At 41.4% G+C, this 115,343-nt stretch carries 136 protein-coding genes, 1 other RNA gene and 2 riboswitches; of the genes, 114 read left to right on the top strand and 23 right to left on the bottom strand.

What is annotated here, in order from left to right; all coding sequences use genetic code 11:
* The first annotated feature begins 132 nt into the window (after positions 1-132).
* The 8 genes from secG (at position 133) to FQ085_RS12020 (ending at position 8,748) form a co-directional block, all read left to right on the top strand.
* On the top strand, positions 133-360 hold the full coding sequence (gene secG, locus FQ085_RS12060) for a preprotein translocase subunit SecG (RefSeq protein ID WP_008429540.1): 228 nt from the start codon (positions 133-135) through the stop codon (positions 358-360).
* Between the two features lie 71 nt (positions 361-431).
* On the top strand, positions 432-1,178 hold the full coding sequence (locus tag FQ085_RS12055) for an alpha/beta hydrolase (protein ID WP_058385893.1): 747 nt from the start codon (positions 432-434) through the stop codon (positions 1,176-1,178).
* A 24-nt stretch (positions 1,179-1,202) separates the two neighbouring features.
* Positions 1,203-3,527, top strand: coding sequence for a ribonuclease R (gene rnr / locus FQ085_RS12050; RefSeq protein ID WP_078080236.1), 2,325 nt, complete (start codon positions 1,203-1,205; stop codon positions 3,525-3,527).
* A gap of 48 nt (positions 3,528-3,575) precedes the next feature.
* Positions 3,576-4,040, top strand: coding sequence for an SsrA-binding protein SmpB (smpB, locus tag FQ085_RS12045; protein ID WP_049694328.1), 465 nt, complete (start codon positions 3,576-3,578; stop codon positions 4,038-4,040).
* Positions 4,041-4,124: 84 nt separating this feature from the next.
* Positions 4,125-4,478, top strand: a transfer-messenger RNA (tmRNA) gene (gene ssrA / locus FQ085_RS12040).
* A 589-nt stretch (positions 4,479-5,067) separates the two neighbouring features.
* Entirely contained in the window at positions 5,068-5,829 is a 762-nt protein-coding gene (locus FQ085_RS12030) for a SurA N-terminal domain-containing protein (protein ID WP_149456706.1), read from the top strand.
* A 444-nt stretch (positions 5,830-6,273) separates the two neighbouring features.
* Entirely contained in the window at positions 6,274-7,770 is a 1,497-nt protein-coding gene (locus tag FQ085_RS12025; RefSeq protein ID WP_058385891.1) for a glycine betaine uptake BCCT transporter, read from the top strand.
* A 78-nt stretch (positions 7,771-7,848) separates the two neighbouring features.
* The gene (locus FQ085_RS12020; protein ID WP_149456705.1) at positions 7,849-8,748 is read left to right on the top strand and encodes a 5'-3' exonuclease; all 900 of its coding nucleotides are present in this window, start codon (positions 7,849-7,851) and stop codon (positions 8,746-8,748) included.
* On the opposite strand, the gene FQ085_RS12015 is transcribed toward FQ085_RS12020, so the two are convergent.
* From FQ085_RS12015 to FQ085_RS12005, 3 genes are all read right to left on the bottom strand, one after another.
* Entirely contained in the window at positions 8,726-9,241 is a 516-nt protein-coding gene (locus FQ085_RS12015) for a hypothetical protein (RefSeq protein ID WP_058385889.1), read from the bottom strand. The genes FQ085_RS12020 and FQ085_RS12015 overlap by 23 nt on opposite strands.
* A gap of 40 nt (positions 9,242-9,281) precedes the next feature.
* A complete protein-coding gene (locus FQ085_RS12010) occupies positions 9,282-9,743 on the bottom strand; it encodes an STAS domain-containing protein (RefSeq protein WP_058385888.1) in 462 nt (153 codons plus the stop codon).
* A gap of 101 nt (positions 9,744-9,844) precedes the next feature.
* Positions 9,845-10,165 (bottom strand): thioredoxin family protein, encoded by a 321-nt coding sequence (locus tag FQ085_RS12005; protein WP_058385887.1) that lies wholly within the window; start codon positions 10,163-10,165, stop codon positions 9,845-9,847.
* A gap of 211 nt (positions 10,166-10,376) precedes the next feature.
* Between FQ085_RS12005 and FQ085_RS12000 the strand changes: the two genes are divergently transcribed.
* The 28 genes from FQ085_RS12000 to FQ085_RS11870 all read left to right on the top strand — a co-directional run bounded on the left by FQ085_RS12000 (position 10,377) and on the right by FQ085_RS11870 (position 38,886).
* Positions 10,377-12,761, top strand: coding sequence for a 3-hydroxyacyl-CoA dehydrogenase/enoyl-CoA hydratase family protein (locus FQ085_RS12000; RefSeq protein WP_058385886.1), 2,385 nt, complete (start codon positions 10,377-10,379; stop codon positions 12,759-12,761).
* 28 nt (positions 12,762-12,789) lie between these two features.
* The gene (locus FQ085_RS11995) at positions 12,790-13,965 is read left to right on the top strand and encodes an acetyl-CoA C-acetyltransferase (protein ID WP_078080243.1); all 1,176 of its coding nucleotides are present in this window, start codon (positions 12,790-12,792) and stop codon (positions 13,963-13,965) included.
* A 354-nt stretch (positions 13,966-14,319) separates the two neighbouring features.
* Entirely contained in the window at positions 14,320-16,101 is a 1,782-nt protein-coding gene (locus tag FQ085_RS11990; RefSeq protein WP_149456704.1) for an acyl-CoA dehydrogenase family protein, read from the top strand.
* A 106-nt stretch (positions 16,102-16,207) separates the two neighbouring features.
* Positions 16,208-16,561, top strand: coding sequence for an arsenate reductase family protein (locus tag FQ085_RS11985; protein ID WP_149456703.1), 354 nt, complete (start codon positions 16,208-16,210; stop codon positions 16,559-16,561).
* 80 nt (positions 16,562-16,641) lie between these two features.
* A complete protein-coding gene (gcvH, locus tag FQ085_RS11980; protein ID WP_058385883.1) occupies positions 16,642-17,022 on the top strand; it encodes a glycine cleavage system protein GcvH in 381 nt (126 codons plus the stop codon).
* A 345-nt stretch (positions 17,023-17,367) separates the two neighbouring features.
* Positions 17,368-17,706: a ribonuclease M5 gene (locus tag FQ085_RS11975; protein ID WP_058385882.1), complete on the top strand. Its 339-nt coding sequence runs from the start codon at positions 17,368-17,370 to the stop codon at positions 17,704-17,706.
* A 5-nt stretch (positions 17,707-17,711) separates the two neighbouring features.
* Positions 17,712-18,038 (top strand): thioredoxin family protein, encoded by a 327-nt coding sequence (locus tag FQ085_RS11970; protein WP_058385881.1) that lies wholly within the window; start codon positions 17,712-17,714, stop codon positions 18,036-18,038.
* Positions 18,039-18,143: 105 nt separating this feature from the next.
* Positions 18,144-18,248: riboswitch (SAM riboswitch) on the top strand.
* Positions 18,249-18,336: 88 nt separating this feature from the next.
* Positions 18,337-19,362: a methionine ABC transporter ATP-binding protein gene (locus FQ085_RS11965; RefSeq protein WP_058385880.1), complete on the top strand. Its 1,026-nt coding sequence runs from the start codon at positions 18,337-18,339 to the stop codon at positions 19,360-19,362.
* Positions 19,355-20,023 (top strand): methionine ABC transporter permease, encoded by a 669-nt coding sequence (locus FQ085_RS11960; protein WP_149456702.1) that lies wholly within the window; start codon positions 19,355-19,357, stop codon positions 20,021-20,023. Before FQ085_RS11965 ends, FQ085_RS11960 begins: the two co-directional genes overlap by 8 nt.
* Positions 20,024-20,070: 47 nt before the next feature.
* Complete coding sequence (locus FQ085_RS11955; protein ID WP_149456701.1) at positions 20,071-20,883, top strand: MetQ/NlpA family ABC transporter substrate-binding protein; 813 nt, start codon at positions 20,071-20,073, stop codon at positions 20,881-20,883.
* Between the two features lie 587 nt (positions 20,884-21,470).
* Complete coding sequence (locus FQ085_RS11950) at positions 21,471-22,643, top strand: dicarboxylate/amino acid:cation symporter (RefSeq protein WP_058385877.1); 1,173 nt, start codon at positions 21,471-21,473, stop codon at positions 22,641-22,643.
* A 99-nt stretch (positions 22,644-22,742) separates the two neighbouring features.
* Positions 22,743-23,258, top strand: coding sequence for a hypothetical protein (locus tag FQ085_RS11945; RefSeq protein WP_058385876.1), 516 nt, complete (start codon positions 22,743-22,745; stop codon positions 23,256-23,258).
* Between the two features lie 204 nt (positions 23,259-23,462).
* Entirely contained in the window at positions 23,463-23,618 is a 156-nt protein-coding gene (locus FQ085_RS18090) for a YuzK family famiily protein (protein WP_169793157.1), read from the top strand.
* A gap of 271 nt (positions 23,619-23,889) precedes the next feature.
* Entirely contained in the window at positions 23,890-24,672 is a 783-nt protein-coding gene (gene sufC, locus FQ085_RS11940; protein ID WP_281251063.1) for a Fe-S cluster assembly ATPase SufC, read from the top strand.
* Between the two features lie 18 nt (positions 24,673-24,690).
* Positions 24,691-25,995 carry a Fe-S cluster assembly protein SufD gene (gene sufD, locus FQ085_RS11935; protein ID WP_149456700.1) on the top strand — a complete coding sequence of 435 codons (1,305 nt, stop codon included), beginning with the start codon at positions 24,691-24,693 and terminating at the stop codon, positions 25,993-25,995.
* A complete protein-coding gene (locus FQ085_RS11930) occupies positions 25,995-27,224 on the top strand; it encodes a cysteine desulfurase (protein ID WP_078080245.1) in 1,230 nt (409 codons plus the stop codon). Before sufD ends, FQ085_RS11930 begins: the two co-directional genes overlap by 1 nt.
* Complete coding sequence (gene sufU / locus FQ085_RS11925; protein WP_058385872.1) at positions 27,214-27,654, top strand: Fe-S cluster assembly sulfur transfer protein SufU; 441 nt, start codon at positions 27,214-27,216, stop codon at positions 27,652-27,654. Before FQ085_RS11930 ends, sufU begins: the two co-directional genes overlap by 11 nt.
* A gap of 20 nt (positions 27,655-27,674) precedes the next feature.
* Entirely contained in the window at positions 27,675-29,072 is a 1,398-nt protein-coding gene (sufB, locus tag FQ085_RS11920; RefSeq protein ID WP_058385871.1) for a Fe-S cluster assembly protein SufB, read from the top strand.
* A gap of 261 nt (positions 29,073-29,333) precedes the next feature.
* Entirely contained in the window at positions 29,334-30,194 is an 861-nt protein-coding gene (locus FQ085_RS11915) for a DUF72 domain-containing protein (RefSeq protein ID WP_058385870.1), read from the top strand.
* Positions 30,194-31,021, top strand: coding sequence for a sulfite exporter TauE/SafE family protein (locus tag FQ085_RS11910; RefSeq protein WP_058385869.1), 828 nt, complete (start codon positions 30,194-30,196; stop codon positions 31,019-31,021). The genes FQ085_RS11915 and FQ085_RS11910 overlap by 1 nt, the downstream gene beginning before the upstream one ends.
* Positions 31,022-31,033: 12 nt before the next feature.
* Complete coding sequence (locus FQ085_RS11905) at positions 31,034-32,377, top strand: bifunctional metallophosphatase/5'-nucleotidase (protein WP_058385868.1); 1,344 nt, start codon at positions 31,034-31,036, stop codon at positions 32,375-32,377.
* Positions 32,378-32,448: 71 nt separating this feature from the next.
* Positions 32,449-32,629, top strand: a riboswitch (Lysine riboswitch).
* A 109-nt stretch (positions 32,630-32,738) separates the two neighbouring features.
* Positions 32,739-34,313, top strand: a complete 1,575-nt coding sequence (locus FQ085_RS11900; RefSeq protein WP_149456699.1) for a Na+/H+ antiporter NhaC family protein — start codon at positions 32,739-32,741, stop codon at positions 34,311-34,313.
* 194 nt (positions 34,314-34,507) lie between these two features.
* Positions 34,508-36,028, top strand: a complete 1,521-nt coding sequence (locus tag FQ085_RS11895; protein WP_058385866.1) for a sodium-dependent transporter — start codon at positions 34,508-34,510, stop codon at positions 36,026-36,028.
* A 15-nt stretch (positions 36,029-36,043) separates the two neighbouring features.
* Complete coding sequence (locus FQ085_RS11890) at positions 36,044-36,175, top strand: methionine/alanine import family NSS transporter small subunit (protein ID WP_143039520.1); 132 nt, start codon at positions 36,044-36,046, stop codon at positions 36,173-36,175.
* A 143-nt stretch (positions 36,176-36,318) separates the two neighbouring features.
* Positions 36,319-37,242, top strand: a complete 924-nt coding sequence (gene lipA / locus FQ085_RS11885) for a lipoyl synthase (protein WP_058385865.1) — start codon at positions 36,319-36,321, stop codon at positions 37,240-37,242.
* Between the two features lie 14 nt (positions 37,243-37,256).
* Complete coding sequence (locus tag FQ085_RS11880; RefSeq protein ID WP_058386934.1) at positions 37,257-37,583, top strand: YutD family protein; 327 nt, start codon at positions 37,257-37,259, stop codon at positions 37,581-37,583.
* 84 nt (positions 37,584-37,667) lie between these two features.
* The gene (locus FQ085_RS11875) at positions 37,668-38,123 is read left to right on the top strand and encodes a DUF86 domain-containing protein (protein WP_058385864.1); all 456 of its coding nucleotides are present in this window, start codon (positions 37,668-37,670) and stop codon (positions 38,121-38,123) included.
* Positions 38,113-38,886 (top strand): TIGR01457 family HAD-type hydrolase, encoded by a 774-nt coding sequence (locus FQ085_RS11870; RefSeq protein ID WP_058385863.1) that lies wholly within the window; start codon positions 38,113-38,115, stop codon positions 38,884-38,886. The genes FQ085_RS11875 and FQ085_RS11870 overlap by 11 nt, the downstream gene beginning before the upstream one ends.
* Before the next feature lie 128 nt (positions 38,887-39,014).
* On the opposite strand, the gene FQ085_RS11865 is transcribed toward FQ085_RS11870, so the two are convergent.
* Complete coding sequence (locus tag FQ085_RS11865; protein WP_058385862.1) at positions 39,015-39,251, bottom strand: YuzB family protein; 237 nt, start codon at positions 39,249-39,251, stop codon at positions 39,015-39,017.
* A 152-nt stretch (positions 39,252-39,403) separates the two neighbouring features.
* Here FQ085_RS11865 and FQ085_RS11860 point away from each other — a divergent pair, with 152 nt between their 5' ends.
* The gene (locus tag FQ085_RS11860) at positions 39,404-40,471 is read left to right on the top strand and encodes an NAD(P)/FAD-dependent oxidoreductase (RefSeq protein WP_058385861.1); all 1,068 of its coding nucleotides are present in this window, start codon (positions 39,404-39,406) and stop codon (positions 40,469-40,471) included.
* 89 nt (positions 40,472-40,560) lie between these two features.
* Here FQ085_RS11860 and FQ085_RS11855 read toward each other — a convergent pair whose 3' ends face one another.
* The 4 genes from FQ085_RS11855 to FQ085_RS11840 all read right to left on the bottom strand — a co-directional run bounded on the left by FQ085_RS11855 (position 40,561) and on the right by FQ085_RS11840 (position 43,495).
* Complete coding sequence (locus tag FQ085_RS11855; protein WP_149456698.1) at positions 40,561-41,748, bottom strand: tyrosine-type recombinase/integrase; 1,188 nt, start codon at positions 41,746-41,748, stop codon at positions 40,561-40,563.
* A gap of 115 nt (positions 41,749-41,863) precedes the next feature.
* Positions 41,864-42,325, bottom strand: a complete 462-nt coding sequence (locus FQ085_RS11850; RefSeq protein WP_149456697.1) for an ImmA/IrrE family metallo-endopeptidase — start codon at positions 42,323-42,325, stop codon at positions 41,864-41,866.
* Between the two features lie 84 nt (positions 42,326-42,409).
* Positions 42,410-42,979: a DUF4352 domain-containing protein gene (locus FQ085_RS11845; RefSeq protein ID WP_149456696.1), complete on the bottom strand. Its 570-nt coding sequence runs from the start codon at positions 42,977-42,979 to the stop codon at positions 42,410-42,412.
* 93 nt (positions 42,980-43,072) lie between these two features.
* Positions 43,073-43,495, bottom strand: a complete 423-nt coding sequence (locus tag FQ085_RS11840; protein ID WP_149456695.1) for a helix-turn-helix domain-containing protein — start codon at positions 43,493-43,495, stop codon at positions 43,073-43,075.
* Positions 43,496-43,643: 148 nt separating this feature from the next.
* Between FQ085_RS11840 and FQ085_RS11835 the strand changes: the two genes are divergently transcribed.
* The 39 genes from FQ085_RS11835 to FQ085_RS18070 all read left to right on the top strand — a co-directional run bounded on the left by FQ085_RS11835 (position 43,644) and on the right by FQ085_RS18070 (position 66,061).
* Complete coding sequence (locus FQ085_RS11835; protein WP_149456694.1) at positions 43,644-43,865, top strand: helix-turn-helix transcriptional regulator; 222 nt, start codon at positions 43,644-43,646, stop codon at positions 43,863-43,865.
* A 229-nt stretch (positions 43,866-44,094) separates the two neighbouring features.
* Positions 44,095-44,871, top strand: coding sequence for a phage antirepressor (locus tag FQ085_RS11830; RefSeq protein ID WP_149456693.1), 777 nt, complete (start codon positions 44,095-44,097; stop codon positions 44,869-44,871).
* Between the two features lie 27 nt (positions 44,872-44,898).
* The gene (locus FQ085_RS18085) at positions 44,899-45,042 is read left to right on the top strand and encodes a hypothetical protein (protein WP_188074746.1); all 144 of its coding nucleotides are present in this window, start codon (positions 44,899-44,901) and stop codon (positions 45,040-45,042) included.
* 64 nt (positions 45,043-45,106) lie between these two features.
* Complete coding sequence (locus FQ085_RS11825; protein ID WP_149456692.1) at positions 45,107-45,424, top strand: DNA-binding protein; 318 nt, start codon at positions 45,107-45,109, stop codon at positions 45,422-45,424.
* An 88-nt stretch (positions 45,425-45,512) separates the two neighbouring features.
* Entirely contained in the window at positions 45,513-46,025 is a 513-nt protein-coding gene (locus FQ085_RS11820; RefSeq protein WP_149456691.1) for a helix-turn-helix domain-containing protein, read from the top strand.
* Positions 46,022-46,297, top strand: a complete 276-nt coding sequence (locus FQ085_RS11815; RefSeq protein ID WP_149456690.1) for a hypothetical protein — start codon at positions 46,022-46,024, stop codon at positions 46,295-46,297. Before FQ085_RS11820 ends, FQ085_RS11815 begins: the two co-directional genes overlap by 4 nt.
* Before the next feature lie 272 nt (positions 46,298-46,569).
* Entirely contained in the window at positions 46,570-46,815 is a 246-nt protein-coding gene (locus tag FQ085_RS11810) for a hypothetical protein (RefSeq protein WP_149456689.1), read from the top strand.
* On the top strand, positions 46,808-47,026 hold the full coding sequence (locus FQ085_RS11805) for a hypothetical protein (RefSeq protein ID WP_149456688.1): 219 nt from the start codon (positions 46,808-46,810) through the stop codon (positions 47,024-47,026). Before FQ085_RS11810 ends, FQ085_RS11805 begins: the two co-directional genes overlap by 8 nt.
* A 111-nt stretch (positions 47,027-47,137) precedes the next feature.
* Positions 47,138-49,111 carry an AAA family ATPase gene (locus tag FQ085_RS11800; RefSeq protein WP_149456687.1) on the top strand — a complete coding sequence of 658 codons (1,974 nt, stop codon included), beginning with the start codon at positions 47,138-47,140 and terminating at the stop codon, positions 49,109-49,111.
* Position 49,112: 1 nt separating this feature from the next.
* On the top strand, positions 49,113-50,126 hold the full coding sequence (locus FQ085_RS11795; RefSeq protein WP_149456686.1) for a recombinase RecT: 1,014 nt from the start codon (positions 49,113-49,115) through the stop codon (positions 50,124-50,126).
* A complete protein-coding gene (locus FQ085_RS11790; protein WP_149456685.1) occupies positions 50,126-50,827 on the top strand; it encodes an MBL fold metallo-hydrolase in 702 nt (233 codons plus the stop codon). Before FQ085_RS11795 ends, FQ085_RS11790 begins: the two co-directional genes overlap by 1 nt.
* Before the next feature lie 19 nt (positions 50,828-50,846).
* The gene (locus FQ085_RS11785) at positions 50,847-51,704 is read left to right on the top strand and encodes a phage replisome organizer N-terminal domain-containing protein (RefSeq protein WP_149456684.1); all 858 of its coding nucleotides are present in this window, start codon (positions 50,847-50,849) and stop codon (positions 51,702-51,704) included.
* Positions 51,640-52,467 carry an ATP-binding protein gene (locus FQ085_RS11780; RefSeq protein WP_262499793.1) on the top strand — a complete coding sequence of 276 codons (828 nt, stop codon included), beginning with the start codon at positions 51,640-51,642 and terminating at the stop codon, positions 52,465-52,467. Before FQ085_RS11785 ends, FQ085_RS11780 begins: the two co-directional genes overlap by 65 nt.
* Positions 52,468-52,478: 11 nt before the next feature.
* Entirely contained in the window at positions 52,479-52,658 is a 180-nt protein-coding gene (locus tag FQ085_RS11775) for a hypothetical protein (protein WP_149456683.1), read from the top strand.
* Positions 52,655-53,059: a YopX family protein gene (locus FQ085_RS11770; RefSeq protein ID WP_149456682.1), complete on the top strand. Its 405-nt coding sequence runs from the start codon at positions 52,655-52,657 to the stop codon at positions 53,057-53,059. The genes FQ085_RS11775 and FQ085_RS11770 overlap by 4 nt, the downstream gene beginning before the upstream one ends.
* 82 nt (positions 53,060-53,141) lie before the next feature.
* Positions 53,142-53,546, top strand: coding sequence for a replication terminator protein (locus FQ085_RS11765; RefSeq protein WP_149456681.1), 405 nt, complete (start codon positions 53,142-53,144; stop codon positions 53,544-53,546).
* 49 nt (positions 53,547-53,595) lie between these two features.
* Positions 53,596-54,306, top strand: coding sequence for a hypothetical protein (locus FQ085_RS11760; protein WP_149456680.1), 711 nt, complete (start codon positions 53,596-53,598; stop codon positions 54,304-54,306).
* A 142-nt stretch (positions 54,307-54,448) separates the two neighbouring features.
* Positions 54,449-54,619 (top strand): hypothetical protein, encoded by a 171-nt coding sequence (locus tag FQ085_RS18080; RefSeq protein ID WP_188074745.1) that lies wholly within the window; start codon positions 54,449-54,451, stop codon positions 54,617-54,619.
* 145 nt (positions 54,620-54,764) lie between these two features.
* The gene (locus tag FQ085_RS11755) at positions 54,765-55,022 is read left to right on the top strand and encodes a hypothetical protein (protein WP_149456679.1); all 258 of its coding nucleotides are present in this window, start codon (positions 54,765-54,767) and stop codon (positions 55,020-55,022) included.
* 38 nt (positions 55,023-55,060) lie between these two features.
* Positions 55,061-55,318 carry a hypothetical protein gene (locus tag FQ085_RS11750; protein WP_149456678.1) on the top strand — a complete coding sequence of 86 codons (258 nt, stop codon included), beginning with the start codon at positions 55,061-55,063 and terminating at the stop codon, positions 55,316-55,318.
* Positions 55,319-55,739: 421 nt separating this feature from the next.
* On the top strand, positions 55,740-56,771 hold the full coding sequence (locus FQ085_RS11740) for a DNA cytosine methyltransferase (protein ID WP_149456677.1): 1,032 nt from the start codon (positions 55,740-55,742) through the stop codon (positions 56,769-56,771).
* Positions 56,772-56,793: 22 nt separating this feature from the next.
* Entirely contained in the window at positions 56,794-56,934 is a 141-nt protein-coding gene (locus FQ085_RS18075; protein WP_188074744.1) for a hypothetical protein, read from the top strand.
* A gap of 19 nt (positions 56,935-56,953) precedes the next feature.
* A complete protein-coding gene (locus tag FQ085_RS11735) occupies positions 56,954-57,442 on the top strand; it encodes a dUTP diphosphatase (RefSeq protein WP_149456676.1) in 489 nt (162 codons plus the stop codon).
* Between the two features lies 1 nt (position 57,443).
* Positions 57,444-57,647 (top strand): hypothetical protein, encoded by a 204-nt coding sequence (locus FQ085_RS11730; RefSeq protein WP_149456675.1) that lies wholly within the window; start codon positions 57,444-57,446, stop codon positions 57,645-57,647.
* Complete coding sequence (locus tag FQ085_RS11725; RefSeq protein ID WP_149456674.1) at positions 57,648-57,839, top strand: hypothetical protein; 192 nt, start codon at positions 57,648-57,650, stop codon at positions 57,837-57,839.
* Between the two features lie 139 nt (positions 57,840-57,978).
* Positions 57,979-58,431 (top strand): RusA family crossover junction endodeoxyribonuclease, encoded by a 453-nt coding sequence (locus tag FQ085_RS11720; protein WP_262499791.1) that lies wholly within the window; start codon positions 57,979-57,981, stop codon positions 58,429-58,431.
* Complete coding sequence (locus FQ085_RS11715) at positions 58,418-58,666, top strand: hypothetical protein (RefSeq protein WP_149456673.1); 249 nt, start codon at positions 58,418-58,420, stop codon at positions 58,664-58,666. The genes FQ085_RS11720 and FQ085_RS11715 overlap by 14 nt, the downstream gene beginning before the upstream one ends.
* 25 nt (positions 58,667-58,691) lie before the next feature.
* Positions 58,692-58,877: a hypothetical protein gene (locus FQ085_RS11710; protein ID WP_149456672.1), complete on the top strand. Its 186-nt coding sequence runs from the start codon at positions 58,692-58,694 to the stop codon at positions 58,875-58,877.
* 48 nt (positions 58,878-58,925) lie between these two features.
* Positions 58,926-59,105: a DUF3954 domain-containing protein gene (locus FQ085_RS11705; RefSeq protein ID WP_149456671.1), complete on the top strand. Its 180-nt coding sequence runs from the start codon at positions 58,926-58,928 to the stop codon at positions 59,103-59,105.
* Between the two features lie 110 nt (positions 59,106-59,215).
* Positions 59,216-59,410 (top strand): hypothetical protein, encoded by a 195-nt coding sequence (locus tag FQ085_RS11700; protein WP_149456670.1) that lies wholly within the window; start codon positions 59,216-59,218, stop codon positions 59,408-59,410.
* Between the two features lie 12 nt (positions 59,411-59,422).
* Positions 59,423-59,911 carry a sigma factor-like helix-turn-helix DNA-binding protein gene (locus FQ085_RS11695; protein ID WP_149456669.1) on the top strand — a complete coding sequence of 163 codons (489 nt, stop codon included), beginning with the start codon at positions 59,423-59,425 and terminating at the stop codon, positions 59,909-59,911.
* 297 nt (positions 59,912-60,208) lie between these two features.
* Positions 60,209-60,526 (top strand): hypothetical protein, encoded by a 318-nt coding sequence (locus FQ085_RS11690; RefSeq protein ID WP_149456668.1) that lies wholly within the window; start codon positions 60,209-60,211, stop codon positions 60,524-60,526.
* A gap of 36 nt (positions 60,527-60,562) precedes the next feature.
* A complete protein-coding gene (locus FQ085_RS11685; protein ID WP_149456667.1) occupies positions 60,563-61,381 on the top strand; it encodes a terminase small subunit in 819 nt (272 codons plus the stop codon).
* Positions 61,356-62,555 carry a PBSX family phage terminase large subunit gene (locus FQ085_RS11680; protein WP_149456666.1) on the top strand — a complete coding sequence of 400 codons (1,200 nt, stop codon included), beginning with the start codon at positions 61,356-61,358 and terminating at the stop codon, positions 62,553-62,555. Before FQ085_RS11685 ends, FQ085_RS11680 begins: the two co-directional genes overlap by 26 nt.
* A 9-nt stretch (positions 62,556-62,564) precedes the next feature.
* Entirely contained in the window at positions 62,565-64,079 is a 1,515-nt protein-coding gene (locus tag FQ085_RS11675; RefSeq protein WP_149456665.1) for a phage portal protein, read from the top strand.
* A complete protein-coding gene (locus FQ085_RS11670) occupies positions 64,076-65,356 on the top strand; it encodes a hypothetical protein (RefSeq protein WP_149456664.1) in 1,281 nt (426 codons plus the stop codon). The genes FQ085_RS11675 and FQ085_RS11670 overlap by 4 nt, the downstream gene beginning before the upstream one ends.
* 34 nt (positions 65,357-65,390) lie before the next feature.
* Entirely contained in the window at positions 65,391-65,606 is a 216-nt protein-coding gene (locus FQ085_RS11665; protein WP_149456663.1) for a hypothetical protein, read from the top strand.
* A gap of 34 nt (positions 65,607-65,640) precedes the next feature.
* Positions 65,641-65,892 (top strand): hypothetical protein, encoded by a 252-nt coding sequence (locus FQ085_RS11660; protein WP_149456662.1) that lies wholly within the window; start codon positions 65,641-65,643, stop codon positions 65,890-65,892.
* Between the two features lies 1 nt (position 65,893).
* Positions 65,894-66,061 carry a hypothetical protein gene (locus FQ085_RS18070; protein WP_188074743.1) on the top strand — a complete coding sequence of 56 codons (168 nt, stop codon included), beginning with the start codon at positions 65,894-65,896 and terminating at the stop codon, positions 66,059-66,061.
* Between the two features lie 261 nt (positions 66,062-66,322).
* Here the strand turns inward: FQ085_RS18070 and FQ085_RS18065 are convergent, their stop codons facing one another.
* Positions 66,323-66,667 carry a hypothetical protein gene (locus FQ085_RS18065; protein WP_188074749.1) on the bottom strand — a complete coding sequence of 115 codons (345 nt, stop codon included), beginning with the start codon at positions 66,665-66,667 and terminating at the stop codon, positions 66,323-66,325.
* On the opposite strand from FQ085_RS18065, the gene FQ085_RS11655 reads away from it, so the two are divergent.
* The 21 genes from FQ085_RS11655 (at position 66,646) to FQ085_RS11555 (ending at position 85,634) form a co-directional block, all read left to right on the top strand.
* On the top strand, positions 66,646-66,897 hold the full coding sequence (locus FQ085_RS11655; RefSeq protein ID WP_223145205.1) for a hypothetical protein: 252 nt from the start codon (positions 66,646-66,648) through the stop codon (positions 66,895-66,897). The two genes, FQ085_RS18065 and FQ085_RS11655, sit on opposite strands and share 22 nt — an antisense overlap.
* Before the next feature lie 91 nt (positions 66,898-66,988).
* The gene (locus tag FQ085_RS11650) at positions 66,989-67,585 is read left to right on the top strand and encodes a DUF4355 domain-containing protein (protein ID WP_149456660.1); all 597 of its coding nucleotides are present in this window, start codon (positions 66,989-66,991) and stop codon (positions 67,583-67,585) included.
* Between the two features lie 15 nt (positions 67,586-67,600).
* Positions 67,601-67,909 (top strand): hypothetical protein, encoded by a 309-nt coding sequence (locus tag FQ085_RS11645; RefSeq protein WP_149456659.1) that lies wholly within the window; start codon positions 67,601-67,603, stop codon positions 67,907-67,909.
* Positions 67,910-67,939: 30 nt separating this feature from the next.
* The gene (locus tag FQ085_RS11640; protein ID WP_149456658.1) at positions 67,940-68,962 is read left to right on the top strand and encodes a major capsid protein; all 1,023 of its coding nucleotides are present in this window, start codon (positions 67,940-67,942) and stop codon (positions 68,960-68,962) included.
* Positions 68,963-68,980: 18 nt separating this feature from the next.
* On the top strand, positions 68,981-69,313 hold the full coding sequence (locus FQ085_RS11635; RefSeq protein ID WP_149456657.1) for a hypothetical protein: 333 nt from the start codon (positions 68,981-68,983) through the stop codon (positions 69,311-69,313).
* Positions 69,314-69,322: 9 nt separating this feature from the next.
* Entirely contained in the window at positions 69,323-69,679 is a 357-nt protein-coding gene (locus FQ085_RS11630) for a phage head-tail connector protein (protein WP_149456656.1), read from the top strand.
* Complete coding sequence (locus tag FQ085_RS11625) at positions 69,666-69,998, top strand: phage head closure protein (RefSeq protein ID WP_149456655.1); 333 nt, start codon at positions 69,666-69,668, stop codon at positions 69,996-69,998. The genes FQ085_RS11630 and FQ085_RS11625 overlap by 14 nt, the downstream gene beginning before the upstream one ends.
* Positions 69,999-70,027: 29 nt before the next feature.
* Entirely contained in the window at positions 70,028-70,420 is a 393-nt protein-coding gene (locus FQ085_RS11620) for an HK97-gp10 family putative phage morphogenesis protein (RefSeq protein ID WP_149456744.1), read from the top strand.
* Positions 70,421-70,825, top strand: coding sequence for a DUF3168 domain-containing protein (locus FQ085_RS11615; RefSeq protein WP_149456654.1), 405 nt, complete (start codon positions 70,421-70,423; stop codon positions 70,823-70,825).
* Between the two features lie 16 nt (positions 70,826-70,841).
* On the top strand, positions 70,842-71,366 hold the full coding sequence (locus FQ085_RS11610; RefSeq protein WP_149456653.1) for a phage major tail protein, TP901-1 family: 525 nt from the start codon (positions 70,842-70,844) through the stop codon (positions 71,364-71,366).
* An 86-nt stretch (positions 71,367-71,452) separates the two neighbouring features.
* Positions 71,453-71,902: a tail assembly chaperone gene (locus FQ085_RS11605; RefSeq protein ID WP_149456652.1), complete on the top strand. Its 450-nt coding sequence runs from the start codon at positions 71,453-71,455 to the stop codon at positions 71,900-71,902.
* Between the two features lie 14 nt (positions 71,903-71,916).
* Entirely contained in the window at positions 71,917-72,243 is a 327-nt protein-coding gene (locus FQ085_RS11600; RefSeq protein WP_149456651.1) for a hypothetical protein, read from the top strand.
* Positions 72,244-72,247: 4 nt separating this feature from the next.
* Complete coding sequence (locus tag FQ085_RS11595) at positions 72,248-76,933, top strand: phage tail protein (protein ID WP_149456650.1); 4,686 nt, start codon at positions 72,248-72,250, stop codon at positions 76,931-76,933.
* Positions 76,934-76,948: 15 nt separating this feature from the next.
* The gene (locus FQ085_RS11590) at positions 76,949-79,753 is read left to right on the top strand and encodes a fibronectin type III domain-containing protein (protein ID WP_149456649.1); all 2,805 of its coding nucleotides are present in this window, start codon (positions 76,949-76,951) and stop codon (positions 79,751-79,753) included.
* Positions 79,753-80,865: a hypothetical protein gene (locus tag FQ085_RS11585; protein ID WP_149456648.1), complete on the top strand. Its 1,113-nt coding sequence runs from the start codon at positions 79,753-79,755 to the stop codon at positions 80,863-80,865. The genes FQ085_RS11590 and FQ085_RS11585 overlap by 1 nt, the downstream gene beginning before the upstream one ends.
* 13 nt (positions 80,866-80,878) lie before the next feature.
* A complete protein-coding gene (locus tag FQ085_RS11580; protein WP_262499790.1) occupies positions 80,879-81,106 on the top strand; it encodes a hypothetical protein in 228 nt (75 codons plus the stop codon).
* An 11-nt stretch (positions 81,107-81,117) separates the two neighbouring features.
* On the top strand, positions 81,118-83,436 hold the full coding sequence (locus FQ085_RS11575) for an SGNH/GDSL hydrolase family protein (RefSeq protein WP_149456647.1): 2,319 nt from the start codon (positions 81,118-81,120) through the stop codon (positions 83,434-83,436).
* Between the two features lie 104 nt (positions 83,437-83,540).
* Positions 83,541-83,945, top strand: coding sequence for a hypothetical protein (locus FQ085_RS11570; RefSeq protein WP_149456646.1), 405 nt, complete (start codon positions 83,541-83,543; stop codon positions 83,943-83,945).
* Positions 83,935-84,312: a hypothetical protein gene (locus FQ085_RS11565; RefSeq protein WP_149456645.1), complete on the top strand. Its 378-nt coding sequence runs from the start codon at positions 83,935-83,937 to the stop codon at positions 84,310-84,312. Before FQ085_RS11570 ends, FQ085_RS11565 begins: the two co-directional genes overlap by 11 nt.
* A gap of 13 nt (positions 84,313-84,325) precedes the next feature.
* Complete coding sequence (locus FQ085_RS11560; protein ID WP_149456644.1) at positions 84,326-84,571, top strand: phage holin; 246 nt, start codon at positions 84,326-84,328, stop codon at positions 84,569-84,571.
* Position 84,572: 1 nt separating this feature from the next.
* The gene (locus tag FQ085_RS11555) at positions 84,573-85,634 is read left to right on the top strand and encodes an N-acetylmuramoyl-L-alanine amidase (RefSeq protein WP_149456643.1); all 1,062 of its coding nucleotides are present in this window, start codon (positions 84,573-84,575) and stop codon (positions 85,632-85,634) included.
* A gap of 555 nt (positions 85,635-86,189) precedes the next feature.
* Here FQ085_RS11555 and FQ085_RS11550 read toward each other — a convergent pair.
* Positions 86,190-86,516 carry a YuzD family protein gene (locus tag FQ085_RS11550; RefSeq protein ID WP_058385860.1) on the bottom strand — a complete coding sequence of 109 codons (327 nt, stop codon included), beginning with the start codon at positions 86,514-86,516 and terminating at the stop codon, positions 86,190-86,192.
* An 82-nt stretch (positions 86,517-86,598) separates the two neighbouring features.
* Here FQ085_RS11550 and FQ085_RS11545 point away from each other — a divergent pair, with 82 nt between their 5' ends.
* The 7 genes from FQ085_RS11545 (at position 86,599) to FQ085_RS11520 (ending at position 91,853) form a co-directional block, all read left to right on the top strand.
* Positions 86,599-86,835: a NifU family protein gene (locus FQ085_RS11545; protein WP_008429467.1), complete on the top strand. Its 237-nt coding sequence runs from the start codon at positions 86,599-86,601 to the stop codon at positions 86,833-86,835.
* Between the two features lie 145 nt (positions 86,836-86,980).
* Positions 86,981-87,343 (top strand): HesB/IscA family protein, encoded by a 363-nt coding sequence (locus tag FQ085_RS11540; protein WP_058385859.1) that lies wholly within the window; start codon positions 86,981-86,983, stop codon positions 87,341-87,343.
* 175 nt (positions 87,344-87,518) lie between these two features.
* Entirely contained in the window at positions 87,519-88,733 is a 1,215-nt protein-coding gene (locus tag FQ085_RS11535) for an NAD(P)/FAD-dependent oxidoreductase (RefSeq protein ID WP_058386933.1), read from the top strand.
* 118 nt (positions 88,734-88,851) lie between these two features.
* On the top strand, positions 88,852-89,352 hold the full coding sequence (locus FQ085_RS11530) for an NUDIX domain-containing protein (protein WP_149456642.1): 501 nt from the start codon (positions 88,852-88,854) through the stop codon (positions 89,350-89,352).
* A gap of 134 nt (positions 89,353-89,486) precedes the next feature.
* The gene (locus FQ085_RS18060; protein WP_169793156.1) at positions 89,487-89,612 is read left to right on the top strand and encodes a YuiA family protein; all 126 of its coding nucleotides are present in this window, start codon (positions 89,487-89,489) and stop codon (positions 89,610-89,612) included.
* A 178-nt stretch (positions 89,613-89,790) separates the two neighbouring features.
* Positions 89,791-90,120, top strand: a complete 330-nt coding sequence (locus FQ085_RS11525) for a YuiB family protein (protein ID WP_058385856.1) — start codon at positions 89,791-89,793, stop codon at positions 90,118-90,120.
* Positions 90,121-90,359: 239 nt separating this feature from the next.
* Positions 90,360-91,853 carry a leucyl aminopeptidase gene (locus FQ085_RS11520; RefSeq protein ID WP_149456641.1) on the top strand — a complete coding sequence of 498 codons (1,494 nt, stop codon included), beginning with the start codon at positions 90,360-90,362 and terminating at the stop codon, positions 91,851-91,853.
* Between the two features lie 42 nt (positions 91,854-91,895).
* Here FQ085_RS11520 and mnhG read toward each other — a convergent pair whose 3' ends face one another.
* The 8 genes from mnhG to FQ085_RS11480 all read right to left on the bottom strand — a co-directional run bounded on the left by mnhG (position 91,896) and on the right by FQ085_RS11480 (position 99,112).
* Positions 91,896-92,303 carry a monovalent cation/H(+) antiporter subunit G gene (gene mnhG / locus FQ085_RS11515; protein WP_410477404.1) on the bottom strand — a complete coding sequence of 136 codons (408 nt, stop codon included), beginning with the start codon at positions 92,301-92,303 and terminating at the stop codon, positions 91,896-91,898.
* Positions 92,263-92,544 (bottom strand): Na(+)/H(+) antiporter subunit F1, encoded by a 282-nt coding sequence (locus FQ085_RS11510; RefSeq protein WP_058385853.1) that lies wholly within the window; start codon positions 92,542-92,544, stop codon positions 92,263-92,265. The genes mnhG and FQ085_RS11510 overlap by 41 nt, the downstream gene beginning before the upstream one ends.
* A complete protein-coding gene (locus FQ085_RS11505) occupies positions 92,541-93,020 on the bottom strand; it encodes a Na+/H+ antiporter subunit E (RefSeq protein ID WP_058385852.1) in 480 nt (159 codons plus the stop codon). Before FQ085_RS11505 ends, FQ085_RS11510 begins: the two co-directional genes overlap by 4 nt.
* Positions 93,021-93,027: 7 nt before the next feature.
* Complete coding sequence (locus FQ085_RS11500) at positions 93,028-94,509, bottom strand: Na+/H+ antiporter subunit D (RefSeq protein WP_149456640.1); 1,482 nt, start codon at positions 94,507-94,509, stop codon at positions 93,028-93,030.
* The gene (locus FQ085_RS11495; protein ID WP_058385851.1) at positions 94,502-94,849 is read right to left on the bottom strand and encodes a Na(+)/H(+) antiporter subunit C; all 348 of its coding nucleotides are present in this window, start codon (positions 94,847-94,849) and stop codon (positions 94,502-94,504) included. Before FQ085_RS11495 ends, FQ085_RS11500 begins: the two co-directional genes overlap by 8 nt.
* Positions 94,849-95,271, bottom strand: coding sequence for a Na(+)/H(+) antiporter subunit B (locus FQ085_RS11490; protein ID WP_058385850.1), 423 nt, complete (start codon positions 95,269-95,271; stop codon positions 94,849-94,851). Before FQ085_RS11490 ends, FQ085_RS11495 begins: the two co-directional genes overlap by 1 nt.
* The gene (locus tag FQ085_RS11485; protein ID WP_149456639.1) at positions 95,258-97,672 is read right to left on the bottom strand and encodes a Na+/H+ antiporter subunit A; all 2,415 of its coding nucleotides are present in this window, start codon (positions 97,670-97,672) and stop codon (positions 95,258-95,260) included. The genes FQ085_RS11490 and FQ085_RS11485 overlap by 14 nt, the downstream gene beginning before the upstream one ends.
* A 207-nt stretch (positions 97,673-97,879) precedes the next feature.
* On the bottom strand, positions 97,880-99,112 hold the full coding sequence (locus FQ085_RS11480; RefSeq protein ID WP_058385848.1) for an MFS transporter: 1,233 nt from the start codon (positions 99,110-99,112) through the stop codon (positions 97,880-97,882).
* A 184-nt stretch (positions 99,113-99,296) separates the two neighbouring features.
* On the opposite strand from FQ085_RS11480, the gene FQ085_RS11475 reads away from it, so the two are divergent.
* Positions 99,297-99,989, top strand: coding sequence for a peptidylprolyl isomerase (locus FQ085_RS11475; protein ID WP_149456638.1), 693 nt, complete (start codon positions 99,297-99,299; stop codon positions 99,987-99,989).
* A 101-nt stretch (positions 99,990-100,090) separates the two neighbouring features.
* Positions 100,091-100,351 carry a DUF1871 family protein gene (locus FQ085_RS11470; RefSeq protein ID WP_058385846.1) on the top strand — a complete coding sequence of 87 codons (261 nt, stop codon included), beginning with the start codon at positions 100,091-100,093 and terminating at the stop codon, positions 100,349-100,351.
* Positions 100,352-100,400: 49 nt separating this feature from the next.
* Here the strand turns inward: FQ085_RS11470 and FQ085_RS11465 are convergent, their stop codons facing one another.
* Both FQ085_RS11465 and FQ085_RS11460 read right to left on the bottom strand, forming a co-directional pair.
* Complete coding sequence (locus FQ085_RS11465; RefSeq protein ID WP_058385845.1) at positions 100,401-100,613, bottom strand: helix-turn-helix domain-containing protein; 213 nt, start codon at positions 100,611-100,613, stop codon at positions 100,401-100,403.
* Positions 100,614-100,718: 105 nt separating this feature from the next.
* Positions 100,719-102,053, bottom strand: coding sequence for a sodium-dependent transporter (locus FQ085_RS11460; protein WP_058385844.1), 1,335 nt, complete (start codon positions 102,051-102,053; stop codon positions 100,719-100,721).
* Positions 102,054-102,204: 151 nt separating this feature from the next.
* Here FQ085_RS11460 and FQ085_RS11455 point away from each other — a divergent pair, with 151 nt between their 5' ends.
* Complete coding sequence (locus FQ085_RS11455; RefSeq protein ID WP_149456637.1) at positions 102,205-104,814, top strand: RNA polymerase sigma factor; 2,610 nt, start codon at positions 102,205-102,207, stop codon at positions 104,812-104,814.
* 86 nt (positions 104,815-104,900) lie between these two features.
* Complete coding sequence (yugI, locus tag FQ085_RS11450; RefSeq protein WP_058385842.1) at positions 104,901-105,278, top strand: S1 domain-containing post-transcriptional regulator GSP13; 378 nt, start codon at positions 104,901-104,903, stop codon at positions 105,276-105,278.
* A 24-nt stretch (positions 105,279-105,302) separates the two neighbouring features.
* Here the strand turns inward: yugI and FQ085_RS11445 are convergent, their stop codons facing one another.
* Positions 105,303-106,616 carry a sigma 54-interacting transcriptional regulator gene (locus FQ085_RS11445; protein WP_058385841.1) on the bottom strand — a complete coding sequence of 438 codons (1,314 nt, stop codon included), beginning with the start codon at positions 106,614-106,616 and terminating at the stop codon, positions 105,303-105,305.
* A 139-nt stretch (positions 106,617-106,755) separates the two neighbouring features.
* On the opposite strand from FQ085_RS11445, the gene pruA reads away from it, so the two are divergent.
* The 4 genes from pruA (at position 106,756) to FQ085_RS11425 (ending at position 112,169) form a co-directional block, all read left to right on the top strand.
* On the top strand, positions 106,756-108,300 hold the full coding sequence (pruA, locus tag FQ085_RS11440; protein WP_149456636.1) for an L-glutamate gamma-semialdehyde dehydrogenase: 1,545 nt from the start codon (positions 106,756-106,758) through the stop codon (positions 108,298-108,300).
* Between the two features lie 75 nt (positions 108,301-108,375).
* On the top strand, positions 108,376-109,569 hold the full coding sequence (locus FQ085_RS11435) for an ornithine--oxo-acid transaminase (protein WP_058385839.1): 1,194 nt from the start codon (positions 108,376-108,378) through the stop codon (positions 109,567-109,569).
* Positions 109,570-109,650: 81 nt separating this feature from the next.
* Positions 109,651-110,895, top strand: a complete 1,245-nt coding sequence (locus FQ085_RS11430) for a Glu/Leu/Phe/Val family dehydrogenase (RefSeq protein WP_149456635.1) — start codon at positions 109,651-109,653, stop codon at positions 110,893-110,895.
* Between the two features lie 110 nt (positions 110,896-111,005).
* The gene (locus tag FQ085_RS11425) at positions 111,006-112,169 is read left to right on the top strand and encodes an iron-containing alcohol dehydrogenase (RefSeq protein ID WP_058385837.1); all 1,164 of its coding nucleotides are present in this window, start codon (positions 111,006-111,008) and stop codon (positions 112,167-112,169) included.
* Positions 112,170-112,202: 33 nt separating this feature from the next.
* Here FQ085_RS11425 and FQ085_RS11420 read toward each other — a convergent pair whose 3' ends face one another.
* Together FQ085_RS11420 and FQ085_RS11415 are read right to left on the bottom strand one after the other, a co-directional pair.
* On the bottom strand, positions 112,203-113,189 hold the full coding sequence (locus FQ085_RS11420) for a cation diffusion facilitator family transporter (protein WP_149456634.1): 987 nt from the start codon (positions 113,187-113,189) through the stop codon (positions 112,203-112,205).
* 15 nt (positions 113,190-113,204) lie between these two features.
* Entirely contained in the window at positions 113,205-113,933 is a 729-nt protein-coding gene (locus FQ085_RS11415) for an MgtC/SapB family protein (protein WP_058385835.1), read from the bottom strand.
* A gap of 105 nt (positions 113,934-114,038) precedes the next feature.
* Between FQ085_RS11415 and FQ085_RS11410 the strand changes: the two genes are divergently transcribed.
* Both FQ085_RS11410 and FQ085_RS18210 read left to right on the top strand, forming a co-directional pair.
* A complete protein-coding gene (locus FQ085_RS11410; protein ID WP_078080250.1) occupies positions 114,039-114,941 on the top strand; it encodes a DMT family transporter in 903 nt (300 codons plus the stop codon).
* 194 nt (positions 114,942-115,135) lie between these two features.
* On the top strand, positions 115,136-115,343 hold a 208-nt coding region (locus FQ085_RS18210; RefSeq protein WP_223145204.1), incomplete at its 3' end, for a hypothetical protein.

Below are 115,343 nucleotides of genomic sequence, written 5' to 3'. Positions count from 1 at the left end.
AATCAAATTTTCTGATTTAAATTTTAGAAAATAGAGGGCATTTGCCTTCTATTTTCTATTGCTATTGTCACCGGTCACAATTTTTGGTAAACTTAATTTTGTTGTGAACGTTCGTTTCAGGAGGTGGAATTTATGCATACGTTGTTAATGACATTACTCGTCATCGTATCGCTCGCATTAATCGTAGTCGTTTTATTGCAATCCGGAAAAAGTGCAGGTCTTTCAGGAGCCATCTCCGGTGGAGCAGAGCAACTTTTCGGCAAGCAAAAAGCTCGTGGCTTGGACTTAGTCTTACACCGAGTGACGATTGTACTTGCTGCCTTATTCTTTATTCTGGCTATTGCCGTAACGAAAGTTTAATGTAGATGATTAAATCGCCTGACCATACATGGTTGGGCGTTTTCTTTTAGTATTGAAATGGAGGAATTGTTATGCGGATTTCGCAACCAAAACCATTTTTCTTCAAATCTGGACCTCGAGCAGTACTTCTTTTGCATGGATTTACTGGGAATTCGGCGGATGTAAGGATGTTAGGTCGTTTTCTAGAAACAAAAGGATATACGAGCATTGCACCGCATTACGCAGGTCATGGTGTGGCACCTGAGGAACTGGTAGTCACCGGTCCAGTAGATTGGTGGAAAGATGTAGAGCAAGCATATGATGCGTTGATAGAAGAAGGCTATACGGAAATTGCCGTGGCTGGACTGTCACTTGGTGGCGTATTTAGCCTGAAATTAGGGTATACAAAACCTATTAAAGGAATTGTCACGATGTGTGCACCTATGTACATGAAAACTACAGATCTCATGTATGAAGGTGTTTTAAAATATGCACGCGATTACAAGGGATTTGAAGGGAAAAGTGCTGAGCTTATCGAAAAAGAGATGCAGGCATTGAAAGAGCAGCCGATGGAATCGTTAGCCGATTTACGCGCCTTGGTTGAAGAAGTCAAAGAACATGTAGACCATATTTATGCGCCTTTGTTCGTTGCCCAAGGTAGACTGGATACGGTGATTAATACAGATTCGGCTAATGTCATTTACGATAATGCGGAATCAACCGATAAAAACATCAAATGGTACGAAAACTCAGGGCATGTCATTACGCTTGATAAAGAGAAAAAGCAATTGCACGAAGACATTTTCACATTTTTCGAATCACTTGATTGGAGTGTGTGAACGGTCATAAAGGAGGAGTTAGATTTGGGGAATCCCGAAAGTTCATTAGAACAGCGCTTATTGGTTTTCATGCGTGAAGAAGCATATAAGCCGCTGACTGTACAGGAAATAGAAGAGCAATTCGGTTTTGAAAATGCCGATGAATTCGAGAAATTGGTCAAAACTTTGGTGCGTTTGGAAGAATCCGGAACACTTATCCGTTCAAGATCAAACCGCTACGGTGTGCCAGAACGAATGAATTTGATGCGCGGAAAATTCATTGGGCATCCAAAAGGTTTTGGTTTTGTGGCACCTGAAGAAGCGGGCTTGGACGATGTGTTTATTCCACCGACGGAAGTAAATGGTGCGGTAAACGGAGATACAGTTATGATTCGCGTCTCAGAAGGGTCATCTGGTGATCGACGCGAAGGCGCGATTATTCGAATCCTTGAACGCGGAACGACAAAAGCTGTTGGTACATTCCAAGAAAACAAAGGATTTGGCTTTGTCGTAACAGATGATAAAAAAATGAATATGGATATTTTTATAGCTAAAGGTGATACGTTAGGTGCTGTTGATGGCCATAAAGTAGTAGTTGAAATCACGGGATGGCCTGAAGGCAGAATGTCTGCGACGGGTATGGTGACGCAAATTTTGGGTCATAAAAACGATCCAGGCGTTGACATTCTTTCGATTATTCATAAATATGGCATTGAAACGGAGTTTCCGCCTGATGTTTTAGAACAAGCGAACAACGTGCCAGACGAAATCGACCCGGCAGATCTTAAGGATCGCCGTGATTTACGTAACGAGCAAATTGTAACGATTGATGGAGCGGATGCTAAAGATTTGGATGATGCTGTTCAAGTTGTAAAATACGAAGACGGTACGTACAAATTGGGTGTGCATATCGCAGATGTTAGCCATTATATGACGGAAGGGTCTCCAATGGACCGTGAAGCTTATGACCGTGCAACGAGTATTTACTTGACTGACCGTGTGATTCCAATGATTCCGCATCGCTTGTCGAATGGTATTTGTTCATTAAATCCACAAGTTGACCGTTTGACTTTGTCTTGTGAAATGATTTTCAATGACCAAGGTGAAGTGCAGTCTCACGATATTTTCCAAAGTGTTATTAACACATCCGCACGTATGACCTATACGGACGTTTATGAAATTCTTGAGCAAGACAATCAAGAACTAAAAGAGCAGTACAGCGAATTGGTGCCCATGTTCGAATTGATGAAAGAACTAGCAGCAGTCTTGAGTAAGAAACGGATGCGTCGAGGTGCCATTGATTTTGATTTCAAAGAATCAAAAGTATTAGTAGATGAAAACGGCTACCCAGTAGACGTAGTTGTTCGCGAACGAACGATTGCTGAACGTCTAATTGAAGAGTTTATGCTAGCTGCTAACGAAACAGTAGCAGAACATTTTCATCATCTAGAAGTACCAGCAATTTACCGCATACATGAAGATCCAAAACCGGAAAAACTGCAACGCTTTTTCGAATTCGTTACAAATTTTGGTATTGTGGTCAAAGGTTCGGGTACACAAATCCACCCACGTGCATTGCAAGAAATCGTCGAATCGATTGCAGGAACTCCAGAAGAGCCAGTCATTTCTACGATGATGTTGCGTTCAATGCAACAGGCGAAATACTCGTCTGAAAGCTTAGGACACTTTGGCTTATCGACTGAATTTTATACGCATTTTACTTCACCGATACGTCGTTATCCGGATTTGATCGTCCATCGCTTGATCCGCACGTATTTGATCGAAAAAGATTTGTCTCAGAAAACGATTGCACGTTGGGATGCGAACATGGATGACATTGCGACCCATACATCCGAGCGTGAACGCCGGGCAGTAGAAGCAGAACGCGATACCGATGCTTTGAAGAAATCACAGTTTATGGCTGATAAAATCGGGGAACAGTTTACTGGGATTATTTCTTCAGTAACGAACTTTGGCTTATTCATTGAATTACCGAATACCATTGAAGGGTTGGTTCACGTGTCTAACATGACTGATGATTATTACCGCTTTGATGATCGCAGCATGATGATGATTGGGGAACGTACCAATCGCCAATTCCGTATTGGTGACGAAATTGAAATCAAAGTGATTGGTGTTAAACCAGAAGAGTCATCCATTGATTTTGAAATTGTTGGCATGGTACAAACACCTCGTCGTACGAGAAAAGATCAGCCGAAAGTAATCCGTGCTGGTAAAAAAGACGGCGCTGGAAAACCAAGACGTGATGGCAAAAAGCCAGAAAGCGGCGGACCTACACGCAAGCCGAAAAATGCCAAGAAAAAGTTCTATGAAGGCGCAGCAAAGCAAGGGCGCAACAAGAAAAAATAAAATAGCGGCTCGAGGGCCGCTTTTTGAATCTAGCTGAGGTGAAACCACATGGCCAAAGGAGAAGGCAAAGTAATTGCCCAAAACAAGAAAGCCGGTTTTGATTTTTTCATTGAAGAAACAATCGAAGCAGGTATCGTCTTGCAGGGAACCGAAATTAAATCTGCACGAAATGGCAAAGTCCAATTAAAAGAATCGTTCGTCCGTATTCGTAACGGTGAAGCGTGGATTTCAAATATGCACATTAGCCCGTATGATCAGGGAAATCAGTTTAACCACGATCCGACACGGTCGCGTAAGCTGTTGCTTCATAAAAAGCAAATTGCTAATTTGCTGGCACACTCAAAAGTGCAAGGGTCCGCGATTATCCCGCTGAAAATGTATTTGAAAGACGGCTTTGCTAAAATTTTACTCGGTGTCGGTAAGGGTAAGAAAAACTACGACAAACGAGAAGATTTGAAGAAAAAAGATGCGAAACGCGACATTGCCCGAGCAATAAAAGAACACAACCGCTAGGGCTTGATGTCTGACCTTCGTTGCCTTATAATAAGGATATAGCACATGAAGCTGTTTATACATCTTCCGTGTCTCTTTTAATAAGGGGACGTTACGGATTCGACAGGGATGATCTGGGCTTGAGTTGCGCGTCGGAGGGTCGTCTCCGTCACAAACGTACTTATAACAACTGGCAAAACAAACCAAAACCTAGCATTCGCAGCGTAAGCTCGGATCTGCTTTATCTATCCATCGCCCATGTGGCTAGGTAAAGCTCAACTTTAGTGGGATACACCGTTTGCTGCCATCTGAGGCAACCGGGAGAGATTCTCAGATTAGTGCCCAAGACGCCTGCTTATCGGCAGAATGGCGCATGAAACCTTAATAGATGAGCTACACGCGTAGATGCTTAAGTAGCGGAGTTTCTGGACGCGGGTTCGACTCCCGCCGTCTCCATAGTGAGATAAAAAACGTCAAAACCTTTACTGGTTTTGGCGTTTTTTGGTTCCTGCCCAACATTGACTTTCTGTTTATTCAAGATAGATCGAACCTCTACCAATCACGATCGTCCTATTACCGTATAACGCTAAAAGAGGTGTCCGTATGGAGTTTCGGTATTTCTTGATGTTGCTTATAGGAAAAAGTTTACTCTTCTCTGGAGTCTTCATGAAAAGCGGTTTCAGTTACCGATGCGCATCGGATTTGGCGTTATAGGGATCGTTTTTATTGCATTTTCATTGTTCGTGTTTACACCAGGGAGTGCTGAAATAATGACTGACTTCTTAAAATTAAGTAAGAGCTAGTTAAAATTAAAGTAGAAGTGATTCAAATCAAAAAAATACGAAGATCTATGACTTTCGTCTTGCAACTGATTGTTTTGAGGGAGTCTAATGATGGTAAGCGTGTTTATATAAGAAAAGCTTGCTGAATAATGTAGAATTTTTTTATTTCTAAATAATGTTAATAGACAAGGTGCAATGGTTATTGTTTTTACAGCTCTACAGAGTGTGCTACAATAATCCACATTATGTTTGAAGGGAGAATACCCATGATTAAAAAATGGTTTTTAACAATTGTACTTGGAGGATCCATGGTAGCGTTAGCTGCTTGTGGTGATGATACTGCTAAAGAAACAGAAGGTGAAGAAACACCGCAAGAAGAGGTAGCAACCGATCAAGAAAGCGCGGAGCAACCAGAAATGCCTGAACCTGATTTGAAAGACATTCCTGATGTCGTAGCAGAAGTAAATGGAGAAAAAATCGATAAAAAAGAATTTGAATCGACCTATACTGGACAATTTCAACAGATGGCGATGCAAGCACAAATGTCTGGTCAAGAAGTCGATCAGACTCAGTTAAAAGAGCAAGTTGCTGAAAGCCTAGTGGCACAAGAATTGCTTGTTCAAGAAACGAAAACCCAAAAGTTATCGGCAACGGAAGAACAGATCAACACAGCGTTAGAAGAATTGGCTCAGCAAAATGGTCTTAAGTCGTCAGATGAGTTATTGACAGCACTTGAAGAGCAAGGCGTTTCTAAAGAAGAAGTAATGACTCAAGTAGAATCGCAAGTAAAAATTGATCAGCTGGTTGCATCAGAAACTGGCGAAATCAAACTAACGGATAAAGAACTACAAACTTACTATGATGAAGCAAAAGCACAGCAAGAAGAATCGGGTGGCGAAGAAATTCCAGCATTTGAAGAAGTCAAGCCACAGATTGAAGAGCAAATGAAGGCGCAAAAAGAAAGTGAAGCCACACAAGCGTTAATCGCAAAACTTCGCGAAAAAGCAGAAGTCACCATTAATTTATAAACCACCGAAAATCAGATTCCTTGTGAATCTGATTTTTTTAAAAAATAAATAGATGGATACAAAATGCGGAGAAATGGATTTTATGCGGTGAACAACGATTTTTAGCTTGAACAGGAAATTTTGCTAGTAGAGTGGAGTATGTGAGGACGTAAGCGACTACTACTATGAAAAAATGGTCAGTTGTTTATCATTTTTTGAATGTGTAAAAACCTGGTTTTAAAGTCTTTTAGGAATTTTTTTAGCCCGGCTAGTTTGACAGGAGCCGAAAATTTCCGTATCCTTTACACTTGTGATAAAGATAAACTTCAATCAGCGGGGGTCTTCATCCTCTGCTGTTTTTTAGTTCATCGATTCGGACTTTAGCGGTCAGCGGAATCTTGCTCAGGATGCGAGAATCTACTGACCGTTAAAGCGGCGATAAAAATGGAAGAGGAGAGGTACTATATGAAAAAAGTAACCAATGTATTTTGGATTGTACTTGCGCTCGTATTGTTAGCCATTGGCTTTGGCGCGCTTGCACCTGATAGTTTTTCAGAAGTTACAGGGAATATAGAATCATTCCTGACAACTTCGTTCGGATGGTATTATTTATTAATTGTTTCCATCATCGTTTTGTTCTGTTTGTTTTTCCTCATCAGTCCGATGGGGCAAATCAAATTAGGGAAAGACTCAGACAAGCCTGAGTTTTCATTTGGAACGTGGATTGCCATGCTGTTTTCAGCAGGAATGGGAATTGGTTTGGTATTCTGGGGAGCGGCAGAACCGCTGTCGCATTACGCGATTGATTCAGCAACCGCTGAACCTGGAACCGCTGAAGCGATGCGTGAGTCAATGCGATTCAGCTTTTTCCACTGGGGTATTCATGCATGGGCGATTTATGCCGTTGTGGCATTAGCACTTGCATATGCTCAGTTCCGAAAAGGGGAACCTGGCTTGATTTCGGCAACGTTAAAACCGATATTTGGAGACAAGATGAAAGGACCATGGGGTACTTTTGTTGACGTCATTGCGGTTTTCGCAACAGTTGTCGGTGTCGCAACGACTCTTGGCTTTGGCGCTATCCAAATAAACGGCGGCCTTGCGTATTTGTTTGACGGAATCTCGGAAGATAGTTTTTCTGTTCAATTGGTCATCATTGCCATTGTGACGGTATTGTTTATGATTTCAGCTTGGTCTGGGCTAAGCAAAGGGATTAAATACTTGTCAAATACCAATATGGTGTTAGCTGTTGTACTATTGCTAGCCGTCATCATTCTTGGGCCAACCTTGTTGATCATGAATATGTTTACTGACACAATCGGTACGTATTTCCAAAACATCGTTGAAATGAGTTTCCGTGCAGCCCCAATCGATGGCGAAAATCGTGCGTGGATTGATGGCTGGACCATCTTTTACTGGGCTTGGTGGATTTCTTGGTCTCCATTTGTTGGTGTTTTCATCGCACGTGTTTCCAAAGGTCGGACAATTCGTCAATTCTTACTAGGCGTATTGATGATTCCAACGTTTATCAGTTTCCTTTGGTTTGCAGCTTTTGGTACAACAGCAATCGATGTGCAACAAAGCGGAGTGGATTTGACTGGATTATTGACAGAGCAAACTTTGTTTGCCGTATTTAATGAATTGCCGTTTGGCGTGATTTTATCTGTTATTGCCGTATTCTTAATCACTACGTTTTTTGTTACTTCTGCCGATTCGGCAACATTTGTTCTCGGTATGCAAACAACAGGTGGATCGTTATATCCTCAAAACACAGTAAAATTAACTTGGGGGATTGCACAATCAGCCATTGCGGTCATTTTACTCTCGACAGGTGGACTGGATACATTGCAAACAGTGCTAATCATTGCGGCGTTCCCGTTCTCGATTATTATCCTGCTCATGATGACATCCTTCTATAAAGCAGTAACAATTGAATACAAAGCAATTAAACGCAAACGTTAAAACCGCCGCTTTGGCGGTTTTTTCAATACATAGACGTTATAATAGAAGGGAAGCAATAAAAAGATGGAGGATTTTTATATGGAAAAACCACATGTGTTATTAATAGATGGAATGGCTCTTTTGTTCCGGTCGTTTTTTGCAACCTCAGCAGTCAACCAATATTTCCGCACAACAGAAGGATTAGCGACAAATGGCGTTCAAGGATTTACGCGACACGTGCTAGCGGCTAAAACGATGATGAAACCGACACATATGGCCGTGTGCTGGGATATGGGATCTAAAACTTTCCGTACAGATCTTTTCGATGGCTATAAAGCCAATCGTCCGGCACCACCAGAAGACATGGTGCATCAGTTTGACTGGGCACAAGAAATTTCTGAGCAACTGGGTTGGAAAAATTATGGTGAAGCGGGGATTGAAGCAGATGACTTTATCGGGTCATTTACAAAGCAATGGCAGGGCCAAGTCGACTTTACCATCATTACCGGTGACAAAGATATGCTGCAACTATTATCGCCTTCTGTCAAAATTGCGTTTATGAAAAAAGGATTTCACGTTTACGATGTCTATACTGATGATCGATTTATTGAAGAGTATGGCATTCAGCCTTCGCAGTTTGCTGATGTTAAAGCGTTTATGGGTGACCCAAGCGATGGCTATCCTGGCGTTAAAGGGATTGGACCGAAGACGGCACTTCAGCTGATTCAAACGTACGGCTCGACTGATGGTGTACTAAGAGCCATCGACGAATTAAAACCGGCACAGAAAAAGAAAATTGAAGAACATAAAGAAATGCTGCTGCTATCAAAAAAACTGGCTGTCATCAAATGTGACATCCAGTTGGATATGCCGCTAGAGGAACTTGTTGTTCCTAGCTACACCAATGACCATATACAGTTATGTCGCGATCAACAATTATTGTTACTGGCTAAACAACTCGAAAAAAATGCCGAAGTTACGATCGATCCTTGGGCGTAATTTTCACAAAGGTCAGCACGTGTTGATTTGCTAAATAAGAAGCCGTCCGCATTTTGCTGGGACGGTTTTTTTGTCCGTTGTCGTGAAAATAGAGAACGAGGTCAGCTGACTTTTCCTCAAAACCAATTAACGGGACCCAGTGATAGCTATATAGCGGTTTAGAAAACCAACGAAAAGTAAAGTAGCGGTCAAACTTCATAGCAAGCGGTCGATTTGCCAACAATTCTTCTTTTACCTCGGACATATCGAGAACTTTTTTTGCCTCATACCGTTTGCCGCTGAGCTTCTGAAAATTTTTCAATAGTCTCCAAGTAAACAACCCGATGCGTGTAGAGCCGAGAAGTTGATACAGTTGATTGATACCAATATTGAGTTCTTCGTGGTATTGCATAATGGCAGCAATAGTCACAGGTCCACACGCAGAAGAACGATATTTTTTGTGAATACTTGTATCATGTTGGGAAAGACCTTGAAAAGCGATGAGTTTTTTCATGGCAATTTTACCTCCACGGAGTTTCTAACAATTAGTTTTATCACGTAGTCGTTAATTTTTTGTTTTCAGTGAGCAAACGTTCAAGAGCAGTTTTAAATGTTGTATAAACTTCCAGTTCGACTTGGATGCCAGCCCGGACGATTTCACGTACAAACAATGGATTAAATCCGACATAAATAGCACGCAGTCCCATTAAACTCAGAGCAGAATTCAACTGGCTCAGTTCACTTGCTAATCCGTCATAGTCGAATTCCATCAAGTTATCAGTTGTCACACCAGTAAAATCAAAGATGACACGTTCAGTATCGCGATGCTTTTCTGCGTAGGTTAATACAGTTGTACGAATCAAATCAAAGCGCTCTGAAAAAATAAAACCAGCGATTGGTACTAAAATGGTCTTTGGAACAACTGATGGAATTATCGGAGCAGACATATTTTTGATCAGCTTTTCATAATAAAGCAGTTGTTCTTTTAATTGGGTTATTTCCTGTTGTGGATCCATCTATATACCTCCAGGGTCTTGTAGTAAGTATGAAATTATTAAATGAAACATGTGATAGACGCTTGAAAATTTTAGTAGAGAAAAAAGGAGTAGGCATGAGCCTACTCTTTTTGGTCGTTCAAAAATTCTGTAACAGATTCAGGTGATTTTGCGTTAGCGCTGTGAAGATGAGCTGTTTTCTCGCCGTTTTTGAAAATCAATAGACTTGGAATACCCATTACGTCATATTTTTCAGCAAGTTCTGGAAGTTCATCGCGGTTAACGTCTACCCATTGGTATTGGTTGTATTCTTCGACGATTGGATCGATAAACATATCCATTCTTCTGCAGTCTGGGCACCAACCAGCTTGAAATTTTACGATTACCGGTTGTTCGCCGTTTATAGCTTCGTTAAATTGTTCGTTCGTAGAAAGTGATTTCATTTAGATGGCCTCCTTATAGGTTCCCTTTCAGTTTACCGTGTATTTATAAAATGGCAAAGAATTTGTTTCTGAAAAATTAAGGGATTTTTTAGCGATTAAATATTGCGAAAAAAGAGAAAATAACTTACACTAAGAGACATAGGAGAACGTTCTATTTTTTTAAACTAAAAATGAATGAGTATTCATTCAAAAAATCAAGGAGGGTTTGCTAGTGGCTTACCAAATTAGAAAAGCGGCTGTACTCGGTTCAGGTGTTATGGGTTCGGGAATTGCAGCGCACCTTGCAAATATAGGAATTCCTGTATTGTTGCTTGATATTGTTCCTCGTGAATTGTCAAAAGAAGAACAGGCAAAAGGGTTTACTATGGAAGACAGTGTGGTTCGTAATCGAATTGCAACCGGCTCTATTCAGAAGTTACTTAAACAGAAACCAGCTCCATTAACAGCTAAAAAAAATCTTCAACTAATCACACCAGGAAATCTGGAAGATGATTTAGATAAATTAAAAGACATCGACTGGATTATCGAAGTTATTGTCGAAAACCTGGATGTAAAAAAATCATTATATGAAAAAATTGATAGCGTTAGAAAAGATGGCACCATTATTTCTTCAAATACATCGGGTATTAGCATTAATGCGATGGTCGAAGGGCGTTCGGAAGATTTCGGTAAACATTTCCTAGGAACTCACTTTTTCAATCCACCACGTTATTTGAAGCTGTTAGAGATCATTCCTGCGACAACGACTGCTCCAGAAGTTGTCGAATTCATGACGGCATTTGGGGAAAATCGTTTAGGAAAAGGTGTAGTTATTGCAAAAGATACACCAAACTTTATCGCTAACCGAATCGGTACATATGGTCTATTGGTTACGTTACGTGAAATGATGGCACGTGGCTATTCAATAGGAGAAGTCGACTCGGTAACGGGTCCACTAATTGGTCGTCCAAAATCAGCAACATTCCGTACACTTGATGTTGTTGGACTGGATACGTTCATGCATGTTTCCAAAAATGTCCATGATCAAACTTCAGGAGAAGAACAAAAGGTTTTTGAAGCGCCTGAATTTATGACGAAAATGGTGCAAAATGGTTGGTTAGGAGCAAAGTCGGGACAGGGCTTCTTCTTGAAAAAAGACAAAGAGATTTTAGAACTTGATCCAGAGACGCTTGAATACCGCACAGCCGGTAAATTGAAAACGCCTTCACAAGAACTCGCGAAACAGCAAAAAGGTCTTGCAGCTAAAATGAAGACGCTTGTGTATGCAGAAGACCGTACCGGTGAATTGCTTTGGAGCATACTTGCTCCGACACTTTTGTATTCGGCTGAGTTAACTGGAGAAATCGCTGATGATATTGTTGCCATTGACAATGCTATGAAATGGGGCTTCGGTTGGCAACAAGGACCATTTGAAATTTGGGATGCCATTGGTGTTGAAAAATCAGTCCATAAAATGAAAGAACAAGGCCACACTATTCCAGCATTTGCGCAAGCTTTACTAGACAGTGGAAACGAAACTTTCTATAAAGAAGAAAATAACGATGTGTACTTCTTTGATGGCACAACTTACCAGCCTGTCCCAGTAAATGAGAAAGTAATCGATTTAAAGCGCTATAAGAAAAAACACGGCGTTATCAAATCGAATTCGGGTGCTAGTTTGATTGATCTAGGTGATGGGATTGCGTTATTAGAGTTCCATTCACGTTCAAATGCGATTGGCTTAGATATTATGCAAATGATCAATTTCGCGGTCGACGAGGTCGAGAAAAACTTCAAAGGACTGGTCATTGGGAACCAAGGCAAAAACTTCTGTGTCGGTGCCAACCTCGGCATGATCTTGATGGAAGCACAAGATGATAATATGTTCGAACTCGATTTCACGATTAAAACGTTCCAAAATGCCATGATGAAACTCAAATACAGTAACAAACCGGTAGTAGCAGCACCATTTGGTATGTCTCTAGGCGGTGGTGCAGAAGTAACCTTGCCAGCCGCACACATTCAAGCTTCAATGGAAACGTATCTGGGTCTTGTCGAAGTGGGCGTGGGATTAATTCCTGGCGGCGGCGGAAACAAAGAACTTTATATGAAACAATTAAAAGGCTTACCGAATGGTGTAACAGTCGATTATCAAAACATCGCAACGAAAGTATTCGAATCAATAGCTATGGCAAAAGTTTCGACTTCAGCAGAAGAAGCACGTGAAAATAACTTCTTAAACTTTGTAGATGGTATTAGCGCCAATAGCGACCATTTAATTTACGATGCTAAACAGGCTGCTCTGTCATTATATGAAAATGGCTATCAAGCACCTTTACGTGAAAAAGTGCCTGTTCCCGGTGAACCTGGCTATGCAACGCTACTTTTAGGTGCAGAAGGTATGTTTATATCCGGCTATATTAGCGAACACGATTTGAAAATCGCTAAAAAGCTAGCATTTGTTCTAGCGGGCGGCAAAGTTCCATACGGCACAAAAGTCGATGAACAATATTTGCTTGACCTTGAGCGCCAAGCGTTCTTAAGCCTAGTCGCAGAACCGAAAACCCAGCAACGTATGCAACATATGCTGGTCAAAGGAAAACCATTACGTAATTAATCGTTGAGGATAAAAGGAGGAAATACACATGCGTGAAGCAGTAATCGTGGCCAGTGCTCGAACACCGGTCGGAAAAGCGACAAAAGGTTCTTTAGCGACTGTGCGACCGGATGATTTCGGTGCTTTAGTTGTCAGAGAAACGCTACAGCGAGCTGGTGGCTATGACGGGCCGATCGATGATTTAATCATGGGTTGCGCCATGCCAGAAGCAGAACAAGGCATGAACATCGCGCGTAACATCGGAGCACTTGCAGGATTGCCCGATACGGTTTCAGCCGTAACCGTTAACCGCTTTTGTTCATCAGGTCTTCAGTCGGTTGCCTACGCAGCAGAACGGATTATGGTCGGTTCAGCCGAAGCCATTATTGCAGGCGGTGTCGAATCAATGAGTATGGTACCGATGATGGGTAACGTCATTCGTCCCAATTCAAAACTAGCTGAAACAGCACCTCAATATTACATGAGCATGGGTCATACAGCAGAACAAGTTGCGACCAAATACGGTGTGAGCCGTGAAGACCAAGATGCCTTTGCAGTTCGCTCTCATGAAAAGGCAGCAGCAGCTATTGCAGCTGGAAACTTTGATGATGAAATCGTCCCTGTTGAAGTAACAAAACCTTATGTTGACGAAAACAATAAATACCAAGAAAAAACGTCTATGTTCGAAATGGACGAAGGCGTTCGTCATGGAACCAATTCGGATGGACTCGGAAAATTGCGTCCTGCTTTCTCAGCACGCGGCTCCGTGACAGCTGGGAACTCCTCACAAACGTCTGATGGTGCAGGCGCATTGCTCGTGATGGACCGCGAAAAAGCAGAAGCACTTGGACTCAAACCAATTGCCAAATTCCGTTCATTCGCAACAGGCGGTGTCCCACCAGAAATCATGGGAATTGGCCCAATCGTGGCAATTCCAAAAGCTTTGAAATTGGCAGGCTTAACAATTGATGACATTGATGTATGGGAACTAAATGAAGCATTCGCTTCTCAATCACTTGGTGTTATTCGTCACTTAGGTCTTGATATCGACAAAGTCAACTTTAACGGAGGCGCCATCGCTCTCGGCCATCCGCTAGGTGCAACAGGTTCTATTTTAACCATTCGCATGATGAGTGAATTAAAACGACAAGGCAAACAATTTGGTGTTGTAACCATGTGTATCGGCGGAGGAATGGGCGCAGCAGGCGTCTTTGAAATGCTGTAGAGAATAGGCGTAGGGTAATAGTCGCTTCGGCCGCTTTGGGCATGGCTCCCGCCATGAGCCGAGAAAAGCACTCGTCTCATAGCTTCGCCTAGCCCGTGGACGCGCCTAAGCTATTAGCTGTCTGTCGAAAAGATATTAAAACTCGATACCTATCAAAAGAAGAGAAAGTTCGCCATTAAAATTTAAAAGAATGAGCGGAAGGCGGCGACTCCTTGGGGATCAGGCCGAGGTGAAGACCCTGGACTGAGCAAAGCGAGGGAAGCGGCTTCAGCCGGCCCCCAGGAAAGCGTCCGCCTGAAGCGAATTCTTCAACCTATAACACTATAAGCAAGTAAAAACTAGGAGGAATTCATCATGGAACAAGAAAAAACATTGATCAAAGGCGGAAGCTTTTTAATCGAAGATGCAGACCTGTCGCGTGTGTTCACGCCGGAAGATTTTACTGAAGAGCAAAAAATGATCGCTAAATCAACAGAAGATTACGTCAACACTGAAGTAATGCCAGTTGTTGAAAAGTTAGAAAACCATGAATTTGAGCATTCGGTTCGTCTTTTAAAAACAGCAGGTGAGCTTGGCCTTCTAGGTGCTGATGTTCCTGAACAATACGGCGGTCTGGGATTAGACAAAATTGCTTCGGCCCTAATTGCTGAAAAAATGTCCAAAGCAGGTGGTTTCTCAATTACTCACGGAGCCCACGTAGGAATTGGTTCATTGCCAATCGTTCTTTTTGGTAACGAAGAGCAAAAACAAAGCTATTTGTCGCGTTTAGCAACTGGCGAAATGATTGCAGCTTACGCATTAACAGAACCAAGTTCAGGGTCTGACGCATTAGGCGCGAAAACAGTAGCAAAATTAAATGAAGCGGGTACGCATTACGTCTTGAATGGTGAAAAACAATGGATCACCAATGCTGGATTTGCGGATGTCTTTGTTGTATATGCAAAAATTGACGGAGACAAATTCTCTGCGTTTATCGTTGAACGTGAATTCCCAGGTGTTTCTGTTGGGCCTGAAGAAAAGAAAATGGGTATCAAATCGTCTTCAACACGTACGTTAATTCTTGAAGACGCTGAAGTTCCTGTGGAAAATCTTTTGGGCGAAGCAGGACGTGGCCATATTATCGCGTTTAACATTTTGAACATTGGTCGTTATAAATTAGGGGTAGGTACAATTGGTGCCTCGAAACGTGCGATGGAATTGACAATTCCGTATACGAACCAACGTCAGCAGTTTAAAACACCAATCTCGTCTTTCAACTTGACGCGCGAAAAATTGGCGACAATGGCTTCTAAATTGTATGCAGTTGAAAGTTCTGTTTACCGTACTGTTGGCCTTTTTGAAGACCGAATGAGCGGGTTTACAGACGAGCAACAAGCAGACGGCAAGCTAGTGGCAGATTCAATTGCTGAATTTGCGGTAGAATGTTCGTTAAATAAATTTTTCGGTACAGAAACGTTAGATTATATCGTCGATGAAGGCGTTCAATTGCATGGTGGTTACGGCTTTATGCAAGAATATGAAATTGAGCGCATTTACCGCGATTCACGCATTAACCGTATTTTCGAAGGCACCAACGAAATCAACCGGTTACTCGTACCAGGTACGTTGTTGCGTAAAGCAATGAAAGGTGAATTGCCGTTATTGCAACACGCTCAAAAGTTACAAGAAGAGCTGTTAATGATGATGCCTGAAGAAGTAGGGACAGATGCATTAGACCAAGAAAAATACTTGGTAAAAAACGCGAAGAAAATTGCATTGCTCGCAGCGGGACTAGCGGCACAAACATACGGCACAAAACTAGAGGCCGAACAAGAAGTGCTAGTGAACATTGCCGATATCGTCAGCAACGTCTTTGCGATGGAATCTGTCGTGTTGCGTACTGAAAAAGCAATTGCCGCTTCAGGTGAAGAAAAAGCAAAACAAAAACTGTTGTATACACAAATTTATTGTCAAGAAGCGTTTGATCAAATCGAGCGAGATGCGAAAGAAACATTGATCGCGGCTATTGAAGGCGATAACCAACGCATGATGCTTTCAGCGTTGCGCAAATTAACGCGTTCAACTCCTTATAACGTTATTGCGAAAAAACGCGAAGCTGCTGTTAAGCTAATTGATGTAGAGAAATACGTCGTGTAAGAAGTTTTATGAAACAGGCAACTCCGTTAATTTGGGGGTTGCCTGTTTTTATTCATCGACCACAAGGCTTCTCTTTGGTAAGCTTAGAAAAAAGGGAGGTTTTAAGGTGATTACTTATTACGCATATCCAAAATGCATGACTTGCCGTAAAGGAAAAAGTTGGCTAGAACAAAACAAAGTGGAATTCAATGAAATACACATTGCGGAAAACCCACCAACTAAAGAACAATTAGCTCAAATGTATCAAGCGAGTGGTTTAGAATTGAAGAAGTTTTTTAATACGAGTGGTTTGGTTTATCGCTCACTTAGTTTAAAAGATAAGTTATCGACTATGAGCGAAGACCAGCAATTGGAACTACTTGCTTCTGATGGCATGCTGATCAAGCGTCCCTTGGCTTGGGATGGTGAAAAAGTGACACTTGGCTTTAAAGAAGCAGATTATCAAAATAGCTGGTTGTAAGCGAGTAGCACCATCTTGTATTTCGCGGCTGTTTATGTCAAACTGAATGTGAATGAACTACATAATTTGGAGGGGTCAAGATGAGCACACCAGCAGAACTTCGTTATTCAAAAGAACATGAATGGGTTAAAACCGAAGATGGCAATGCACGTATCGGTATCACTCATTTCGCACAAGCGGAACTAGGGGATATCGTTTTTGTTGAACTTCCACAAGTTGGAGACGAGCTAAAAAAAGATCAGCCTTTCGGCAGTGTTGAATCCGTTAAAACGGTTTCAGAATTGTATGCGCCAATTAGCGGAAAAGTAATCGAGGTTAACTCTGAACTTGAAGATAGCCCAGAATTTGTGAACGAGTCTCCTTACGAGCAGGCTTGGATGGTTGTAATCGAAGCCCCTTCTGAAGAAGAAGTTAATGCATTGATGACAGCAGACGAATACAAAGAAATGACCAACGAGTAATTACTGAAAAGCGCCTATCTTGGCGCTTTTTTTTATGACCGATAAGTGTTGTCAGCAGTTCGCATAAGTCATGGAAATGGACGTCAGCCTGTTCTATTGGTATTTTAAAACTAGATAAGTTGGTAAAAGAAACCGACTTTTCTATACTGCTTTGTGCTCAGCAAAGGAACGGGTTGCATGATCCACATCCTGTGAGCTCGAAAGCACTGCTGTTTTACGGAATATCAACAAGTGGAAATCATTAGTTCGACTTATATAAAGAGCTTTATCGCAATAAAACGAAAGTTTTCTTTTACCGCTAAGTCTTAGAACTTTTCTTATTTTATATTTGATGGGGTGAGTGTTATGGGAAAGGTGATTGTTGTCGAAGGGCTCAGTGATAAGTCAAGGATTGCACCACTCATTGCAGAACCCGTGACGATTCTTTGTACAAATGGTACAGTAAGTGCATCGAGACTGGAAGAGTTACTATTACCGTACGAAGGCCAGGATATGATCATACTAGTAGATGCAGACTCTTCAGGAGAAAAACTGAGGAAACTCGTCAAGCGTGAATTTCCTGAAGCTCGTCATTTTTACATTAACCGAAATTATAAAGAAGTTGCAGCAACACCGCTCCGGATCTTGATGGATGTGCTCATCACAGCGAATATCCAGGTAAATAAGCTATTAACAGAGGGATGAAGAAAATGAATGAATGGACGCACAAAGAATGGATCAAAGAAAAGAATACGAATAAATCAACGGCTTATTATTTGTACGCGCCAATGTGTGGAACTTGCCAGGTTGCGTCTAAGATGCTATCAGTTGTCACCGAATTGTTACCGGATCTTCCAATGGGCAAAGCAAATTTAAATTACGTTCAAGAAATAGCGGATCTCTACGAAGTGGAGAGTGTACCGTGCTTACTTATAACAGAAGGTGGCAAACTAAAAGAGAAAATCTATGCTTTTCAATCAGTGCCATACTTGTATAGTAAGTTAAAACCTGTTGACGAATACAGCCGGTCATGGTAAATTAGTCTTCTGATAAAAAACCAATTGCTTGTCTGAAATCTAGACAACAAGCGAAGAGTCAAATAGAATACAGTCCTTAAGTTTTTCAAAAATTTCATATCAAAACTCTTATTACGAGTGGTGGAGGGAAGTGCCCTATGAAGCCCGGCAACCGTCATGAAAATGAAATGGTGCCAAATCACACAAAGCGAAAGCTTTGGACGATGAGAGATTGGTTTCCGTATACTATACGTTTGCCCTTCTGCTCAGTTATGCGCGGAAGGGTTTTTTATTTTTAAGATTTAGGAGTGTTGGAAGAATGATTGAGTTAAAGCAAGTGACAAAAAAATTCGATACAGGCAAGGCGATTTTAACAGCTGTGGATCAAGTGGACTTATCCATTTCTGATGGAGAGATATTCGGTATTATTGGTTATAGTGGAGCAGGTAAAAGTACCTTAATCCGATTGTTGAATGGGTTAGAAAAACCAACGTCAGGAACTGTAGAGATTAATGGACAAATTATCACAGCGATTAAAGGCGGAGAATTACGCAAGGCACGTCAGAAAGTCAGTATGATTTTCCAACATTTTAATCTACTATGGTCTCGTACAGTGAGAGAAAATATTGAATTTCCGCTAGAAATTGCCGGAGTGGCAAAAGCACAACGCGGAAATCGTGTACAGGAGTTAATTGAATTAGTCGGATTAACGGGTCGTGAAAACGCCTATCCTTCTGAGCTATCAGGAGGACAAAAACAACGCGTCGGTATTGCCCGGGCATTAGCAAATGACCCAGAAGTCTTGTTGTGTGACGAAGCGACATCAGCACTCGATCCAGAAACAACAGATGCCATTCTTGACTTGTTAGTAGACATCAATAAGCGATTGGGATTGACAATTGTACTGATTACTCATGAAATGCACGTCATCCGGAAAATTTGCCACCGTGTGGCTGTAATGGAAGGCGGACGAGTTGTAGAACTTGGCGACGTTTTACATGTGTTCCAATCACCGAAAGAGGCAATCACGAAACGCTTTGTTGCGCAAGTAGCCGACAGTGGAGATTCACAGGAAACCATCAAAAACCTGCGGGAATTATACCCAACTGGCGAATTGGTGAAATTGGTTTTTGTTGGCGATCAAACCGAACAACCCATTTTAACTAAATTGATTCGCAGTCATGCCGTGGAAGTGAATATTGTTCAAGGCAATATCTCACATACGCAGCGTGGCGCATACGGCACCTTGATCTTACAGCTTAAAGGATCTCAAGCAGAAATTGAAGAAGCACTGGTATTTCTTCGCTCAGAAGATATTCAAGCGGAGGTGATGGACAATGATTGAATCGTTATTTCCAAATGTAAAGTGGGACAGCATGTGGGAAGCTACTCTTGAAACACTTTACATGACCGCATTATCAACTGTATTTACATTTGTTATTGGTTTAGCACTTGGTATTATCTTGTTCTTAACAGCACCGAAACAATTGTGGGCAAACAAACTCGTTAATTGGCTGACTGGCGCATTCGTCAATATTTTCCGTTCAATTCCTTTTATCATCTTGATCATTTTATTGATTCCTGTCACTTTGTTCTTGATGGGATCGATTCGCGGACCGAATGCGGCTTTACCGGCATTAATCATCGGTTCAGCTCCATTCTATGCACGAATGGTGCTAATTGCGCTAAAAGAAATTGATAAAGGTGTGATCGAGGCGGCTCGTTCAATGGGTGCAACAACCGGCACCGTCATTTGGAAAGTGTTATTGCCCGAATCAAAACCGGCATTAATATCCGGCATTACGGTCACGGCGATTGCATTGGTCGGCTATACAGCAATGGCCGGCATTATCGGCGCAGGTGGTCTTGGTACACTTGCTTTCCTCGACGGCTTTCAACGCAGTCGTGAAGACGTTACATTGATGGCAACAATCTTAATCTTAATCATTGTCTTTATCATTCAATACATTGGTGATTGGGTCACGATAAAAGCAGACAAACGGTAAAAACGGATTTTCCGTTCTATAAAACAACACATAAGGGAGAGATTGAGATGAAGAAATTTGTAGTAGGAACAGCGTTAACGGCATTGGTACTCGCAGGATGTGGAAATGGTGGAGCAAGTGAAGAAGAGTCTAAGACATTACGCATAGGCGCTTCTAACGTACCGCATGCTGAAATTTTAGAACAAGCGAAGCCCCTTTTAGAAGAGCAAGGAATTGAACTTGAAGTTGAAACGTATCAAGACTATATTTTGCCAAACAAAGATTTAGAGTCTGGTGAAATTGATGCCAACTATTTCCAAACTATTCCTTACTTAGAAACTCAAATAGCTGATAATGGTTATGAGTTTGAAAATGCTGGAGGGATTCACATTGAACCAATCGGTGTTTATTCACAAAAATATGCTTCTCTTGATGAACTACCACAGGATGCAACCATTTTGATGAGCAACTCGGTATCGGAGCAGGGTCGTATTTTATCGCTGCTTGAGGTAGAAGGCTTAATCACATTGGCAGAAGGTGTAGATAAAACATCGGCTGAAGTGAGTGATATTGTTGAAAATCCGAAAAATTTACAGCTTGAGCCAGACTATGAAGCAGCTTTACTTGTTCAATTATATGAATCAGGTGAGGGAGATGCAGTCTTGATCAACTCCAACTATGCGATTGATGCTGGCATCAGCCCTCTAGAAGATTCAATTGCAATAGAATTATCTGATTCGCCATACGTAAATATTATTACCGTGCGTGCAGGTGATGAAGATAACGAAAATGTGAAAGCTTTAGTTGAAGTATTACAATCCCAGGAAATCCAAGACTTTATTTTAGAAGAATGGGGCGGCTCAGTAGTACCGGTAGATTGAATAAAAAAGGAGCTGTCTCATAAGCCCCTAAAATAAAACAGACGGAGAAAAAGATTTTCTTTTTCTCCGTCTGTTTTTGATTGGTTGGAGAGGGTCCTGAAAGTGGCTGGCGAATGCTGGTTACTTTATGGAATGAGAAAGTCGAATCGTGGCTCTTTTTCATCCCCGAGCGCATACAGGTAATTCTCTTCGCTGCCACCTGCGCCCGCGATGACCGTCTTTGGCATGGGCAGGCTGGAATCCGCTAGTTTTCAGGTGCTGAATAAAACAGTGTGTATCTGTTGGACGCTGGTACATCGAATAATAATGAACGGTTTTTTGTATCCTTTTTTGTTCCAGAACGGCTGATGGGAATGGAGACGGCGACTCCTGCGAGAACAGCATGTGGTGAAGACGGCGTAGCCGGCTGAGGCCGTGCCCGCGGAAAGCGTCCGTCGGAATGGACATCAGCCATTTCTCATCTTTTTATTATTTTCTAAATAATAAAAAGATTTCGCGTTTTCTTGTATACCTTACATTCGCGAGAGGTTTGTGCTATTTTTGAATAATAAAAAAGAAGCATTTGTTCATATGAGGGGGACAGGTTCATGAAGTTCAATTTTGGTTTATTGCCTCGAATAGTGGTGGCAATCGTTCTAGGGGTACTTATTGGGTTAGTAGCACCAAAAGAAATAGTGAGAGTATTTGCGACGTTTACAACGATTTTCGGTAACTTTTTAAACTTTGTTGTGCCGCTAATCATTCTTGGGTTCATTGCACCGGGAATTGCCAAACTAGGGAAAGGTTCTGGTAAGCTATTGGGGATGGCTACAGTTGTTGCATACGCTTCCACCATTGCGGCAGGAATCTTAGCATTCTTCGTGGCAACGACAGTTCTGCCTAACTTTATGAAAGCGGGTTCTTTAAGCAGTATGGAAGATCCAGAGCATGCTTTAGCGACTTCGTTTATCGCACTCGATATGGCACCTGTTTTTGGTGTTATGTCCGCATTGATCTTGGCTTTTTTACTAGGTATTGGCATGGCTTCTACAGGAAGCAAAACAATGGTATCGTTTTTTGATGAATTTCAGGCAATTATTGAGAAAACAATTTCTTACATTATTATTCCTCTGTTACCGTTTCATATTTTTGGTATATTTGCCAATATGGCGTACGGCGGAGCGGTATTTGAAATTTTGTCGTTGTTTGCCGTCGTCTTTGTGATGATTATCATACTTCACTGGACAATGCTGTTGCTGCAATATTCGGCAGCTGGTGCATTAAAAGGGAAGAATCCATTATCGATTTTAAAAACGATGATGCCTGCTTATTTTACAGCACTTGGAACGCAGTCTTCTGCAGCAACCATCCCCGTCACATTGCGTCAAGCACGCAAGTCGGGAGCTAACGAACGCGTAACAGACTTTACCGTTCCATTGTTTGCAACTATCCATTTATCAGGCAGTACTATTACATTAGTGTCCTGTGCAATCGGCGTATTATTACTAACAGGTGGAGCGCCGACATTTAGCAGCTTCTTTCCATTCATTTTAATGTTGGGTGTTACGATGATTGCAGCACCAGGCGTACCAGGTGGAGCTGTTATGGCAGCGATTGGTTTACTGCAAAGTATGCTAGGATTTGATGCAACAATGGTAGCATTAATGATCGCACTTTATATGGCGCAAGATAGCTTTGGTACTGCAGCAAATGTTACCGGAGATGGTGCTTTAGCACACATCGTCGACCGTTTCACAAATGGTCAAAAAAGTTTACAATAGTCGATCGATTCAAACAATTATGGCTATTTTGAAAGGTCTATTCTGTTGATAATTTCTGTGCTATTATAGCGAAGATATTACACAATAGGGGGAAACACCATGAAGAAATTATGGGCAATTGGTTTATCAGCGGCGGTATTATTGGCTGGCTGTGGAGAAGAACAATCAGCGGAGTCAACTGAAGCTACTACCAGTTCAGAAGATAGCAAAGATGTTAAGAAAGACATGATGAGATTTTATCTGACCATTTCAAATACGATCAATGCAGTTGATGTAGATCTGAACACATTTGAAAAAATGAAAGCAGAAGACCTATTACCAGAAGGTGAAGAGCTGAAAGCGATGACAGACGCAGCGATTGTTTCTGCTAAAGATTCAGCTGCTGCTATTGAGACCTTGGAAATTCCAGCGGTATTAGAAAATCAAAAAGAACAAATTGAAACGGCATTCACAGCTATTCGTGAGTCCTATGAAATAAAAGCGGAAGAATTAACGAAAGATGCATCTTTTGAAGCAGCTGACGAAAAGTTCACCGAAGCAGATACGTTGTTAAATGAATTGCTAACAGAGCAAGGGTTAGCCGGTTCTAGTATTCAAAACGAAGTTTCACAATAAGCAGAAAGCCCTTTGACAACTAAATGTCAGAGGGCTTTTTGATGAAGTTATGTATAAGGCAAAAGATCTGTTTTCAGATTAGTTTGATTATTTTGGTGTTTATTTGCTCTTTTATCGGGTATACTGTAAAAGGTAAGCGTTAAATCAACAGATTGAAAGGAATGGTTCATTATTGAATCGAACGGCATTGAGAAGACCGATAAAATGGAGCATGCATTTAGAAATGCGCATGGCTTCGGAATTGACGAATATCAAAATGACCCGGACAAAATTCTCGAAGTAGAACAACGTCGTGAACAAGATTATCAGCTAGGCCAAAAAGTAGCCAGTCAGATCGAGCGGCAGGTTCATCGAGACTAAGCAGAGCATATAACAACATGAAGCCAGTATCTTCGGATGCTGGCTTTTTTATTGATATAATTTCTCAATTAGGATTCTTTTATTGAAAATATGAAGGTGTGACAGTTGTCACACTAGGCTTTTACAAATAAGTGATAAATGCAGCAATCTAAATTGTTTTATCGTCATTTTTTTAGTAGTTTAATGATTTGCTAGTAAGGTGAATATGAGTTAAGATTAGAATGATACTAATTAAGAATGGTTTTCCATTCAACATTAACTTTATGGAGGTATTTACATGTCAACTTTGGTCATTAAAGATTTACACGTTAAAATCGAAGACAAAGAGATTTTAAAGGGTGTAGACTTAACAATTAATACAGGTGAAATTCACGCAATTATGGGGCCTAACGGTACGGGTAAATCAACACTAGCGTCAGCTATTATGGGTCATCCTAAATATGAAGTAACTCAAGGAACAATTACACTTGACGGCGAAGACGTTCTAGAGATGGAAGTTGACGAACGCGCTCGTGCAGGTCTTTTCCTAGGAATGCAATACCCAAGCGAAATTTCTGGCGTAACAAACGCAGACTTTATGCGTTCTGCAATGAACGCTCGTCGCGAAGAAGGATCTGAAATTTCATTGATGAAATTTATTCGTGAACTAGACAGCAAAATGGAAGTTCTGGATATGGAACAAGAAATGGCGCAACGTTACTTGAACGAAGGTTTTTCAGGCGGAGAAAAGAAACGTAATGAAATTTTACAACTTATGATGATCAAACCTAAAATCGCTGTTCTAGACGAAATTGACTCTGGACTTGATATTGATGCATTAAAAGTTGTTTCAGATGGCATTAACCAAATGAGAAGCGAAAATTTTGGTTGCCTGATTATCACTCACTATCAGCGTCTACTAAACTACATTACGCCTGATCATGTTCACGTTATGATGCAAGGCCGCGTCGTTAAATCAGGCGGAGAAGAACTTTCTCTTAAACTCGAGTCTGAAGGATATGACTGGATCAAAGCTGAACTTGGCATTGAAGACGAGACTGTAGGACAAGCATAATTGAAGGGAGAGACTAGCATGACGGTTGAAACAAATTTAAAAATGACCGAGCAGGATGTGCGCTCTTTTTCAGAAATGAATGGTGAACCTTCATGGTTTACTGAGCTTCGTCTTCGTTCGTTTGGGGAAGCGCAAAGCTTGCCATTGCCAAAACCAGATAAAACAAAAATTCTTAGCTGGAACTTTACAGATTTCCCAGTACACACGGTTGAAAGTGCAAAGTTCGATTCACTTGAAGATTTAACAGAAGATGTTAAAGCAATCGTAGATTTAGAGCAAAAAAACCTTTATATCCAACACAACAACACACCTGCATTTTCACGTGTTTCTGATGAACTTGCGGCACAAGGTGTTATTTTGACGGATATTTTTACAGCTCTACGTGAACATGGCGATTTGGTTAAGAAATACTTTATGACTAAAGGCGTGAAAACGGACGAGCATAAATTGACAGCGTTAAATGCTGCATTGATGAACGGCGGAGCATTCCTTTATGTTCCGAAAAACGTTGTTGTAGAAGAACCTGTACAGGTAGTTTTCTATCATGATGATGCAGAAGCGTCATTGTTTAACCACGTTATCGTTGTTGCAGATACAAGCAGTAAAGTAACTTATGTGGAAAACTATTACTCAACAGTTCCACATGCGAACGGCTTGGCAAACATCGTGTCAGAAGTTTTTGCTGAAGATAACGCACAAATTACGTACGGCGCTGTAGACACATTAGCAGAAGGCTTTATTACGTATGTAAACCGTCGCGGTGTTGTAGCACGTGATGCACGTATTGAATGGGCTTTAGGCATGATGAATGATAGCGATACAATTTCTGAAAACACAACGCACTTGATCGGCGATAATTCTTTTGGTGATACGAAAAGTGTAGTCGTTGGACGAGGATCGCAAAAACAAAACTTTACAACGCAAGTTGTTCATTGGGGCAAAGATTCAGAAGGCTTTATTCTGAAGCATGGCGTTATGAAAGACTCATCTTCTGCTATCTTTAACGGCATTGGTAAAATCGAACACGGTGCGACAAGATCTAACGCAGTACAGGAATCACGTGTATTGATGTTAAGTGAAAAAGCACGTGGCGACGCTAACCCGATTCTGTTAATCGACGAAGACGATGTAACAGCAGGACATGCGGCATCAGTTGGACGCGTAGATCCGCTTCAATTGTATTACTTGATGAGCCGCGGTATTACAAAACAGGAAGCTGAACGTCTTGTTATTCACGGTTTCTTGGCACCGGTTGTCCGTGTATTGCCAATCGAAGGCGTTAAAAAGCAATTGACGGAGGTTATCGAAAGGAAAGTCCGCTAATGATCAACCAAGAGATAAAAAGCTATTTTCCAATACTCAACCAAGAAATAAATGGTCACCCACTGATTTATCTGGATAGTGCTGCTACTTCACAAAAGCCGGTTCAAGTAATTGAAGCATTAAAAAATTATTATGAATTGGATAATGCCAACGTGCACCGAGGCGTTCACACACTCGGGAATCGCGCAACCGAACACTATGAAGGCGCACGCGAAAAAGTCCGGAAATTCATCAACGCTAATTCGATGGAAGAAATTATTTTCCTGCGAGGAACGACAACTGCCATGAACCTCATTGCGCAAAGCTACGGAAGAGCCAATGTCCAAGAAGGCGATGAAATTGTCATTACTTATATGGAACACCATTCTAATATTATTCCATGGCAGCAATTGGCTAAAGAACGCGGCGCCATTTTAAAATACGTTGAACTTGAAAAAGATGGCACGATTTCCTTGGAGCAGGTCCGTGCAGTTGTAACAGAGCGAACTAAAATCGTTTCGATGGTTTATGTTTCGAATGTTCTTGGCACGATGAATCCAGTGAAAGAAGTTGCACAGATTGCTCATGAAAATGGTGCAGTGATGGTTGTTGATGGTGCTCAAGCAGCGCCGCATTTGAAAATAGATGTTCAGCAACTTGACTGTGATTTCTTTGCATTTTCGGGTCATAAAATGTGTGGCCCTACTGGAATTGGCGTTCTTTACGGCAAGAAAGAGTTATTAAATAATATGGAACCGGTCGAATTTGGTGGAGAAATGATCGATTTCGTTGGGTTATACGATTCGACATGGAAAGAGTTGCCTTGGAAATTTGAAGGCGGTACACCCATTATTGCAGGTGCTGTTGGACTAGGTGCGGCAATCGATTTTCTCAATGAAATCGGCTTAGATGAAATTGAAAAGCATGAACATCAAATGGCTGCTTACGCAATGGAAAAAATGAGCTTGATTGAAGGATTGGCTATTTACGGTCCAACTGATCCACAAAAACGGGCAGGGATTGTCACATTCAATCTGAATGATGTTCACCCACATGATGTTGCAACTGTTCTTGACATGAGCGGCATTGCGGTGCGCGCTGGTCATCACTGTGCGCAACCTTTAATGAAATGGCTGGAAGTTTCAGCTACAGCACGCGCGAGCTTCTACTTATACAATAGCGAGTCAGATGTTGACCGTTTGGTAGAAGGTCTGCGTTCGGCAAAGGAGTATTTCAACGATGTCTTCTAATAATTTAGATCAATTATACCGACGTGTTATTATGGACCATTATAAAACGCCCCGCAACAAAGGAACGCTTGAAAATGATAGCGTTAGTATTGAAATGAACAATCCGACCTGTGGAGATCGCATCCAATTGACTTTGCAGGTCGAAGACGGCATTGTCAAAGATGCGAAGTTTGACGGTGAAGGATGTTCGATTTCAATGGCTTCTGCTTCAATGATGACGCAAGCTGTCAAAGGGCAAGAAATTGATACGGCATTAAAACTTTCCAGCATTTTTTCAGATATGATGCTTGGCAAAGAGTACGATGATTCGATTGATCTTGGTGACATTGAAGCATTGCAAGGCGTCTCTCAGTTTCCAGCCCGTATCAAATGTGCGACTTTGGCATGGAAAGCCATGGAAAAAGGCGTGCAAAACGAAGAAAAATCGTAATATAGAACGGAGGAACGACGATGGCGAAAAAAATGCCGGAAATCGGTGATTATAAATATGGGTTCCACGACAAAGATGTATCAGTTTTTAGATCTAAACGTGGCCTGACTGAAGATATTGTAAGAGAAATTTCAAAAATTAAAGATGAGCCAGAATGGATGTTAAAATCCCGTCTGAAAGCATTAAAATTGTTTTATTCAATGCCAATGCCACAATGGGGCGGCGATTTAGGTTCACTAAACTTTGATGAAATTACGTATTACGTAAAACCATCAGAAGCGAGCCAAACTTCATGGGATGAAGTTCCTGAAGAAATCAAACGCACATTCGATAAATTAGGTATTCCAGAAGCAGAGCAAAAGTATTTGGCTGGTGTTTCGGCTCAGTACGAATCTGAAGTTGTTTACCACAACATGAAAGTTGAATTGGAAGACATGGGGATTATCTTTAAAGATACCGGTTCTGCTCTTCGTGAAAACGAAGACCTTTTCAAAGAATATTGGCAGTCAGTAATTCCAGCAGCAGATAATAAGTTTGCAGCGTTGAATACGGCAGTTTGGTCTGGTGGATCATTTATTTACGTGCCAAAAGGCATTAAAGTAGAATCTCCACTTCAAGCTTATTTCCGTATCAACTCGGAAAACATGGGCCAATTTGAGCGTACATTAATTATCGTTGATGAAGGCGCAAGCGTTCATTATGTAGAGGGCTGTACAGCTCCTGTTTACACAACGAATTCACTTCACTCTGCTGTTGTTGAAATTATTGTGAAAAAAGATGCTTATTGCCGTTATACGACAATTCAAAACTGGGCAAACAATGTCTTTAACCTTGTAACAAAGCGTGCATTTGTTGACGCGAACGGAACAATGGAATGGATTGATGGCAACATCGGTTCGAAATTGACAATGAAATACCCAGCTATTTACTTGAAAGGTGAAGGCGCACGCGGCATGACTTTGTCGATTGCAATCGCTGGTAAAGGACAGCATCAAGACGCTGGAGCGAAAATGATTCACTTGGCTCCAAATACATCTTCATCAATTGTTTCGAAATCAATTTCAAAACAAGGCGGGAAAGTTTCGTATCGCGGAATCGTTCATTTTGGACGTAAAGCGGACGGCGCACGTTCAAACATTGAATGTGATACGTTAATTATGGACAACCAGTCAACTTCTGATACAATTCCATACAACGAAATTTTAAACGATAACGTTTCTTTGGAGCACGAAGCGAAAGTTTCAAAAGTATCTGAAGAGCAATTGTTCTACTTGATGAGCCGTGGTGTTTCTGAGCAAGAAGCAACAGAAATGATCGTAATGGGCTTTATCGAACCATTCACGAAAGAACTTCCAATGGAATATGCGGTAGAAATGAACCGTTTAATCAAGTTCGAAATGGAAGGCTCGATCGGTTAATAGACGAATAACTAACGGGCTGTCCCAAAAGGTCATGAAATATGACTTTTGGTGACAGTCTTTTTGTGTCTTGTAAGATTTAATTGCTTCCCATGCTATTCGGTGGAATTAAAATACTTCTAACTAGACGGCTATCTTAGTAACCTAAAATAATATTTTCTCCCTGAACTCTCAATTGATCAAAAGAAACTCCCTTTAAAAAAAGACGTTCTATTTTTTCTATGCTATCATAAAATAATAACCAGAAATGGAGGCGGGACGATGATTTATGTAGGTTTGACGGGGTGGGGAGACCATCCAGATGTCTATAGCCCTGGCTCAAAGAAAACAGATAAATTGATCGATTACAGTGCTCATTTTCCAATTGTAGAATTGGATTCCTCCTTTTATGCAGTTCAGCCGGAAAAAAATATTCGGAAGTGGATGGAAGAAACGCCAGAGCCGTTTCAGTTTGTAGTAAAAGCTTATCAAGGAATGACAGGACATCTGCGTGGAGAAAATCCATTTGACTCACGCGATGACATGTTTGAAGCGTTTAAAAAATCCATTCGCCCATTAAAAGAAGCTGGGAAACTGGCAATGGTACTGCTTCAGTTTCCGCCGTGGTTTGATTGCCAAAAAGACAATGTCGATCAACTTCGAGAGATTACCGGGCGTTTAAAAGAATTTGATCTGGCAATCGAATTTCGTCATCAATCCTGGTATGCCAATGGGATGAGTGAAAAAACCGTGGACTTCTTACGGGATAATCAGTTGATTCACACAGTGTGTGACGAACCGCAGGCAGGAGATGGCTCAATTCCACTGGTTCCAATTTCTTCAAGAACAGACAAAGTGCTACTTCGTATTCACGGTCGCAATGTTCATGGCTGGCTAAATCCAGGGCATGGACAAAACTGGCGGGAAGTTCGTTATCTCTATGATTATAATAAAGAAGAACTGGGCGAAATCAGTCGTGCTGTAAACCTATTGGCGCAAACAGCAGAAACGGTCTACGTGATTTTTAATAATAACTCAGGAGGCCATGCAGCAGGTGACGCTAAAGAGTTCCAGAATATGAATGATTTATCATTTGACGGGCTTTCACCAAAGCAAATGGATTTATTTGAAGGAGGATTTTAATGGTTTTTATCGTTATGGCACTTGTCGGAGTGGCTTCTGGCATAGTGGGTGCATTGATAGGGCTTGGTGGTGGCGTTATACTGGTTCCAGCTTTACTTTTTCTAGGCACCAGTTTTGCGTTTTTTCCGGACCTTTCGCCTCAGAAAATTGTTGGCTTATCAGTCATCATGATGATTTTCACAGGCTTGTCTTCAACTTTAGCTTATATGAAAGTTCGAACAGTCGATTATAAAAGCGGACTTATTTTCTTTGCAGGAAGTGCACCCGGTACAATCATTGGTGCTTTTGTTAATAAAAACTTGGATTTGCCGTCATTCAATCTGTATTTCGGAATTCTTCTCGTTTTTCTATCGCTGCTTTTACTGTTGCGCGACCGGCTCAAAGCGGTTCGCTGGTTCGTGGACAACGGTCGTAAAACAACGTTTATAGACAATCAAAATAAAGAATATATTTATGGTTATCCAATTTGGTTTGCCTTGTTATTAACTTTTTTTGTTGGAGTGGCTTCAGGGTTGTTCGGTATCGGTGGTGGCTCAATTATCGTGCCTGCGATGATTTTATTGTTCTTATTCCCACCACATGTAGCCATTGGGACGTCTATGTTTATGGTGTTTTTATCAGCACTTGTCAACTCCGTTACCCATATCTCATTAGGAAACGTGCCATGGATTTATACGCTAGCCGTTGTTCCAGGTGCATACATGGGTGCGAAAATAGGTGCGAAGTTAAACAAGCGCCTGAATTCGGAAATGCTGGTGACCATTTTGCGTATTGTCCTTTTGATTCTCGGGTTGCGATCGATTTATGAAGGAATATTTAGTTCTTAAAGAGGTGTTTTCATGAGTGAAACTATTCATATTTATCATACAAATGATTTGCATAGCCATTTTACAAATTGGCCACAGATTAAATCGTTTTTAGCTGAACGAAAAAGATGGCACGAAGAAGAAGGCGACGTCTGTCTTATTTTAGATATTGGTGACCATGTTGATCGTTCGCATCCTTATACAGAAGGCACAGCAGGCAAAGGCAATGTGCAATTACTAAACGAAGCGCAATACGATGCTGTGACGATTGGCAATAACGAAGGCATTACACTGTCAAAAGAAGAGCTTGCTGATTTGTATGTTCAAGCCGATTTTAAAGTGGTGGTGTCAAATTTATTTGATTTGCGTGGCAATCGACCTCAATGGGCTAAGCCCTATCATATTATCCGTACAACAAACGGAAAACGGATTGGATTAGTGGGTGCAACCGCAGAGTTTACGCCTTTTTATCATAAACTGGGTTGGCGACTTACAGATGCCAAAGAATCTATTATTCAAGCAGTAAAAGAAATTGAAGAACACACGGATTTAATTATTTGCTTATCACATCTTGGCATTAAAGAAGACGAGTTATTGGCGGATCTTTGTCCACAAATCAATATTATTTTGGGGGCACATACGCATCATGTTTTTCATGAAGGCAAATGGCAAGGGGACACTTTGCTAGGTGCTGCAGGAAAATTCGGTGTTTACGTTGGTCATATTGCTGTAGCAGAAGCATTTGAAAAAACCACTGCGCAACTCGTTGAAGTGTCTCGGTTACGCGAAGAACAAGAAGGATTTGATGAACGGCTAATCGAGCAGGGAAAAATACAAATGAACGAGTTAGTTTTTCATAGCGACAAGACGCTAAAAGCAGAGTGGTTTAAAGATTCAGAGCTGGCAACTTTGTTTGGACAAGCGCTGATTGAATTTACAGAAGCCGATTGTGCGTTATTTAATGCCGGAATATTTATGGAAGATATGGCAAAAGGTGCGATGACTCGCTACAACTTTCATCAAATGCTGCCTCATCCAATCAACCCTTGTCTTGTCGAGCTAAGCGGAGCCGAGTTAAAGGAGATTTATTTGCAGTCTTTGAACTCAGAATGGCCACAGCTCGAGTTAAAAGGAATGGGATTCCGTGGCGCGGTGTTTGGCAAGATGATTCATTTGAATATGGAAATTATAAATCACCGGTTTTATATCAATGGGCAACTAGCAGTGCACGATCAAACTTACCGATTGGTTACGTTAGACATGTTAACGTTTGGCTACTTTTTTCCAAGCTTGAAAAGAGCGGCTAAGACATATTTTATGCCAGAGTTTCTGCGTGATGTGTTTAGCGAGTATTTTCATAGCAAAGCCTTGAAGTAGAAGGCCTATTCGGAATATAAACGCAGTTGATTTTATGGTGATTTTGGGCTATGCTAATAAAGAAATATATATTGGTGGGTAGAGGCTGCAGGACTGATCAGTAAGATGCGCGAGTTTGACCGCGTTGAACGCATCTGAAAGGAAGTTTTGCCGAAATCGATTTTCTAGGTCTAAGAAGATGGATTGGGGTCATTCTAAATAAGAATGTCACTGTCATTTGAGCAACAGCTTAAATGGGGAGCTACAGGGTTGTTTGATGTTCTAATGCACAGACGAATTGTAGAAGGCTGACTTTATCCAATTGGAGAGGTCGGCTTTTTTTATCTCATTTTTAACCCATCAAAAATTAGGAGGAGTTTTTATGGAGAATACGATTTTTTCGATTTTGCCGCCGATTATTGCAATCGTTATGGTACTTTTAACGCGTCGTGTGCTATTGTCGCTAGGTACCGGTATTGTAGCAGCAGCTGTAATATTGACATGGTTTGCACCACTTGATGCCTTACAAGAGCTTGTAACATCATTTACGATTATTTTTTGGGATGAAGGTTTCAACGCTTACAACGTCTTTATCATTCTTTTCTTGTTGTTGCTTGGCATTATTACAGCATTCGTTAGTTTATCAGGAGGCAGCCATGCTTTCGCTGAATGGGCTTCCACACGTATCAAGTCGCGAAGAGGGGCGAAGGTTCTAACAGTAGTTCTTGGAATTGTGATCTTCATCGATGACTATTTCAATGCTTTAGCTGTAGGACAAGTTGCACGTCCAATTACTGATCGTTATAAAGTGTCACGCGCTAAGCTCGCGTACTTTATCGATTCGACTGCTGCACCTGTTTGTGTCGTTTCTCCCGTATCAAGTTGGGGAGCTGCAATTATTGGGATTATTGCGACGATTTTAGCAGGACAAACTTTTGTTGAATATTCCGCATTAGAAGCTTTCCTGTGGATGGCACCGATGAACTTTTATGTAGTCGCTTCTCTAGCTATTGTCTTTTTTGTTGCTATTCGTGATGTTGATTTTGGTGAAATGAAGAAACATGAAGTGCTTGCGATTACGGAAGGACAACTTTTTGATCCTAACAAAACAATTCCAGGTGAAATGAAAGAAGATTTTCCAACTCATTCACATGGACATGTTAGAGATTTATTACTACCAATTTTATTGTTGATTGTTGGTACAGTAGGGGCAATGATTTGGACGGGCTATCAGAACGCAGATCAAGTATTTGATATTTGGTTGATTTTTGAAAATACAGATGTGCCAGCTTCCTTATTAACAGGTGGTGTGCTAGGCGCATTAACGTCCATTATCTTATACGTTATGCAAATGAAAAAGAACGAAACAGCTAATGTGGGCTGGATTGGCAAAGGCATTTGGGCAGGTATCAAATCAATGATGGGTGCAGTGCTAATCTTGATTTTTGCTTGGTCGCTGACTTCTTTGATCGGGTTACTTGAAACGGGTGCATATTTAGCAGGCGTTGTGTCTGAAGGCAATGTTCCGACAGCTATTCTTCCCGTTTTACTGTTTGTGTTAGCGGGTGTTATGGCTTTTTCTACAGGAACATCGTGGGGGTCTTTCGGTATCTTATTACCGATTGCCGGTACAATTATGATTGAGGCTGACCCATCCTTATTATTGCCAGCGTTATCAGCAGTGTTAGCAGGAGCGGTTTTTGGTGATCATTGTTCACCGATTTCCGATACGACGATCTTGTCTTCGACAGGAGCGGGAAGCAATCATATGGACCATGTCTTAACTCAGATACCGTATGCGTTAACCGCTGCAGGTATCGCTGCAATTGGGTACATTGTCATAGGTTTCACTGGTTCGCTATTGATTTCGTTAGGCGTAGTCTTAGCCGTGTTAGCCGTTCTCTTTGTTGTCTGGTCACAACGAACAACTATTATTGAAAAACAACAAAATATATAATGAAATCAAGGCAGAGAAGCTATTTCTCTGCCTTTTTACTTTTGCCGCAATAGTTTTTTTAAATTATATTGTGAAATCGTCTTTACATTAAAGCGCTCTCTCGGTATACTATTTTTAGATTAGTTAATAATCTGAAAACAAACAAAATTCCTATTTTTATGTAAATAGAATGGGAATACAGAGGGGGAAGAGTGATGGAACGTTCGCAATGGGGTACACGTGCCGGCTTTATCATGGCAGCTGTCGGCTCTGCAGTAGGTTTAGGTAACATTTGGCGTTTTCCGTATGTTGCCTTTGAAAATGGTGGGGGTGCCTTTTTCATACCATATCTATTTGCATTATTAACTGCCGGTATACCAATTTTAATCCTTGAATTTACGATTGGTCATAAGTACCGAGGTTCTGCACCATTATCATTCTTTAGAATGGGTGGTAAAAAACTAGAATGGCTTGGTTGGTGGGCAGTATTTGTGTCCTTCATTATATCTGTGTACTATGCCGTTATTATCGCTTGGGCAATGCGCTATACTATATTTTCAATCAATCAGGCATGGGGCACAGATACACAAGATTTCTTATTCAATGAATTTTTGCAACTGACAGTTAGCCCAGGGCAAACAGGTGGAATTGTTTGGGGCGTATTTATTCCTCTAGTGCTGGTCTGGGTCATTACACTCGGAATTTTGCTTGCAGGAGTGAAAAAAGGAATTGAAGTGGCTAACCGGATTTTCATTCCAACTTTAGTCGTCATTTTCTTGGCAGTAGTTATTCGTGCAGTTACACTGGACGGGGCATTGGTAGGACTAGAAGCATTCTTCCAACCAGATTTTAGCGCTATTATGGATCCGTCGGTTTGGGTCGCAGCTTATGGACATATATTCTTTAGTTTATCTGTCGCATTTGCCATTATGATTACGTACTCAAGCTATCTTCCTAAAAAGTCGGACATTACAAATAACGCTTTTATCACAGGTTTTGCCAACTCAAGCTTTGAATTATTAGCTGGTATCGGTGTTTTCGCAGCTCTTGGGTTTATGGCATCGCAACAAGGTGTTGAAGTAAGTGAAGTAGCAACAGCCGGTGTTGGATTGGCATTTGTGGTATTCCCACAAATTATCAATGAATTTCCAGGATTCAACGGATTGTTCGGCGTATTGTTCTTCTTGTCGTTAACACTCGCTGGATTGACGTCTTTGATGTCAATTACTGAAACTTATGTCGCTGGGTTTTCTGAGAAGTTCGGTATTTCTCGTAGAAAATCTGTTCTTTTCGGAGGCGGACTTGCAGCATTGATTTCAATTCTCTTTGCAACACAAGGCGGATTGTTCTTCTTGGATCTTGCAGATTACTTTATCAACCAATTTGGTGTTGCAGCAATCGGACTAGTAGAAGTGGTGCTAGTCGTTTGGGTGTTCCGCAAAGCAGATACACTTAAAGCACATGCTAACGAAATCTCGGATATTCATTTGGGTGGCTGGTGGAAATTCAGTCTCGGCATCATTACACCAATCGTTTTAGGTTATATGATGTTCGGTTTACTCAAGCTAAACATTCTGAAAGAGTTTGATACTGAAACTGGAAACTACGAAGGGTACTCAGATATGTTTACCTTATCAGGAGGCGTAGCAGTTGCTTCCGCTGCAATCATTTTCGGAGTTCTATTCTCTCTTGCAAAATGGCATAAAGAACAGGGAGAATATGACGAGCGCAATTAAAAGGAGGAGTATCATATGACTGTAAGTTCAATTGTGGTAATGATTATCGGCATGGTCATTATTTGGGGTGGCTTGGCTGCTAGCATCATTCATGCAGTCAGTAGCAGCAAAAAGAACAAGTCGAAAAATGCTGCAAACAACGTATAATTTACAAGCCCAGAAACTTTTGGTTTCTGGGCTTTTTCATGTCTTTAGAGAGAGACGTGAACTTGTGAGGAACAAACCTTTATGATACATTTGGAGTACAATAGGATTCCATTCACAAATCAGATAGACAGGGGACGATGTGCATGTCAACAAAACAAGAGCATCTTAGAAAGCCCGATTGGTTAAAGATCAAACTCAACACCAATGAAAACTATACAGATTTAAAAAAGATGATGAGAGAAAATAACCTCAATACCGTCTGTGAAGAAGCGAAATGTCCAAATATCCACGAATGTTGGGGAACCCGCAGAACCGCTACCTTTATGATTTTAGGTGCTGTTTGTACAAGAGCCTGCCGTTTTTGTGCAGTCAAAACAGGACTACCGAATGAATTGGATCTTCAAGAACCTGAACGTGTGGCAGCCTCTGTAAAAATGATGAATCTCAAACATGCAGTCATTACAGCGGTTGCACGAGACGATTTAAAAGATGGAGGTTCAGCTGTTTTTGCTGAAACAATCCGCGCGATTAAACGTGCTAATCCATTTACTACTGTTGAAGTCTTGCCGTCTGATATGGGTGGAGTCTATGAAAATCTGGAACGTCTAATGGAAGCAAAACCGGATATTTTAAATCATAATATAGAAACAGTACGCCGTTTAACGCCAAGAGTTAGAGCGCGTGCTAAGTACGACCGATCACTGGAACTGTTAAAACGTTCAAAAGAAATGCATCCGGAAATCCCAACAAAATCCTCATTAATGATCGGCTTGGGGGAAACAAAAGAAGAAATTATTGAAGTAATGGATGACTTACGTGCGAACGATGTCGATATCATGACAATCGGTCAATATCTTCAGCCTTCGAAAAAACACTTAATGGTACAAAAATATTATTCGCCAAAGGAATTTAAAGAATTTTGGGAGATTGCGATGACTAAAGGGTTTTCGCATTGCCAGGCAGGCCCTTTGGTTCGAAGCAGCTACCATGCGGATGAGCAAGTCAATGCAGCTGCTAAAGAGCGTCAGCGCCTCGGAGAAGTGCAAGCAGCTGCTACAAACAGCTAATGGATGGTGGAAAAATGATTACATTGGATCAATGGGAATACGACATATTAATAGATCACCGAGAAGGATTCAAAGAGGAGGCCATAACAGGACGCTATAGCGAAATTTTGTCGAAATATGATTATATTTTGGGAGACTGGGGCTATGGACAGTTACGGTTGAAAGGCTTTTTTGAAGACACGAACCACAAAGCAACCTATGATACAAAAATTAGTACTTTACAGGATTATCTTTACGAGTACTGTAATTTTGGTTGCGCTTATTTCGTTATAAAAAAAGGTGGAAAAGCAGCTCCTTTAATTGAAGAACCCGAACAGCAAACCCCCGAAGCGGATGTGTAATCCGTAAGGGGGTTTTTTTTTGGCAATATGATATGATAAAGAAAGAAATTGACGATTTTCAAACGCCTATTGGAGGGTATTTTTATGTATTTTATTGACCGCAGAAAAATTACTGAAACGATTCAGTACATGAATGCTTTATTGGAATTTTACGAAAAAAAGCAGCAATGGACGTCATTTAATGACTTACTTGCGCTAGAACGTGTCGGGGCAAACATTATTGAGTCGATCATTGATGTCGGTAACTCGATGATTGATGGCTTTATTATGCGTGACCCTGGAAGTTATGATGACATAATCGATATTTTAGTTGATGAAAAAGTAATTACAGCAGACATGGATCAGCCGTTTAAGGATGTCATTGCGTTGCGAAAAATGTTAGTTCGAGAGTTTATGAAAGTAGATCAGCAAGCAATTATCGCAGCACTTGATGCGAATCTTGAATCATTGAAAGCGTTTGGACCGAGAGTCGAGCATTACCTTGTTCATGAATTAGGTCCAGTTTCAGCGTTTATACCGGAGACAAATGATGACAAGTAGAAAACACTATCAAGCCTATTGCCTAGATTTAGACGGAACCATTTATCGCGGAACTGAAGCCGTTGAAGGAGCGGTAGACTTTGTTAAGCGCCTGCAGCAACGGGGGATTGAACCTTTTTTTATTACGAATAACGCATCTATGACGCAACAGCAACTCCAAGACAAAATGGCGGGATTTGGGATTGCTGCTAAAAAAGAACGCATTATGTCTTCCGCAATTGCAGCAGCCAAATACATTAAACGGTGGTATCCAAAAAAGACTGTATACACAGTTGGTTCTCACGGCTTAGATCAAGCATTGCTTCAAGAAGGGCTCGAACGAGTAGAAGAACAAGCCGGCATCGTATTAATGGGACTTGATCGAAATGTTACGTATGATAAATTAGCAACCGCTTGTTTAGAAATTCGCAAAGGAGCTATTTTTTTATCAACAAATCAAGATCTGGCTTTTCCTTCTGAACAAGGCTTTTTGCCAGGAAATGGCGCATTCACAACAATGGTAGCTGCTTCGACAGATAGAGTGCCTGTGTTTATTGGCAAGCCAGAAATTCATATGTTAGAAGCCATTCAACATGAATCGGGTTTTGAAAAAAGCGAAATGGTGATGATTGGAGACAACTATGATACGGATATTCAAGCGGGCATACGCTTTGGCATTGATACCATTCACGTTAATACAGGTGTTAGTAGCACAGATTATGTATTGAAAAAAGAACATCCACCAAGCTTTACAATTGAAAATCTAGGGTTTTGGGAGCTATAAAAACAACTGCCAAAAGAAAAAGCCCGGCGATGCAGCACAAAGCTGCATCGCCGGGTTAAATCGTTTAGCCCCACGAACTTAAGTGTTCCAATTTCTCCATATACTGAAAAAAGCCGTTTTTGAACGGCTTAAAATAATGGGTTTTCCTCTATGAATTCGTAAACTTTTTTCGTCAACTCATCGGGAGAGTCTGCTTCGACGATTTCTCCGTTAACAAGTGCGTACAAAGACTCGGAACATTTTGTGCAATAGCTTAAACAGCCGTATTCCAAAACATCGAGATTGGGATCTCGTTCGAGTTTTTCAAAAGAATCTTGTGCACCATTGGCAATATTACTAATGCAAAATTCAACAATTGGTTTCATTCTAAGTCACCTCACTACAACGAAATCCTACCTTTTTTTGTGGCAGGAGTCAATTAATTGATTTCTGGTGAAAGCATTGTGAAAGTTATCACAATCAGCTATACTCATATGTGAGAAATTGATCTGACAGATGAAAGTTAAAGGAGATTTTTATGAGAAAATTAGTCTTACTTGGAGGCGGTTATGGCAATATGCGGATTTTGCTCCGCTTGTTGCCGTCAAGCCTTCCACAGGATACCGAAATAATTTTGATAGACCGGACACCATTCCACAGCATGAAGACGGAATTTTATGCGTTAGCCGCTGGTACAGAGTCAGACCATGAAGTCCGCGTCCCGTTTCCAGAACACGAACGCCTAACAGTAGTTAACGGAGAAATACTGGAAATCGGCCTTCAAGAAAAATGTATTTTTATGGAGAACGGAGAACGCATAGCCTACGATGACTTAGTAATTGGTTTAGGGTGCGAAGACAAATACCACAACGTACCAGGAGCTGAAGAATTTACTTACAGCATTCAGACGATTGGTAAGTCACGTGCTACGTATCAACAGTTATTAGGACTGCCTGCTGGTGCTGTAGTTGGTGTAGTGGGCGCAGGTCTTAGTGGGATTGAACTAGCCAGTGAACTGCGTGAAAGTCGAAAAGACTTGAATATTAAATTGTTTGACCGGAGTCCACGAATCTTACGTGATTTCCCAGAACGTTTGAGTGATTTCGTTAGAAAATGGTTTGAAAAACATAACGTAGATGTGGTATCGAATTCGAATATCACACAAGTAGAACCAAAGTTGCTGCATAATCATGAAGAAACGATTCCTGTTGATGCAGTTGTTTGGACTGCAGGCATTCAGCCTGTCAAGCCAGTCCGTGATTTAGGGTTAGAAAGTGATGCTAGTGGACGCGTAGTCATCAATCAATATCATCAACTGCCAAACGACAGCAATGTCTATGTGGTAGGAGACTGTGCTGCCTTGCCAATGGCACCTTCTGCACAGCTAGCAGAAGAACAAGCAGAGCAAATCGTTAAAATATTGAAAGCAACATGGAAAGGCGAGGCGTTGCCTGAAACGATGCCTGAAATTAAACTAAAAGGCTTCCTAGGTTCTTTAGGGAAAAAACAAGGATTCGCTTACTTAGCAGATCGCACAGTTACTGGTCGTATTGCTCGTTTAATGAAATCCGGCGTATTGTGGATGTACAAATGGCATAACGGCTAATAAACAGCAAGAACGTTGATATAACTGGGTTTGAACGATTTTTTATGATAGATTTTTTGTCTGCTCGCACAAAACTCGCACATTAAGTTCTAGTTTTGCAACCGAAAGAGGTCACCGTAGTGAGTATGAACTTGCTCGGTGGCGTCTTTTTTCATTTTCTTCGTGACATGCGTATAAATATTTTTGGTTGTCTTGGAATCTTCGTGGCCTACTTTGTTCATGATGGTATCTAAGTCCACACCAGCAGCCGTCATCATCGTAATATGTGTATGCCGTAAAATATGCGGTCCTTCAATTTTCGACAGGGCAGCCTTCTGACAAAGGCGAACCGTCCGATTATAAACAAACCGACTGGCGAATGGATAGCCGTTGTCTCGGCAAAACACGAAATTGCTGTTATCGTAGTCGTCGATTTCCTTGCGGAATTTCAGTTTGATTTTGGCTTGTTTGGTTTTGTGCTTTCTCAGCAGCAACAGAAGATCCTCGTCCACATCAAAAGTTCGGATGGACTTTTTTGTTTTGGGTGGCGTTAATTGATACTTCCTCATATTGTGAGTCGGGTTGTCCATCGTCTTGGTAACACGAATCTGTTTGTCCTCAAAGTTAATGTCGGTCCATTTCAGCGCACAGACTTCACCTACGCGCATTCCGGTGAAAGCCATCAGGTAAAACCATTCCATGTCATTAGGGAGCCCTTGATTGACAGCAGCACGTAAAAACGCCTCGAGTTCTTCTTCTTCAAAATACTTCTCATTAATATCCGTTCGCTCGATTTCCTCTACCGTCAATCTTTTTTTCGGGATGACAATATCTCTTGCAGGGTTATCGGTACGCAATTGGTGCTTGATGGCGTGCTGAAAGACAAAATTTGCTGTTACCTTCGCGCCGTCTAGCATCGACCGAGAAAACCCTTGCTTATCCAAGTCCACTAAGACGTTTTGCATCACACCGTGCGTAATGCGCCCAACAGCGACCGGCCCGATGTATTTGCACAACGTCCGAATGGATGACCGCCGGCTTCGAATTGTGCTGTTCTTAACGCCTGATAGACTGTAGACAGCGTGCCAATCATTCGCAAGTTGTTCGAACGTGATGCGATTTGCTTGTTTCTGGTCAATACCGGATTGCAAATTATCAAGCGCGGTCTGTACTTTTTGTTGAGCGACACTTTTCTTAATCGCTTGTTTCCGTATCGCATTTCGTTTATTCGTTACAGGATCTCTTGGACCTTCCTCATAACATTCCCATTTACCGTTTGGCAATTTCCTGCATTTCATCGCACACACTCCTCTGCTTCACCGTATCATCTTATACACCGTTCGAATGGACCAATTCACGAAGATATATGTGATGCATGGTCTAATTTCAATGAAAAGTAGACAGCACTGGGCATTAGCCATAAATCATGTTCTGTATGTATTGACGCAGCCGTTTCTCTGCGAATGGACGCGTTACTCCAAACGTCTCCATAATCAGCCAGACAGCTTCGTTTTCGTTGTCAGGCAGTGTTATCTGTTTCAACATGAACGAAGGGATACAGGCATACTGCGCGAAGTTATTTGATTTATTTTCTTGATAGACTTGATAGGGCATCGGCATGGTAATTTGATTACCAAAGTGCCAAAGCGCGTGACAAAGTTCATGTCCGAAATCTTGCCATTGTTCAGCATCAGTGGAACGCTCGTCTAGGATGATCGTATTTTTGATGTTCATAGCTTCTGTTGGCATGTATAAAACCGAAAGTCCAGTTCTATAAGCAATTTCTTCTAAGTCCAGGTGCTGGGGCGAATAAATATCAATTGATTGAAAAAAATTGTTTAGGTAATCTTCTGTTGCATTATATGTATAGCTCACGAAACCACTCCCTTTTTTGGAACGTATGTTCTTTTTTGGTTTAAAAGAAAAGCTCAGCCTCAAGCCAAGCTTTTAATAAACTACTTATTTTAAATTAATTGTAGCTGTCTCGGTACCGAAAAGACCGCTTTGTACTTGCACCTGTAAGTCAGCAGAATCGGCAACATCAGGATTTACATCAAAGACAACTTTACCAGTAACTTCTGAATCAGGATTAATCTCTTCGGCCATAAAAGCAGTCTGGATAGATCCGTCTTCATTCTGGTTACCTGTTAAGCTAGCCATTGAATCAGCTTCGTACGTTTTTTCACCAAGTTTTAATTTGAAGAAAGAAGAATCAATCATAACAGCTTCATTTCCACCGTTTAAGAAAGTTACATTAAGAACAACATATTTTCCAGAAGCAGTCTCAGGCATAATAGATGGTCCTACTTGATCAGCAGTTTCCTTGCTGTTAATTGTGAATGATACATCTCCAACTTTTACAACTTCGCCCATGCCTGCTACTTCAGCTTTCTTTTCTTCTACTGGAGCTTTACTTCCGGTAGAGGTATCTGCTGTTTCATCTCCACCGCTTGTTGCTACAGCGATGATAATACCTAGTACCACTAACGCTATGACTCCTAAACAACCAATCTTGAAAAACTTCTTCATGTAAATAGACCCCCACAGTTTTATTATCTTACTCCTACATATTAACAAAAAATAGGGAAAATACTATAGCTTTTGTGAAATACTTACTTTCTTTTAGCGTTTTTCTCTTTTTTTCATTACCTTATCTACTTCGTAAGCAATTTCTAGACGTTCTAACATATCTAAAACATTGTCGCTTTTGTTTTTAAAGAAGAGGGCGTCTTCATTTATTGCCCAGTCTAATACTTCTTGCTGGTAAGAGGAGAGATTGTTGTATTCGTCTTGATCAACGCCGATTTTATCGAACGGGAAAAGGCTGACTTGTTCCGTTTGTTGATTTTTAGTATCTCTTCCAAGAAGATAATCAGTGCTCACGTCGAAGTAATCGGCGATTTTGATTAATGTATCAAAATCAGGTTGTCTATGACCTCTTTCGTAGTTAGCGTATGTACCTCTATTGATATTCAATCTATTCGCTAACTCATCTTGGGTTAGTTTTTTTGATTTTCTTAGCTGTTGCAGTGTCTTACTAAACATCCAAAACACCTCCGTTACTATGATTATAACGTTTCAAATTGAAACAAAATATAAATGTTTCGAAAAGACGATTTTATTGTTGACAATGTTTCATAAAGACGATATTATATATTTAATATCACAAAACGAAACAAAAGGAGGCGAGGAAATGGAACGTAAATGGTTGATTGAAAAGCGCGGTCATCTTACTCAATTGGAGGCTGCGGATCTAGTAGGAATATCTAGAGGCGCTTATGCAAACATTGAAATCGGAAATAGAAATCCTTCAGTTAAATTAGCAAAAAAAATAGCTGATGTTTTCGATTTTCATTGGACTCTTTTTTTTGCAGAAGAAGTCGTCGATTCGAAACAAAAGCGAGTCGCCGTCTAAGAAAGGAGGCAACTAACTGACACATCCGTCCATGCTCTCCAATGAGTATTTAAACAGAGCAGAGTGCGCCAAGACCTTCCAAGGAAGCGAGCGACGCCGAAAGGTCATGCCACGACGTTTGAATGCTGATTGGAGAGTGTGCGGCAACAACAGGAAACAATAAACACGTAAAAGTCTCGTAAGGGATTAATAATTAGAAGATTTTGAATAAAAACTAGGAGGAATTGGAATGAATGATTTAAAAGTTTTTAATCACAATAACTTCGGCACTCTTAATATTTTAGTTATTGATGAAAAAGTTCATTTTCCAGCAAATGAAATAGCCAAAAAATTAGGATATTCAAATTCTAGCGATGCGATTAATAGACATTGTAAAAATGAGGGGGTCGTGTTTCACGAGGTCCTTACTACAGGCGGAAAACAAAAAAAGAAATTTATTAACGAAGGCAATTTATATCGTTTGATTACTAATTCCAAATTACCTGAAGCGGAGCGTTTTGAGTCTTGGGTTTTTGACGAAGTAGTTCCATCTATTAGAAAACATGGAGCTTACATGACGCCTGAAACAATCGAAAAAGCTTTGCTGGATCCAGACACTATCATCCAGATTGCAACTCAACTAAAAGAGGAACGCCTGAAACGGCAGCAGGCTGAACTGACTGTCCAGGAGCAGAAACCAAAAGTCCTCTTCGCAGATTCAGTCGAAGCCAGTAAATCTTCCATTTTGATTCGAGAATTGGCGGTGCTGCTGAAACAGAACGGGATTAACACGGGTGAAAGAAGATTGTATGAGTGGATGCGAGAAAACGGATATCTGGTCAGACGTCATGGAAGCGACCGAAACACACCGACACAACGCAGCATGAATTTGGGGTTATTCGAAATTAAGGAAACGCCGATTAACCACAACAGCGGCTTAATCACAGTTAACAAAACGACTAAGGTGACCGGCAAGGGTCAAGTGTACTTCATCAACAAGTTTTTGACTGAGCGGCTAGTTGTTTAACAGTTGAACGAAGAGGAGGAATTGAAAATGTATGAGTTTCGCATTAAATATGAATCTTACTTAGGTAGAGATGAAACCATGACAATTACAGCTGACACGGAATCAGATGCTAGAAGAATATTCTATGCCGAAAGACCATTGAGCGAAATTAATAGCATTGAAAAGTTATAGTCCGACCATATTGCTGACTAAAAAAGAAAAAGGGCGCGAGGAACGCCCAGGAGGAGTGAGTCACATGGAATCAACCATGTTGGTAACGATGACCGTTGAGGATTTACGGAAAGTCGTTAGCGAGGAAGTCAATAAAGCGATGGAAAAGCGCGGGAAAGTCGAAGGACGGATTAAGCAATTGCCACCTTACTTGACGAGGAAAGAGTTTATGGAAGTGATGAGTATTTCACCGCCAACAGCTATCAAAATTATGGAACGCCCAGATTTTAAAGTCTTTCGAAAAGGAAAAATTCTTATCGAAACAGAGTTTTTGATTGAATGGATTCACCGAAACTCGGACTGGGTGGAGGAGTATACAGGCTACTTTCGCTCTGTAAGTTAATTATAAATCAGCCTGTAGTCAACGTCGGTACACAACAAGATAACTTATTTGTGAAATGTGAAGAAAAACACAAGGAGGAGATTGAATTATGAAGAAGTCACGCCTCACTGAGGCAATGCGAAACGTTCGAAATGGAGATACGCAGGAACAACTAGCAATGGAGTTAAATGTCTCACGCGAATTAATATCAAAAATTGAAAATGGGCGCGTTGAAATGGCGCCCGATATTTCTCGGAAGCTAATGAAACGAAAAGGTAGTCCGCGCTTGGCGATGGCACTGCGTTACGAATACACCGGAACTGGAACAACTCTATTGAATGGCCCAAACGTGGATCTGCATCGTTCAAGTGTTCGTGAAAAGACGATTGAAGAAGCAGAAGAATTTCTAACAGCCATTAAAGCGTGTAGCTTTGCCAAACCATTAACTAGCCTCTCGAACTGGGAACGGCCGAACTTGGAGAAGACATTAGAAGAAGGTGTTGAACTGATAACAGCCATTGAACATTATCTTTTAATCGCTTGCGAAGAGTCAGGGCTTGACCTTGTAAACGTTTGGCAAAACCATCACACACAGCTGAGAGCGAAAGGATATGTCCAATGAAACAGTCAAACTTCCGTCCACAAGATCAACGAGCTGCTGAAAGAGAACACTGGTGCATTGAAAGCTCACTGAATGCAATTGAAGAGTTAGTAGAAGTTGGAGAATATGACGTAGCTGTGAGAAGAACTGAAGAAATCTTACGCTCCATAAACGAAATCAAACGGTTAGCGAAAGCTAAAAAAGAATGGGACGGCTTAGGCAGGTTGTTAGCAGACCTAAACAAAATGGGCGTTCGAATTGAAAGGATTGATTGGCATGATGGAATTCGGTGATCCGTTACACATCTTAGGCAGTATGGTTTTGGTTTCTTTTCTGAGCATGCTGGTCGGTACGCAATTAGGTACTTCTGAAAAAGAGTATGAAAAAAACCGCTGACTGGGTAGGTCAAGCGGCGATTGAATCACTGTGGTAACTCGATTATAGCATATCGAAAAGTATTTTTCTACGAGAGCATTGGCTCTCGTCAATAAGCTCAGGAGCGTTAACCCCTTTTCGTTCCTGGTCTTATTGATGGGATTCAGACCATCAGAAAGCAGGTGAATACATGATAACGCACGGTCAAGCAGCAATCAGTTTAGACGAGTTCGACCAATCACCCAAGATGCAACAGATTCTGTACATTTTGAAACGATCAATCGAACTTGGCAACAAATTTACTCTTTTTTCTTTTAATGAACTTGGCACGTCGAGAGAGGCGATTTTTATTATCACTCTATTGAACGCCAAAGGTTATGCGGTGGATATAGGTAATGATGAAATCATTGTGAAGGAGGAGAAAATGAATGGGTGAATTCGCTGACATGATACTAGATGGTATCTTTTGCGAGAGTTGCGGTTGCTTCATTAGCGCAAACCCAAAAGGCCAACCACTCAAATGCGAAGATTGTTTTGAAGAAGAATTAATTGAAGCGGTAGAAAATGATGTGTGGCCAGACAGCATGACCTTCTCGGTTTGGCAGAATATCAAACTGAAGCACTCAGAACCAGATGTTCGAGAATAGGAAAAGCCAGCTGCAGAAGCAACCGGCTAACCGTCCCATGTGGAGTGGGATATCAAAAATTCAAATCAAAACTATGTGCTCATTATAGCACGATTCTTAGGAGGAGACTACATGAAACAAGTACGCGTTAATCGACTTACCTTAACCAACTTTAAAGGCGTCAAAAGCTTCTCAATTGATATGAACGGCTCTGACGCTTTTATCTACGGCGACAATGCAACTGGGAAGACTACCTTGTTCGACGCCTTCCTTTGGCTGCTGTTTGACAAGGACAGCCAGAACAAAAAGGACTTTGAAATCAAGACTCTGCAAGATGGCGTTGCGATTCCGATGCTTGACCACGAAGTCGAGTGCGAACTACTGGTTGATAACCAACTCATCAAATTAGGAAAAGTTTATCGCGAAAAGTACACCAAAACTCGCGGATCTGCAAAAGAAGAATTTTCTGGTCACGAAACCAATTACTTTATTGACGGTACGCCGTTGAAGAAAACGGAATACAGCAAGAGGATACAACTGCTGATGGAAGAAGAGCATTTCAAATTGCTGACATCGCCGACTTACTTCAATGAACAAGTGAAATGGCAGGATCGCCGCAAGATTTTACTCGAGGTATGTGGGGACGTATCAGAAGATGACATCTTTGCTTCGAACAAAGAGCTGCAGGGGCTGAAATTGATTCTGAGAGGTAAAACCCTCGATGACTTTAAAGCCACCGTAAATAGCCGTCGCAAGGCGATTAATGAAGAGTTGAAACGAATTCCAATTCGCATCAATGAAATCCAGAAATCAATTCCAGAGGATGAAGGAAATCTTCCAGAACTGCGTACAGAAGTAGATAACCTGGACTCAGAAATTGAAGATCTGCAGGCTCAAGTCGGTTCCATCAAAAACGGTAATGCTGTACTCGCCAAGAAAGGCGAAGTGCAGAAAGTCAAAATGGAAATACAGAATTTAAAACGAGATTTGGAAAGTGGTTCGAAGGATGAAGTGTATCGTTTGCGAGCGAAGCTCCAGGAAGAACAATCTCATCTTCAAACATTCAAATCTCGGAAACTTTCAGCTGAAAATCAACAGCAATATAAACAAGATCAACTACAGCGAGTAGAAAAAACTTTAATTGATCTACGGAATCGCTGGCAGGAAAGAAATAAAGAAGTATTTACTCATGAAGTTGCTTGTGAATGTCCATCATGTGGGCAGGAGCTTCCTGAAGAGAAGGTTCAATCAGCGAAGGAAAAAGCATTGGCTCAATTCAACGCTCGTAAATCAACAGACTTAGGAAATATTCAGGAAGATGGCAAACGCGGCTCCACTGAAAAGAAAAAGTATGAAGATGAGGTCGCTCGTCTGCAAAAGGAAATCGACGATCTTAGCGGACTGATTGCCGACAAGGAAAAAGTTATCGATGAGATTAAAACTGAACTACTCGAAACAGAAAATGCGGTTAAGGACATCTACAAGGATTCTAAATATCTTGAGCTTACAGATTTCCGAGAGAATCTTCTTGGTGACATTGCGGATTTGAATGAACGCGCAGAAGATGCTGCTGGCGATATCGGCGATGAAATCGCTGAAAAGAAAGCGAAGCGCTCAGAATTGAATGAAGAAATTGCTCGTTACGCAAATGTAGGAGCTTTGAAAAAGAGGATTCAAGATCTAATGGAACAAGAAGAACAGCTGGCTGCAGAGTACGAGAAGCTGGAGCATCACTTATTCCTTTCAGAAGAGTTTACCCGGGCAAAAGTCAGCATTATCGAAGACAAAATCGCTGCCAAATTCAAATATGCACGCTTCAAGCTGTTTGAAACACAAATCAATGGTGGGCTGCAGGAAGTCTGCGAAACGACGTTTGAGGGCGTACCTTATGGGTCTGGATTGAACAATGCAGCCAAAATCAATATCGGATTAGACATCATTAACACGCTATCCGAATTCCACGGCATTCAAGCACCAATCTTCGTGGATAACGCAGAAGCGGTTACACAGCTGGCAGATACTGATTCACAGCTAATTAGCTTAATTGTTTCGGAGAAAGACAAGTCACTACGTATTGAAACACCAAATTTAGAGGAGGCAATTTAATATGACAACTCAAAATGAATTAAAAACACAAGATACAAGCATACAGGCTACACAATCTGAAAGGTTCTTGAAGAACGTAGAAACGCAATTTGCTGCAGAAGCCGGTGCGCCAATGGCGTTCTCAGATTACGAAAAGACATTAGCACAACATTTATTCTTGAAAGTCGACAACGTTTTAAAGGACATGGAAACGAAGCGGCTAAACGCCACCAAACCTTATGGACAACCATTCACTTGGCAAAACGTGAACATGCGTAAATTGTCTTTAGATGCTGTCCACCGCGTTCAATTGGGGCTTGATGCATTAGTACCTAACCATATTCATCCGGTTCCTTACTTCAATAAGCGAGAAGGAAAATATGACTTAGATCTTCGTGTGGGGTATGTCGGAAAAGCGTATTACCGTCAACAAGTAGCAGTCGATGTACCAGTCGATGTAATTTATGAACTGGTTTACAGCACAGACAAGTTTATCCCTTTGAAAAAGTCATTTTCAAATGCTACTGAATCCTATGAATTCGAAATCACAAATCCATTTGACCGCGGTGAAATTATTGGCGGTTTTGGTTATCTCGTTTATGAAGATGAACGAAAAAACACATTAATTATGGTTTCTGAAAAAGATTTTGAGAAGTCGAGAAAGGCGGCACAAAGCGATACGTTTTGGTCAAAACATCCAGTCGAAATGCGGTTCAAAACATTGGTTCATCGTGTCACTGATAAATTGACCGTTGATCCTAAGAAAGTAAACGCTACGGCTTATGCATATGTTGAAAATCAGGAAGAAGAAACTAGCGTTCGTCGTGAAATAAACGAAAACGCAAACAAAGACTTGCTTGATGTTGAACCAAACCAATCGAAACCCGAACAAACAGAAACCTATACAGATGCTGAGTATGTTGAGGCAGAACCAGTCACACCGAATGTAGATGTAAAAACTGGTGAAATACTGCCAGAGAAAGAACCAGAGCCAGTTGGTACTGCTAGTGCAGAAGACGACGCTCCACCGTTCTGATGATTGAAATTACAACACTTGCAACCGGTTCGAAGGGGAACTGCTACTACATCACAGATGGTCATACACCCCTTCTCCTGGAAGCAGGAATCAAATTTCGCGACATTCAACGGAAGTTAAACTTCCAGACACGGGATATTAAAGGCTGCTTGATTACGCACGAGCATAAAGATCATTGTATGGGCGTTCCTGAGGTTTTGAAAGCTGGCATTACCTGTTACCTATCTAAAGGCACAAAAGACGAATTAGGCATCGAACATCACCGATTGAAGACTGTTGAGAACAAGAAACAGTTTCAAATCGGAACATGGACCATTTTGCCATTTGATGTACAGCACGATGTGTCAGAACCATTTGGTTTTTTGTTAGTCAACGCGGCAGGCGATAAATTACTTTTCGCTACAGATACCTATTACATCAAATATCGCTTTAGTGGATTATCACATCTGATGGTGGAGTGTAATTACTCACAAAAGATATTGGACGAAAACATTCTATCGGGAAGAACGCCAAAAGTTTTGAGGAAACGATTGATGCGATCTCACTTCTCCTTAGAAAACGTAAAAGAGTTTTTGAAAGCAAACGACTTATCGAAGCTGCAGGAAATATGGCTACTTCACTTATCGGATTCCAACAGTAACGAGGAACAGTTTCGCCAAGAGGTAGCCGAACTGACTGGGAAGATGATTTATATACCGTAAATAAAGAAGGGTGAGAGGCATGAGCGATGTTAAATGGATAAAGCTTAGTACACAGATGTTTGAGGATGAAAAGATAAGGTTGATTGAGAGCATGCCAGAGGCAGATACCATCCTGATTGTTTGGGTGAAATTACTCTCACAAGCCGGACGTGCAAACAATAACGGCTACATCTACCTATCAGAAAATATTCCATATACGGACGAAATGCTGTCGACGATATTCAACAGACCGCTTTCAACTGTACGGATGGCATTAGAGGTTTTCCGTACCTTTGGAATGATTGATATCGATGAAAATCAATTTATCAGCATATCAAATTGGGAGAAGCATCAGAACGTTGTTGGACTCGATAAGATACGAGAGCAAACTAAAAAACGCGTTGAAAAGCATCGTCAATCAAAGAAAAAATTAGCTTCTCCACCTAAAAATAAGCCGGATGAAGGTAGTAACGTTACAGGTAACGCTACAGTAACGCTGGATAACGCAACAGAACTAGAACTAGATTTAGAACTAGAACTAGAAAAAGAAGTTGTTGTTGTAGATAAGAGCGCTGGAAAAGCATTTCGCTTCTATGAACAAAACATCAGTCACTTGGTACCGCATATTGCCGAACGAATTTCTATCATGATTGATGAATCATCTGAGGAGTTGGTTCATGAGGCATTGAAACGTTCAGTCGAAGGCAATGCACGAAACAAAATGAATTTTGCTGACACCATCTTGAAATCGTGGAGCGATCAGCTAATTACCACCTTGGCTGGTGTAGAAGCTGCTGATAAGGAATTCGAAAGACGGAAGCGAGGGAACTCGAATGGAACCACTTCAAAACATCATGCAGGATCTACTGACGAAGACTGGGACGGACTCTCACTCTAAAGGCATTGAATGTCCTCACTGTAACGAAATCGTACCACCGTTAGAAATAGACGTCTTAGGAAAAACGCGATGGGTTCAACCTATCTGTAAATGTGAGGCTGAAATTCAAAAAGCCGAGCTTGAAACCTATAAAAATGCACAGCGAGAACGCGAAGTCCGCGAGTTGTTCTCTATTAGCGAATTAGGCAAACGGTTTGAGGAATCCGATTTTGCTAACTTCGACTCACGTCCAGGTGCAGAAAACGCTGAAAAGATTGCTCGATACTACGCTGACAACTTTGAAGAGTTCGGTCTTGAATCCATCTTGCTATGGGGCGTGCCTGGAAACGGGAAATCACACTTGGCGGCTGCTGTTCATAATCAATTGCGAAAAAAAGGAAAAGTCGTCGTGTTCGTTTCGATGCCGGATCTCTTGAAGAAAATTAAGAATACCTTCGACAAAGGCAATACCGACAGCGAAGAACAAATATTAAAGGCGCTGAACATCTGCGATTTGCTAATCATTGATGATATTGGCGCAGAAAAAACAAGCGAATGGGTACAGGAAATTCTTTTCTTGATCATCGACAACCGATACCGCCGCAACAAACCGATTATGGCCACTTCCAATTTGGAACCCAAGTTTTTGGCAGAACAGATCGGCAAGCGTTCTTATGACCGCATTGTTGAAATTTCGCAATCGATTGAAAATAAAGCGACCAGTTACCGCCGGCAAATTGCCAAAGGACGTTTATCTAAGTTTGATCATCTACTACAAAACTAGGAGGAATCAAAATGAAACGATTACTCGACCAACTCATCTTAATTGCCGGTGCGTGGCAGGAGAATGAAGACCCAGTGATTGCAAGAAATTTCAGTGTGCTGTTTGAAGAGTTGAAGCAGCTGACTAATCTGGATCATGAGGCAGCGGTAGAACTTATCAATAATCATCGAGTTAGGAGAGTGGCGGCGTGAGAGAGATTAAGTTTCGCGCTTGGAATAAGGCAAAAGAAATCCTGTGCTTTGATGACGAAGATAATTCTGCAGAGTACATGGATGGAATTAATATGTCCGACCTTGGATTTATCAACAATCGTTTAGCGGCACATGATGATAATGGGTATTTTTCTTCAATAGCTTTCCTAAATAACTATGAAGTTATGCAATACACCGGCCTAAAAGATAAAAACGGCGTGGAGATTTATGAAGGAGATATTGTCCAAATCGAAACTTACGGAGGTCGTTATCACCGTTCTGCAATCGTATTTGAAAAAGGCTCTTTTCACATGGGTTACTTACCCGATGGGATGTGTGAACACTTCGAAATGGTAGTTATCGGAAATATCTATCAGCATTTACATCTACTCAGCGGCTGAACGACTTCTTTGCACGTATATTAGCGGGTAAATAGCAGCATAAATTACTAGTCACGAAAAACTAATGAAAAGAGGAACTATCATGACAAAAACTATCGTAAACATGGACACATTCGCAAATGGCGCAGTACAGGAACGCTTGAATTTGGAGTTAGCAAAAGCATTGGAGAATATCGCAGATTTAAATACAGATCCAAAGAAAGCACGTACGGTTCAATTGAGCATCAAAATTACACCGGCTGAAAACCGTCAGACAGCTGCTGTAGATGTAACTGCAAAAACGACACTCGCTCCAGCAAAAGCAATTCCAGCAACGATCATCTTGGATAAGGATGTAAACGGTAAACCGACAGCCAAAGAGTTGAAAAGCAGCATCCCTGGTCAGACTTACATCAATGAAAATGGACAGGCTGCCACGGACACCGGTGAAGTCATCGAAGAAGCGGAAAAGAAAAGCAAGCCAAGCAATGTTGTTGGATTCAAATAAACACCAAATACATTAAATCAAAAACCAAAAACAGAAAAGAGGAAATCACATGTTAAAAGAATTATTGCAGTATTTCAAGGAACACAATCGTCCGGAAACAGTAGAAGCGAACGGCCATATCTATTCAACTCGCAATCTAGAACGTTTGGACAAAGAAAGTTCAGTCGACTCGATTAAAGTTCGCAGCTTAACGGGTCTTCTTGATTACATCAAATCGGATTTTGATACAGATAGAAAATTCATGATTCACGTCGAAGGTCCTCAGCAGGTTTATCTGTATGATGCGCTGAACGATGACGGTGATCGTCGCTGTTATGTAAAAGCACACGCTTTACTGCCAGACATCAATTTTAATTCGTACATGGACATTGAACGTTTCATTATCCAAACACAAGCAAACTTTATTCAAAATGATCACACAGCCAGCTTATTGCGATTTGTAGGTTCGATTTCCGAACAGGACAGCAAAGAAACGAAAGATAACGGAATCACACAGTCGGTAGTAGCGAAAACAGGAGTTGCAACGGTTGAAGAGGTCAATGTGCCAAATCCAGTGCTATTACGCCCGTTCCGTACATTTGTTGAAGTGCCACAACCAGAATCATCCTTTATCCTGCGTTTACGGAACGGCCCAGCTGCTGCCTTGTACCAAGCTGACGGTGGGGCATGGGAACTGAATGCGATGCACAACATTGAGAAGTACTTATCTGAATCACTCTCCGATGAAATCACTGAAGGAAAAGTGTTTATTGTTTCATAACTAAATGAAGGCCGTTTAAGAGTGGGCAGATCCTTTCTTTACGGCTTTCTTATATATTTTTTTGGTTAGTTACTACCAATTTTTTCTTTAAAGCAAGGCGATAACGCTAAGAGTTTGGAAAACACTTGAAGGAGGACGGGGCATGAAACATCGACATATTCATACTACCTTTTGGATTGAGGAACTCAAAAGCTACGGCATTCATGAAAGCCCTAATGGAGAACCACTAGAAAGCATGGAGTATTACGATTTACGTGCTTTGTTACTGAAAACACATTTGCGTTTAGACATCGAATTGAAAGTGAATTCGTAACGCTGATGAATCGGGGGAAAGAGTTACTTTTTTATCGCATGGAAGAAGGGATTCCTGTATGGCAGTTCGGACGATACCGAGCTGCCGGTATTAAGTGGATGCTCGCGAATGGGTGGAAACGAATTAAATGGATGGAGGCGGGCGATTGATGGAAGTCTATGAAGTTCCAGAGAATCAAACGGACATTTTCGAAATGTTCGAGTACATCGAAAAAGAAAAAGGTCAGACTGTGAAATGTCGAATGGAACCTTCTGACAAAAAAATTGTGCGTTTGAACGAACATCATTTTGACAAGAAGCTTTCTGGCAAAGAGTTTTTGGATTGGCTAGAGTGGTCAGGCAAAAAGGAAGGCGACCTATTCAGCATTGAAGAATTTAGACGTCGGGAAAATGTTTATAGCTAGTCAACAGTTAGAAGAAAAAGAAATGGAGGATTGCTGACATGTTAATGACACCTGAAACAAAAGCATTGATTGATAGCCGCAAAGAAATCTACAAAGGCGGAAAGATTAAGGATGCAAACTATGACAAATTAGTTGCTGCTATTCCTTACTGGAAGCCGACAAGAGAAATTAGAGTATTTGGCATCTCGGCCATCCAGCAAATCTGTAAATGTGGATTCAAAGACGCAATCGAACTAAAAGACACCTTGGAATACCAGGGTGGATTACCCACTAAAAAATGGAGTGACGGTTTTTAATTGCCGTGCAGTTGAACGAAAAAGGGAGGAATAAATTTGTTGACAGGACATATTAAATTAGGCAAGAAAATAACAGTTTATGGTAGAAACGCAATGCACTGGGGAGTAAATATTCGTACGCAAAAGTTTGGGTATATCTGTTTTAGATTACCATTCAGGTGTTTTGGAAGATGGTATCCACTTTACTTATATTTCAGTCCCAACGCTACACCATGGGCATCGACTTTCATGTTAGGTAAAAAACACAGTCGAGAAGATTGGGCATTATCAAGGTTACGAAGAATGAGGCTAGGACACAACTTTGAGTACGATTCAGAATTTGATGAGAACGGCAACTATAAAGAATTGTACAGAATTAATAATTCGCTATAGGTAACTGTTCGCACAAACTACGTAGTTAATAAAAAGGAGGCAACGACCTTTGATTAAGATACTTGAGCTGTTTGGGGGCATCGGTGCTCCTAGAAAAGCACTGATAAACTTAGGGATTGATCATAAGTCAGTGGATTATGTTGAAATACAAGAGAATAGAGTGCGTGCTTACAACGCTTTGTATGATCACAGACATAAACCGCAGTCGGTTGTCGATTGGAATTTGTGTCCTGATATTTTAGTTCACGGCAGCCCGTGCCAGGATAATTCCAGAGCGCAATACAGCAGCAACATTGATAAGGACTTAAAAAAGCGCGGTGCAGAAGAGGGTAGTGGAACTCGGAGTTCACTGATGCACGAAACGATAAAAATTATCCGGAATATGGGTGAGTGGAAACCTAAAACAGTTCTTTGGGAAAACGTCACCGGCGTTCTTGATAAAAAATCAATCGGAGCTTTTAACCACTATCTCGAAAAAATGACGGAACTAGGTTATAGAAACAGCTTCGATGTACTAGATGCACGTGATTTCGGAGTGCCGCAGGCTAGAGAAAGAGTTTTCTGTGTATCAACACTCGGCAAGCCTTTCTATTTCGGCCACCTTAAACGAAAAACAATGCGGTCCATATCTGACTTCTTGGAAACAAACGTCACCGATCCTCAGTACCAAATTAACATCCCTTCGATGTTAAACAAAATTGAAGAATTTAATCCAGTTCAGTCGCAGGATTCTTACAAACGCAGACTTGGTGTTATCGATACGCATTGTTGGACCATTACCGAACGGCAAGATCGATGCCCGAATGCCGGCATTATCCGAATAGACGGAAAGCCAGCCTACAGGTATTTGACTGAAAGAGAAGTATGGCGACTGATGGGGTTTGAAGATGTGGACTTTAATCTGATGCTCAAACAGTTTCCCACCAAGCAAGGGAAAAGAAATGCAACGCTTTACGCATTGGCGGGAAACAGCATTGTTGTTCCGATATTAGAAGCGATATTTGAAGTTTTACTGAATGAAAACTATGAATATGATGAAATTTCATTGAATAAGAACAATCAAATGGAATTAATTTGTTAGATAACTAAAAAGGAGGCACATGATGATTCTAATATTAAACGCAGCTGTATTATCGTTCTGGATCACTTCACTTGTAGCTTTTGCTCAATGCTATAGACGATATTCAAAAGAGGAACGTGCACAGGATATCGAAGCTGCACGTGAGGACAAACGTAGCTTATAAAACAAAGGGGGACCACATAATGAATTTAGACAAATTGTTTGAGGTGCAACGTGGGTTGGATGCGGAGATTACAAAGAACCATCCAGTGGTGTTTGGAGAGAATAGATTGCGCAAAAATATTCTAGCAACTTTAACAGAAGTAGCTGAATGCGCGAATGAATTTCCAGAAGTCTTTAAATTTTGGTCAAACAAGAAAAATGATAAAAAGAAAGGACTAGTAGAATTGGTTGATATTCTTCATTTCCTTTTATCTATCGGCAATGAACATGAGCACGGTCACGGTTTAATACAGGTAGAAGAATTGAAAAAAAGCTCAGATATTGCTGATTGTATGATTGATATGTGTTTTCAAATTTCTTGTATTGAATTTGTCAAAGAAGCACATACAAATTCTTTTATAAGATTTTCGGAACTGACGCATTTGCTTGGATTTACTTGGCACGAAGTCGAGGAAGCGTATCTAGCGAAAAACAAGCTAAATTACCAACGTCAAGATACAGGTTACTAATATGAATAAAAAACAAGCACAAATCCAACTCACAGCCATTCTAAGTAATCAAAAGACTGTGAGTGTAGCCAAACTCTCTAAGCTACTAGAAGCGCTGAAAACGGAAGAGGAGATTGATTACTTACAGGGGCGATTGAAGAAGAATGAACGCACGATGAGTAAAATGAGTGCGGAAATACAGAAGTGGAAAGGAAGAGTGGGATAAGTGAAATTGAAGTATCTGTTCACCATTCCATTGAAAACACTTTGGTATGGAGCTTTATGTCATTATCACGCTAATAAAGCTATTAAATTCGTAGACCATCATCATGTCCTTGGATACCACCGAGACATGGTGACATACTATCATCGCTTGGCATTTAACGAAGATCCAAAATTTAAAGGAGATAATTTATGAGTAAAGAGGACCGCAATGAATTTATAAATAATTTAGTCAAAGCAACCAAAATTCGGCGCAGCTACTATGAGGCACTCAGCGATGAAAGATTGCTTCAGGAAATCGATAAGCTGAGATTGATTTATTAGGGGGGAAGCCATTGGAGACAATCAGTTTTGAAATCATGGGAGAAGCACAAGCACAAGGGAGACCAAGAGCCGGAAAGAGTTTTTCCGGCAAGACGGTTCTCTATGATCCGATTAATTCACGGGACTTTAAGCAGTATGTGAGGCTTGTCTCGTCACAATATAAGCCAGAGAAGCTATTGGAATGCCCTCTTTCGTTGGAATTGCATTTTTATAAGCAAATCCCTGCGAGTTGGAGCAACAAAAAGAAAGAGAAGGCAATACGTGGTGAGCTATTGCCAGCTGTTAAAAGTGACATCGACAACTATGCGAAGTCGGTCATGGATGGATTGAGTGGAATTATTTATACCGATGATAAATTGGTGTGTGAGTTGATCATGACGAAACGGTATTCAGAAAGTCCGCGGACGGAAGTCACGATAAAGCAAGCGATTTTTGAGGAGGGGTTGAGCGATGAAATTACTTAACATTCCTGAAATTAAGTACGATTGCTATGAAGATATCGAAAGACCTTGTAAGAAAATGTGCAAAACATGCGCTTATAAATATCCAGCTAGATCCGAAGAGAGTGAGGCTGAAAGAGATTTCTTTGTAGAAAGAGGGAATCGACCACATGCATGTCACGAAGATGGGGAATTTTATTGTCGTGGAAACTTTGAGTTTACTAAAAGACTTGGATTGCACGATGAAATGGCTAAGTAATAAACACTTAGAGGAGGAATGAACAATGATTTACAAAGAAATTTCACTAGCTGCGGCAATGCAAATGATTATTAACGATGTAGACAATTTGTATTTTGAAAATAGCACTGGATTGGTATCTGCAAAGGAAATTCGGTTTTATTTTACGCAACTGAAGACATACAAGTGGTTCAAACGGATTCCGAAAGAAGAAGAGTTGCCGACTGAATGATTGGCGAATGAGGACCGCCTTGCATTACAAGATTTGAGGAGGATGGGAATGGCAACTAGAGACGAGGACATGATTGCAGAGGTTGATTTGATGAAAGATGCAGTGTATAGGGTGATGAACGGCAGGCTTCAAAAACTGGATTCACCACCCACAGGATTCGGAAAACAAGTAATAACTTGGCAAGATAATAAGCCATCCGTATGGGAATTGAGTTATACTGGTAAGTAGATAAATATTGCAAAAGTACTACTGGAACAACCGGGGTGCTGAGTAAGGACACGAGAGGACGTGTCTTTGCTTGGCGCCCTTTTTTGTTTACCTAAAAGGAGCTGGGGGCAATGAGAACAATTCAGGAACAACTTATAGAAAAAGGGCTTACAGATAGCCTAAGAGCGACGAAAGAGATTTTGAATACGAAGACATTACCCAAACTAAAAGAAACGCTCAGTAAAAGAGAATGGGCTGAAATTATGGGGAGTAATCGAGATACGTTCAGACGAGCAAAAGGTGGAGCTGTTCGACGAAATAGATAGGAGGGATTTCTTGTGGATAGATGGGCTGACGATTTGATTGAAGAATATAAACGCGGTAAATCAGATTTAAAAAAGAAGTTGAGCTTATTGGATGTTAATGATCCCTCCAACGAAACGGATATTAATCTGCTGGAAGACATGATAGCTGATATGAATTATGCCATTGAATGGCTGCGTAATGGACGTCAACCAAACACGTATAAGGGCATTGACAAAAAAGCGGTTTATCAGAAAATGATGTTTGATTCCATGGATTTCATTCCCGATATCGTTGAACAGCTAGACATTAATGATCGGCAGTTACATCTAACTTCTACTCAACGAATAAAGATGACGAATATATTAGCGATTTTATCCACTAGAGAGCGCCAATGCTACCTTCTTCACACTACGCAGCAACTCAGCATGGAACGTATTGCAGAGGAAACCGGCATCAAAAAGCGCACAGTTCAACAGTACATCGAGAGGGCTCGCGTGAAGGTGAAAAAAATAATTTCATAAATATTTCATTTCTTGACGTACGAAGTCTATATGAATGAAGGGGAGAAAGAGAGGGGATGCAGGGCGACCGGTAAATCCCTCATTGAGACCCCGTTTATACGCGCGATACCTAAGGCCTTCCGAGGTCTTTTTATTATGTCTAAAAATGCAAATAGCATAGAGGAGTGAATGCCTTTGAAAGACTTAGTGAAACGTAGGAAATCAGAAGTTCGTTATTGTATTGGTCTTAACAACAACCAACTCTTGAACGTTTATTTCTATCGGAATAGGCAATCCGTTTTCGACGAAGAGGTAAACGTGTGGCATGTAGCAATTATTATTTCTGCATCTCGCAAACAGGCAAATGACTGGTTTAATCATACGAGCAAACAAGATGATGAATTGATTACTGGGTTTTGTGGTTTGGAAGGATTAAAGAAATCCTTGGATATCATCATACAGTTCAGAAATCAGCTTAAAAAGAACGAATATCTTTTTGTTCGTCCCAGTGATGACAGACGAAAGAGTGCTTATCGACGATTAGTGAATTATGAATTTGAAGAATTGTATTTAGATGGTGAATTTCATACGTATGCTTCTTTGAATCCAGCGTATTGGTCGTGGGTTGAAAATTAATTACTGAGTTTTATTGAGGGGGCGGAGTTGATGTAGATGGTCAACTGGGAAAAGATACAGAGTGAATGGGAATCATCAAAGATTACTATCGCTGCATTAGCTGAAAAACATAACTTGAAGCTCGGCACGATAAAGAGCAGAAAGAGTCGTGAAGGATGGTCGAGAGGTTCACCTAAAAAGGTTGCAACCCTAAAGAAAAAGAAAAAGGATGCATCCTTTAAACCTGTGATTGAATCCACGGATCTTACTGAAAAGCAACAGCAATTTTGTCTGCATTATATCAGGCATTTCAATGCTACGAAGGCTTATCAGTTAGCTTATGAATGTGATTACAAAACAGCAAATAAGAATGCATATGTTCTCATGGTGAATCAGGGTGTTAAAGATGAAATCCGCAGGATGAAAGCAGAGATGCAAAATGAAATGTTTGTTTCTGCAGGAGATATCGCTAGAGAGTATCTGAAGATGGCCTTTGCTGACATTACGGACTTCTTAGCTTTTGGCACCAGAGAGGTTCAGGAATATGACAGAGAAGGCGCTCCTTTGATGGATGTTGACGGAAATCCTGAAATGCGTACAGTTTCTTTCGTAGAGTTTAAAGATTACAAAGAGGTAGATGGAACGATGATTCAAGAGATTAAACAGGGACGCGACGGAGTATCCATCAAGCTCTATGACAAACAGAAAGCCATGCAGGAGCTCGATAAACGTCTACTGTCGTTGGATGAGTTGAAGGTCCAGAAGCTGAAAGCGGAGATTGAAAAGCTGAACAGCACCGATGACAACGAAGCTGAAAAAGATGTTGCTGCTGCGTTAAGGGGGTTAGTCAATGGAATTAACGCCAAAGCAGATTGAAGTAGTCGACAGCGTGCGAACAGAAGACCCAAAGATATTGATCATGAGTGGAGCCAAGCGTGCGGGGAAGACCTATGTGGCGCTGCTGCTGTTTCTGGCTCATGTAGCTAAATACGAGGGGCAAGGGCTGTCGTTCATCTTAGGCGGCGCTACGTACTCAGCCATCTGGCGAAACATCCTAGATGATATGGAAAAGGTCATTGGCCGCGACATCAAACTGGATAAAAAGAATTCATTTCAGTTATTCGGCAACAAAGTATATGTGTTCGATGGGTCAAAGTCGGATTCTTGGAAAAAAGCGCGGGGCTTTACAGCTGCCGGTGCTTTTTTAAATGAAGGAACTGCACTTCACAACATGTTCGTGAAAGAAGTCATTTCTCGTTGCTCATATAAGGGCGCTCGCATCATTATCGATACAAACCCAGAAAACCCGGCGCATCCGGTTAAGGAAGATTATATCGATAAGGATGGTCAGATGCTTGCAAGTGGACGATTGAACATCCGGTCGTTTCACTTCACGTTGCAGGACAACATCTTCCTGGATCCCGAGTACGTGGAAAGCATTATCGCTTCTACACCTTCTGGCATGTTTACGGATCGAGACATATTCGGTCGTTGGACAGCGGCAGAAGGGGCAGTTTACAAGGACTTCAATCAAGAAATCCATTACGTTGATTCAGTTGACTTGGAGAAGCTCAATTTCGTCAGTTATTGGGCTGGCGTCGACTGGGGCTACGAACACTACGGTTCTATTGTGGTCATGGGGCAAGACAATCAGGGCGACATTTACTTATTAGAAGAACATGCCAAGCAACACGAGGAAATTGATTACTGGGTTGAAGTGGCCAAAGATATAAAAGCGCGTTATGGCAAAATGAACTTTTATTGCGATAGCGCACGTCCGGAGCACGTGATCCGTTTCAGGCGTGAAGGTTTTCGGGCCATCAATGCCGACAAAGCGATCGTATCTGGCATTGAGGAAGTCGGCAGGCTTTTGAAATTAGGCAATTTAAAGATTGTGAAAGATAACGTCGAGCGCTTCCAAAAGGAAATTAACATGTACGTTTGGAATCCGTTGACTGGGCTTCCGGTAAAGCAATTTGATGACGTTTTGGATGCACTTCGCTATGCGATATATACGCACTTGAAACCACAAAGACGAAAAACAGGGTAGGTGACAGTATTGCTGCATTTTAAAAATAAGATTGATAAATCCGGAATCACAGAGAAACTCGTCCAGGATATTATCACTGCACATCAAACAGATCATGAACGAATGAAGAAGCTGTATGAACGTTATAAAGCCGAGGCAGAAGGCCCGAAAATATTTAAGCGTTCTGCTGCGCCATTTGATGGCTTTGGCAAAAGTAACAGTGTTAAGCGCCTGGATGACAAGGTGAATAACCGTCTGAACAACGCGTATGATGTGGACATTGTCGATACCAAAATAGGATACATGTTTGGTCATCCGATTAGTTACAACGTTGATCAGAAGGATGCCGGTCTGAAAAAGGAAATCGAAGACTTCTTATTGCGCAATAATGCAGAAGATGCGGATGCGGAGTGCGGCAAAATGGCTGCTATTTGCGGTTATTCATCGCGCTTGGCCTATATCGACATGCAGGCAAGAGAACGCATCAAGAACCTGGACCCTTGGGAAACCGTCCTATTGGGCGAAGAAATCCAGGAACCGGACTATTCCTTGCGCTATTTCAAGGTAGGGAAAGTTAATCATGCAGAATTCTATGATGACTTATACATTTATTACTTCTCACAGGAAAGCGGCGGTCAATATGTATTGGATGATATTCAGCCTCATATGTTTGATTTTAATCCTTTGTTTGGCATTGCGAATAACAAAGAATTGAAAGCAGATGCGGAAAAGGTGTTGGCTCTTATCGATGCATACGACAGAACGCTCTCAGATGCTTCCAATGAGATTGAACAGTATCGCCTTGCCTACTTGATTCTGAAGGGCATGGGTGCTGATGATGATACGCTCGATAAGCTGAAACAGACCGGAATGTTCGAATTATTCGGCGAGAATGACGATGTGAAATACCTGACCAAAGACATCAACGATCAAATGATTGAAAATCACCTGGATCGGCTGGAAGAAAACATCTTGAAGTTCTCTAAATCCGTTAACTTCTCAGATGAATCGTTTGGTGGGAACATCACAGGCATTGCGATGCGCTTTAAATTACTGGCATTGGAGAACAAGTGCATCACAATGGAGCGGAAATTCGTATCGGCTTTGCGGTACCAATTTAAAGTAATATTCAGCGCTTGGAAGAAGCGCAAAGGATTCAACGAAGAAGATTACTTGAAAGTATTCTTTGGGTTTAAGCGCAACTTGCCAGCGAACATCTTGGATGAAGCGCAATCCACTCAAGCGCTTAAAGGTCATGTAAGTGAAAGAACTCGTCTCTCTCTCTTGTCATTTGTTGATGATGTAGAATATGAAATCAAAGAAATGGAAGAAGATGCTTTGCGGTTAGGTGAGGTGTTGCCTGATTTGAACGAGGATGAAGAAGGTTTCGATTCCAAAGAAGAGAGTGGAGAAATTCCTCAAGGTAAAGGCGACAGCGAGTATCTGTGCCCTGAATGCGGTGGTGGCGGCAAAATAACAAGTCTGGCAACAAGTGATCAAATCCAATGTCCTTCATGTAAAGGAACGGGTGTGAGGAAAAAGTGAACCAAACGGATATCGAACGTCGACTGGATCAAGAGTTAGCCAAAACAGAAAACCTACTGCAGAAACAAATGCTCACCATGCAAAAGGCAATCCTTTCACAGCTTTCAGCCATGTATCAAAAATACGAGCGTGACGGTGTTCTAAGTTATCAAGAAATGCAGAAGTACAATCGTTTAGAGAACGAATTACGAGCCATTGCTGGTATCGCCACTGAGCAATATCAGCAAATGGTAGCCGAAGTGCAAGCAGTTGAGGAGAATCACTTTTTACTTAAATTCTTATTGACGGCTTATCTATTCGATCAATTCATTGCGCGACCATCTTTGCCGACGACTGAAGTGATTGGCGCCGTACTCCTATTCATCTTAGGCACGTTTAAGTTGCCGAAACTGCCAGGAGGTAAGCAATCAGAAGTTGTAGCGAACATCGAAAAAGCATTGCAAAAAGGTGTGGACAGTGGCGATTCACAAGATAGCTTGGTTAAACGCATCGAGAGCGTCTTGCCTTCTTCTTTGAAGAGTGAAAAAGGATTAGTTGAGCAATTGACTGATGCTTTAACAGAACGCTTAGAAGCGCGTGTAAACGTTGGGAAAATCGATATACCTAAGCTAAGTGAGATTCGTAAAGAAGTGAAAATTGACGGATTAACGTTAACTCATTTCTTAACAGTCAAGCGGAATCGGTTAGTCTCTCGGATTCGAGAACAAATGGGCATAGCATTGCGAAAGAATGAAACGGTGTCGCAGTTAAACAAGCGCATTAGCGAGTTGATCGAGAGTGAGAGCAATTCGCTACGTTTGTTCTTGCGTAACGTAAGTGATCGCGTGCGCGCTTTGGCGCTAGGGAATGTCGAGAATCAAATAGCTGCCATTAGTGATGTTCGTGGCGTCTGGTTGAGTAAACGAGACGGCATTGTAAGAAAGGCGCATCAGAAACTTGATGGTCAGCGCACAGATCGCAAAGGATATTTCCATTACCAAGGATTAAAAGCAATGGGACCTCGAATGTGGGGCGTTCCTGCCATGGATAACTATTGCCGTTGTAAGAAGCTAACGCTGCTTGATTTTAAAGTGCCGATGGTTGCAGAAGGTGTGGTTTACAACAACGACGAATACAAGCGGCAATTGGAAGCGTTAACCAAAGAAAAAGTGGAAGCAGGGGCTATTTACGAAAAAGCGTTTGCTCAAGCGATTAAAGAGATTCCTGAACCTCAAGGAAATATGCCGTTTGTCTCGTATGAAGAATGGTTGAAGATTATGGGAGTTAAGGATGTTTAACTAACCGAAAAGAGCTGAAAGGTGATGAAATTGCATGGGAAGAAGTAACGAAAACGAATTCAAACAACAGTATGAAAAATATAAGAATGAAGTCGAGCGTCTTTCGAGTGGTTTAGTCGAAACGAGTCTGGCTGACTTTGTGAAGATGTCGGCTTTTTACAGCACTACGGTTTTCCCAATTCTTGAAGAGAATACAAAACAAACGGATGAGCATATCAAAAGGATGTTTAAAATAATAAGTCGGCGTTGAGTGAATGGAACTAATCTATGGAAGGTGTGAGGAAATGGCTAAAGTTGAAATCAAGAAAAGAGATAATGTCTCTAACTCCAAAGGGACATCTGATGGCTTGACGTTTTTCGATTATCGAATATCGGTCGATGGAATTGAAATTGACAAGCTGACAGGCATTAACTTAAACATGGATGTTTCAGAAATAAACTCCTGTACTTTGAGTTTCATAGTCGATGATTTACAGGTTGATGCGGAATTTATTGCTACGTTGCAAGCCTGTATTGAAGAAAAGGAGTTGAAATAGCATGGCAACTCCAAAGGAAGAAAAGCTTTTGGCATCTATTGACGGCACATTGAAGGATATTTTGAAGGAATTGAAAAAGCAGAACAGAACACATGTCATCATTGATGGCGGTACATTCACTGAAAAGGATTTGGAAGAGCTGAAGAAAACTAAAGTAATGCCGCTATAGTCTGAGAGAGGCGTGAGGTTATGAACACTTGTTTTAATTGCCGTGATGGGTGTAAGAATGCAGCGACTACAGAATTTTGTCCGGAGTGTTTAGCGAACGGCGGTATTCATAAAAGTAAATTAAATAGAGAAAAATCGATAAGAAGATTGTTTTTACCCTCATGGTTATTCGCGATTGTCCTTGTATTCTCATATCAAATCGTCAAAGGTATTTTAACTGAAGCCTATATCCCTTGGACAGGGATGTTTTTCGCTTGGCTTGTCATATTAAGCTATCGAGTATGGAAATTGGAGAATAGAAATCGAAAGGGGTGATGGATTGTGTTTTCTGAATGTCAAATTCGAGAATGAGAGGTGGTCCATCATCTGCCTGCTCAGGCTTACGAGCAAATAGATTGGAGGGATTAGATGAAAACGTATGAAGAGTTGAAACAAGAAGCTCAATCAGTTCTTGAATCAGTCGGGATCTTGTTAAGCGTTCAAGTGTAGAGCCAGTCGGTTCGGAAGAATTACAAGCTGTTTCTTCACTTGCGGACTCATACGCTCGCTTGTATGAAGAAATCCAGAAGTAAGGGAGTGATTGAAGTGGGATTAACAAAAGAGGCATTGTTCCAAACCTTTGATAAAGCAAGAGAAACGGAATCGTCTTTCGTTTTTGTAACAGTCAACGCAGAGGGAACCGACGAAGTTATCGTTATTCCTCCAAAATCATTCGATGCGAAAGAACAATTCTATGACAAAGCTTATAACGATGAACTGGTCCACGTGATGAACAGCAAGGTTTTCATCCGTGGCGTGGCTTACGGCAAAGCAGAGGAACTTAATAACATCATTTAATCGCAGACTTTGAGCAGCAGTCTTTAAACAGGCTTATTTATTATGCGTTCTGTGGGCTTATGGCGTACGGAGGGCTAAGGAGGAAAAGGAAATGAAAATCAATTTAGAACAGTTTAAAACACTTGTAGAAGCTGGTGACAATTCGGCTCTTGAAAAGCATATTCACGACTCGCTTGAAAGAGGTGATCTAGTAGCGGCAGCGACAACGAATAAAGATGTGCTGAGTGAACTGGATTCGCTAAAGGATACACATCATAAAACGGCACTGGAAACGTGGAAAACAAATCAATTGCCAGGCTTAATCGAAGCCAAAGTTCGTGAGGCGAATCCAGCGAAATCCCCTGCAGAAATTGCTTTGGAAGACTTGCAGAAGAAATTCGATGACTCAGAAAAAGCACGTACTCGGGAAACGTTAAAGAACAAAGCTTTGTCAATAGCGGCAGAGAAGAAATTGCCCACGGATCTCCTGGACTTCTTTATTGCGGATGATGAAGATAGCACGAACGAAAATTTAGGCAAGCTCGAAGCTGCATATAACAAAGCAGTACAAGCTGCAGTCGAAGATACATTCAAAGCCAACGGGCGCGATCCAAAAGGTGGAACGCCGTCAGATACAAGTGTCGGTGCAACATTTGCCAAGAGCGCCAATAATCAAGGTAAACCAGCAGAAACAACATTATGGGATTAAGAGAGGAGCATTTTAATGTATTTTAAAAAAGAATCAGCATCACAAATTAACTTTTTAGCAAGTGCGAAGTTTATCGCATTCACAACTCAGGTGGGAGATGCAGGAGTCGCGGCGGATGCTAACGGACGTAAAATTGTACCAGCAGGCACTATCCTTCCGGCTAACGATGCAACAGCCAAAGGTATTCTCATGCACGATACAGATGTGACAGAAGGACCGCAACCTGGTTCATTGATCGTTGAAGGGTACGTGATTCCTGAACGGTTACCAGTCGCTCCTGCTGCATTAGCGATTCCTGAACTTAAAGAGATCAAATTCCGATAAAAATTACTCACAGAAAAGAGGAAAACATTCATGCCGAACGTATTAGATTTATTCAAACAGAAGGAAGTACTTAACTATCAACAAAACCGTGTATATGCACCATTCTTGGGCGATACTTTATTTCCATCACGGAAGTCGCAATCTCTAGAATTTGATCAAATTAAAGGTGCTGGCCGTACGCCGGTTGTCGCTTCTGTCCATGGCTTTGATACAGAATCAGAAATTGGTTCTCGTGAAGCGAGCAAAGTGGCACTTGAAGCAGCATTAATCAAACGCAAATTGCAATTGACAGAGAAGGATATTATCGCACTTGAAAGTCCACGTAATGCAGCGGAACAACAGTATTTGATGGGGAACGTATACAACGACATCGATGTATTGGTTCAAGGAGTTCTAGCTCGTGTCGAAGTAATGCGCATGGAAGTGTTGGCTAAAGGCACGGTCACTTTGAATGAAAACGGTCTGGATGCAACGATCGATTATCTGGTACCTGAAGAAAACAAAGAAGTACTAGCCGGTACCGACATGTGGACAGCGGCAGAATCTAATCCAATTGAGGACATCATTCGTTGGTCTAATTCAATGGAGGTTGCACCTACACGCATTTTGACTTCAAACACAATCGTTGGAACACTATTAACGCATCCGAAAGTAAAATCAGCTATTTTCGGTAACGATACAGGCCGCGTATTGACACTGGGAGATTTGAACAACTTTATGACTGGTGCTCAGCTTCCGCGAGTAGCAACTTATGATGCCAAATACCGTAAGCAAGCGAAGAACGGAACATACACGCAACATCGTTATTTCCCGAACAACTCTTTTGTTTTGTTCAATGACGGCGCTCTTGGTGAAACAATTTATGGCCCAACAGCAGAGGAAATCCGTTTGATGCGTGATCCATCCATCGAAACATCGAAAATCGGTAATGTCCTGGCGATGGTATACGAAGAGAATGTAGATCCAGTAAGCACGTGGACAAAGGCAGTAGCAACGGCTATTCCTTCATTCCCTGCAGCTGACGAAGTGTTCCAAGCGCAACCAATCGCTTAATCGAAGGAGGTAACTGAAATGATCGTCAAAGCCTTAAAGATTCCGGTCCGGTACCAGGGTGTAACTCATCCTGCCGGACAGGTTTTTGAAATGGAAGAAGCGCATTTTAATGGAAAAATAGTTATAGAAGTAACTGCGGAGGAGGAAGAAGGTATGGCAAAGTATGTTAAACAGCGTGAAACAATCGCACAGACTCCCACAGAAGAGGAAACAGATTACACGACATACAGTGAAACAGAATTGAAGAAGGTTAAAAATGACGACTTAAAAGGCTTTTTAGACAGCAGAGGCGTTGAGTATAAAACCGATGCCATCAAAGAGGATTACATTAACGCAATTCTCGGAAAGTAGGTGGAATGAATGCATATTGAGTTCATCCCTACGCAAAACGATGTAAATGAGATTAAAGGGATTATGGGCGTAGCGTTTGCGGATGATTCCAAAGACGAATACATCAAAACGATGCTGCCATTGTTGCTTGAAAGCGTGATGGCGTACACGAATAACACGTTTGGTATCACCACAGAAGGCACGTTGCGCATACCAGGTGGCGTTAAAATCTACTTAGCGAAGGCGATTGAGCGCAACACGCTTGCTACTGGCTTAAAGTCGCGCTCAATGGGTTCTGTATCCTATTCATACGACACAGAGGTGACAAGTGAGTTAAAAGGCTTGCTAACGCCTTATAAGAAGGTGAAGTTTCATGCTTCTCGCTGAATATCCGCACAACCTCACATTTCAACAACTTACTAAAGTATCGGACGGTGGCGGTGGCTTCACTCAACTGTGGACGGCAAAAGTAACGGTGCAAGGCTTCTTAGATACACCGTCAAGTCGTGAAGTATTCGAAGCGCAGCAGTTAAACAATCCACTGGATCGCAACTTATATTTTCCGTATCGAAACGATATTACCGCAGACATGCGTTGTGTGTACCAACATCATGGCATCACTGAAACGTATGAGTTAATCGGCAATCCACAGGATCAAGGCGGTCAACATGAAGTGATGCTTGTACCACTAAAGTTGGTGAAGTAATGGGGATAACTAAACGCGGTTGGCCCAAGATGGAACAATATTTAGAAGAGTATACGGATGATGTGAAAAAGCGCGCGAAGCAAATTGTTTTGGAGACTGCGCAAATCATTCAATCACAAGCAAAGGCGTTAGCACCTGTGGATGATGGGTCATTACGTGATTCGATTACGTTGCGGATTGAAAATGGTGGCTTGGGTGCGGTAATTCATGTGGGTGCTTTTTACGCCATCTACGTAAACTACGGAACAGGCATCTACGCAGAGGGTCCCGGTGGCAGTCGCGCCAAAAAGATTCCCTGGACGTATTGGAGTCCGAAATTGAATCGTTGGGTGACAACTTCTGGGATGCGCGCGCAAGAATTTTGGGAGCCAGCCGTAGAAATTGGACAGCGCCACTTCATCAGAGAAATGGGGCGTTTTTAAATGACACAAACGGCATTATGGGAATTGCAAAAAGCGGTGTACGCGGCTCTCTCTGTGGATAGCGAACTAACACAACTTGTAAGCGGTGTGTACGACGTTGTAGAGGAAGATTTAGTATTCCCTTATCTAACGATTGGCGCACCGTCAACGCTCAATATCGAGACGCGCAACACGTTTAGCGAGGAAGTTAGTTTAACCATCCACAGTTGGAGTGTCGCAGGCGGCAAAAAAGAAAGTTATGCACTACTGGACGCTATTCATCAAGCAATTGGTAAGGGAATCGCTATTGGCGGTTCTTTTTCTTTGCTCAAAATTAGCCGTCCACAGTTGCAGGTAATTGACGACGCAGATCCACGCATCAAGCATGGGTTAGCACGCTTCACATTCACAATCAAAAACAATTAAAGGGAGATGGACATTCATGAAACAAGGTAAAGACATCATATTTTTGGTTCAACTTGAAGATGCAGTATTAGGAAAAGACGGTTACCTAATTGGTAACCAAACGGATGGTTCTCATGCGCGAGAAAATGATGTAATCAGCGAAACAACAAAATTCGGACGCATTGTCGGCTACGGACAGAACAATGAATCTATTGAAATGACTGCTTATGGCGAAACGGATGATCCCGGTCAAGAAGCAATCATTACTGCAATCTGCGACAAGAAACAATTGAAGGTTTGGAAAGTTAATTTGAAACTGAATGCTTCTGGTTCTCACGATGCGTACTTTGCTTACACAATTGTAGAAAGCGTGGAGGAAAGTTATCCGCAAGACGGATTTGTTGAATTATCATCAACAATGCAGGTTATTGACCAATCACAAAAAGGGACAATCCCAGCATTGCCGCCAGAAGTTTTAGCTTTCGCGAAATACGGATTTGAAGCACCTGGCGAAACTACGGGCGCGTTCCCTGATCAAACAACAGCACCAGTAATTCCATAAGCATATCTAACTAATGAGAAGTGGGGTCATACCTACTTCTTTTTTTATTTGCATAAACTAATGAATTTCATAGGAGGAATAGGAAAATGACAATTTTAAACGTAAACGGTAAAGGATTTAAGGGCAAAGGTTCATTTGCATTTGACAGATTGGCGAATAAAAAATACGACGAAGTGAACGCAAACGGGCAAAAACTAGGCGGCTTTATGAATATTTATATGGGATTGCTAGGGAAAAGCACACAAAGCTTATCCATGTTTTGGGATTGCGCAGTTGAGCATCACGAAAAAGACAGACCGTCGCTTGCTGCTATTGAAAACGCATTAGAAGAGCGCATTGATAACGGAGAAACGGAGCAACTATTCAAAGACGCTTTCCACATCTTGGACGAGTCGGGGTTTTACGCACAACCACGCAGAGACTTGTGGAAGGGGCTAGAAACAATGAAGGCTCACGGAAAAACAGCGGAAGAGAAGAAGGGCAACAAAGAAATGTTCGAACTGCTGACGAAGAACCGCGAGGAATTGAAAGCCTAAACTATGACAATTTGATGATTGACGCAGCGTATCACTTACAGGTATATGACGCGGACGTTATCTTTTCCTGGTCTCCTAGGGAATTCAAGAATTTTGTAAAAGGTGCGCAACTGCGAAGAATAGATGAATTTGAAATGTCGGCGGTGCAAGCGATGTTTGGCGCGAAAGCGAATAACGCGAAACGTTTGAAACTCAAAGACTTATACGATTCCGATAAAGCGCGCAAGGATTTGGAGGGGGGTAACAACGCGAAAGGTGAAACGCTGAATTTAGAACGATACAGAAAAGCGCAAGCCGCCATGAAGAGTTATCGCCCTCAACAATTAGAGAAAGGGGGATGAGTAAATGACAATAACGCCTAGATTTAACGCAACGATTGACGCGGATATCAGCAAGTTTATGCAGAAAGCCGCAACGGTCAACAAAACGATGCAGAAGATGGCTTCTGAGGTTATTGTGGATATCGGCGCGAACATTAGCGAATTCATGACGCAAGCACAACGTGTGCAATCCACAATGGCAGATATCAACAACGATAGTTCGACGGTTAATATCAACGCGAACACAACGGATTTACAAGCAGCCATTGCAGAAGCACGCGCACGACTGGCTGAATTGAACAGCGACACGACGATAAACATTAACGGTGATTCATCAAACTTCAACAACGCCGCGAATAGCGTAAACAGGCAAACCAATTCATTAAGCAGACGTGTTACAGAAGCGCGTATTAAGGCAGATATTGGTGGCTTTGAAAGTCGCATGGTTAAAGTGGCGCGAGCGTTAGCAGAAGCAGGTGAGACGGTTACGCCAGCCATTGAATTGGAAATAGGCGAGTTCTCACGTGACATCTTGCAGGTTCAAGATCGGATGCGCGAAATCGCACGAACGACAGCCGATCCACAAGTTGAAGCAGATATTGGCGGTTTCATGGCACAAATGGCGTTGGTGCAAGCGCAACTAGCAAACGTGACAGAAACACACGACATTGACATTCGAGCCGATACAGGTAATGTGACGGCTCGTTTAGCCCTATTAAGACTTCAACTACAATCATTTGCAGCACAAAACTTTGTGGTGCGTATGAAAGCTGTGTGGAACGACTACCAAGCGGTCATGGGGAAAATGGCGGCGTTCTCTCGCAACTTTGGTGAAATGGTCGGCATGACAGCTCGTGGCATTGGGATCTTCATCGCACCAGCCATTGTGCCTGTACTTGCTTCTGTGGTCGGCTTACTCGGTCAACTCGGTCCAATGCTTGGCGTTATCGCAGGTTCATCGTTTGCGCTACTTAGTTCATTTGGCGCGGCAGGGATAGGCGTTGCAGGATTTGCAGCGGTTGCGGTTCCATCCATCGGTAAAGTGGTGGAAACATCAAAAGAGTTGGAAAAGTTAGAGGAAAAACTAGCGAAAGCCGATACGTGGAAAGAACGCAATAAAATCATGCAGGAACAACAAGCGATTATGGACGGCATGTCAGACGCGCAGGTAAAAGCTGGTGAGTCGCTGAATACGTTCAAAGACAACTATTCGAAATTGGTTAAGAGCATGGAAACGCCTGTATTGGAAGTATTCTCGACAGGGTTAACGGCGATTACGGGCGTTTTAGATTTAGCGAAACCGATGATTGAAAACGTAACCGGATCAATTAAGAAAATGATAGATTCATTTAACGCCAATCTTGAAGCGGCAGACGTGAAAGACTTCTTCAATTTCCTGTCAACGTCAGCAGGTCCAGCACTCGAAGCAATAGGCGGTGCAGTCGGTAACTTCACGCAAGGCTTATTTAACATGATGGCTGCGTTTGGTCCGTTGTCCACAGAGACACAAAACAGCTTCTTGAAAATGTCCGAGTCGTTTAGAAGTTGGACAGACGGACTAAGTGAAAGTGAGAAGTTTAATCAATTTGTGGATTACGTCAGTACGAACATGCCGAAAATACGCTCAATTTTTAGTGATGCGATACAAGGCATGATTAATACGTTTGCTGCGTTTGGGCCATCGTCCGCGACAATGATGAGTGGCTTACAAGACATGATGGAACGTTTCAAAGCATGGTCAGCGGCGTTGGGCGAGAGTCAAGGGTTTAGAAGCTTCATTGATTACATTCAAACGAATGGACCTGTAGTAGTTTCCACAATTGGCGAGATTGTGACATTCATAACTAATTTAGGAATCGCAGCCGCGCCAATAGGGCAAGCATTACTTGGAATGGTCAATGGGATCCTTGCTTTTACAAATGGATTGATGGAGGCTCATCCGTGGCTTGGTAAAGTTGCTGTGGTAATGACTTCTTTGACAGGAATTTTCTTAGCTTCAATGCCTGTATTAGTTGGATTGAACGCATTGACCGACGGGTTCATAGCAACATTAATAAAAATGGGTGGACAAGCATTAATACAGGGCGCAAGAGTAGCAGCAGGTTGGTTAATTGCTATTGGTCCTATCGGTTGGGTAACAATCGCGGTTGCAGGACTCGCGGTATTGATTTATAAATACTGGGATGAAATTTCTGCCTTTACATCAAAAGCGTGGACAGCCGTATCAACAGCGATTTCCAACGCGGTAAACAACATCATGACATATATTCAAACAAATTTCCCTGCGATTTATCGTGTGATTCAGACGACGATGGATTCAGCTAAAACCATAATATCCACAGTGTGGAACGCAATCAAAGGTACATTCTCAAACGTTCTCGCTTACCTAAAAGCGCTCGTCAACGGTGACTTTAGCGGAATGAAAGACGCGGTATCAAGACAAATGGAATTAATGAAATCTACAATTTCAAAAATTTGGGACGCTGTGAAGTCTCACTTTAATAAAATTCTTCCTGAATTAAAGAATATTGCACAACGAAAATTCGCGGAAATGGGTGTCGCGGTCGCGCAGAAAATGTCGGAGATTAAAGAGAAGATCTCGGCAAAATGGGAAGAAGCAAAATCGGCTACTGTCTCAAAACTCGCTTCATTAGTATCGACTGCAATGACTAAATTCGCGGAGATGGTATCGAAAGTTGCCGCTAAGATGAGTGAAGTCAAAACAGCCATTGCGAATAAATGGGAGGAAGCGAAGTCAGCTACAGCGTCAAAATTAGCTTCCTTGCTATCGGCAGCGGGGACGATATTCTCTAACCTTGTTAGTAAAGTGCGTGAGAAAATGAGCGAAGCGGTTTCCACGTTAGGCGCAAAAGTCGCAGAAATGCCAGGCAAAGTGCTTTCTTATGTAGGTGCGATGGTTACGGCAGGTGGAAACTTGATACAAGGGTTAATTGACGGTGCGGTCGGCATGGCTTCTACTGCAATCAATTCGATTAAAACAATAGCAGGCGACATGGTTGACGCAGCATTGAGTTACTTCAAAATCAAATCACCTTCGCGCGTATTCATGGAAATCGGCGCATTCGTCGGTCAAGGTTTGGCGTTAGGCGTCAGCAACACAAAATCATTGAACGAAAAAGTCATGAATGAATTAGGCGCGGTTATGACGAACGCGGCTAAGGTGAATGCGGCTGCGATTAAAGCGATTGAGAAAACCGCAGCGAATGAACGTGCAGCCGAAAACAAAAAGCATGCAGCAACAATCAATAAAATCGAAAGTGATGCAGAAGATAGCGTGTACGCGATCAAAGCAAACGCAAAAGCGAAAAAACGAAAATTAACTACTTCTGAATCATTGCGAATCGAGAAAATCCACAAAGATTCAGCGTATAAGATTGAGAAGGAAGAAACGTCTCACAGTAAGAAACTTGAAACGATTAACAAAAACTCGAAAACGAAAATAAACGCACAAGAAGTGGCGGCTCAAAAAGAAAGCTTGGCGGCTATTCAAACATTTGTGGACAACAAAAACAAATTGGGTGAGTTGTCAGCGGTGCAAGAAGCCGAAATTTGGCGCAAAGCTTCGCAATCGTTTAAAGCAGGTACGCAAGAAAAGATTGACGCGCAAGCGAAGTATCAAGACAGCATGACGAAAATTAACGACAGTTTGACGAAGAGCAATGAAGAGTATCTAGGTAAAACAAAAGCGATTAACGACAGCATGATTGCCGAAGAGAAACGCCTAACAGACGCTTATCAAAAATCTGTGGATGATCGTGCGAAATCACTGTACAGCTTCACAGGGTTATTCGATGAAATGAAAACATCGTTTGTGGGTACGGGTGAATCGCTTATCAACAACTTGAAAGGGCAAGTGGATGGCTTTAAAGATTGGTCAGAAGATATTGCGGAGTTGTCGAAAAAAGGAATTGAAGAAGGGTTGCTTGAAGAATTGCGTGCGATGGGTCCGGCAGCATACGGAGAAATTGCAGCACTCAATTCATTATCAGCGGGTCAATTAGCGGAATACGAATCACTGTGGAAAGAGAAGACAGGACTGGCACGTTCACAAGCGCTCACGGAAACGGAAGGGTTGCGTGTAGATACAGAGAAACAAATTGACGAATTGAAAAAAGTTTCCAAGAAGCAACTTGAAGTGTTGCGCATCGACTGGATTAAAGAAATCCAAGAAATCACAGGCGGCACAAAGAAACAATTCAGTTCGTTAACGCAAATCGGTAAAGATTCTGTTACAGGATTAATGAACGGAATGAAGTCGATGAAGGGTCCGTTAATGGCAGAAGCGAAATCAATTGCTGATAGCGTCCAACAAACGATTAAATCAGCGTTACAGATCCACTCACCTTCTCGCGTGTTGGAAGCATTAGGGCAATTCGCAGGACAAGGGTTAGTAAACGGATTGTCTTCCACAGTTGGGCATGTCATCGCGGCTTCTCAACAATTAGCAGACGCAATTGCACCAAATGTTCAAATGGCAGGAATTGATATTCGTTCGGATATTGCAGATATGAAACAGCAGATTCGACAAGAGTTGGAAGTGAATATGAACGTGAGTCATAGCGGTTCTGTGGGTAGCAATACAGCAGCGAGTGGTGGCGATAACTATTACATCACTGTGGATGCCAAAAACGTGCGCGAATTTAACGACGTGGTTCGCTTATTCGACAAACAGAAGCTACGACAGAAATAGAAAGGAGGTCACACATTGCCGAAAACAAATTTTAAAGTGGGTGAAATGTTACAAAAGCGAACGCCTAACAGCAAAACGTGGATGAATTTCGATGGTTCGTATACCACAGAAGTTCATCTAACAGACGTTCATTTCACTGACGATCAAGGCAATCTTCATAACGTGAATACGGATTTATACGACGAAGCTGATTTTGACAAAATTGTTGATCCGGTAGCAGTTGAAGGATTCGAACGTTTTTTGCAAGCCAAACGCGAAGTAGAAGCGGCAAAAGAAAACGGGGTATTGAATCGCGCGCAACATAATTTCCAAGCCTTGCGCGTTCCGTTTGATGCGAAGATACCGCGAAACTTTCAGCACGGGTACACGATTGGCAAAGAAGAAAATTCGTTAACGTTTATACCAATCGGTGCTTCTCCATCCACAGGAGAGCAATCGCAAGCAGACCGTAGTGCGATTAAGTATCAAGATGTTTGGAATGATACAGACGTTCAAATCGAAATAAAGGCAGATGGAGTAAAAGAGACGCTTTTCCTGAAAACGGACAAAGCGCCTTTTTCTTTTTCTTTTGAAGTTGTAGGGGATGGCTTAACTGACGAACTAGTAGCAGGTACTTTGCGATTAATGCCAGCTTGGTTAGTGGATGCGGTTGGCACATATCGAGACGTGGAACAAAAAGTAACAGAACGAGGCGGCGTGGTATACCTAGAGTTAATTGCCCCCGTGGACGGCTTAGTTTATCCCATCGAAATAGATCCAACGGTAACAGTAACAGGGAGCGCGTCAGGTTGGCACACAGCGAGTTACAGTTCATTCGGCACAACTTCCGATGTATTAAGGCACGGGATGCTTGATGGGTATCGGGAATTCGGGTTTATCAAATTCAATAAATCCATTTTGCCGATGTTGGAAGGCGACATTATTAATAGCGCAACGCTCGACTTGACAATATTCCAAATAACTGGCGGTGAAATGGTTACATTGAATCGCATGACGGAAAATTGGGATGGGCCAAGTGATTTTCAAGGTGTGGGAAGTTCCAAAGTAAATTCCATCTCGACGACGTTTGAGCGGAAAAAGAGTACTGCTGGATTAGTTGCCGGAAATGTGATCAATTACGACATTACGCAGTTTTTGGATTGGTGGCATAATGGCGTTTATCCAAACTATGGATTGCGGATGTATTCGGAAAACTTTTTCACCTCGTATCAAGGGGTAACGGGCGGAACAGCTGCACCAAAACTAACCATCAACTACAACAGCAAGCCAACGAAACCGTCTCTATTTGTCCCAAATGGTGGCGAATCGTGGAATAGCACGCATACGGTATCATGGCAAGCATCAACCGATTTAGACGGCACAGCGCTTGTTTACGAGGTTCAGTTGTCCACAGATAATGGCACTACCTGGTCAACGATTGGCAGCAACATCAGTGGCACAAGTTACACATATGACTTTATTAGCAAAGCGGAAACAACTAATGCGCGTATTCGCGTAAGGGCTTATGACGGTGTGATTTACAGCGATTACGATACGTCAGATACGGTATTCATCATTCAACATGACCATGCACCTTATCCGCCTACGGATTTATCACCAGTTGGCATTGTGTTAGATCGAACGAAAACAATCAAACTTGAATGGACGCACAGCGACCAAAACCCGAACGATCCGCAGGCAAAAGCAGAAGTTCAGTGGCGTATGCAAGGCGCGCCTAGTTGGAGCACGATTGTAATAAATGGCGTTACGCAATACACGGACATTGCAGCGAATACGTTTTCGGTTGGTAAAGTCGAATGGCGTGTACGAACGACTGACCAAACCGCGCTAGTTGGCGCGTATACAAATCCAATGGTGTTTAGTACGTCAAACCCTACGGTGATACCCGTTATCTTGCAACCAGATTCCGTATTTAGTGGCGCGCGTCCTGTCATTCAATGGATGGCAAACGATCAAGTATCTTATCAATTGATTATTCTGGATGGTGCAGGTGCGACGATTTGGGACACGGGCGAAGTGATGGGGACTGCTAAGAGTCGAGAGTCGGGGGTAGGTCTAAAAAATGGCGCGAATTACACGATTAAGTTACGCGTGCGCGGTGCTGGCGGATTATACAGCGAGTATGTAATCAAAAACATTTCAATCAGCTACACGCCACCACCAATACCTGTGATTGTAACTGCAACTGTGGACAACGAACGCGGTTCATTAACGTTGAACATTAACAACCCAACACCAACAGGCACACAGCCAGCAATTGCGCGCAATAACATTTTACGAAAAAAGAAAAGCGAATCAATTTGGATGCGCATTGCTAATGACGTGCCGTCTAATGGAACATTTGTGGATTACACCGCAACAAGCGCAAATACGTATGAATACATTGTACAAGCTTGGGGTGGAAATGATGCGTTTACCAATAGCGAGATATTTGAGAATCGGTTAGCAATCGAACACGCTCAATTAGCATTGGTGAGCGATTACAGTGAGTTTGTGGTGTTGGAGTACAATCAATCTACTTCTCAATCAAAAGGTTACAATCGAGCGCTCACGACTTATGCAGGGCGCAAATTCCCGTTAGCTGAATTTACACAAGAAGAAACGCTAGGGTTATCCACAGATTACCTAATTAAGACGCATGAAGAAGTCGAAACACTTTATCGCTTGTTGGATAAAAAAGAAACGTTTTTGTATCGCGATCGCGAAGGACGACGCGCTTATGTGACGATTGGTGGGATATCCGAAAGTGAAATTGGATTTGGTGAGTTTTTCAGCGTGAGTTTCCAAATGGATAAAGTCTATGTAAGGGAGGAAGTTTGATGCAGTCTTTCACTCAATTCTCTCCACTTACACGACAAGAAATAACGGACGCGATCCACGGGGCTACGGGTAGTCGTGAATTGGCGTTTCGGTATGACTTGCTAGACAAGAATGACCAGAAGATACGGGAAATCACTTCCATTGTGGACGGACAAGTTGAAATGAACGCATTTGCAACGATTAAACGCACAGCAAAATTCACGATTAAAGACGATGGGAATATCAACTATTTAACGGATCGCATACAGCCATTTGCGCGTTTGAAGGTCAAAGGGGAATACATCGAGTTGCCACTTGGTGTATTTCTGTTATCTTCTCCCACAAAGGAAGACGAAAACGGCATTGTGTTTCGGGATGTTGACGCTTATGACGGGTTGTTGGTGTTGCGTGACGACAAGTTTGAGAATCGTTATTTCATCGCAGCTGGCACAAATTATCGGGATGCGGTGATTTCTATTTTGAATGGCGCGGGCATCACCAAACACAACATTGAACAGACAGATAAGACGTTGCCGAATGATAAAGAGTTTGAGCCGGGAAAAGAAAAGTTATATGCGATTAATGAGTTATTGGGCGCGATTAACTTTACGACGATTACACATGACGTGTACGGCTACTACACAAGTCAATATTACCGTAGCCCGTCAACATTAGCGGCAGAATACACGTATAAAGATGATGATTTAAGTATCTTGATACCTGGCATGAGTGAAGAAATGGACACGTTTAGTGTCGCAAATCGGTTTGTTGCGGTATTGAACGATCCAGAACGCGAGCCAATCACAGCCATCTTCACGAATGATTCAATAGATAGCCCGTTTTCCACAGTGAATCGAGGACGTGTCATTGTGGATTATCGAGAAGTTGAAGACATTGCCGATGAAGAAGCACTTGAAGCGTATATTCAGCGTATTGCGTTTAACGCTTCGCAGGTATACGGAAAATTGGAATTTGCGACAGCCATTAATCCGTTTCATGATTTAAGCGACGTGATACAAATCGAGTATTCGCCACTTGGCATTAATGAAAAGTATTCGGAAACGAGTTGGCGCATACCGTTACGCGCAGGCGCAGAAATGGAACACAGCTTTAGGCGTGTTGTGGATATTTGAAGGAGGTAAAAATGTGGAAATTGTTGAGCATGAAGATGTATTTAATCAAAAAAAAACGAATGCAGTTGAAGTGAAACTTGCGACAATTGCGCCTGGGTATGTGAGTGGTCGTCCACAGTTGATATTTAGTGGTGAAACAATTGCGACGCTTAAAACATATCCGCATATGGCGCACTACACACCTTCTTCAAATGATCGCGTGATGTTAATCAAAGGTGTCGTAATTGGAAAAATAGTATAGGGGGTCGGGTAATGGTAAATGTTAATTTTTTACCGAAAGGTCAAGTGAATAATCAAGTAGCGAACACAGTAAAAGTATTGTCTCCCTCTATCGTGAAACAAGGCGATACGGAAAACGACTTTCTGATTCAGTTGTTGAAAGCGGATGTGCCGATTGATTTAACAGGAAAAATTGTTACGTGGTCAGCGGCATCGAATAAAGGAAAGTTTGTCAGTGATCGCGCGGCAACTTCGCAAAGCAATGGGACGGTGGGTATCTCATTTGTGGAAGGCGATGCAGCAGCAACAGGAAGTTTGCGCATTGAATTTAAGGTAAAGCACGCAGATGGCGATATTGAAAAATTTCCGGCTAACAGCTTTGCTTATTTAGAAGTTACGCGTTCGCTTGACGATTTGGCGCACACACCGGTATTATTTGCGAGTGTGCAATATTTCGAATCGAAAGTAGCGGAATCAAACGTAAAAGCAACGCAAGCAGAAACTAAAGCAATTGAAGCGGAAGCGACAGCTAATGAGGTGCGTGACCAATTTGAACAAGTTGTGATAGAGGGCGATTCCTCTGTGGAAGCCGCAGCTGCACGCGTCGCAAAAGATAAAACATATGCAAACTTGAAGGCAAGATTGGACGCAGAACAGGCAACTCTTACCACACAGTTGGAAGAAAAAGTAGGTGGAACTCGTAAAGCCACAATGGACGATTTAGGACAAGACGTTAAAACAGCCATGACAGGTGGTAGCGTGGCTGTAGTGGGTACAGGTGCGGTTGGAACGGTTAACGTTCAAAGCAAAGCAATTACGCCTGAAAAAACAAATTTTCTCGAAAAGACAACAAACCTTTTTGATAAAACAGCCTTTGAAACTGGCTTTGTGCCGAATGGTTCTTATAATACAGGACAGGTGACAGACAAGGTAGTTAGTGCAACCCGTTCCATTTCTCCAATTTATGAAAATGTAGCAAGTAAAACGTTTTCAATCAACAGACCGTTTACCACAGCGACAGATATGACAATTGCCATTTATCGTGACACAGGGGTCTCGTTAGGTTCTGTTAACTATACCCTACAAGCGGACGGATCATATCGTTTCACAATTCCGAGTAACGCTTACTATATGCGTTTTGGTGTATACAATGAACTGTTGAACCAAGACTTTATGCTGGTCGAAGGAACAACATTGCCGACTGATTACTTACCTGCGGGGTACGTATTAAAACAAGGCGTGAAAATCTTAAAAACAGATTTATCTTTTGATGTTTACAGCGTTTCCAATAAAGTAAAATTAGCATTACCCGAAACGATGGACTTTATCGCAGGTAAAAAAGGCGAGATATTTGAATATGGGTTAGTTGATGCTGATATTCACGATAGCGAGTACATTGTTGGGTATGATGTGGACGCTTCAACCTTACAGCGTCATGGTCGAATTATTGTGGATAACACAGCCATATCAACTAAAACGGTACAAACCAAAAACATTATTTTGTATAACAAGCAGTACAGAAATGAAGAACGAAAAAGCGTGAAATTTAACATTGTGCCACCTGTAGCCAATCCGACAAGTGCAAAGAACATTTTGTTTGTGGGGGATAGTTTGGTAGGAAATAACAATCAAGCGTTCCCGAAAGAGTTTCAGCGTTTGTTACGTTCGACTGATACAGATGCGTATGGGTTAACCAATTTCAATTTAGTTGGTCGTGTTAACTTAAACGGTGTACGTTATGAAGGTACAGGCGGATACGGGTGGAATAATTACGTAGATAACCCGACAACGTTAAACCCGTCATATGGAAATAACTATTTTTGGGATAGTGCAATAGGTGACATTAACATTCAAAAATACATGACTGACAACTGTTCGGGTGTTTCACTGGATTATGTAGTAATTGAATTAGGATGGAATCATTACGTGAATGGGAGTAGCGGCTACAGTTCGGACATTACCGTTATTAAAGCAAAAGCAAAATACTTCATTGATAAGGTATTAGCAGCATACCCGAATTGCAAAATATTGCTTTGCGGAAATCAAAAAACCGCACCGTATATATACGAAATTTATGCACCTTATTGGGCATTAGCGAACAAGCACAATATTCAATTAGCAAAAACGTATGAAGCGTTAGCTAAAGAATATCCAGTAACCTCGGTTCGTTATGTTGATATTAAATCAAGGTTTGATAGTGAGCATAATATGCCATATGCAGAAGAACAAGTTAACTTTAAAAACGCAAAAACAGCAAAATATTGTACTGATTTTGTGCATCCCGATTTATCAGGATTTAACCAAATGGCATCCGTTGTCTTAGCATCTTTCTTCGCTATTCAGCAAGCATAAGGTCTATACTGCCCGGTAAACACACAATTTAAAATCACATCAAAGAGTGTCCAATCGGGCGCTCTTTTTTCTATGCAAAAAATGAAAATAAGGGGGATAGAGAGATGAGAAAGGAGTGGAAGGAAATAATGAAACGACAAGATTCGATGCCTTTAATTGAAGTAGGATTCTCCATACTTTCTATGTGCTTAGCCTTCGTCTTCTTCGGCAGCCCTGATTTATTCGATAGGTTACCAGGTACGTATGAATTCTTTAAAGCGATTGGACCAGAGTCAGTATGGGCGACCATCTTTTTGCTAGCGGCATTCACAAAATTATTAGGGCTGGCGACAAAGCAAATAAGAGTAAGAAAAGCCGGATTACTCGGATCTACGATAATTTACGGATTGATCGCTTCTGCATACTTTCTAGGAAGTGGATGGTTTAATATCGGATTCTTTACTTATGCCGTGCTGGCGTTTCTAGCATTGTTTGCTGTAAGGGAGGTTGGTTTAAAGAATGGGAAATGAGCCGCCCGTTGGATATGCCGTACTAGATTTGCGCATATCCGAAACAGAAAAAGATGTAAAAGAATTAGCCAAAGACTTCAAGGAACATATTCGAAAGAATGACGATGAACACAAAGAAATGAGACAAAATATTGCAGAATCGAGTCTTTCGGTGCGCGAGATTAAACTAATGCAAGCGCACAGTGTTTCTATTATCGAAAAGATGGAGAAATCGTACGAAAAAAACAGTAAAGAAATTAAAGAAGAATTAAAATCATTGCATGTTCGGAGTGACAAAGAAACAGGATGGCGTGCAATCATTATTGATATTTTAAAAGTGATGGCGTTAATTATCGGATTCATTGCCACTGGGAAATTCATATTATAGGAGGAATTTAAACATGACAAACTTACCAACCGATAATGGATCAATTATTAGAACGGTTATTTTAGGAATCGCATTACTGAATCAATTACTAGTAGGTGCAGGTTACTCGCCCCTGCCATTTGAAGACGCTCAAATTGAACTGATGCTGTCCACGACCTTTACTGTTGTTGCTGCTATTGTGGCGTGGTGGAAGAACAACAACTTAACGCGTAAGGCGAAGATGGCTGATAAATTAGCACGTGAGAAAGGGTTGAAGTAATATGGCAAAACTACTCATAGAGCCCGGACATGGCGCAAATACTTTTCCGCCATCCAAAGGAACGTATGCAAAAGGTGGCGTTTCCGGTATGGCTGAACACGATTTTAATGCAGCCGTTACCGATGAAGCAAACAGTCTACTCAAAGGAAAATTAACGACTTACAGCGCTCAACCATCTAAGGGGACTGACGTTTCTTTAGGTGCTCGAATCGCTAAGTATAACGCGCAGTACAAGGAAGATAAAACGACTATCGGCATGTCGAATCATGGCAACGCAGGAAACGAAAAGACGCGTGGTTTTGGTGTATTTTATTGGCATACTTCTGCAACAGCTAAAAAGTTGGCGCAAATGTTATTAGTTGAATACAAGCTAGAGTTTCCTGATATGCCGATTTGGGGGAATGGTTTATTCCCTTGTGTTCCCGGTACATGGACTGACTTCTACCTGGTACGCGAAACAGCAGCGCCATTCATATTGATCGAGTGGGAATTCTTCACGAATGACGCAGCACGAAAAACAATGCTATCCACAGATTATCGAAAGCGTTGCGGTAAAGTCGCAGCGAAAACAGCGTGCAAGTGGTACGGCATTAAGTTTGATGAATCGGGCGCATCGACTTCCACAGAAAGAGATTACCTTCTATTAAACGATACGGGCAGTAAAGTAAAATCGCTACAGTCGGATCTTGTGAAGGTGGGGTATAAATTAACTGTGGATGGCATATACGGAAAAGTGACAGAGGACGCGGTAAAGGCGTTCCAACGCGGCAGCAACCTATCAGCCGACGGTATCTGGGGGAAAGCCTCACAATCGGTCATGGACGCGTTACTCGCTAATGTGAATAAACCCAAACCAAAACCGGAAGCTGGAACATCGGATAAACCAAAGGAGGAAATCAAAGTGGAGTATAAAAAAGATGCGCAACCATCAGCAAGCTTGGCAAAGGAATTTCATGCAGCAGTGAAGAACGGACTGACAGACGGAACGTATCCGCAACGACCAGCAACGCGTGAAGAAGTAGCAGTCATGGTTAATCGCGCATATGAGAAAATAAAAAAGTAAGAGTTGAATAAGAGTTGAGTACTAAATAGTATTACTTCGATAAAAGCCCTCTGACTGCCTGGGAACAGTTGGAGGGCTTTTTTTATTTGTTTTCTTTTTGTCGTATAGATATACTAAGTTTATGGTTTTGCTGACTGGCGCGGAAACGTTGGTTCAGTTTGAAGATGCATATGCGAACATAGCACACGTCACTAGCTGACCACTCGATTGAGAGTAACTATGTAAAAAGTCCTCACCTTAACCGGTCGAGGGCTTTTTTTATTTTACAATGTCACTCGCACAAAAACTCGCACGTTAATTATTTACTCTTGTTTACCTTCGTTTAAAATACTTAGTGCATTACAATAGAAGGAACTTGGTTTTACTTTGTTTTTTTACTCCTATTTATCTACTCTTAAACTCGCACACTTACAAATGGCATAATGGCTAATTAAAAGCATGTTGACTGTAGGCAAACTTAACTCGTTCGAGTTGTCTACAGTTTTTTATGAAAGAGAGTAAATGGCTAAAGAAAAAGGGTCTGGAATATGTCTATTCCAAACCCTTTACTCATTTTTATTTACCTTCTGAAAAACCATGTTTTTCAAGTTCACGATAAACAGGTTTTAGTTGTACATAACCTTCTCCAACAACTTCACCTTCAACTAATACTAAAGGATAAAAGAATTCATCGTCCATGATGCGTTGTGCATAATCTTTTTGATGGTCTAGCTCAATTGGTTTCTCAATATCGATATAGGTAATTGAAAATGGCTGATCTTTGTATTTTCTTGAGATGGCGGCTTCTAGCCACTCATACGTATCAATTGACGAAGGTGCATTGACACAACTTGCGCAAATAACATCGGTTCCGTAGACTTCTATTGATAATTGTTTCTTCATAATTTGGACCCCCTGTGAATTCATTAGTGGCTTTTTCCTGCTAATCACATTATAATGATTATAATGAAAGGAGTCGATATAAATGACTGAAGCTTTGCTAGAAGATCAAGTAATGGAAGTCTTAGATAAATTACGTCCATTCCTTTTGCGTGACGGTGGAGACTGTGAACTTGTTGATATAGAGGATGGCATCGTAAAACTTCGTCTGCTCGGCGCATGCGGAAGCTGCCCAAGCTCGACCATTACATTAAAAGCAGGAATTGAACGCGCGTTAGTGGAAGAAGTTCCTGGAATTGTAGAAGTAGAACAAGTATTCTAATGCTAAGGGACCTTTTTAGGTCTCTTTTTCTATATAAATAAATGGAAGTAATTATTCTTAGTTCGATAGCATTTTAATTTAAGGTCAACGGCTTGAACAATGATAGAAATGATTGCTATGATAGAGTTAGAGGAAGGTGATCAGATTGACAGAAGTAGTAGAAATTACAGAAGCAGCCTCATTCCAAATTAAAGAAATGATGCGTCACAACGAAGAAGAAGGATCCTTTTTGCGTGTTGCTGTTAAAGGCGGCGGATGCAGCGGATTGACATATGGTATGGGGTTTGAAAAAACCAAAAGCGAAGCAGATGATCGGTATGAGCAATTTGGAATTCCCATTCTAATTGCTAAAGAAGACGCACCGATTTTACAAGGTACGGTAGTTGATTATAAACAGTCATTAATGGGTGGCGGATTCACAATAGAAAATCCCAATGCCATTGCATCATGTGGCTGTGGAACTTCCTTCCGAACAGCTAAAAAAGCAGGTACTCCAGAGAATTGTTAAAAGTCGGTGACAAACCGGCTTTTTATTATGGACACGTTTAGCATAAACGCATTATTCAGTTGAAATCAGAAGGGTTTAGGTCTAGTATAGAGGATAGGTGTTTATCGGGGCGTCAAGGCTAAAAGGCTTTGTCGATATTCGATTAAAAAATGACTTGAAGGTGGTTGCGATTGTGTTGAAAAGACCGTCAATATTAGTATTAGGAGCAGGTTACGGTGGATTGACTACTGTAGTAAACTTGCAAAAAGTTCTTGGCACAGATGCTGCGGACATTACATTAATCAACAAAAATGAATATCATTATGAAAGTACTTGGCTCCACGAAGCTGCTGCAGGAACTTTGCTTCCAGAACAAGTGCGTTACGATATCAAAGATGTTATTGATGGCGTGAAAGTGAAATTTGTACAAGCAACTGTTGAAGCAATTGATGTAGTAGGTAAAAAAGTTTCTACAGACAATGGTGAATTCACATATGATTACATTGTTATTGCGCTTGGCTTTGAAGGAGAGACTTTCGGAATTGAAGGTCTCGATAAATACGCATTATCTATTGCCAACGTAAAAGCTGCACGTTATATTCGTGAGCATATTGAATTCCAATTTGCTACATGGTCTGCAGAGCCTGTTAAAGATGATAGCCGTTTGACGATTATTGTCGGAGGAGCTGGATTTACAGGAATTGAATTCCTTGGTGAATTAGCGAACCGCGTACCTGAACTTTGTAAAGAGTTTGACGTGCCACGTGAAAAAGTGCGTGTTGTTTGTGTAGAAGCTGCACCAATGGTATTGCCTGGATTTGATCCAGAGCTTGTCAACTACGCAGTAGGTCATCTGGAGTCTAAAGGAATCGAATTCTCAATTGGTACACCTGTTGTAGAAGCGACTCCAGAAGGCGTTAAAATTAAAAAAGGCGATGACGAATTTGAATTCATCAAAGCTGGTACGGTCGTTTGGGCTGCAGGTGTCCGTGGTAACCGTTTGATCGAAGCCACTCCAATCGAAAACATGCGCGCTCGCGTTAAAGTCGATAAAGATTTGCGTGCTCCAGGATACGATGATGTTTTCATTATTGGTGACTGTGCATTAATGATCAACGAAGAAACGAATCGTCCATTCCCACCAACTGCACAGATTGCTATGCAACAAGGTGAAAGCGTAGCGAAAAACCTGAAAGCATTGATGAATGGTGAAACAACGATTGAATTTGTTCCAGATCTAAAAGGAACGGTTTGTTCACTTGGTGATGACGATGCAATTGGTGTTGTCTTCGGCAAAAAAGTAACAGGTAAAAGAGCGTCATTCATGAAAAAAATGATTGATAACCGCGCATTGTTCATGATTGGCGGACCTATGCTTGTTTTGAAAAAAGGTAAATTCAACGTTCTATAAGATAAACAGTTTAAGCTCCCTTAGCGGGGAGCTTTTTTTGTACCTTGATAGGGCTTATTGTGTTTTTAGATAGTCTGTATCACGGACTGGTCTAATGTAAGTGAAAAGGAGAATGGTCATGGCAACTAATAAACGAGGAAATGTTTGGCTAGGAGCGGCTGCACTTGTTGTAAATTCCGAAGGTCAGTGGCTAGTCGTGAAAAAAAGATATGGCGGACTGCACGGGAAGTGGTCGCTTCCAGCGGGATTTGTGGAGGGCACTGAAACGATTGACCAAACTGCCTTAAGAGAAGTTAAAGAAGAGACGGGCATTGAATGTGAAGTAGTCAGGATGATTGGTTTTCGTTCAGGCGTTATTCAAGGGAAAGTTAGTGACAACATGGCCATTTTTTTATTGAAAGCAAAAAATGAAAAACAGCCAATTCGTGCACAGTTAGCCGAATTGTATTCAGTAGATTGGTTAATGCCTGCAGAATTATCGAATGATGCAGAGGCTTCTGTGATGCTTAAAGAAATGGTTTCTTACGTACTAGAAGATGGGTTAGAACCAATTGAGAACGTAGATCCAGGTAAAGTATTTGGCTATTCGGACTACAAACTCTTTTTTAAAAAAGAGTAAATGCTTCAGGTAAATCGAGAAAATAATATTTTTTTCGGATGATAGCGGTTACATTTATTTTTAGCTTGCACTCTAATAGGCATCGTGCTATATTATCAGAATATTACAAACAAGAACAGAAGGAGGTGTTTCGAATGACGATCTTCAAAAAGGCTACAAACGTTGATCAATGCTCTTATTGCTCAGGTCAAGGATATTTCCAATTACGACTGGGTGGTTCAGAAACGTGCTCCTGCTGTTCGGGTTCAGGAAAAAAATAAGCTGCACATTAAGAGCAATCGGTTGAGTCATGCCGATTGCTTTTTTTTAGAATCGGAGCTAAACGGCCGCTTCCGCATTTCGGTCATAAGTGACAAAGCGATGAACTCTGTTCTGTTGGATTGAAAGCCTTTGTTTTTTCGGGTAAACTGATGAAAGGAATAACGGAGGTTAGAGTTGATGAACAGTTCATTTACAATTGTGCAATTAATTATTTCTATGTTGCTTTTTTATGTTATGTTTTTCGGAATCGGCTTTTTGTTGAACATGCTGCTTCGCATGACTTGGTTGATGGGGATTGTTTATCCCGTCGTTATCTTGCTAGTTGTGGATGATGTCGGTATTTTTGATTATTTCACGAATCCGGGTGAATCTTTTTCGATGCTAGGAGATACCATTACTTCCATGACAGGCAGTGATCTTGCCGTCTTACTTGCTGGTTGGGCAGGAGCCATTACGTCAGGGTTCATTATGAAAATTTTGCGTAAAATGGGTTACCAAATGTTTTAATAAGAAATCGCCAATCTGGTCATCCGGATTGGCGATTTTTTGGTTGTGTTAAGTTGTTGTTTGTAAGTGAAAGACGCCTTAAAGTAATAACCATAAACGGTGATACAGCCTTTCTGTGTAATGTGTTGTCCTGGTGTATCCTAGACAATAACAGTAGCATGTTTTTCCTTCGTTACACGAACTACTCGAATTTCGAATTAAATGCTACACTGGAAGAGAACGTAAAAAGGAGGAATTACATGCAAATCAATCTACAGCAACATTCGCACGACAGTAAAGCTGATATCCTGATCGTCGGTCTAAACCGACATCCCGAAAACAGCAAAGGGTGGAGTGAATTCACTAATCGCTTTGATGGCAAATTAGAACAGTGGATCAAACTAGATCTATCATTTGATTTGAAATCATTAATTACCTATCCCACACTTTCAGGAGCGATCCCACGTGTTTTATTTGTCGGATTGAATGATCGCAAAAAGTTAACTGAAGAAGACCTTCGATCATGCTTCGGATTGGTCGGCAAAGAATTAGCCAAGAAAAAGATAAAACATGCGGCAATTTATATGGAATCGTTTGAAAATGAAAGAATCACCTCTGAAGATGTTGCCTTTTTAGCAGCAGAAGCCATTACGATGGGTGGCTATCGCTTTGATGACTACAAAACGACATCAAATGAAACGCAAGTAGAGTTAGAAACTTTGACTTTATTGGCAGAAGAAGTACAAGAAGACGTCGAAGCAGCAGCTACTGTAGGCACTATTTTCGGACAGTCTGTCAATGAAGCGCGAACGCTTGTTAATATGCCAGCAAACGTTTTGACTGCAACAGCAATGGGTGAATATGCACGTGAACTTGGAGAAGCTTATGGCTTTGAAACCGACATTTTAGAAAAAGCGGAGCTTGAAGAACTGGGCATGGGCGCGATTCTTGCGGTCAATCAAGGATCAGTAGAAGAGCCACGCCTCATTGTTTTGAAGTACAAGGCAACAGAAGGCTTTGAAGACCCACTGGCACTTGTCGGAAAAGGAATTACCTTTGATACAGGTGGCTATTCAATCAAGCCAAAAGACGGCATTGTAGGGATGAAAGGCGACATGGGTGGAGCTGCTGCAGTTCTTGGCGCCATGAAAATTATTGGTGAATTGCAGCCACAGCAAAACGTCATTGCCGTTATTGCATCAACCGACAATATGATTTCTGGTAATGCCTTTAAACCAGATGATGTGATCACTTCGATGAGTGGCAAAACCATTGAAATCCTCAACACCGATGCAGAAGGCCGTTTAGTACTAGCAGATTCTGTTAGTTATGCGAAGCAACTGGGCGCAACACGCATTGTGGATGTGGCAACATTGACTGGTGGAGTTATTGTCGCATTAGGCAAAGACAAAACTGGCGCTTTAACAAACGATGAATCATTTTTTGAGACTTTCCTTGAAGCATCGCTGGAAAGTGGAGAATTTGTTTGGCGCTTGCCATTAACAGAAAGCGATAAAAAACGCATACGAACAAGCAATGTGGCAGACTTGAATAATTCACCGGGACGCGATGGTCATATGATTTTCGGTGGGGGATTTGTTGGAGAATTTGCAGGAGACACGCCTTGGATTCATTTGGATATTGCGGGTACTTCTGATGCAGACGGAGCTCACGATCTTGGACCAAAAGGTGGTACGGGTGCCATGGTTAGAACACTGGCTATGTTAGTTGAGAAGATGGCAGACGAACGATAAATTATAAAACAAGCCTGCAGGCAAAGTGCCTGCAGGCTTGTTTTATAATTCTGTTGGTTTATGATCTCTTATTTCTTGTTTTGCTTCTTTTACTGCATCCTTCATGTCGTCACGTACCGTTTCTTCGGTAACTTTAATGCCAGACATATAGGCAGCACGTCCAATCAAATGTCCACCTACAGGAGCAGTGATAAACAAGAAAGCAATCGCGATAATCAATTGTGTATTGAAAATGCCTTCGATTAACCAAAAATGGATGAAAGCAGCGAGCAATACACAAAGGACACCCAGTGTCGAGCTCTTAGAGGCAGCGTGTGTGCGCGTGTAAACATCTGGCAAGCGAATAAGTCCCAATGCCGTTACTACGCTAAAAATGACGCCTGTGCTCATTAATACAATGATGACAATGTTAATGATGATTGTTTCGATCGAAAATCTCTCCTCTCTCAAGGAATTTCGCAAAAGCGGTAGTCCCGATAAAGGACAAAATACTTAACAGCAAAATGATTTCTAAAAAGAATTCTGTTTCGATAATCAATGACAGCAGAGCGATGATTGAAACGAGCGAGATTCCAATGGCATCAAGGGCTACTACACGATCTGCGATTGTCGGTCCTTTGACGAGCCGAAAAAGCAGTCCAGTAAATCCGATGCTGACGATAATTAGTGAAACCCAGTAAAACATTATCATGGGCGGCTCACCTCCAAAATGGCCCGTTCGAATGTATCTTTGATGGAGTTAACTGCATTGTCGATGTCATCAAAGTCGAGCGCGTGGATGTACAGCCTTTTCTGGTCGTCGGAAATGCCGACAACCAGTGTTCCGGGTGTTAACGTAATCAAAGCGGATAAGAGAGTAATTTCCCAGTCCTCCGTCAATTTTGTTTCTAGTTCAAAAATAGCGGGTTTTAAGTTCATAGACGGTTTGATAACAATCCACAAAACTTGAACGCTTGATAGAAAAAGCTCTTTAAGAAACAAGAGGAATAGCGAGATAATCGCCCATGCTCTTGCTGTATAAAGTCTGTGTGAAAAGAATCGGCGCATTAAGATGATGATGCCAAGGCCCACCAAGAAACCAATTGCAAATCCTGAAGGACTAAAGGACACGGTCATAAACATCCAAACAAAGGCTAGGAAGAAATTCAATAATATTTGTAAAGCCATAGGTTACCTACTCCTTTAATACCGCATCAATATAGATGGATGGATTCAGCAGCACTTCACCCGCGCCTGAAATGAGCGGCATGAAGAGTTCCGCACCGACCCCGAACGCCACTGTCAAGGCCACCAGGACAACTGTTGGAATGAACATTTGATTGAAAACTGATTTTTTTAGAGGAACGGTTTCAACCGGTTCTCCCCAAAAAGCGTAGACAAAAATACGCACAGCACTCAACAACACAATTAAGCTAGTTGCCAGAATAATAATACTGCCCCAAAACTGCGGGCCTTCAAATCCACCTTGAACAATCAAAAGTTTTCCTGGGAATCCACTGAGTGGCGGAATACCCGCTAACCCAAATGCAGTGACCAGATAAACCCAGCCTAAAACTGGATAAGTTTTAATCAATCCGCCCATTTGTCGCAAGTCTGTTGTGCCAAAAAGGACCGCAACAATTCCAACAAGGAAGAACAAGGCAGCTTTGATCAACATATCATGAATCAGGTAAAAAATAGAGCCATCAATACCTGGTTGATTTAACTGCGCAATTCCGAACAAAATAACACCGACAGCGATAATGATGTTATAGATAATGATTTTTTTAACATCAAAGTAAGCGAGAGCGCCAATGCATCCAGCAAGGATTGTCAGGATGGCAATAATGCCAAGTAATTCATGCGTAAAGCCGATATTCATCGTAAAGAATAAAGTATATGTACGCATGATGGCATAGACGCCAACCTTTGTCAGCAAAGCGCCGAATAATGCAAGTATCGGAATCGGAGGTGCATAGTAAGACCCCGGTAGCCAGAAGTACAAGGGGAAGATAGCGGCTTTAAATCCAAAGACAACTAGGAACAACACAGCAATAACAGTCAAAATGCCTGTTTCTTCTATTTGTGGAATCTTGACCGCCAAATCCGCCATATTCAACGTACCAGTAACAGAGTAAAGAAAAGCAACAGCTGCTACAAACAAGGCAGATGAAATGATGTTCACCAATAAGTATTTGATGGACTCGCGCAACTGTGGTTTCTCGCCGCCGTGAACGATTAATGTATAAGAAGCCATTAGCAACACTTCGACGAAAACGAATAAGTTGAAAATATCTCCAGTCGTGAAAGCACCGTTAACACCAACCATTAAAAATAACACAGCTGGATAATAGAAAGATTGTTCGCGTTTGATGCCAATAGTTGGAAAACTATAAAAAATAACAAACAATGTAATAATCGAAGACGTGACCACCAGTAAGGCAGATAACGGATCGGACACCATAGAAATACCGAATGGTGCCGGCCAACTGCCAAGTGTTACCGCTTGAACACCAGCTGTATTAACTTTTGCTACTAACACAAGAGCAGAAAGTAAAGCAGCTCCAGCTCCAACAGCAGCTAACGTGCGCTGAAGTTTCAAGTTTTTCGGGAACATCATCAGGATAGCAGCAAAAAACAACGGAATGATGATTGGAAAAAGGAGTAAATTACTCATAATCTTCAGTTCCTCTCAGCAAATCCATATTGTCGGTACCGAGTTCCTGATAAGAGCGGTAGGCGAGCACTAGGAAAAATGATGTAACAGCAAATGAAATGACAATGGCTGTCAAAATCAAAGCTTGTGGCAAGGGATCTGCATAATCGCTGACACTGACGCCATCAGCTACGACAGGAGGAGAGTTTCCTCCAAGTCCCCCCATAGTTAAAAGTAAAAGATGGGCGCCATGACTCAGCAGTCCTGTTCCGATAATGATGCGTATCAAACTCTTCGAAAGCATTAAGTAAACAGCTGCCATAAAGAGAAATCCAATGGCAACCGACATAATTATTTCCATTATTCATCCTCTCCAATCGTTTGAATAATGGTCATCGTTACACCGACAACAACCAGGTAAACCCCTGCGTCAAACAGCATTGCTGAATGTAGAGAAGTTTTACCAAAAAGCGGTAAATCAAAATAATCGTAAGCATGTGTAAAAAAAGGAACATCAAAGATGATAGAGGCAGAAGCTGTAGCAAGTGCCAACAGTAAGCCGATTGCTGTCATTGTTACATAATTGATCGGCAGTATTTTTTTCACCGTTTCAATATCAAAAGCGAGCATTAATAGCACAATTGCACTGGTAGTTAACAGCCCACCAACAAATCCGCCACCTGGTGTATAATGTCCTGCAAAGAAAATGTGGACAGCAAACATCAAAATGATGAAGGTCACTACTTTTGTGGCCGTTTGAAGCATTACATCATTTGTTCTCATGCTGATCCTCCTTTTTCGTCAAGCGTAGTTTAATCATCGTAATAATACCGATACCCGCAATACCTAATACAGCAATTTCAAACAAAGTATCAAACCCACGATAATCAACTAAAATCACATTGACGATATTTCCGCCGCCAGCTTCTTTATAAACCGTTTCTTTATAGAATTCGGAAATCGAAGGCAAAGCTTTTTGTGATAGAGAAGACAAAGCAACCAACGTTACCGTCACTCCAACACCTATTGCCACAAGTGCATTTCCAAAACGGAAGCGCATCCGTTCTTCTTTCCGACTGATCTGTGGCAGATGGTAAAACGCCAGCAAGAACAAAGCAACAGAAATTGTTTCAATAACAAGTTGTGTTAAAGCCAAATCAGGAGCACGGAAAATAACAAAGAATAACGCTACTGAATAACCGACAGCACCAAGTGCGATAATTCCTGTCAGTCTAGACTTAGAGAAAAGAATGGTAAGTGTCGAGCCGACTAATGCGATTAAAATCACGACTTCATAAAATCCAACGGGTGCAAGGTTTGTAAAATCAATAGCAAAAGCATCCGTTAAGAATAAAGTTCCAAGAACAATGAATATGACGAAACTAAACATATACACCAAATACGAACGGATAAAGCCAGTCATATAAAGTCTTGAAAAACGGTTTGCTCCCGTATCGCTCATGAACATGACACTGTCATACAGAGCATTCAACGTTAACGTATCTGGGAAAAGATCATAGCTCTTCTGCCATTTGCGCAACGTCCAGAACATCAAGAATCCAATAGCAACAATTCCAAGCGTCATAAACAGCTCAGGCGTAGGTCCGTGCCATGCTTCAACATGAATGTTAATTTCATCCGGCGATGTATAAAGAAACGGTTGCATCGCCAAAACAGCTGGCTTCACGAGCCAGTCACCGACAAGGTTCGGGATAAAGAAAATGACCACTACAAGAAGTGATAAAAAAACAGGTGAAATCAGCATGCCAATGGGTGCTTCATGAGCAGGTTTTGGCAATTGTTCCGGCTTGTGTTCGCCAGCAAATGTGTGGAAAACAAAATAGAAACTGTAGATAAATGTAAATACCGAGCCCAGCCAAGCGACAACAGGGAATAAGATGCCCCAAACGTCCATGGAAAACAAATCAAATTCCGTTAATGACAGCATGGCAGTCAAAAACATTTCCTTACTAAGGAATCCACCAAATGGAGGCAAGCCTGCCATAGAGAAAGCCCCAATCATAGCTACGGTAAAACTGATCGGCATTAGGCTCATGAGACCACCAAGTTTGCGAATGTCCCGTGTGCCGGTTTCATGATCGACGATACCAGCAATCATGAACAAACTGCCTTTAAAGACCGCGTGGTTAATCAAATGAAAAATCGCTGCGAATCCAGCATACTTAAATGTCGTCTCAGCAATGTTGTCAACATGATAACCAGCAGCCGAAGCTCCGAGTAACGACATAATCAAACCCAGTTGAGAAACGGTCGAGAATGCGAGAATCCCTTTTAAATCTTTTTGTTTCAAGGCGAAAAACGAGCCCCAGAACATGGTAAACAATCCAACGCCGGCGACTAGCCACATCCATGTACCGGATATCGCAAAAACAGGCGTCAGTCGTGCCACTAAATACAAGCCCGCTTTGACCATAGTCGCTGAGTGCAAGTACGCACTAACAGGAGTAGGCGCTTCCATCGCATCTGGAAGCCAAATGTAAAATGGAAACTGCGCAGATTTTGTAAATGCTCCGAGCAGCACAAGAACGAGCGCCCAAATAAAGAAATCATGCGTTACGAGTTCAGCTGCTTGTGGGATTAATTCGCGTATCGAATATGTATCACCCATAATACTCAGTAGCACGAAACCACCGAGCATCATCAATCCTCCGAAAACGGTAATCATCATTGATTTTAAGGCACCAAATCTTGAACGATCACGAGTATACCAATAACCAATCAGCAGGAAAGATGAAATCGAAGTTAACTCCCAAAACAGATAAAGAGTGATTAAATGATCACTTTGAACAATACCGAGCATTGCCGTCATGAACATCAATAAATAAACGTAAAAGTTATGTAATTGTTCGCGATGTTTGTCCAAGTAGAAAATAGAGTACAGCACGACTAAAGCGCCAATGCCTGTAATCAATAACGTGAACAGCAGGCTCAATCCATCGATATACGCTACAAAGGCGATATCAAGTGAAGGGATCCATTGAAATTCAGAAACTAAATTGCCTCCACTAATCGTTGTGGGAAGCAATGAGGCGTAGTAAGTGAATAAAATAACGGGAACGACTAAAACAAACCAGCCTGTGTGAATCCTTCCGAATTTCTTAAATAACAGCGGAATGAACAAGGCTGCAAGCAAAGGTACAAAGATTAAAAACACAAATGACAAATGAATCCTCCTTCCAGCATAAACGTGATGAGTTTCTAATTAGAAATTATAACGCAAATCGAGTGGATTTGCACCGCCCGTCTACTAATGGACCAAGATCAGCTTTACTTTTTGCAAACTTTAGAAATAGGAAGAAAGCCAATTAAGTTAATTTTGTGAAATCAAAAAAAGACACAAAAAAACCAGGTTTTCTAGTAGAAACCTGGTTTACGTATTTTTTAATTCTTGTTCGAGCAGGACGTCTTCAAAATCTTGCTGCGGTTTTGCTAATGTAGACCGTAGAAAGATGAATGCAAAGATAAACAACACGCCCGTTACGATGAAGACAGAAGAGATGCCAATCACACCGCTGATAATCCCACCGAACATTGGGCCGATAATGTTTCCAAGAAAGCGGAAGCTCGTATTGTAACCCATTATTTCTCCTTGAATTTCAATTGGAGCTTCCCGACGCATTAAAGCAGTTGTCGTTGGAATCATTCCGCCAACTGCCATTCCGAAGAACAACCGCAAAATGATGAGTTGCCAAAGTTCTGTGACAAAAGCTTGCGGGATGATAAAGATAAAAGACAGCAAAAGTAGAAAACCTAATACCTTCTCGTAACCGATAGAATCGCCTAGTCGTCCCCAGCGCCGAGCAAAAAGAAGGTTCCCTACGCCAGTGGCACTGAAAGTAATACCCGCTAGAAAAGCGACTTGCGTACTTCCTTCTGTTAGTTCTGCCACATACAGCGACAACAAAGGCTGAATGCTGAAATTCCCAATTTGAATCAATGCTGTGATGATCATAACGTTGAGCATTAAACGGTGATTTAAAATTCCGCTGACGATTGTTTTCGGTGCGTAAACGTGAGCACCTTTTACTTTCAGTCGTTTAACTTCATGCAAGCCAAACACGACAAACAATGCAGCGATGGTAATGACAGTAGCTGTAATCAAGAATGTATATTTAAAACCAAAAGCATCTGCCATTAAGCCGCCGAGAACTGGACCGAACAATGTGCCGGATACACTGCCCATTTGAAGCGTGCCGAGAGTTTTCCCTGCTGTCTCTTTGGAAGTTTGAGAGCTGACAAAAGCCAAGGAAGTCGGGATAAATCCAGTTACTACACCCATGAACAAACGAATCATAAACAGTTCTGAGACGGAATCAGCGGTTCCCATTAAGAAAATACTGATGGCAATACCAAAGCCGTTAATGATTAAAATAGGCTTAAAGCCGTATTTATCAGCAATGCGTCCCCAAATGGGCGACATGATCAAAGCCGCAACGAACGTAACGCCAAAGACTAGACCAGACCAACGTTGCACATATTCATCTGTGAAATTCCCGAGTGATTCAATATAAAGAGATAAGAATGGCATAATCATGGTAGTGCTACCAGCTACTAAAAAGTTAGTGAACATAATAATAAAGAAATTCTTTTTCTGAGTGTCCATAAAGAACCCTTCTTTCTGAACGAAGCATCTGTTCTCATTATATAATACTTCGTCACACGAAGAAAGAGCTAGGTTTTATTGATTAATTCAAACTGTTCTGTCTCCTGTCAGTATACGCTATTCGCTTACAAAGCGAGTTCTTTTGTTGAATGAAACTATGCTAAAATAAAGCGGGGTGAAAAAGATGAAAAAAATAATTGTGGCACCAGTTTTATTAGCGTTGTTCCTAAGTGCATGCTCAGGACAAGAAGAACAGGAAACAACAACAACAACAACCGAAAGTGCGAAAGTGGAAGTGGACGGCTATCCGCAATTATCAACAGAAGTTGCAGACAACGAAGCGCTTGTTGAAGTGACTACGTCCATGGGCGCTATGCAAATCAAACTGTTTCCGGACATTGCACCAAAAGCAGTGAAAAACTTTTTGACACATGCAGAAGAAGGCTATTACGACGGTCTGACTTTCCACCGAGTCATTGAAAATTTCATGTTGCAAACAGGAGATCCGACGGGTACAGGTGGCGGTGGTGAAAGTATTTATGGAGCGCCGTTTGAAGACGAGTTTAATGACCATCTGTTTAATATTCGGGGAGCTTTAGCGATGGCTAACGGAGGACCGGGCACGAATGGCAGCCAGTTTTTCATTGTCCAAGCACCAGAAGTAACAGCGGATATGTTTGCAACCGAATACCCGCAGGAAGTTAAAGACGCTTACCTAGAACAAGGAGGCACGCCTTGGCTTGATGGCAAACACACCGTATTCGGTCAAGTGATTGAAGGAATGGATGTAGTAGACGCCATCGCAGCAGTTGAAACCGAAGCTGAAAAGCCAGTTACAGATGTGACCATTGACTCTATTGAAATTCTTCAGCAATAAGAGAGCATCGAAAAACGGTCTAATCGGTTTTTCCTGCTTTTCTTTTTCTGTTTATGTGCTATTATAGCCCTTAACAATAGAGAAATGTCAGGTGAAAACAAATGGACACGAGTGAAATGAACAGAAGAGCGGTTGCAATCATGAAGTATTGGGATCCTTTTGCTATTGGCTCCGAATTATATGGTAAAGAAATTGGAGATGTCGTTGCTCAATTGCAGGTTTTAGACCATCCTTCAGATCTCGCAAAAACAATTCAAACTAGCTACGAATTGTCGTTTGGAAAATGGATTCCGTTAGAACAATGTGTGGACATTTCCTACAAACTGCTGGCAGTTAAATACGAAGCCAAACACATTATTTAAAACAAGAAAAGAGCTTTCAGCGGAATTCGCTGAAAGCTCTTTTCTTGTTTTAGTTCGATTCTAATCCGTCTACTAAATTAGAAGCAGGAACTTCTAATGCATTTGAAAGAATCATGATTGTTTGAGTTGATGGTACTTCTTCGCCACTTTCATAGGCTTGCAGTTTAGCAACACCAATTCTTGTTTTTAAAGCCAGTTCGTCTAATGATAGCCCGCGTTCTTCGCGAAGCGCTTTTAATTGAGCGTGTAAGTCGTTTTTCATAATCATGCACTCCTTCTCATAAGAAACTTTCTTCTATAAGTTATATACTATCATGTCGTGAAAACTTTCGATAGGACAAGTTGTGGCATTTTTCAAACAGCTGAGTCAAAAAATGGCAATAATTCCTTGAATGAAAACAACAATAATAGCGATCGGTGCGATATAGCGAACTACTACTCGCCAGATATCGACCCATAGTTTTTGTTGCGGAAGTTCGTTATGGACGTCTTCTTTTGTCAAAACATAACCTGCAAATAATGCAGTGAATAGAGCGCCTAAGGGCAATCCGATTCGGTTAGTCAAGGTATCGACGAAGTCAAAAAATGTGAAACCGAAGAAAACTTCTTGCGGCATAACGCCAAACGACAAAGCACTTGGAATTCCGACGATGAAAATCATTAAGCCAAAAATTAGCGCAACACGACGACGGCGATCATATTTGTTTTTGACGCCAATGGAAACGGTAATCTCTAGCATGGAAATAGAAGAGGTTAATGTTGCAAACAACAACAGAATAAAGAAAATGATCATTAAAAATTGTCCCATAAACAATTGATCGAAAATCGCAGGCAGAATGATAAATACTAGCCCTGGTCCTTGGTCGGGTGTATAGCCTAAAGAGAAAACAGCTGGGAAGATAATCAATCCCGCCATAATTGAGATAACGATATTCAATGACACAACACTAATAGAAGAGCGTGTCAGATTTTCTGATTTCGATAAGTAGGATGAATAAGTAATCATTCCTGCCACACCGACACTTAGTGAGAAAAAGGCTTGACCGAGTGCCACCAATGCCGTTTCAAAGTTAAAGAAAGACCAGTCTGGAACGAACATAAAGCGTACACCTTCCATCGCACCATCAAGTGTCAACGACCGAATCATGAGTACTACAAAGAAGATCAATAGAGCAGGCATCATAATTTTGCTAGCACGCTCGATGCCTCCTTTAATGCCGCCTTGTACAATCCACACCGTCAATCCCATAAAGGCAGCTTGTGCAAGCAGCACTTCCCATGGATTTGTAATAATGCCTGTGAACAGTTCTGCAAATTCGTTGTCCCCCAGATCAGACAATTGGAATAGAATAGAACGACCTAGGTAAGACAATACCCATCCGCCCACAACGCTGTAAAAAGACAAAATGAGGAACGAAAAGATAAATCCAGACCAGCCGATTAAATACCAAGGCTTGCCAGGGGCTTGTTTTTTCAATCCGGTGACCGCATCAGCCTGACCTCTGCGGCCAATGACAAATTCAGCGAGTAGAATCGGTAATCCAATTGCGATCGTACTTATAATGAACAGCAGAATAAAAACACTGCCACCATTTGCGCCAGTTTCGTATGGGAACTTCCAAATAGCTCCTAAGCCAATAGCACTTCCTGCTGCCGCTAAGATAAAGCCTAGCTTAGAGCTCCATTGATCGCGTTTTTCCAAATTCGTCACTCCTATCTCATATAGATTTCCTCATTTTACACGAGCTACACAAAAAAAAATAGCAGTATTTGAAACGTTTTGTAGGAAGAGTCGTATAATAAACAAGAATTAGTAAAAAAGTGATTATTCCAACTATACGAGGAGTGTGGCAATGACTTCCGCAAACGATCATTTTAGACAAGCTCAAAAAGGGGATACAGCCTCGCTTTATTGTTGGGTTGAGAGTGCTTTTCCTGACATGGGCCGCTTTGCTTATCAATTGGGTGTCCGCTCCCCGAAACTGCCAGAATTCCAACAAACTAGTTTGCTAGAACTGCAAAAACACCTTGGACAACTTACGCCGGAACAAGCAAAAATCCAACTTTATCAGTTACTGATTCAACGCGTTTCAATACAGCCAATTCGAGTTGAAAGCACGGATCTTCCGATGATTCTTAGTTTTCAAGAAGATCAAGAACTGCACGACGAATTACAAAAATTACTACCGCTTCAGCGAGTGCCTATCGTTTTATTTTATTTTCATCATTTTTCGCCTCGTGACATAGCGACCATACTAGAGATTTCAGAGCAACAAGTACAGCAAGCTATTGATGAGGGACTGCATACGATTCGGCTTACGATGAATTTAAATGAAACGCAATTGGTGCAAAGGTTGACCATGCTCCAGAAATCTTATCAACGTTTTGTCCCACTATCACCAATAGAACTAGATATTCAGCGGTCAGATGAAGAAACACTAAATCTGGAAAGTGTAAAAACGTCTTCCTCACCGCAGCCACTGGGCAAAAAATCAGCGATGTTTCTTGGAACTGCAGGTCTTTTTCTAGCGCTCGTCATCGGCATCAGTTTTACTGTAAACGACCAACAAGCAAAAACTTCAGGCGCAACAGAACCCGAACAATCTGAAATAGTGACTGATAAGATGATGACGGATTGGCAGTCGCAATACGACACCATTAAGAAAACAGCTCCCGAACGTTTAGGAATGACGCCGCAACAGTTTGAACAATTAGCATACGTTAAACAGGCAGACGTTGAAATGGAGCGGGTTTTCAGCGATAACATGCAAAAGTCATTAAAAGACGATCCCATTCACATGCAAGTTGTTGTCGATCGTCTTTTTAGGAAGATTGAAACACCGAGAGGAATGGTTGACTCTTTAGCTGGTCCGAACCCAATGTTGAGCACTGAAACGGAAGGTTTTTTATTGGATTATGCAGCGAAAACGGATGAATTACGTTTGTTTGTAGACAACCTGCTCCTAAAATACCAACAAGAGTTAGAGTCAACGATTGTGATGGATCAATTGTCACCCGAAAAACTGTTAGCACAAGCTAGTAGTTATCCGGAAGAATTACGTTTAGTTGTAGAGGCATTACCAGAATATAATTTAACGCCAATTGCCCACCCGAAAAATAGTTATTTTAGAACGGTTCGAAATGTCGACAATCTTACGCAACAGCAACCTGTTATGGGAGATCTGCACGCCGGGCAATATTTGCATTTACTTAGCAGTGAACCTTATTTTGATAATAGTGGTTTTTTGCTACCTCTTGAAAGCATTCCTTATCATTTGTTTGCTATGGAAGCGGCATTGCTTGAAGAGGGACCAAGTTCGGCTTTGTTAAGTAGCATCGAAATTGCTTATCAGCAAATTTTTTGGCAATTAGTTAAGGGCAGCGACAATTCGCCGGTCTTTGATGAGCAAGGAAAAGTAAAAATGGATTACCGAATTGCCTGGAATAGTATCGCTTCTTCTAATCCGATGGCGTTTATCATGCTGCCCATTTTAAAAGAAATGGAAGCGAGCGATTGGACCACTTCGACAAGTTATGATGAATTAGAGTTTCATCATGTGATGGACGCGTTAGCGATGGAAAAGTCAGGCGAATTGGCCAACAAATTACCCAATGGCAACTTAAAGCTTGAAGACGAATTTGTTGATATGAAAGATTTTGATTACAGTCGCATCCAATCTTTGTATGAATCATTTGAAGCGTCCTATGATTTACAGCTTTTATCCGGTGTATCGCCGTTGGATGTCTTGTTTATGTATCACTATGCCAACAAACAAGAAGATGCAACCACGCAATGGCACCTGTTAGCGGACAGTCCGTCAAAGCCAACATTTGAAACATTCATTAAAGAGTGGAGGAAAATTCCTGAGCTGACGAAAACCGCGAGATGGGTTGAACTTTCTAATAGTTCATATACACAAAGAGTAAAAGACAAGGTTTATATATATCCGGGAATTGACATGTATGAGTTTGATGAACAATTGGATCTACTGTTGGTTACAGAAAAAGATCAAATTTGGCAAATCGACTATCGCCAATATGAAAGTTACGATTTGCTAGGAGAAGACCAACAATTCAATCAAGCCGTTGAGTCTTTGTATGCATCGTTTGCTACTGATTTCCAAGCACAACTTCTAACGGAGGCTAAGCCATCCGAAGTTGCAGCCATGTTTTTCAAGGCTGTTGAAAATGAAGACGTTCCAATGATGAAAAAATTGATGATAGAAACCCATTTGACTGATGAAGAGTTTGTCGATTTATTAGCATTGAAAAATTTCCGGCCATTTTCTGAATTGGCACAATTGACATTTAGGAGCCATTTTACTCCAAATCATCCACTGGGACGTGGAGGGACAGTGGAAATACAATACTATACAACGGCACAGGAAAATCTGTTTCCTGAAATGTTTAACATGGATAAAACCAAAGATGGCTGGCGAATGTCGAATATAAATGAATACTGATTTTGCTCCCAGCATATAGTTGTGCTATAATATACAGATGCCAATAGGTGTACAGGACAATTAGATATGACTAGGAGCGGGTAAACATGACAAAAACATACCAAACAGGCGATAAGGTTTCAGGTAAAGTTACAGGAATCCAGCCATACGGCGCATTCGTAGCTTTAGACGATCAAACACAAGGTTTGGTCCACATTTCAGAAATCACTCACGGTTACGTAAAAGAAGTTAGTGAGTATTTGGCAGTAGGACAAGAAGTTGACGTGAAAGTATTGGAAGTTGATGAAAAATCTAAAAAAATCAGCTTGTCAATCCGTGCACTTCAAGAGCAGCCAGTAGCAGCTCAAAAAACTGAAAAACCAAAACAATCTCTTCAGTCACATGTGAACGAAAGTGATTCTGAAGGATTTAACTCTTTGAAAGAAAAAATGGAAGAGTGGATCAAGCGTTCTGGTCAACAGTAATAAACAAAAAACGAAGCACAGACATCATGTCTGTGCTTCGTTTTTTTTGATTTTACGTAGACGGTACTGCAAGTTTTGACGGCTCATGCCAAGAGCGGCAGCGGCTTTTGTCACATTGCCACTATGTAAATCCATCGCTTTTTGCAAATAATACATTTCCGCTTCAAACAAATAATCCTCAAGTGGCAGCAACTCTGTGGTGGATTGAACAATAAAATCTTCAGGATTTTGTGCGCCGTTCAAATTGGTCTTTAGTTTAAAGTGATAAGGCAGCATGTCTACAGTTATAATTTCTTGTGTTGTTAGCATCGACGTTATTTCATCGAGCAGCACTTCAAGTTCTTTTAAATTTCCTGGCCAGTCATAAGCATGAAGCAAATCAGTCACTTCTAAATCCAATCCGCGAACAACCGAACCTACTTTCATTCGGTGACGAGAAAAATAATCGTCAACAAACGGCAAAATGTCCTCTTTCCGTGAACGCAGCGGTTCTACTTTAATGGTCATCGACGAAAAGAAATAATATAAATCCTTCAGCAACTTGTGTGAAGTAATCAATTCAACCGGATCTTCACCAACACTCGCAATAAAATAGGTATTTCCTCGTGAACGTTCTTCAGCCATGGTCAATAACTGCTCTTGCAAAGACAAAGGCAACAAATCAATTCGTTCACAGTAAATCGTTCCATCGCCCATTTGTTTAATATCTTCGCCTAATTGATCGATGATGGTACCATCTGTTCCGTGGCAGTACAGCGTATACATCTGTCTAACCGAAGACTGTGCCCAGTGAATAGCCTCGGCAATTAGTTCCTTACCAGTCCCTGATTCTCCTACAAGAAGAACAGGTAATTTAGCGGTAGCGGCTTTTTCGGCAGTATCAATCACTTTTCTCATACTCTTAGAAACAGCAGTAATTGCCGAGAAGGTAATAGGCTCATCGTATTTTCTTAAAGGTTGATAAATTACTTTTTCAAGTGTAGTGACGTCACGTGATAATTCGATTGCCCCAATTAATGCATCTCCCTCAACTACCGGGTAAGTATCATTTATCGTCGTAATTTCTTGCCCTTTTCGGTTCCAATACGTTTGTTTGACGTTGAAAACAGGCGTGCCACTTTGCAAAACTTGGAGTAACGTACTCTCATGTTGATCAAAACGAAACATTTCAAGCAGTGAACGATCGGCAAGTTCTTCGAAATCGAATCCTTCAATTTCACGCATCTTTTTATTATATAAAATAGTTTTACCTTTCATATCTATGGCATGAATCCCAATAGCCACGTGCTCTCCAGCAAATTTATAGAACGGGGATAAGTCGATGTTTTCAGTCTTCAAAACGCTCACTCCAAAATTATTTTGATTTTTTAAACGAAAACACTTGAATTATGCAACAATCTTTTGCATTATTATAAGTGGAAACAGTTTGAAAGTGCAAATTTTTTTTGCGCTTACTTAAAACTCAAGGAGGATTTACATGATTCCCTACAAACACGAACCATTCACAGATTTCTCAGTTGACCAAAATCGCAAAGACTACCTAGAGGGCTTGAAAACAGTTGAAGCTTATCTTGGACAAGACTATCCGTTAATTATTGGTGGAGAACGCATCACTACTGAAGATAAAATTATTTCATTCAACCCTTCAAACAAAGAAGAATCGATTGGTCGAGTATCAAAATCAAACAAAGAACTAGCTGAGAAAGCGATGCAAGCAGCTGACGAAGCATTTAAAACGTGGAAAAAAGTAAAACCAGAAATTCGCGCTGACGTTTTGATGAGAGCAGCTGCAATTGTGCGTCGTCGCAAACACGAATTCTCAGCACTTTTGACTAAAGAAGCAGGTAAGCCTTGGAACGAAGCAGATGCTGATACAGCTGAAGCAATTGATTTCATGGAATACTATGCGCGCCAAATGCTACGTCTGAAAGACGGCATGCATGTAGAAAGCCGTCCGGGCGAAGACAACCGTTATGACTACATTCCTTTAGGTGTAGGCGTTGTAATCTCACCTTGGAACTTTGCTTTTGCAATTATGGCTGGAACGGCTGTTGCAGCGATGGTAGCAGGTAACACAGTACTATTGAAGCCAGCTTCAACAACTCCAGTGGTTGCTTACAAATTCATTGAAGTTCTTGAAGAAGCAGGCATGCCGGCTGGTGTTGTTAACTTTATTCCTGGACCAGGATCTGAAGTTGGCGACTACTTAGTTGATCACCCGAACACTCGCTTTATCTCGTTCACAGGTTCAAAAGAAGTGGGTCTTCGCATTGCAGAACGTTCTGCTAAAGTGAACGAAGGACAAATTTGGATGAAACGCTTGATCGCTGAAATGGGCGGTAAAAACACAATGGTCGTAGATAAAGAAGCAGACCTTGAACTTGCAGCACAATCAATTGTAAAATCAGCATTCGGCTTTAGTGGACAAAAATGTTCTGCTGGATCACGTGCAGTCATCGTTGAAGATGTGTACGATACAGTAATTGAACGCGTTATCGAATTGACAAAAGAATTGACGATTGGTGACCCAACTGATCAATCAAACTATATGGGCCCAGTTATCGACGGCAACTCGTACGATAAAATCATGAGCTATATTGAAATTGGGAAACAAGAGGGACGTCTTGTAGCTGGTGGAGACGGAGACAATTCTAAAGGTTTCTTCGTAAACCCAACTGTCTTTGCTGATCTTGATCCACAAGCACGTATCATGCAAGAAGAAATCTTTGGTCCAGTGGTGGGTCTAACGAAAGCAAAAGATTTTGATCATGCAATTGAAATTGCAAACAACACAGAATACGGCTTGACTGGTGCAGTAATTACAAACAACCGTGCTAACCTTGAAAAAGCGCGTGAAGATTTCCACGTAGGTAACTTATACTTTAACCGCGGCTGCACAGGCGCAATCGTAGGATATCAGTCATTCGGTGGATTCAACATGTCTGGAACTGATTCAAAAGCAGGCGGACCTGATTACATCGGTCTTCATATGCAAGCAAAAACTACTTCTGAAATGTATTAATCTATAACCAAAGGGTATGATCATTCATTAAAAGGCGGACGACTGTCTGCCTTTTTTTAAAAAGGAGGAAATTACATGACACAGACACAAACAATCATTGAACAAACAGAAAAATACGGGGCTAATAACTACCATCCGCTACCAATCGTTATTACAGAAGCAGAAGGTGTTTGGGTAAAAGATCCAGAAGGCAATAAATTCATGGATATGCTGTCAGCTTATTCAGCTGTAAACCAAGGGCACCGTCACCCGAAAATTATTCAAGCATTAAAAGATCAAGCGGACCGTGTTACATTGACTTCACGCGCATTCCACAATGATAAATTAGCTCCTTGGTATGAAATGATTTGCGATATTTCTGGTAAGGAAATGGCGTTGCCGATGAACACTGGTGCGGAAGCAGTTGAGACCGCTTTCAAAGCTGCGCGTCGTTGGGCGTATGATGTAAAAGGCGTTGCAGAAAATCAAGCAGAAGTTATTGCATGTGACGGAAACTTCCATGGCCGCACAATGACAGCTGTTTCATTATCTTCGGATCCTGAATACCGTAAAGGCTTCGGACCAATGCTTCCGGGTATCAACTTAATTCCTTTTGGTGATTTAGAAGCATTGAAAAATGCCATTACACCAAATACAGCTGCTTTCTTAATCGAACCCATTCAAGGTGAAGCTGGAATTATCATGCCACCAAAAGGCTTCTTAAAAGCTGCGAGAGAACTTTGTCGTGAAAATAATGTGTTGTTCATTGCTGACGAAATTCAGTGTGGACTTGCTCGTACAGGTAAAATGTTTGCTTGCGAATGGGAAGATGTAAACCCGGACATGTACATTTTAGGTAAAGCACTTGGGGGCGGAGTATTCCCAATTTCATGTGTGGTAGCTGACAAAGACATTCTTGGTGTATTCAATCCAGGATCACACGGTTCTACTTTTGGTGGGAATCCGCTTGCGTGTGCAGTTTCAGTAGCTTCTTTAGAAGTATTGCTTGATGAAAAACTTTCTGAGCGCTCTCAAGAACTAGGTGAATATTTCATGGGCAAATTGCGTGAAATCAAACACCCCTCTGTTAAAGAAGTTAGAGGTCGCGGATTGTTCATCGGTATGGAATTGACTGAAGCAGCAAGACCATATTGTGAACAACTAAAAGAGTTAGGTCTTTTATGCAAAGAAACACATGATACGGTTATCCGTTTTGCACCGCCACTAATTATTTCAAAAGAAGAATTGGATTGGGCGATCGAACGCATTCAAAAAGTATTCGCTAATTAATTTCTGCATGGCACACAAATCTTGACATGTGTTACACTAGAATATGAGTAAATATTAAATATAAAGAGGCGAACTAATACAATGGCTGAAAACTTGAACTTGTTGACGTCTACACAGAATGTTATTAAAACTGCATTAGATAAGCTTGGCTACGAAGATGCGATGTACGAACTTCTAAAAGAACCAATGCGGCTTTTAGAAGTACGCATTCCAGTGCGTATGGATGACGGCAAAACAAAAGTCTTTACAGGTTACCGCGCTCAACACAGTGATGCAGTTGGACCGACAAAAGGTGGAGTCCGTTTTCATCCGGATGTAAATCGTGATGAAGTAATTGCTTTATCAATGTGGATGACATTAAAATGTGGAATTGTGGAATTGCCTTATGGCGGAGCGAAGGGTGGCATCATTTGCGACCCACGTGAAATGTCCATGCACGAGATTGAGAAATTGAGTCGTGGATACGTTCGCGCGATTAGTCAAATTGTTGGGCCGAACAAAGATATTCCAGCGCCAGATGTATTCACCAACTCACAGATTATGGCTTGGATGTACGACGAATACAGCAAAATCGATGAGTACAACTCCCCTGGTTTTATTACAGGTAAGCCAATTGTTCTTGGTGGATCTCAAGGTCGGGACAAAGCGACGGCACAAGGAGTTACTATCTGTATTAACGAAGCTGCGAAAAAACGCGGCCTAAATATGCAAGGGGCACGTGTTGTCATTCAAGGTTTTGGTAATGCAGGAAGTTTCTTAGCGAAATTCCTTCACGACGCTGGAGCAAAAGTAATCGGAATTTCAGATGCTTACGGTGCCTTGCATGATCCGGATGGCTTGGATATTGATTATTTATTGGACCGTCGTGATAGTTTCGGTACGGTTACAACTTTATTTGATAACACCATCACAAACAAAGAGTTGTTTGAATTAGATTGTGATATTTTGGTACCGGCAGCGATTGCTAATCAAATTACGGTAGATAATGCGAATAACATTAAAGCTTCTATTGTGGTTGAAGCAGCAAATGGTCCTACGACTGCTGAAGCTACTAAAATCTTGACAGAACGCGGAATCCTTTTGGTGCCTGACGTTTTAGCAAGTTCTGGTGGAGTTACGGTTTCTTACTTTGAATGGGTGCAAAATAACCAAGGTTATTATTGGACACAAGAAGAAGTGGACGAAAAGCTTAACAAAAAGCTAATTGATGCATTTGAAAATGTTTATAATGTCGCTACTACGCGTAATATCGATATGCGTTTAGCTGCTTACATGGTCGGCGCTCGTAGAACTGCTGAAGCTTCACGCTTCCGTGGATGGGTATAAGATATGAAAAAACCGCCTGGAATCCTTTCCAGGCGGTTTTTTAGTCTCAATCTTTTGCTTTTTTCTATAAGAGACTACATACTATTATTTGAATAGAGGAGGATGATTGGATGAATGCATTTTCATTTTATAACCCAGTAAAACTTATTTTTGGTCAAGGCCAACTCGAAGCAGTTAAAGAAGAGTTACCTAAATTCGGTAAAAAAGTTCTGCTTGTATATGGTGGAGGCAGTATTAAAAAGAACGGACTTTACGATGATGTGATTAAAACTTTAGCTGAAGCGAACCTTGAAGTTTTTGAACTAGCGGGAGTCGAGCCAAATCCACGTATTTCGACTGCTAAAAAAGGAATCGAAATTTGCAAAACAGAAGGCATCGATATGCTATTAGCAGTTGGAGGCGGTTCAGTTATTGACTGCACGAAACTGATTGCTTGCGGCGCTAAATACGACGGCGATGCATGGGATTTAGTATCTCGCAAAGCACAGCCACAAGAAGCGCTGCCATTTGGTACAGTTTTGACAATTGCTGCTACTGGTTCAGAGATGAACGCAGGTTCAGTTATTACGAATGAAGAAACACAAGAAAAATACGGCTGGGGAAGCCCGTTGTCATTCCCGCAATTTTCGATCCTAGATCCGACTTACACATTGTCAGTGCCGGAAAACCATACGGTCTACGGAATTGTTGATATGATGTCTCATATTTTCGAGCAATACTTTAACGATGCGACGAGCACACCGGTTCAAGATCGTATGTGTGAAGGTGTATTAAAAGCGGTAATTGAAACTGCGCCAAAATTAATGGAAGATCTTCAAAGCTATGAGCACCGCGAAACAATCATGTTCGCAGGAACAATGGCATTGAACAAATTCCTTGAAATGGGCTATAGAGGAGACTGGGGTTCGCATAACATTGAACATGCAGTGTCTGCAGTTTATGACATTCCACATGCTGGTGGATTGGCAATTTTATTCCCGCAATGGATGCGCCATAACGTAAAAGTAAATCCAGCTCGCTTTGCTCAAATGGCAGTTCGTGTCTTTGACGTAGATTCAGCAGGTAAGTCTGAGGAAGAAATCGCTTATGAAGGAATCGATCGCGTATCTGCATTCTGGACTTCATTAGGAGCACCAACTCGTTTGGACTACTACGACATCGATGATTCAAAAATTGATGCAATGGTAGAGAAAGCGATGGTCTATGGAGAATTCGGTAACTTTGCAAAATTAAAAGGTGAAGATGTGAAAGAAATTTTGCAAGCATCACTATAAGAAAAAGGATTGGCGCTGAGCGCCAATCCTTTTTTAATTTGGATTAAGTTTTTCTGGTCGTTTACTTAAATGCTTCCAATGTGTTTCACCATCATCTGCATCGAGAGAAACAATGACGTCGTCAACACTTGGTTGGCTGAGGATAAGCTCGGCTAAACGCTCTTGTAAAGCATCGGCCTGTATCACGTTTAAATTTGGATCAACTTCAATTTTAGTTTCAACATGAAGAAATTCTCCTTCTTTAACAACTTCTAACTCTTGAATGTCTCGAACATCTGGATGATCACTCAACAAGTGTGCAATATGATTTACCATATGTTCGTCCGTTTCACCAATGGCGCCACGTGCGTTATCCATGAAAACTTTTGCGACAACATAGAACATCATAAAGCCAATCGCAATAGACGCAGCACCTTCGACTTGAAGAAAGCCAGTGTAATGCGCGATTAATACAGCGGTTAAGGCAAGGACCCCACCTGCAGTTGCAACCAAATCTTCTAAAAACACTAATTTAGTTGCAGGCTTCGCTCGATTCAAGTGAGAAAAACTTGTAGTCAGCGGGGCTAGAGCTCCACCTTTAACACCTGCTTCGTGAAGGATTTCTTTTCCTGCTTTATAAAGAACAAAAAATTCAAGAATGATTGCGATGGATAATACCACAACACTGATGATGAATCCTTCTGCTTCGACTGGTTTTGTCATTTGATGCCAGCCTTCGATAATAGTTTCATATGCCATGATTCCAACAATCAAGACGGCACCTAAGAGAACGATGTTCAATAGACGCCCGAAACCATTTGGAAATTGCTTGGTCGGCGCCTTCTTAGAGAGTGCAGAGCCAATAAAAACGAAATACTGGTTCGCTGCGTCTCCGATAGAGTGCATTGTTTCAGCGAACATGGCGACATTCCCTGTGAAGAAAAACGCGACACCTTTCATAATTGCGATAAACGTATTAATGACTGCTGCCGTCAAAGACGGCTTATTGCCATTTTTCAATAATCCGAAAAACTCTTTCATAAAAATCCTCCTCAATCAAATTAATTCGATTTCAACATGCACAACATTTTTCATGTCTGATATTTCTTGGTACAAATCAATGGTGTCTTTGTCGTGAGGGACAGACATACGAATCCGGAGTTCATGAAAGAAAGAAGAACCTACTTCATCTGAGTAGGCGATTGAAATGCTTTCGATCACGGACCCATTTATTTTTAATTCATTTAGCACCTCCCGTATGGATGTTCGATCAGTGACAACTACCTTTAAATTTGCTTCAACCATCTTCAAACGTTTTGGTCCAAACTTAAAAAGTAGGTGAGGCAAAACTTCTATTCCAATCAGGACGAGTAAGACCGCAGTTACGGCTTCGATATAAAAGCCAGCAGCAACTGCAATCCCAATTCCTCCAGCTCCCCAAATCATGGCCGCAGTCGTAAGTCCTGAAATAGAATCGTTGCCACGTTTTAAAATTACGCCAGCCCCTAAAAAACCAATGCCTGAAACAATCTGTGCGGCAAGACGCAAAGGATCCATTGTAATATTAACATTAGCATACTCGCTACCTTGTGCAATATAGGCAGATTCAATCGAGATGATGGTTAGTAAACAACTGAACGTAGAGATAACGATGCTCGTTTTTAATCCGACAGGCTTTCTTTTTAATTCCCTTTCCAGTCCGATTGCTAAACTTAAGAGAGCGGCTATGACAAGTTTAAAGAAAGTTTCATATGAAGAAATTTGCATTGCGCTGAAAAACTCCATAAAAAAACCTCCATTTTTTTGTCTTGTATTGATTCTCCTTAGCGAACGTGGCAAACTTGTTAAGTGTGTCGTCGGTGAAGTTAATATAGAAGAAGAGGTGTAGGTATGGAAAAACCGGCTATTCATCCATATATCCCTATTATGATAGGAGTATTCTCAGTAGCGTTATCGGCTATTTTTGTTAAGATGACATCTGCCGATTCAGGAGTGACAGCTTTTTACCGGATGTTGTTTTCGGTGTTGATCATGAGCCCAGTCTTCTTTTTAAAATATACCCATGAAATCAAAAAGCTAAGCAAAAGAGATTGGGTTTTTGCGTCAATTGCGGGTGTGTTTTTATCTTTTCACTTTATTTTATGGTTTGAATCGCTTAATTATACGTCAGTGGCAAGCTCGACTGTCCTTGTAACCTTGCAACCGCTGTTCGCTTTTGCTGGTACATACTTCTTCTTTAAAGAGAAAGTATCTATTAAGACGCTTATTGCGGGAGCTATTGCAATTGCGGGAAGTGTTTTAATTGGCTACGGTGATTTCAAAGTGAGTGGAAGTGCTCTTTACGGAGATTTGCTGGCTTTAATAGCTTGTGCTTTAATTACGGCATATTTATTATTTGGTCAAGATGTTAGAAAGAGGTTATCACTGGTCACGTATACGTTTGTGGTTTACGGAGTTAGCACAATAACATTATTCTTCTATATTGTATTCAAAGGAGAATCTTTTGGTCCTTACCCAGCTTCTGAGTGGATGTGGTTTTTATTGTTAGCGATTATTCCGAATCTGTTAGGCCATACATTATTTAACTGGGCTTTAAAGTGGGTAAGCACGAATGTTATATCAATTGCTATTCTTTTTGAGCCGATAGGAGCAGCTATACTAGCGTATTTCATACTCGGAGAATATTTAAGTGTATCTCAAATTGTTGGTGGAAGTGTAGTGTTGGCGGGGATAACGCTATTCGTTGCAGACTATCAAAAAATTAAAATGTACTTTTTAAAAATAAAGGCTTGATTTTTTGCTCGTGGCGGTTTATATTTATATATGTCCTTAAGACAACTCGTAAAAATATTTTGAAATAGTATTGACAACGAAGTTGGGATGAGGTATATTAATTAAGTCGCCAATGAGCGCGGCTAAAAAAACAACAACTTGAACCTTGAAAACTGAACAGCAAAACGTCAACGAAAGACGTCACGAGCACCTTGGTGCGAGAACGGCTTTTGCGAAGGTTGCCTTATGGCAATCAGAGCAAAGTTGTTTTCCTTCTCGGTGTTCGTGACTACAACTTACTGATCAGCATTACGCAGATCAAAGCGAATCGTGCGTCTTCGGACGGCGATACGCCAGCAGTATTGAGCAATCAACACTACTCTATAATGGAGAGTTTGATCCTGGCTCAGGACGAACGCTGGC

It is taken from the genome of Planococcus sp. ANT_H30 (assembly GCF_008369335.1).
Lineage (GTDB): Bacteria > Bacillota > Bacilli > Bacillales_A > Planococcaceae > Planococcus > Planococcus kocurii.
The sequence above is the reverse complement of the archived record's forward strand: the minus strand, read 5'-3'. Positions and strand labels throughout refer to the sequence as shown.

Coding starts and splice junctions, on each gene's coding strand:
- secG (WP_008429540.1), top strand. CDS start 133: ATGCATACGTTGTTAATGACATTACTCGTCATCGTATCGCTCGCATTA.
- FQ085_RS12055 (WP_058385893.1), top strand. CDS start 432: ATGCGGATTTCGCAACCAAAACCATTTTTCTTCAAATCTGGACCTCGA.
- smpB (WP_049694328.1), top strand. CDS start 3,576: ATGGCCAAAGGAGAAGGCAAAGTAATTGCCCAAAACAAGAAAGCCGGT.
- FQ085_RS12030 (WP_149456706.1), top strand. CDS start 5,068: ATGATTAAAAAATGGTTTTTAACAATTGTACTTGGAGGATCCATGGTA.
- FQ085_RS12025 (WP_058385891.1), top strand. CDS start 6,274: ATGAAAAAAGTAACCAATGTATTTTGGATTGTACTTGCGCTCGTATTG.
- FQ085_RS12020 (WP_149456705.1), top strand. CDS start 7,849: ATGGAAAAACCACATGTGTTATTAATAGATGGAATGGCTCTTTTGTTC.
- FQ085_RS12015 (WP_058385889.1), bottom strand. CDS start 9,241: ATGAAAAAACTCATCGCTTTTCAAGGTCTTTCCCAACATGATACAAGT.
- FQ085_RS12010 (WP_058385888.1), bottom strand. CDS start 9,743: ATGGATCCACAACAGGAAATAACCCAATTAAAAGAACAACTGCTTTAT.
- FQ085_RS12005 (WP_058385887.1), bottom strand. CDS start 10,165: ATGAAATCACTTTCTACGAACGAACAATTTAACGAAGCTATAAACGGC.
- FQ085_RS11995 (WP_078080243.1), top strand. CDS start 12,790: ATGCGTGAAGCAGTAATCGTGGCCAGTGCTCGAACACCGGTCGGAAAA.
- FQ085_RS11990 (WP_149456704.1), top strand. CDS start 14,320: ATGGAACAAGAAAAAACATTGATCAAAGGCGGAAGCTTTTTAATCGAA.
- gcvH (WP_058385883.1), top strand. CDS start 16,642: ATGAGCACACCAGCAGAACTTCGTTATTCAAAAGAACATGAATGGGTT.
- FQ085_RS11975 (WP_058385882.1), top strand. CDS start 17,368: ATGGGAAAGGTGATTGTTGTCGAAGGGCTCAGTGATAAGTCAAGGATT.
- FQ085_RS11970 (WP_058385881.1), top strand. CDS start 17,712: ATGAATGAATGGACGCACAAAGAATGGATCAAAGAAAAGAATACGAAT.
- FQ085_RS11965 (WP_058385880.1), top strand. CDS start 18,337: ATGATTGAGTTAAAGCAAGTGACAAAAAAATTCGATACAGGCAAGGCG.
- FQ085_RS11960 (WP_149456702.1), top strand. CDS start 19,355: ATGATTGAATCGTTATTTCCAAATGTAAAGTGGGACAGCATGTGGGAA.
- FQ085_RS11955 (WP_149456701.1), top strand. CDS start 20,071: ATGAAGAAATTTGTAGTAGGAACAGCGTTAACGGCATTGGTACTCGCA.
- FQ085_RS11950 (WP_058385877.1), top strand. CDS start 21,471: ATGAAGTTCAATTTTGGTTTATTGCCTCGAATAGTGGTGGCAATCGTT.
- FQ085_RS11945 (WP_058385876.1), top strand. CDS start 22,743: ATGAAGAAATTATGGGCAATTGGTTTATCAGCGGCGGTATTATTGGCT.
- FQ085_RS18090 (WP_169793157.1), top strand. CDS start 23,463: ATGGAGCATGCATTTAGAAATGCGCATGGCTTCGGAATTGACGAATAT.
- sufD (WP_149456700.1), top strand. CDS start 24,691: ATGACGGTTGAAACAAATTTAAAAATGACCGAGCAGGATGTGCGCTCT.
- FQ085_RS11930 (WP_078080245.1), top strand. CDS start 25,995: ATGATCAACCAAGAGATAAAAAGCTATTTTCCAATACTCAACCAAGAA.
- sufU (WP_058385872.1), top strand. CDS start 27,214: ATGTCTTCTAATAATTTAGATCAATTATACCGACGTGTTATTATGGAC.
- sufB (WP_058385871.1), top strand. CDS start 27,675: ATGGCGAAAAAAATGCCGGAAATCGGTGATTATAAATATGGGTTCCAC.
- FQ085_RS11915 (WP_058385870.1), top strand. CDS start 29,334: ATGATTTATGTAGGTTTGACGGGGTGGGGAGACCATCCAGATGTCTAT.
- FQ085_RS11910 (WP_058385869.1), top strand. CDS start 30,194: ATGGTTTTTATCGTTATGGCACTTGTCGGAGTGGCTTCTGGCATAGTG.
- FQ085_RS11905 (WP_058385868.1), top strand. CDS start 31,034: ATGAGTGAAACTATTCATATTTATCATACAAATGATTTGCATAGCCAT.
- FQ085_RS11900 (WP_149456699.1), top strand. CDS start 32,739: ATGGAGAATACGATTTTTTCGATTTTGCCGCCGATTATTGCAATCGTT.
- FQ085_RS11895 (WP_058385866.1), top strand. CDS start 34,508: ATGGAACGTTCGCAATGGGGTACACGTGCCGGCTTTATCATGGCAGCT.
- FQ085_RS11890 (WP_143039520.1), top strand. CDS start 36,044: ATGACTGTAAGTTCAATTGTGGTAATGATTATCGGCATGGTCATTATT.
- lipA (WP_058385865.1), top strand. CDS start 36,319: ATGTCAACAAAACAAGAGCATCTTAGAAAGCCCGATTGGTTAAAGATC.
- FQ085_RS11880 (WP_058386934.1), top strand. CDS start 37,257: ATGATTACATTGGATCAATGGGAATACGACATATTAATAGATCACCGA.
- FQ085_RS11875 (WP_058385864.1), top strand. CDS start 37,668: ATGTATTTTATTGACCGCAGAAAAATTACTGAAACGATTCAGTACATG.
- FQ085_RS11870 (WP_058385863.1), top strand. CDS start 38,113: ATGACAAGTAGAAAACACTATCAAGCCTATTGCCTAGATTTAGACGGA.
- FQ085_RS11865 (WP_058385862.1), bottom strand. CDS start 39,251: ATGAAACCAATTGTTGAATTTTGCATTAGTAATATTGCCAATGGTGCA.
- FQ085_RS11860 (WP_058385861.1), top strand. CDS start 39,404: ATGAGAAAATTAGTCTTACTTGGAGGCGGTTATGGCAATATGCGGATT.
- FQ085_RS11855 (WP_149456698.1), bottom strand. CDS start 41,748: ATGAAATGCAGGAAATTGCCAAACGGTAAATGGGAATGTTATGAGGAA.
- FQ085_RS11845 (WP_149456696.1), bottom strand. CDS start 42,979: ATGAAGAAGTTTTTCAAGATTGGTTGTTTAGGAGTCATAGCGTTAGTG.
- FQ085_RS11840 (WP_149456695.1), bottom strand. CDS start 43,495: ATGTTTAGTAAGACACTGCAACAGCTAAGAAAATCAAAAAAACTAACC.
- FQ085_RS11835 (WP_149456694.1), top strand. CDS start 43,644: ATGGAACGTAAATGGTTGATTGAAAAGCGCGGTCATCTTACTCAATTG.
- FQ085_RS11830 (WP_149456693.1), top strand. CDS start 44,095: ATGAATGATTTAAAAGTTTTTAATCACAATAACTTCGGCACTCTTAAT.
- FQ085_RS18085 (WP_188074746.1), top strand. CDS start 44,899: ATGTATGAGTTTCGCATTAAATATGAATCTTACTTAGGTAGAGATGAA.
- FQ085_RS11825 (WP_149456692.1), top strand. CDS start 45,107: ATGGAATCAACCATGTTGGTAACGATGACCGTTGAGGATTTACGGAAA.
- FQ085_RS11820 (WP_149456691.1), top strand. CDS start 45,513: ATGAAGAAGTCACGCCTCACTGAGGCAATGCGAAACGTTCGAAATGGA.
- FQ085_RS11815 (WP_149456690.1), top strand. CDS start 46,022: ATGAAACAGTCAAACTTCCGTCCACAAGATCAACGAGCTGCTGAAAGA.
- FQ085_RS11810 (WP_149456689.1), top strand. CDS start 46,570: ATGATAACGCACGGTCAAGCAGCAATCAGTTTAGACGAGTTCGACCAA.
- FQ085_RS11805 (WP_149456688.1), top strand. CDS start 46,808: ATGGGTGAATTCGCTGACATGATACTAGATGGTATCTTTTGCGAGAGT.
- FQ085_RS11800 (WP_149456687.1), top strand. CDS start 47,138: ATGAAACAAGTACGCGTTAATCGACTTACCTTAACCAACTTTAAAGGC.
- FQ085_RS11795 (WP_149456686.1), top strand. CDS start 49,113: ATGACAACTCAAAATGAATTAAAAACACAAGATACAAGCATACAGGCT.
- FQ085_RS11790 (WP_149456685.1), top strand. CDS start 50,126: ATGATTGAAATTACAACACTTGCAACCGGTTCGAAGGGGAACTGCTAC.
- FQ085_RS11785 (WP_149456684.1), top strand. CDS start 50,847: ATGAGCGATGTTAAATGGATAAAGCTTAGTACACAGATGTTTGAGGAT.
- FQ085_RS11780 (WP_262499793.1), top strand. CDS start 51,640: ATGGAACCACTTCAAAACATCATGCAGGATCTACTGACGAAGACTGGG.
- FQ085_RS11775 (WP_149456683.1), top strand. CDS start 52,479: ATGAAACGATTACTCGACCAACTCATCTTAATTGCCGGTGCGTGGCAG.
- FQ085_RS11765 (WP_149456681.1), top strand. CDS start 53,142: ATGACAAAAACTATCGTAAACATGGACACATTCGCAAATGGCGCAGTA.
- FQ085_RS11760 (WP_149456680.1), top strand. CDS start 53,596: ATGTTAAAAGAATTATTGCAGTATTTCAAGGAACACAATCGTCCGGAA.
- FQ085_RS18080 (WP_188074745.1), top strand. CDS start 54,449: ATGAAACATCGACATATTCATACTACCTTTTGGATTGAGGAACTCAAA.
- FQ085_RS11750 (WP_149456678.1), top strand. CDS start 55,061: ATGTTAATGACACCTGAAACAAAAGCATTGATTGATAGCCGCAAAGAA.
- FQ085_RS18075 (WP_188074744.1), top strand. CDS start 56,794: ATGATTCTAATATTAAACGCAGCTGTATTATCGTTCTGGATCACTTCA.
- FQ085_RS11735 (WP_149456676.1), top strand. CDS start 56,954: ATGAATTTAGACAAATTGTTTGAGGTGCAACGTGGGTTGGATGCGGAG.
- FQ085_RS11730 (WP_149456675.1), top strand. CDS start 57,444: ATGAATAAAAAACAAGCACAAATCCAACTCACAGCCATTCTAAGTAAT.
- FQ085_RS11715 (WP_149456673.1), top strand. CDS start 58,418: ATGAAATTACTTAACATTCCTGAAATTAAGTACGATTGCTATGAAGAT.
- FQ085_RS11710 (WP_149456672.1), top strand. CDS start 58,692: ATGATTTACAAAGAAATTTCACTAGCTGCGGCAATGCAAATGATTATT.
- FQ085_RS11705 (WP_149456671.1), top strand. CDS start 58,926: ATGGCAACTAGAGACGAGGACATGATTGCAGAGGTTGATTTGATGAAA.
- FQ085_RS11700 (WP_149456670.1), top strand. CDS start 59,216: ATGAGAACAATTCAGGAACAACTTATAGAAAAAGGGCTTACAGATAGC.
- FQ085_RS11685 (WP_149456667.1), top strand. CDS start 60,563: ATGGTCAACTGGGAAAAGATACAGAGTGAATGGGAATCATCAAAGATT.
- FQ085_RS11680 (WP_149456666.1), top strand. CDS start 61,356: ATGGAATTAACGCCAAAGCAGATTGAAGTAGTCGACAGCGTGCGAACA.
- FQ085_RS11665 (WP_149456663.1), top strand. CDS start 65,391: ATGGGAAGAAGTAACGAAAACGAATTCAAACAACAGTATGAAAAATAT.
- FQ085_RS11660 (WP_149456662.1), top strand. CDS start 65,641: ATGGCTAAAGTTGAAATCAAGAAAAGAGATAATGTCTCTAACTCCAAA.
- FQ085_RS18070 (WP_188074743.1), top strand. CDS start 65,894: ATGGCAACTCCAAAGGAAGAAAAGCTTTTGGCATCTATTGACGGCACA.
- FQ085_RS18065 (WP_188074749.1), bottom strand. CDS start 66,667: ATGCCTCTTTTGTTAATCCCACTTCAATCACTCCCTTACTTCTGGATT.
- FQ085_RS11650 (WP_149456660.1), top strand. CDS start 66,989: ATGAAAATCAATTTAGAACAGTTTAAAACACTTGTAGAAGCTGGTGAC.
- FQ085_RS11645 (WP_149456659.1), top strand. CDS start 67,601: ATGTATTTTAAAAAAGAATCAGCATCACAAATTAACTTTTTAGCAAGT.
- FQ085_RS11640 (WP_149456658.1), top strand. CDS start 67,940: ATGCCGAACGTATTAGATTTATTCAAACAGAAGGAAGTACTTAACTAT.
- FQ085_RS11635 (WP_149456657.1), top strand. CDS start 68,981: ATGATCGTCAAAGCCTTAAAGATTCCGGTCCGGTACCAGGGTGTAACT.
- FQ085_RS11630 (WP_149456656.1), top strand. CDS start 69,323: ATGCATATTGAGTTCATCCCTACGCAAAACGATGTAAATGAGATTAAA.
- FQ085_RS11625 (WP_149456655.1), top strand. CDS start 69,666: ATGCTTCTCGCTGAATATCCGCACAACCTCACATTTCAACAACTTACT.
- FQ085_RS11620 (WP_149456744.1), top strand. CDS start 70,028: ATGGAACAATATTTAGAAGAGTATACGGATGATGTGAAAAAGCGCGCG.
- FQ085_RS11615 (WP_149456654.1), top strand. CDS start 70,421: ATGACACAAACGGCATTATGGGAATTGCAAAAAGCGGTGTACGCGGCT.
- FQ085_RS11610 (WP_149456653.1), top strand. CDS start 70,842: ATGAAACAAGGTAAAGACATCATATTTTTGGTTCAACTTGAAGATGCA.
- FQ085_RS11605 (WP_149456652.1), top strand. CDS start 71,453: ATGACAATTTTAAACGTAAACGGTAAAGGATTTAAGGGCAAAGGTTCA.
- FQ085_RS11600 (WP_149456651.1), top strand. CDS start 71,917: ATGATTGACGCAGCGTATCACTTACAGGTATATGACGCGGACGTTATC.
- FQ085_RS11595 (WP_149456650.1), top strand. CDS start 72,248: ATGACAATAACGCCTAGATTTAACGCAACGATTGACGCGGATATCAGC.
- FQ085_RS11585 (WP_149456648.1), top strand. CDS start 79,753: ATGCAGTCTTTCACTCAATTCTCTCCACTTACACGACAAGAAATAACG.
- FQ085_RS11575 (WP_149456647.1), top strand. CDS start 81,118: ATGGTAAATGTTAATTTTTTACCGAAAGGTCAAGTGAATAATCAAGTA.
- FQ085_RS11570 (WP_149456646.1), top strand. CDS start 83,541: ATGAGAAAGGAGTGGAAGGAAATAATGAAACGACAAGATTCGATGCCT.
- FQ085_RS11565 (WP_149456645.1), top strand. CDS start 83,935: ATGGGAAATGAGCCGCCCGTTGGATATGCCGTACTAGATTTGCGCATA.
- FQ085_RS11560 (WP_149456644.1), top strand. CDS start 84,326: ATGACAAACTTACCAACCGATAATGGATCAATTATTAGAACGGTTATT.
- FQ085_RS11555 (WP_149456643.1), top strand. CDS start 84,573: ATGGCAAAACTACTCATAGAGCCCGGACATGGCGCAAATACTTTTCCG.
- FQ085_RS11550 (WP_058385860.1), bottom strand. CDS start 86,516: ATGAAGAAACAATTATCAATAGAAGTCTACGGAACCGATGTTATTTGC.
- FQ085_RS11545 (WP_008429467.1), top strand. CDS start 86,599: ATGACTGAAGCTTTGCTAGAAGATCAAGTAATGGAAGTCTTAGATAAA.
- FQ085_RS11530 (WP_149456642.1), top strand. CDS start 88,852: ATGGCAACTAATAAACGAGGAAATGTTTGGCTAGGAGCGGCTGCACTT.
- FQ085_RS18060 (WP_169793156.1), top strand. CDS start 89,487: ATGACGATCTTCAAAAAGGCTACAAACGTTGATCAATGCTCTTATTGC.
- FQ085_RS11525 (WP_058385856.1), top strand. CDS start 89,791: ATGAACAGTTCATTTACAATTGTGCAATTAATTATTTCTATGTTGCTT.
- FQ085_RS11520 (WP_149456641.1), top strand. CDS start 90,360: ATGCAAATCAATCTACAGCAACATTCGCACGACAGTAAAGCTGATATC.
- FQ085_RS11510 (WP_058385853.1), bottom strand. CDS start 92,544: ATGATAATGTTTTACTGGGTTTCACTAATTATCGTCAGCATCGGATTT.
- FQ085_RS11505 (WP_058385852.1), bottom strand. CDS start 93,020: ATGGCTTTACAAATATTATTGAATTTCTTCCTAGCCTTTGTTTGGATG.
- FQ085_RS11500 (WP_149456640.1), bottom strand. CDS start 94,509: ATGAGTAATTTACTCCTTTTTCCAATCATCATTCCGTTGTTTTTTGCT.
- FQ085_RS11495 (WP_058385851.1), bottom strand. CDS start 94,849: ATGGAAATAATTATGTCGGTTGCCATTGGATTTCTCTTTATGGCAGCT.
- FQ085_RS11490 (WP_058385850.1), bottom strand. CDS start 95,271: ATGAGAACAAATGATGTAATGCTTCAAACGGCCACAAAAGTAGTGACC.
- FQ085_RS11480 (WP_058385848.1), bottom strand. CDS start 99,112: ATGGACACTCAGAAAAAGAATTTCTTTATTATTATGTTCACTAACTTT.
- FQ085_RS11475 (WP_149456638.1), top strand. CDS start 99,297: ATGAAAAAAATAATTGTGGCACCAGTTTTATTAGCGTTGTTCCTAAGT.
- FQ085_RS11470 (WP_058385846.1), top strand. CDS start 100,091: ATGGACACGAGTGAAATGAACAGAAGAGCGGTTGCAATCATGAAGTAT.
- FQ085_RS11465 (WP_058385845.1), bottom strand. CDS start 100,613: ATGAAAAACGACTTACACGCTCAATTAAAAGCGCTTCGCGAAGAACGC.
- FQ085_RS11455 (WP_149456637.1), top strand. CDS start 102,205: ATGACTTCCGCAAACGATCATTTTAGACAAGCTCAAAAAGGGGATACA.
- yugI (WP_058385842.1), top strand. CDS start 104,901: ATGACAAAAACATACCAAACAGGCGATAAGGTTTCAGGTAAAGTTACA.
- pruA (WP_149456636.1), top strand. CDS start 106,756: ATGATTCCCTACAAACACGAACCATTCACAGATTTCTCAGTTGACCAA.
- FQ085_RS11435 (WP_058385839.1), top strand. CDS start 108,376: ATGACACAGACACAAACAATCATTGAACAAACAGAAAAATACGGGGCT.
- FQ085_RS11430 (WP_149456635.1), top strand. CDS start 109,651: ATGGCTGAAAACTTGAACTTGTTGACGTCTACACAGAATGTTATTAAA.
- FQ085_RS11425 (WP_058385837.1), top strand. CDS start 111,006: ATGAATGCATTTTCATTTTATAACCCAGTAAAACTTATTTTTGGTCAA.
- FQ085_RS11420 (WP_149456634.1), bottom strand. CDS start 113,189: ATGAAAGAGTTTTTCGGATTATTGAAAAATGGCAATAAGCCGTCTTTG.
- FQ085_RS11415 (WP_058385835.1), bottom strand. CDS start 113,933: ATGGAGTTTTTCAGCGCAATGCAAATTTCTTCATATGAAACTTTCTTT.
- FQ085_RS11410 (WP_078080250.1), top strand. CDS start 114,039: ATGGAAAAACCGGCTATTCATCCATATATCCCTATTATGATAGGAGTA.